Here is a 115,343-nt window from a genome sequence, read left to right as displayed (position 1 = left end):
ATCTTAAAGTATTACATCAAAATATTGATACAACATCTCCAGCAGGTAGACTATTATTTACTATGTTAGGTGCTATTGCAGAATTTGAACGTGATTTAATAAATGAACGTGTTAAAGAAGGAATTGAAGCTGCAAAGAAAAAAGGTGTTCACTTTGGTAGAAAAGCTATTTTAAGTACTAAAGAGAAGAACGTAATATACAAACAACATGAAAAAGGAAAGTCTGTTGCCTTGTTATCCAAGCTTTTTGGAGAGGTAACATAAATTCAGACAAAGAATTTTAGAGATTCTGCGTTAAAATAAAAAATGAATAAGGGTTACCATGAGAAAATATAGTCAAGAGTTTAAAGACTCAACAGTACAATTAATTATTAACAATAATGAAAATGTAAAAGATATAGCAAAAGATTTAGATTTAAATCCAAAAACATTATATGCATGGGTTACTGCATATAAAAAAGAACATAATATTCCAATGAGGAATATTGAAATAAAAAGTACACTCAAAGAGAGTGAAGCTGAAGAGCTTAAACGCTTACGTAAAGAGAATAAGATTTTAAAGCAAGAAAGGGATATATTAAAAAAAGCAACAGCATACTTCGCAAAAGAAACTCTATAAAGTATGCCTGGATACAAAAACATACAAAGAGTTTCAATATCAATAAAATGTGTAAAATTCTAAAAGTAAATAGAGCTTCATATTATCATTGGGTAAAAGCTGGTTGTATTGTAAAAAAAGTAGATATTCAACTTAATGAACTTGTAAAATCTATATTTGTTTTTGGTAGAAATAATTATGGCAGTAGAAGAATTCAAGATAAACTAAAAGAACTCTATGGGCTTATTGTATCAAGAAGACGTATTTCTACTATTATGAAAGATTTGAATCTAAAAGTGAATATTAAAAGAAGATATAAAAATACTACAGATTCAAATCATAATCTACCAATAGCACCAAATATTTTAAATAGAGATTTTTATGCTTCAAATCCTAATGAGAAATATGTTGGTGATATTACTTATATTCCTACTGGAGAGGGATGGTTGTATCTTGCAACTGTAATTGATTTATATTCAAGAAAAGTTGTTGGATGGTCTATTGATGATAGTATGAAAGTATCACTTGTAAATGATGCTTTAGATATGGCAATTAAACATAGAAATCCACCTAAAGGACTTATTTGGCATACAGATCGAGGAAGTCAATATGCTTCTTATAGTCATAAAGATTTATTGCAAAAATATGGAATAATTCAAAGTATGAGTAGGAAAGGAAATTGTTGGGATAATGCAGTAGCAGAGAGTTTTTTTAAATCATTAAAAAATGAGTTAATTTATCAGAAATATTTCTATACTAAAAAACAAGCAAAACAAGAGATTTTTGAGTATATTGAGTTTTATTATAATAGAACAAGATCACATAGTTATCTTGGAAATTTATCACCTGTTAGATTTGAAGAAATCAATTTGATGTTACAAAATGAAATAGCTGCATAGAATTATAAAAAAAGTGTCTTATTTTAAGTTACCACTCCAACTAAATCTATTCTTTGTTTTAAGTGAGTTTCTGTATTGAAATATACTATGGCACTTATAGATATAAAAAGTAATGATAATAATATAATATTTTTTATTTTCAAGGACCCTGTAAAATAAACTGTGTAAATCCACCAGTTACCTTTTAATCACTTAGTGTATTTTTCCATAATTTCACTGAAAAATATGCTAAGTTGAGGGTAAATCTCACTCCAATTTCTCATACTACTTTTTTTCCATTTTTCTTGAACCTCCTGTGTTGCTAAGTATAATAATTTAAATGCTGAATCTATGGTTGGAAATGAACCTTTTGATTTAGTTTTTCTTTTGATATTTGAATTTAATGATTCAATTGGATTAGTGGTATAAATCAAAGTTTTAATCGCTTGTGGATATTTGAAAAAAGTTGATAATTCATTCCAGTTATTACTCCAAGACTGAGAAATATGAGGATATTTTTTACCCCAAATATCATTGAATTCTGTTAGAGCAAGTTGTGCATCTTCTTCTGTATTTGCAGTATAAATAGTTTTTAAATCCTTTGCAACTGCTTTTCTATCTTTCCAAGATACATAACGAAGTGAAGAACGTATTTGATGAACAATGCATCTTTGTATTTCAGCTTGTGGATAAACAGCTTGTATTGCTTGGTTAAATCCATTTAAACCATCTATTGCAAAGATTAATACATCTTCAACACCTCTATTTTTTAATTCATTTAAAAGGGTAAGCCAATATTTCGAACTTTCATTTTCTCCTATCCAAATACCTATTATCTCTTTTTTACCTTCAAGTGTAACTCCTAGCATTATATATGCTGCTATATTTTTAACAACTCTATCTACTCTAATTTTTAAAACTGTGGCATCCATAAAGATAATAGGATAGATAGATTCTAAGGGACGATTTTGCCACTCTTTAGCTTTTTCTATTATTGCACTTGTAATATTTGATATTGTTTGTTCTGATAGTTCATATCCATATAAATCATCTAAATGATGTTGTATATCCCTTACACTCATTCCTTTTGTATAAAGTGAAAGAATTAAATCTTCACTACCTTTTAATAGTCTTTCTCTTTTTGGAACAAGCTTAGGTTCAAAGGAACTGTCTCTATCCCTTGGTATTTCAACATCTACTTCTCCATATTTGGATTTTAATGTTTTTTTACTATAACCATTTCTATAATTTGGATTTTGAGATTCTTGATTTTTATCATAACCTAGATGTGAAGTAAGTTCTTCTTGTGTAGCAGTTTGTAAAGCTTCTTTTAGTAAGCCTTTAAATTCATCTAAAATACCATCTAATGATACCTCTTTACCTTCTCTTATTTGTTTTCGTAATTCTTCTTTATTTAGTATACCCATAATGTAAATCCTTTAAATAAATCTACTAGATAAATTCTATCTAATAAATTGATATTTTTGGATTTACACAGTTATTTTTACACTACCTTTTCAAGGAAAGAGTACCTCTTATTTGATTTTATTTATTCTACCTTAGTTATTATTTATCTTTAATATATAGTTCCACAACCTGTAGAGACTGTGAAAGAACTAACTCCTATGTAAGTAAAAAGAATCGAGTTAAAGAATATTTTTCAATATTTAAATGTATAAACTCATTTTTCGATGATAAAAAGCTTTAAAAAAGACTAGAACTGCAATGTACTCTGCTATTTCTTGTTTTATATCTTCAATATTGCCACTTTTACTGGCTTTTATTAGCTTTTTAAACAGTGTAATACCAATTAGATTTAATAATCTTCTAAAATTATAGGTAAGCATAATAAGAGCATTCTCTCCAGCAACTTTTATTTTACCCCGTACTAGAAAATGACTCCAGCCAAGATTTTGTTTGATTGTCCCAAATGGGTGTTCAACTAATTCTGCACGCTGTTGAATCATCACTTTAGCTTCTTGTGTATTCATCTTTGCACGGTGTGCAGTGACAACTTCTTCATGTTCCCAACGCCAAAGACGTTTTGCAGGAGTTTTTTCAGGAATACATTGTGAACGTATTGGACAAACTTTACATACAGAACCAGTACCAAAATACATAAAGCGTTTTATACCATTTTGCTCAAAAGTAGTTTTTTTCCGCTTCATCACTTTTTCATTTGGACAAATATAACAGTCATTGATTTCATCATAAGTGAATGAATCTCTTGGAAACTTCCCTTTATCTTTTTGCTTCTTTTGCTTGTCTGGTTCAGGAATATAAACATCAATCCCTTCATCACTACATCGCTTGATCTCTTTGGAATTATAATAACCTGCATCAGCTGCTACTTTCATTTGTTCATTATCAATAACTTCTTTAGCTTGTGTTGCCATTGGATAAAGTTGATCGTGGTCTACCCCTTTACTAGAAATATCAGTAGCAACTATGAACTTATATTTTCCATCAACAGCAATTTGAGAATTATAAGCTACCAAGTGATGTGCTGGTTTAGTCATTAAGGTCGCATCAGGATCACTTTTACAATACTGTTTTACTTGATGTTCTTTGAGAATATTCAGATCATCATTTAGTTTGGCTTTACGCTTTTTAAGTCGGTCAATATGTTGCTTACAAACAAGAGGTTTAGTTTCTTTATTCTCACAACTATCACTGTATTCTAGGGAATTTAGATACTCTGTTATTTTCTCATCAACTGATTCCATATCTTTAAGAGTCATTTTTTCAGAGATAAGTTGATTCTTTGAGGCATTAGCTCTTAAAAAAGCTCCATCAATAGCAACAACTTCTCCATCAATTAAATCAACAGAACGACATAATATTACAAAGTCACGAAATAGTTGTTTTAACACTGAAGGATTATCTTTACGAAAGTTAGCAATAGTTTTATATCCAGGAGTTAATCCTTCACATAGCCACATCATTTCAACATTACGTTTAATCTCACGCTCAAGCTTTCTAGAACTTCTAATACTATTTAGATATCCATAGAGATAAATTTTTAAAAGTAGTGCTGGATGATATGCTGGTTGACCTTCCAAACCACCATTATTAGTAAATACTCCTAAAGAAGCTAAATCAATACTATCAACATAACTATCAATAGCTCTTACTGGATTATTTTCATCAACATATTCATCTAAACTAGGAGGAAAAAGAAGTTGTTGATTACGGTCTAAACCTTCTTTGTAGTTCGGCATTGTAAAGCCTTTTTATTAATCTATGATATCTATATTTTAGCTAATTTTCTGTTATCAACGGCTTTAGTTCTTTCACAGTCTCTGTAGGTTTTGGCGCAGATATTTCGTGAATAAGAAAGACTATGTTATAATTTTAGAACCTATCGGTTACTGACACAAAACTCTGAACAGTCTCGAAAGATAAGTTTTAAAACTTATCTTTTACAATTTTTTCTTTGCCCATAATTCAAAAGCTCTATCAGGAATAAAATATTCTCCATCTTCTTTATCAATAAACTCTTTTGCAAATAACTGATTCAAAGATGATTGCATAGAAGGTCTTGAAATATTTTCTTCTCTTAATATTTTTTCGTGAAAGAGTTCTCTTTCGTGTTTTGCTAAAAGTTTAAAAGCTTTTTTTTGATTTGTACTAAAAAACTCAAAAAGAGATTTATAATGGTCATTTTTTGATATTAATATAGTTTCTAAAATTTTATCTACAAGATTTTCATCTATTTTTTCTATATTATCTTTTTCTACATATATTCTATGAAGAATCATTTGAATTAGTTTTGTCTCTTTTGCACTCAAATTATATATATATTCTACGATTTCTTTTGAGATATTCAAATGTTTTTTTGAGTAGTTATAAATATCATCTAATTGCAATGGCTGTAAAGACATAGGAGTTGCCATTGCATATAAAGGTGATTTATATGCAAATAAAGAGTTTAAGATATTTCTTTTTGAACCTAAAAATATATAAGATATATTTTTTGCTTCTTGCATATATTTTCTTAAAATGGCATCTATTTTTACATTTTTAATATCTGCAATTTGTTGAAATTCATCTATTGCTAAAATTACATTTTTCTCTTTTGCTAATTTAAACAAAGCATTAAAAGAGTCTTCCATAAGTTCATCAAAACTCAAAGCTGTTGTAACTGCTCTTATTCCCATTTCTCCACTTTGCGGGTCAAATGTTGGTTCTACTTTTGTTCTTTTAAAGAATTGTGTAAGTTTTAGTATAGATGATTTTATATCACCTTTTTGACTTTTTGTTATGCCATTTAACAATAGTTTACCAAAATCCTCTGCTGTAATAATATTATAAATATCAATATAGATTACAGTATAATCTTTATCTATTTCCTCAAATAGATTTTTTATTAGGGTGCTTTTTCCCATTCTTCTTTTAGAAAAAAGTAGAACATTTGAACAAGTTTTTACATGAGACTTTAGTTCCTCTAGCTCTTTTTGTCTTCCATAAAAAAACTCTTTAGGAGCAATTGTTTCAAAAGGAAATGGAGTTTGCATAAAAAACCTTTGTATTCAATTTTAAATATAATTTATATTTTATAATCATTATTTAAAAATGTCAAGGAATTGTATTTAAAATTGAATATAAATGTGAGATATATTAATTGGTGAAAATCTAAATAGTGGAGATTTAACTCCTGAGGTGAAGTATTAGGAGATTCAACTCCTGGGGTGTAGTATAATAATAAAGTTTTTGATTAATCATTTAAAATATTTCATTTTGCAATATTACAAATTTAAAAGTGGAGATTCAACCCCTGGGGTATATCTTTAATTGAGGAAATGAAAAAAAATTATAATGTAGATTTGAATTTTTAGTATTTTTTATTTAGATAAAACCTAAAAGATATTTTTTCTTTTAGGCTAAATAAAATTATTAATTTAATTCTTGTATTTTTTTAACTATTATTCTTTTTTTCTTTATGATTATATGACTATGATAAAGATCACTTAATACAAATGATAAAAAAAACACCAGAAAAAGAGTTATAATTCCTTGGTTAAATTCAATAGTTGATATTTTTTCTAATACTGTAAATAGAACTAAAAATATACCCGTAATAAAGAAATAAGATAGTTTATTTCTTGAACTTTGTTTATTTTTTAAAATCTCATTAATATGATTATATTCTATCATTAAAAGTTTTTTAGATTTTAAATTTTCTAAATCTGAATTAGGGATATCATTAAAGTCTAAATTTATAAAATTTATTATTTTTTTTAAAATATTCTGTAATTTCATTTATTAATACTATTTTTTACAATATTCTGCAATAGCTACTGTTAATATTTCTGATGTAGAATAATTATCATATTTAGTTCCTATTGAGTTTAAATAATTATCAAGTAAAGTTACATACTTACCACTATTTCCTATTGTTTTCAAACATAATGACACGTTATTATTTATTCCATATTTATTTTTAAGTTGAATTTCTAACATATCAATACTACCCATTAAATAATATGACTTTTCATTTTTAGTCAGAGTTTTATAATCTTTAATATTTATAAACCTGGGAGTAACTGCTGCATTTACTATAACTGAAAAAAAAGAAATTACTAAGATAATCTTTTTCAAACTTATAACCTTTAAATTATTATTTTCTTGAATATTATCTTAAAATAAGTTAATCATATATTAAAATCATTTAAACAATTTTCAAGACTATAAATTTTGTTCTCAAAAGGATAATTAGTTATAGTCTCTTTTATAAATTTATCCTCTTCACTTTTAAATTTTGAGTTAATTTTTGAGGAATTAATTTTAATAAACTTTGTAAAATTGTCAGGGATATATAAAGTTCTAACATTGTGATATTCACTTTCATTTTTTATTATCATTTCCCCTATTTCAAATTCCTTAACATTGATACCCCTTTCTTCCAAAGGTTCTGCAACCACACCCCAGAGGTTGAATCTCCACTTTAAAGTAGAGATTCAATATTCTGATTAATTATTGTTTTTTGCCTAACGCATTTAAGTGTAAATGAATAATATCCACAGCAGCTGGCGTAATTCCAGAAATTTCACTTGCATTAAACAGTGTTGGTGGTCTAAATTTTTCAAGTTTCTCTATAACTTCATTTGAAAGCCCAGAAATTCCTTTGAAACTGAAGTTTTCTGGTATTTTCATTTTAAGCATTTTTTTCATTTTTTCGATTTGTTTTTGTTGTTTTTGAATATATCTATAATATTTTGCTTCAATTAAAACTTGCTCTTTTAAATAATTATCAAGCTCACTTAAATTTGGAACTAATCTATCAAACTTTTCTTTTGTAACAGTGTTTCTTCCAACAACATCAATTAGTAGTGCTCTATCTTTGATTCTATCTTCACCTAGTTCTTCTAGTAGTTCTAGGTTTTCTTTTTTTGAAGTGAACCATTCATTTGACATAAGTTCTACTGCATCAGCTAATACTTTTCTTTTATGTTCAACTTTTTCAAATGTTTCATCATCAATTAATCCAAATTCATGACCATATTGGCTAAGTCTTAAGTCGGCATTTTCTTCTCTTAAAAGAAGTCTATATTCAGCACGTGAAGTAAACATTCTATATGGTTCATTAGTTCCTTTTGTAACTAAATCATCAATTAAAACACCGATATATGCTTCATCACGTCTTAGAATAAATGGCTCTTTTCCATCTATTGCTAAACATGCATTGATACTAGCCATTAGTCCTTGAGATGCTGCTTCTTCATAACCTGTTGTTGCATTGATTTGCCCAGCATTATAAAGGTTTTTAACCTTTTTAGTTTCTAAAGTATGTTTTAACTCTGTTGGATCAACATAATCATACTCAATGGCATATCCATATCTAATGATTTTTGCATTTTCTAATCCAACAATTGAGTGAATCATCTCTTTTTGAACATCAATTGGAAGTGAAGTTGATAAACCATTTATATAGTACTCTGTACACATTGCTGTTTGTGGTTCTAAGAATAATTGGTGTCTATCACGTTCAGCAAATCTATTTACTTTATCTTCAATACTTGGACAGTATCTAGGTCCTAATCCTTCTATTTGACCTGTAAATAAAGGTGCTCTATAGAAGTTTGACCTAATGATTTCATGTGTTTTTTCACTAGTATATGTGATGTAACATGGGTATTGAGTAGGGCTGAATTTTGATTTATCAGTTCTAAATGAGAATGGAGAAGGCATAGGGTCACCACCATGCATATCCATAACACTAAAATCAATACTATCTCCATCAAGTCTAGCAGGAGTTCCTGTTTTTAATCTTCCTACTCTAAGTCCAAGCTCTTTTAGTTGAGTTGAAAGTGTACTAGATGGTAATTCCCAAGCACGACCAGCTTCATATTGACTCTCACCAATATGAACTAGACCTTTCATAAAAGTACCTGTTGTAATGATTACTTTTTTAGCTTCGAACTCTTCACCAAGTTTTGTTTTTACACCATAAACTTCGTTTTCATTTTTTACAAGTAAACTAGCTACTTCATCTTGATATACTTCTAGATTAGGTGTACTGTGACAAACTTTTCTCATGTATGTTCTGTACTCATCCATATCGATTTGAGCACGGCTACCTTGAACTGCTGCACCTTTTGAAGCGTTTAATATTCTAAACTGAATACCAGTTGCATCAGTACAAAGACCCATCTCTCCACCAATTGCATCAAGTTCTCTCACCAAATGACCTTTTGCAAGACCTCCTACAGCAGGATTACAAGAAGCTGCTCCGATTTGTTCTACTAACATAGTAATTAGTAAGGTTTTTTTACCCATTCTAGCTGCAGCTAAACATGCTTCAATACCTGCATGTCCACCACCAACTACTATTACATCATAACTCATAATTTTCCTTTGTTTAATCCAAATGGAAATTTCTTAGATAAATGTTTTCTTCCACTTATCTAAGAAATTTACTACTAAGAAGTAAATATTAGCTTCTTATCATTTTTTGGCTATTATATCTAAAATTTAGAAAAAGGTTTTTTAAGTGTTTACAGGACTTATAAGAGAGATGGCAAAAGTTGTTAGTTTTCAAAACAATTTTTTGACATTAAAAGCTAAATATCAGCCAAAAATTGGAGACTCGATTGCTATAAATGGAGCATGTTTAACAGTTGTTAGAATTGCTACTGGAACTTTCACAGTTGAGCTTTCACCTGAGTCTCAAAAGATATTAGCAATGGAAAATTATAAAGATGAAGTACACATGGAACCTGCTATGATGATGGGTGATAGATTTGAAGGTCATATTGTTCAAGGTCATGTTGATTGTTTAGGAACAGTAACTTCTATTAAAAATAATGGAAACTCAACAGATTTTTTTATAAGTTTACCAAGTGAGTATTCAAAATATATTATTCCAAAAGGTAGTGTGACTATTGATGGAGTTTCACTTACTGTAAATGAAGTTTTAAAAGATAGTTTTAGACTGACTATCATTCCTCATACTATACAAAATACACTTTTTAAGAGATATAAAGTTGGAACAAAAGTAAACCTAGAAACTGATATGTTTGCTAGATATGTTTATAATATGTTTAAAGGTATGAATCAAAAAGAAAATAATCTTTCTTGGAGTGATGTAGAAGGAATAATGGCTAGGTATTAACTACTTAGCACTTTGAGCATCTACATGCTCATAAGTATAGAAATATTTCTTCTCTAAGACATTTGCATATGGTTTTAGTGTAGCTATTTTCATATCAGGTAGTGTTGTTATTTCTGTAATTCTTCCTACTTTAAGACCTTCAAAGAATATATTATCCATACCTGAAGTTATAACTTCATCTCCTTTAGTTATTTCACTCCAAATAGGAATAAATTTTATAATCATATCTTTCCCATCTTTTGATGAGGTAATGATTCCTGGTACTTTGTTTTCACCAATAAATACAGCATATGAACACTCTTTATTTCCATTTAAAAGTGCTACTGATCTATCATCTTTTTGTACAACAATCCCAGCTGCATAATTTTCTGTAATTAAACCAAGTATTTTTTCACTTGAAGTTTTTTTATCAATCCAAACCTTTGTAAAATCATTAAAACTAATATATGATAAAACTTTTACAAGCTCAATTTTTGGTTTAAGTTCACTTGGGTTTAGTCCAATAATTAACTCTTTTATAGTATCAAGTTGTTTTTGAGTAGAAGTATATAAAATTTTATACTCTTTAAGCTCTTTGTTCTCAGCTTTTAATTGTTCAATTGTAGTAGCTTGATTAAAATATTTTTCAACGGTTGTTGATATATTTATAACTTTATCTATATATGATAGTTTTAGGTCATTAAAAAAAGAAAAGTTTTTAGTAATAAGCTTATCTACTTCAAATAAGTATAATAAGCCTACTGTTAAAAAAATAAGTATAAAAACAAATTTACGCATTAGTGATTAGTTTTAGTAAATCTTCCTCATCTAATACAGCACTTGTACCATAAGCAACTGATAATAGTGGTTCATCTGCAATTTTAACTGGAAGTTTGATTATGTCAGCTAAATATTCATCTAATCCTCTAATTAAAGCACCTCCACCAGTTACAATAACTCCATTATCTACAATATCACTTGCTAAATCAGGTGGCATATTTTCAAGTACGGCTTTAATAGCACTAACAATATCTTTTAATGGTTCTTTTAATGCAGTTCTAACTCCTTCACTTCCAAGCTCAATAGTTGAAAGTAATCCAGAGTTATCTCTACCTTTAACTTTGATTTTTAATTCAGTATCAAGTTTTATAGCAGTACCAATCTCTATTTTGATATTTTCAGCAGTTCTTTCACCTATAAATAAATTATAGTTTTGTCTAACATACTCAATAATTGCTTTATCAAATCTATCCCCTGCAACTTTTATAGATCTACATAAAACAAGACCACCTAGTGAAGTTACACCAATCTCTGTAGTACCTCCACCAATATCAACTACAACATATCCTGAAGGATCTGATACAGGAATTCCTGCTCCAATTGCTGCTGCCATTGGCTCTTCAACTAAATATACATCTCTAGCTCCTGCACTCATAGCTGATTCTTCAACAGCTTTTTTCTCAACTTGAGTAATACCATAAGGGATACAGATAATAATTCTAGGTCTGATAAATGATTTTCTAGAATGTGCTTTTTCAATAAAGTATCTGATCATTCTTTCAGTCATTTCAAAATCAGCAATAACACCATCTTGCATAGGTCTAACAGCTTGGATACTTAAAGGAGTTTTACCAATCATTTGTTTAGCTTCTTGTCCAACTGCTAAAATTCTATCTTTACCGAATTTATCTTTTTGTACTGCTACAACTGAAGGTTCGTTGATTATAATACCTTTTCCTTTAACTGAAACAATAGTATTTGCTGTACCTAAATCTATTGCCATATCATTTGAAAATAGACCTACTAATTTATCTAATATCACTTTGTTTTCCTTTTTAAGCTACTTTTGGTTCTTGTTTTTTTAAGACAACTTCTTTTGTTATTGTAATTGTTTTATTTTTGTATTTTGGAAGGTCAAACATAATATCAAGCATAATATCTTCTAAAATTGATCTAAGACCTCTTGCCCCTGTTTTTCTTTCAATCGCTAATTTTGCTAACTCTTTTAATGCATCTTGCTCAAACTCTAAATTAACTTCATCCATCGCAAATAGTTTGATATATTGTTTTATTAATGCATTTTTAGGTTCTGTTAAAATATGAACCATATCATCTTCAGTAATTTCATTTAAAGTTGCAGTCATATGAAGTCTACCAATTAATTCAGGAATTAACCCATATTTTACTAAATCATCAGTTTCAACTTTTGAAATGATTTTATCATGATCATTTTTTGATTTTTTATCTTGATTGAATCCAAGTACATTTGCACCTTGTTTTTTCTTGATAATCTCTTCAAGACCATCAAAAGCTCCACCACAAACAAATAAAATATTTGTAGTATCAACTTGAAGTGCATCTTGACCTGGATGTTTTCTTCCACCTTTTGGTGGAACATTTACAACACTTCCTTCAACAATTTTTAAAAGTGCTTGTTGAACTCCCTCTCCTGATACATCTCTAGTGATTGATCTATTTTCACTCATTCTAGCAACTTTATCAACTTCATCAATAAAGATAATTCCTCTTTGAGCTTTTTCAATATCACCGTTTGCTGCTTGAACAAGTCTTGTTACAACATTTTCAACATCATCACCAACATATCCAGCTTCAGTTAGTGAAGTAGCATCTGCAATTGCTAAAGGAACATCAAGATATTTAGAAATAGTTTGCGCAAGTAGTGTTTTACCAGAACCAGTTGGTCCAATTAATAAAACATTTGATTTATTTAATTCAGTATCATCATCAATTTCATTGTGTCTAAATATTCTTTTATAGTGGTTATATACAGCAACTGATAAAACTTTTTTAGCTGTGTCTTGACCAATTACATACTCATCTAAAATATCTTTTAACTCTTGAGGTGTTCTTAATTTAATAACCTCTTCTTGAGTTTGTACATTTTGTTCTTGATGATAATCTTGGGGGTCATTTCCATGCATAATATCATGTGCTGCACTAATACAAGCTTTACAAATACAAGCATTATCCCCTGAAATAACAGGATTATCTACGCTGTCTGTTGCTCCACAAAAATCACATATTATTTTACTCATTTTTCTACTTTCTATTAAATGGAATTCCACGTTGTGTATTAGCTACAAATTGAGCTAATTCTAAAACGTGTTCATTTTTACTATTTTGTAATATTTCTTGTGCTGTTTCTTGTAAAGGATTACCTGAACTAAATAGCTCTTTATATGCAGTTTTAATTGCATTTATATCATCTCTATTTTCAAATCTTCTTCTAAGACCATTTAGATTTAATCCTCTTAAAACAGCTTTATTTCCTTCTGCTAAACAGTATGGTGGAATATCTTGTACTACAACAGAACCACCACCAACCATAACATGGCTACCGATTTTACAAAATTGGTGAATTGGAGTTAATCCTCCAATTACAACATAATCACCACACTCAACATGACCTGCTAGTGTTGCAACATTTGCAAATACACAGTTATTCCCAATAATTACATCATGTGCAACGTGTGTGTAACCCATAAATAAATTATTTGAACCAATGATAGTTTTTGCTCCACCACCTTCAGTTCCTGGGTTAAATAGAGTATATTCTCTAATCTTGTTGTTATCACCGATGATTAGTTCTACATCTTCACCATTAAATTTTAAATCTTGAGGAATAGTACCAATACTCGCATGAGAAAAGATATGATTACCTTTTCCAATTGTAGTTTTTCCATCAATAACAGTGTGAGAATCAATAATTGTTCCATCACCGATTTTAACATCTTTACCAATAATAGTATAAGCACCAACTGTGATATTATCACCTAAAATTGCACCATCTTCTATTATTGCAGTTTTGTGAATGTTATTCATAATTTACCTAGATTATTTGTCTACTATCATAGCTTTTAATTCAGCTTCAGCAACTAAAGCATCATCAACGTAAGCTTTTCCATCAAGTACAATTAATGTTCCTCTTAGTTTTTTAACTTCGATTCTGTACTCTAATTTATCACCTGGTTTAACAGGGCTTCTAAACTTTGCTTTGTCAATACTCATAAAGTAAATAACTTTTTGTGCAAGCTCTTCTTTTGTTAAGTCATTACTCTTAAGTGCTAAAACTCCACCTGCTTGTGCCATACCTTCTAAAATTAAAACACCTGGATAAATTGGGTGTCCTGGGAAGTGTCCCATGAAAGCTGGTTCACTAATTGATATATTTTTATATCCAATTACGCTTTTACCTTTTTCCATATCAGTGATTCTATCAACTAATAAAAATGGGTATCTATGTGGAAGTATTTCCATAATCTCGTTTACATCTAACATTTATTATCCTATGATTTTTTCTAAAATGGTAAATATTATAACTAAAAAAAAGTTAGTTTTTTATTATCTGTGCGACGTTTTTTGAACTTCCATTTCTTAAGTATTCTCTTAGCTGTTTTGAGTCATCAAAAAACTTATTTTTATCCATGTTTTTATAGTCATTTAATAAGTTTTCAATGGTAACGTTTTCTTGTAAAAACTCACTATGTATTTGTGTTCTTCCCATTTTTTCAAAGAAAATATTTGCAAGTCCTACAAAGTTTAGTTTCACAAACATACTTCCTAAAAAATAGTCAAACTTTTTGGCAATATAGCTTAGGGTAAATGGAGTTCCAATCAATGCTGCTTCTAAAGTTGCAGTTCCAGAACAAATAAAAGCATACTCAGCTTCTTGCAGTGTTTTGTGGGCTTGTTTTGAAATTGTAAATCCTGAAATATCCCCATATATCTTTTTGATATATTCATCATCAAATTTTTCAGGGATGATTAATATATGCTCTTTATTAGGTATTTTTGAAGCAAGTTCTTTAAAAATTGGCATGTGATTTTTTATCTCAGTCTTTCTACTTCCTGGCATAAATGCGATTTTATTTGATTCAGTTAATTTCTCTTTGAAATGATTTATTTCATCAAGTAATGGGTGTCCTACGTAAGTGATTTTTTCTTTGTCATTATATATTTCACTTTCAAATGGAATGATAGAGCAAAGCTTTGTACAATATGCTTCAAGTTTTTTTACTCTACCTTTTTTCCAAGCCCAAGCTTGAGGTAGAATATAGTAAATAATCTCTTTATTTGGGTATGTTTCTTTTAATTTTTTTGCTAAGGGTAGGTTAAATCCAGAAGAATCCATAAGTAAAACTTTATCGCAATCCTTTGCTAACTCAACTAATTCATCCCTTAATTTAAAGAAGAATCTTAATTTCTTTAAAGCATCTACAAATCCCATAATAGCAAGTGCAGTCAAATCATAAAGTGGATTTCCCAACTCTTTATCAAAAACTCCAACTATTTCAATATCATCATTTAAATGTTTTTTTAACTCTTTTAAGTGGATATTTGATGATGTTTCTAATGCACTTACTAATATTTTCATATAATCTCTTCTTTCACATCTTCATAAGTCTCAGCATTGATATTGATTTCATATTTCTCATTTTGTATTTCATCTAAAATTATAACTGCACTTAAATCAAATGGATTTTTTGTAATTTTATTTCTAATTTCTAACTCTTTTTCAAATGATAGTGGCTTGTACATAAGCTCTACTACATTTTTATATGAAGTATTTGCAATAGTATTAAAAGTCTCTAAACTTAGCACTTTTACTTCATTCCTATTTAGATAATTAATACCATCTTTTTCATACTCAATTCTTCCTTCCATTCTATTTCGCTGAATTGTTGAGTAACATAAAATATATGAGGGAACAATCTGTTTTTTAACCTTTACAATACCACTTAGAAGTCTATAGTTTAAAAATCTTTGTTTGATGATTTTGTATTGCTCACCACTATCTTCAAGGTTATTTCTTCTTTTATAAAGCTCTAATCTTTCTTCAATAGATTCAGGTAAAATTTGATTAGAAATTGGACTAAACATTTCATCCATAATCTTTTTTTGAGCTTCTCTTTGGGCACTAAGACCAAATAAACAGCCACAATAATTTTGTCTATATAGTGAGTTTTCTTTTACTTTTTCACCTTGAATTTGACCACCATTTCCACTTCTGTAATCCCTAAAAATAAACTCAACTCCAGTCTCTTTTTGTAAGTATCCACCAATCTTTTCTAACTTTTCTTGAGATTTTTTTGGAGAGATTAAAAGTGTTGATGTAAACTTATCATGACCTAATTCTTGGGCTTTTTTAACAGTTGTTTCTAGTCTATCATCATAACAAACTGTACATCTATCGCCCTTTTCAGGTAAGTGTTCCATTCCTTTAACTTTTTTTAACCATTCTTCTAGGTTATAAGCACCTTCAATTAGTTTAATTCCTAATTTTTTACATGAATACTCTACATCTAAATATCTAAGTCTATACTCACTATATGGATGAATATTAGGGTCATAAAAATAACCTACTAATTCTTCATTTGGATACTCTTCTTGAATTCTTTCTAAAAAATAGTGACTATCAACTGCACAACAAATATGTACTAACAAATAAAACCTTTGATTATATAATTTATGGATATTATAGTAAAATATTTCAAAACAAAGGATTAGTTATAAAAAATTTAATATTTTTTCTAATGACAATTTTTCTTTTTACATCTTGTACTTCAAAACAGATAGTTAGCAGTTCAAGTGCTACAATTCTTATAAAAACACCAAATATGAAGTTTTATGATAAAGGGTTTATCTATAAATATGAACATTACACGCAAGTTCAAATATTTAGTGCAGGTACAGTTGTATTAGATATGAAAATATATGATGATAGAATTTGTAGCTCAACATTTAGATGTCAAGATTTTAAAACATTTAATAAAGAAAATTTACATAGCAGTTATAAAGAGAATTTTATAAAAGAATTATTTGAAAAAAATGATAAAGAGATTCTTTATAGAGACAAAGCCCATGGCATATTAATAAAAATACTCAAAGACTAATCTAATCTTTGAGTTTTCCCTAAATAGTATCCTTGCGCATAATCAACGCCCATTTCTTTTACTACATCATATACATTTTTTGAGTGTATAAATTCAGCAATTGTTTTAATCTCTAGTTTTTTTGCAAAATCAATGATAGTTTCAGTAACCATTTGTGAGTTTTTATTTGTATCAATATTTTTTATCATAGAAGCATCAATTTTGATATAGTCAACTTTTAGTTTCATAATATATTCAAAGTTTGAGTAACCTGTACCAAAATCATCGATAGAAATTTTTGCTCCAAGTTTTTTAACTTGTTCAATAAAATTAATTACTTCATCAAAGTTTTCAATTCCTTCTGATTCAATTAACTCAAAAACAATTTTATCTTTGAATTTGTATTTGTTTAGCAAACTCAAAATTAGTTGATGTACCTCTTCATTTAGAATATCTTGAACTGATAAGTTAATAGAAACCTGATAATCTTTGTCCTTAAAAATTTCAAATGTTTTTTCTACAATTACTTGAGTTAATTTTGTATATAACTTATTTTTTTTAGCTAAATCAAGAAAATGAACAGGTTCAATAAAGTCACCATTATCATCAATTATTCTCATTAGTGCTTCATATTTTACAATCTGAGAAGTTTTAATATCTACTATTGGTTGAAAAACTGGTATAACTTGATTTGTTTGAATAGCATCTTTTATTTTTTTTGACCATTTAAGATTTTGTTCATACTCATGTTCAATATTCATAGATACATCATAAATTAGATATTTTGTTTTTTTCTTTTTTGCAAGTTTTAATGCCATATCTGCATTATTTAATAAATACTCATTTCCAACAGAAACACCAATTGTTGCATTTACAAATACTTCTGAATCCTTTACTTTTAAAGTATTGTCTTCAATTGCAGTTGTAAGGTGATTTGCTAAAATATGTATCTCCTCTTTTGTTATAGTCAAAGGCATATATAAAGCATATTCATCAGCATGTAGCTTAAAAAGTTCAATTTCTTCAGAAACATTATTATTAATGATTTTTGCAGTATTTACTAAAATATCATTTCCAATTTTATCACCATACAAATCATTAATATGTTGGAATTTGTCTATATTAATTATCATTAAAATAGAGTTTCTTTTATTTGCTAAAACTTCAATAAGTTTTTTTCTATTAGGAAGTTGTGTTAATTCATCATAATAAAATTGATACTCTAATGAGTTTAACATCTCATTAAAGACATCTTGCATATTATCAATTTCATGAATTTTATTTTCAATTCCTATTCTTCTTTTTATATCTTTATTTTCTGATATATAATTTATATTGTTTACAAATTTTTTAATAGGTTTAATAACATATTTTTCAAATTCAAAATATAAAGCTACAAAAATTGCAATAGAAAAAAGTATTATAAATAATATAAAGAAATTAATAAATGATGACAATGAAACTTTTAAATCATTAATTGGGTAATTGATATTTATAATACCTAGTACTTCTCCTTGTGTAGTCTTAGTATGGCATTTTAGACATTCATTTTTTGCTACAATTGGATAATAGTATTCAATTGTTGAATCATCAACAATATTTAATATTTCATCATTTTGTAATGATTTTTTAACAAAAGGATTATTTTCTCTTGCGTAATAATCTTTTTGAATATCACCAAAGTTTTTAACTACTTCTTGGCTTCTGTAGACATTAACTATCATATTCTCATCAACAGTATTTAGTCTTTTTATAATATTTTCTAAATCAGTTCTTGTCCATCCTTTTTCCATTGCTGAGTATAAAGATTGAAAAATAAGTTCAGTAGTTTTTCTAGCATCAATTTTTGAAAGTTTTTGTATAGCTTCTTGTTTCATATAATTTGAATATATGAACGCGACAGTTAATGTCAATGTCAGAGTTGTTAATATGATTTTTAAAATAAGTTTTTTATAGGTTGTTTTTTTCTTCATTAATTCTGCCACAAAGCTTAGATAGTTATAATTATATCATAATTAAGCTTTGTTACAAAAAAATTATTTTTTAAGAACTACATTCTTCTTAATTTATTATAACCTTTTTTAATTAACTTAATTAAAGGTTTTCTATATGAACTAAATACATATTTTTTAATCTCATATGCTAATCTACCACTTACAGTTAGCATACCATAGATATCACCTGCAGCATATTTCCCACCAAGTGCAATTAAAATACCATCAAGTTTTGGATCACATACACCCATTGGTTTACCATCAATTAGCTTTAATACATTTTTACCAGCACATGTTCCACTTATTCTTGCAATTGTAACATTTGGAGGCATCAATTCACCATCTTTATTCTTTATTTCAGCAATATCTCCAATTGCAAAAATATTTTGATGTTTCTCAGTTTGTAGATGTTCATTTACTATTAATTGTCCTCTACCATTTCTTTCAACATCATCAAGCTCTGAACTGATTGTAGAAGCTTCTATACCCCCTGTGAATATTACAAATGAATGATGTATTTTTGTTCCATTTGAAAGTACACAATAACCATCTTCAACACTTTGAAGTTTAGTGTTAGTAATAATATTAATTCCAAGTGATTTTAATCTTTTTTGAGAGATATTAATTAAGTCTTGTTTTAATCCAGGTAAGATTGCAGATGAACTACTAACAAGGGATATTTTTAAATTGTCACAAGAGAAGTTTCCTCTTTCAAAAAACTTATTTGAATAATATGCCATTTCAGCTGCAATTTCAACACCAGATAAACCAGCACCTACAACTACAATATGAGTATCAGCACATTGTCTTGCTTCATCTTTTATTTTTTGGAATAACTGAGATTCAAAGTGCTGTTTAAATGTAATAGCTCTATGAAGTTTTTTAATATCATCTGCACTATTAAGTCCTGGAATTTGAGGAGGGAAGTAAGTTCTAGTCCCAGCTGCCATAATTAGATAATCATATTCTACAATCTCTTCCTCTTCTGTGAAGATTTTTTGTTTATGTTGGTCTATTTTTCTTACTTTTAAGTTTTTGAATTCTAGATGGTCATGGTTAAAACCTAAGCAAAGAGTTGTTAAGTCAATTGTTACATCAGCAAAATTCGATTTATTTGCGATTAAATCATAAACTTCTGGTTGCAAGTTATGATAAGTATGTTTATCAATCAATGTTATTTTTATATTTTTATTTTTAACTAACTCTCTTAGGGCATATATTCCAGCATACCCTCCTCCAATAATTACGACTCTTTTCATTAATTTCCCTCTTGTCTACTTTATATTTAGCTTTTAGATTAACTCTACTACTTATTCACAGTGTATTAGAATTAACATAAGAACTAATTTTGTAATATTACTCAAATTTTATAGCCTACATGTAGCGGCTGAATAAATACTATTTGAAATTTTATACTTAGCAATTTTAGGATAAGATAAAAATCTTAAATAGTTGAAATTTTATTTTAAGAGTGTTTATATATTACACTTAATAAAGATTTTAATAACTAAAATTAATAATTTATAACTAATAGGATTTGATATGAAATATGTTGGAGCTCATGTAAGTGCAAGTGGTGGAGTATATAATGCTCTAATAAATGCAAGAGAAATAGGGGCAAAAGCTTTTGCTTTATTTGTAAAGAATCAAAGACAGTGGACTGCAAAAGATTTTGACACTAAAACTTTAGATAAATGGTTTGAAGAGTTTGAAAAAACGGGTATTGAAGCAAAACATATTTTGCCTCATGATTCATATTTAATCAATCTTGGTCATCCAGAAGAAGAGAAAAGAGAAAAGTCTTTAAATGGTTTTATTCATGAGATACAAAGATGTGAGACTTTAAAACTTGATAGATTAAATTTTCATCCAGGTAGTCATTTAAGAAAAATAAGTGAAGAAGAGTGTTTAGATAGAATTGCTTTATCAATGAATCAAGCAATTGATGCAACAAATGACATAAAATTAGTAATTGAAAACACAGCAGGTCAAGGAAGTAACTTAGGATACAAATTTGAACATTTAGCATATTTAATTGATAAAGTTGAAGATAAATCAAGAGTTGGTGTTTGTATTGATACTTGTCATATGTTTACAGCTGGTTATGATATTAGAACAAAAGAGGCTTACGATAAAACTTGGAAAGAGTTTGATGATATTGTTGGTAGAGAGTATTTAATGGGTATGCACATAAATGACTCAAAACCAGAACTTGGAAGTAGAGTAGATAGACATGATTCTTTAGGTGTTGGAAAAATTGGTTGGGATGCATTTAAATTTATTATGAATGATGATAGAATGGATGATATTCCATTAGTTTTAGAAACTATAGATGAAACAATTTGGCCTGAGGAGATTAAGGCTTTATATGATTTAATTGAAAAGTAAGTTAGCTTACTTCTCAATTATTTTTTAAATACCATAAATTTTAGAAATAAAACTATTTGATTTATCTTCATATTTTTTAAACCACTCTTTACTTCTATCTAAATTAATTTTTGTGATAGTTCCTTCACTGTAAATTTTATAAAGTTCATACTGTGCTTTTTTTACATTATTTAATGCAGCAAATTCTAGTAATTCAATAGCCTCTGTATAATCTTTTTTATCTAAGTAATAATATGCTAATTTATATGCAGCAATTGGATCAAATTCATCGACATCTTTTAATAAATCAATTACTTTATCTTTATCTTTTTGTACACCTTCACCTTTATTGTATAAATCAGCTAATAGTGCATTAGCATAAAAATTCCCTTTTTTTTGTGCTATTGTGTATCTTTGAAAAGCTTCAGTGTGGTTACCTTTAGTTTGTGCAATTATTCCTAGTCTAATTTGTGCAAAACTATTTTTATAAGCGATTAAATCATAACAGTCGTACTCGAAACTTTTATTTTGATTTCTACAATCATCTGCAATGGCAAGTTCACTTGGTAAAACCTTTAATGCTTCTTTATGATTTGTACAACCTGTGAATACAGTTGTAGCCAAAACAGTAGTTGTTAAAAGTGAAGTTAAGGACTTCTTCATTATTACCCTTTAGTATTTTATTGATAGATAATATTTTATCAATTTTATTATTCATATGTAGTTAAGAGATTTTGCTGTAAGATGTTATTAGTATATAGGAGTAAAAATGATATTTATTGCTTTATTTGTAATTATTGCAATAGTTGTTATAGGTTTAAATCTGCACGACACATCTAATTTAGAAAAAATACAAGAACACTTAAAAACAAATAATTGTAAAGAGTATGTATATTCAAAGGGCTCATATAAAGCTTTATGTGAAGATAGAGTTTTGGAAGTTCATAATAGCTTTTTTGTTGACTTACAGAAAAATTCAAAAGACTTTGACTATAAAAGTATAAATAGTTTAGAAATTAAAAAGAAAAATATCATTATTAATGGAAACGACAAGTTAGAGTTCAAGCTTGAAGATGAAGTAAATGATTTTTATGAAAAATTACAAAAAAAATTAAAATAATAGGATTTAATTTAGAATGAAAGAAGTTATTGATTTTATCAATTCACAAGATATAGAAAAAACAAACTTTTTTGCACAATTAAAGTGTAGTGTGGAAGAAGCAAAAATATTACAGTTTATGACAAAAGAGTATGTATCAGGTAGAGATACATTAGGAATTATTGAAATATTAAATGAATTTTACAATATAAAAGAGTTTGAACATTTAGAAAAACTAGATTTAATAAAATCTCTTTTAGAGTTTGGTTGGTTAGTTCAAGTATCTTTTGACCAAATTAAGTTAAGTGAAGTCTCAAAATTAGAACTAATCAATTCTAGTGTCTCTTTATCTAGTTCATATTTAAAGATGCTAGAAAGTGGAGCAAATGATTTTGTTCTTCCTGAAATTAAAAATTATAGTGACCACTTAGAATATTTACAAGACCAGTTTTTTAGAATTGATTTAGCTCAACAGTTAAATATTGTTAGAAAAAATTTTGATGTAAATAGCCCTAGTTCAAATAGGTTAAAATCAAAGTTAGTATTATTAGAAAATAGAATTAAAGAGAGAGTTAAAGTAACCAGTAATTCTATTATGTTAGTTGATTTTTTTAAAGACAATGATTTAAACGACCAAGAACAGACTCTATTTTTAGCTCTTTTAAAAGAGGAGTATTCAGGAGGAGATGGTTCAATGAGAGATATGAATGCTTTAATTGAACTAATTTCAAATGATGATTATGAAAAAATCAAATATAGAAGTTTACTTGAAGAGAGTTCACCTTTAGTATCAAAAGGTTTAGTTGATTATGATGAAGTATTAACTCCTTTTGGTGGAATTAATAGAAATTTTTATATCCCTGATGAGGTCTTATATAAAATTTCTCACCCAACTAAGAAAAAAACAAATATGGGTAAAATCAAGCTGGATACAATTATCAAAGACCAAGAGATGTTTGAATTAATCTCTACAAATAAAACACTTGATGATGTTGTACTAAATGATAAAACAAAAGAGACTTTAAATGCCTTATTAAAACAAGTTGATAAAAACGTTGTAAATAGATTAAAACAGTGGGGAATAAAAGATAAGAAAAAAGGAATTGAAGCTAAGATTATCTTTTATGGAGTAGCAGGGACTGGTAAAACATTAACAGCTCTTGCCCTTGCAAAATCACTTAAAAAAGAGGTCCTTAGTTTTGATTGTTCTAAAATCTTATCAATGTATATTGGTGAGAGTGAAAAGAATGTTAGAAATATTTTTGATAAGTATTATGAATTAAGAAGTGAAACAAAATCAGACCCTGTTTTACTTTTAAATGAAGCTGATCAATTTCTAAGTGCAAGATCAGCTGGAGGAATGAGTAGTAGTGATAAAATGCATAACCAAATGCAAAATATCTTTTTAGAACAAATTGAGAGATTTGACGGGATTTTAATAGCAACTACAAACTTATTAGAAAATCTTGATAAAGCATTTTCTAGAAGATTTAACTATAAAATTGAGTTTATTAAACCAAATAAAACTCAAAGAATAAAACTATGGGAAAAGTTATTACCTTCAACTTTACCTTTAAGTGATGATTTTGAATTAGAAGAGTTAGCAAAGTATGAACTAACAGGTGGTCAAATTGAACTTGTTATTAAAAATACAGCATATAAAATTGCTGTTAGTGATGAGCCTATTTTTAAAGTAGAAGATTTTAAAGAGCAAATTACTAAAGAACAAAAAGGTCAATTTGATGGTGAAACTAAAGTAGGGTTTTTCTAAGCCCTTTTTAGTATGAAACTTCTATTTTTATTATCAATTTTTTTTACTTCTATTTTTGCAGAAACAAAGCAAGTTATATTTGTACTAGCTGATGATTTTCAATCTCAAAGGGCCTCTTTAGTTCAATATGAAAAAATTGATGGAAAGTTTAAGCAAGTATCAAAAGTCATTAAAGTTAATATTGGTGAAAATGGACTTGCATGGGGAGAGTCTAATTATAATCTTGAAGTAAATAGTATTGATCCTGTAAAAGTTGAAGGTGATAAAAAAGCAGTTGCTGGAATTTTTGATTTAACAAAAATTTATACTTATCATAACTTTGTATATACAAATATGCCATATGAAAAATCAACAGAAAATCACATTTGTGTAGATGATTCAAAAAGTAACAACTATAATAAAATTATAAAAACTAAAAATAAGCAAAATTATAACAGTTATGAAAATATGTTGCTAAAAAATGAAACATATGAATATGTAATTGTTGTTGAGCATAATAAGATGCAAAAATATAATTTGGGTTCATGTATTTTTCTACACGTAGAAAATCCTAAAAAAAAATATACAAGTGGCTGTACATCTATGAAAAAAGAAAGGATAAAAAGTATCATAAAATGGTTAGATATAAGTAAATTTCCAATATTAATACAACTACCTAGAAAAGAGTGCTCTCGTTATCAAAAAAAATATAGTTTTATAAACTGCGATATATAGTTAACTAAGTAATTAAAGCTAAATAGATTTACTTATTTTTTTAATTAATAAAAAGGAGTTAATTAATTAGGAGTTTATTTTTTTTAATATTATAGTGTTTCTTTTTGTACCAAGCTAAACCTTATTCTTAGAAAAACATTAATTTTAAAGCTTATTTTTCACAGATTAGTTTATTATTTGCTAGTAATTTTTGTAATTGGGTATTTATTACAAATTAGATAGTATAAATAGTGATTACTAATTGATATATTTAAGTATACAAAGGATACATAAATGACACATATGGATTTTGCTCATCCTTATTTTGGTGCATTTGTAATGTTTGTTGTGACTTTTTCTGCTTTCTTTGCAACAGTTTGGTTGTCAAGGTACATTAGTAGAAAAATTGCAAGACTAGATACAGAAAAACTGAAAACTACGCTATATGAGTGTGGACCAGAGGTTACAAAACAACCAAATACGATATCTACGCAATTTTATTTAATTGCATTATTGTTTATTTTATTTGATGTGGAAATTATCTTCATGTTCCCTTGGGCTATAAACTTTAAACTTCTTGGATGGTTTGGTTTTATTGAAATGTTACTATTTATAACATTATTGTCTATTGGGTTTTTATACGCTTGGAAAAAAGGAGCGCTTGAATGGCACAGCATAAAATAAATTATTTACAAGATAACGGTGCTGCTGTAAAATTAACAACAATTGATAAAATTGTTAATTTTGGTAGGTCAAACTCTTTATGGCCTATGACTTATGGATTAGCTTGTTGTGCAATCGAAATGATGGCAACTGGTGCTTCAAGATATGATTTTGATAGATTTGGAACTATTTTTAGAGCATCTCCTAGACAATCTGATGTTTTAATTATCGCTGGAACTTTAACTAAAAAGCATGCAGAGTTTATGAGAAGATTATACGATCAAATGCCTGATCCAAAGTGGGTTATCTCAATGGGTTCATGTGCAAATACAGGTGGTATGTTTAATACTTATGCAACTGTTCAAGGTGCTGATAGAATTATTCCTGTTGATATATATCTTCCAGGTTGTGCCCCAAGACCTGAAACACTTCAATATGCCCTAATGACACTACAAAAGAAAATTAGAAAAGAGTCTATCTTTAGAGCTCATAAGAAAAAGAGGCTAGTGTAATGAGAGAGTATAAAAATAGACAAGATGTACAAAGAAAATCATATTTTTCTGATAGATTTTTTGTAGGACCAATAGTTCCTAGAAAGAATCCAAATGAAGATGATATATTTACTAAAGATTTTGAAGAGATTAACTACTCAATTCATGTAAAAGAAGCATACATTGAACATACACATTTAGTAGTAATTATCGATAAAAGTTTTTTAACTGCATGTGTAAAACTACTTAAAGATACTTTAGAATATGACATGTTAATGGAACTTTCAGCAATTGAATATTTAGCTTCAAAAGGTGGATATGAACTATTTTATGAATTCTTATCACTAACAAAACACAAAAGAATCAGAATTAAATGTTTTTTACCAAAAGATGAATATATAGACTCTTTAACTCCATTTTTCGCTTCAGCAAATTGGAGCGAGCGAGAAATGTATGACATGTTAGGAGTAAAAGTAACAGGACACCCTAATATGAAAAGAATTATTATGCCTGATGATTGGTATGACCATCCACTTAAAAAGACTTACCCACTTCAAGGTGATGAGGCAGCTTCATGGTATGAAGTTGACAAAATTTTTGGAAAAGAAGCAAGAGATATAATTGGACCTGAACAAAGAGATCCAGCTGCTATTGATAGATATGACACAACTAGATTTGCAAGACTTGGACATGAAGTTCCATTTAATACTGATATTTCACAATTTGAACCTGAGACTTCTATTTCTTATGAGGAAGAAGAAGGAAATACATTAGTAAAAAAATTAAAACCTGAAGAATCAGTAGTTTTAAAAAGAAGAAGGTAGATAAATATGCAACAACCAAATAGATTAAAACCTTTTTTTGAAAATATTAACTTCGAGCGTGAAGATAATACAATGACTGTGAACTTTGGGCCTCAGCACCCATCAGCTCATGGTCAGTTAAGATTAGTATTAGAACTTCAAGGTGAAGAAGTAGTTAAATCAAGACCAATGATTGGATACCTTCATAGAGGTATGGAAAAAATGGCTGAGAATATGATTTATAATGAATTCTTACCAACTACAGATAGAATGGATTATATTGCAGCAACTTCAAATAATTATGGATATGCTTTAGCTATTGAGCAACTTCTTGGAATTGAAGCACCTAGAAGAGCTGAAGTTATTAGAACTATGTTATTAGAATTAAATAGAATCACTTCTCATCTTTTCTGGCTAGCAACTCACGCACTTGATGTTGGTGCCATGTCTATGTTTCTTTACTGTTTTAGAGAAAGAGAATATGCAATAGATTTAATCGAAGATTATTGTGGTGCTAGACTTACTCACAGTGCAGTTAGAATTGGTGGAGTTCCATTAGATTTACCATCAAATTGGATCGAAGACTGCATGAGTTTCTTAGAAGTTTTAGAAAAAGAGTTAGAGACTTATGAAGGTTTATTAACTGAAAATAGAATCTGGAAAATGAGACTTGAAAATGTAGGTATTATTACTCCACAAATGGCAAAAGATTGGGGATGTTCAGGAATTGCTTTAAGAGGAAGTGGTATTAAATGGGATTTAAGAAAAGAGATGCCTTATGGCTTATATCCAGAGCTTGACTTTGATGTTCCTGTTTCATATACAAATGATTCATATGGAAGATATAAAATTTGTATCCAAGAAATGAGAGAATCTTCGAAAATCTTAAAACAATTAGTACCAATGTATGAAGAGTCTGATACTCAACTTATGGCTCATGCACCAAATTATATCTCAGCTCCAAAAGAGCAAATAATGACTCAAAACTATTCACTTATGCAACACTTTGTTCTAGTAACTCAAGGTATGAGACCACCTGTTGGTGAAGTATATGTTGCAACTGAATCACCAAAGGGTGAATTAGGATACTTTGTATGTAGTGATGGAAGTCCTTATGCATATAGAATGAAAATTAGAACACCTTCTTTCCAACACACTGCTATTTTAGAAGAGTTATTAGTTGGATTACAATTAGCTGATGTTGTTACTATTATTGGTAACTTAAATATTGTATTTGGTGAAATTGATAGATAGGGGTTATTATGAAAAGATTTGATTTAAGACACTTAAAAAATGACTTCTACGACAAAATGTTAGAGTTAATGGATAAACAAATTGCTGAGGGTGAAACAGCAATTATTATGTTTGAGATTGGTGATTTTGAGAATGTTCAAAAAAGTGCTGATGTTATTTATGAAGCTGGTTATACTCTAATGAACTCTATAAAATTCAATGAAGTTGATTGGACTTTAGTAGTTAAAAAAGTAAAGCCAGAACCAAGAGAGCTTGAAGAAGCTGAAGGTAGTAGTGATGAATAAAATTGAGCAAATTGCTAATAGTGACTTTATTATCACTTTTGGAACTATGCTTGCAGATAATAAAGAGCAATTTAGAGATAGTATTATTGAAGCAATTGCTAAAAATGATACTCAATTTATTTATATGCATCCAGTTGATAATATAGATTTAAAACTTTATTACAATCAATTTATTAAATATGAAGTTGGTAGTGAAGAGGGCGTTTGTGCTATGTTACTTGATTCATTTGTTAAAAGTTCAAATGAGAAAATTCAAAACTATATTGATGATTTAGATTTAGGTTATATTTCTGCTGAAAGTAGTGCTGGAGAAGAAGAATTTGAAGAACTTTTAGAAAGTTCACAAAACTTTAAAAATAAAACTTTGATAATTGGTGATGATTTAGTAGAACATGAAAGAATTGATAATATTGTGAAATTTTTATCAGTTATCAAAAAATACTCTTCTTTAAATCTTGTAGTTTTAAATGAAATATTAGAAGAAAAAATTAATGCATGTGATGATGAAAATCTAGATGAAGTAGAAGATTTAAAATCATATGATGGAACATTAGTTTATAAACTTATTGATGAAAATAAAGAAGATGAATTAATTGCTAGTCAAACTTTTGCAAATGTTGCTAAAGTTAAAGATGGTGATAAAATTATTATTAATACTCCCACTGAAAAAATTGAAAAAAACTTAAAAGTTGATAATAAACTTCATGGAACGGTTGCAATTTTAAAAACAAGTGAAAATATTTTAAATGGTTATAGATATAAACAAGTAAAAATTGAAAAGGTTGGGGCATAATGAGTGAAATGATTACACTTACAATTGATGGTAAATCAGTTCAAGCTAAAGAGGGTGAAACTATCTTAAATGTAGCAAGAGCAAATGATGTTTTTGTTCCCGCTGTTTGTTATTTAACAAGATGTTCTCCAACATTAGCCTGTAGATTGTGTTTAGTTGAAGCTGATGGTAAACAAGTATATGGCTGTAATACTAAAATAAAACAAGATATGGAAGTTACAACTGTAACTGAAAATATTGCAAAAGAGAGACGTGCAATAATGGAAGTTTACGATGTAAACCACCCATTACAGTGTGGAGTTTGTGACCAAAGTGGTGAGTGTGAACTTCAAAACTACTCTTTATACATGAAAGTTGATTCTCAAAGTTATAGTATTAAAGATATTCATAGACCTACACAACACTGGGGGGTTATGAATTATGACCCAGGTTTATGTATCGTTTGTGAAAGATGTGTAACTGTATGTAAAGATATGGTTGGTTCAAATGCACTTTCAACTGTAAAAAGACCAAGTGATGCAATTGATAAAACATTTAAGGCTGAAATGCCAAAAGATGCATATGCTATGTGGAATAAACTTAATAAATCACTTATTGGTTATGATGCTGATGCCTGTACAAATTGTGGTGAATGTATTGCAGCCTGTCCTGTTGGAGCACTTGTAAGTCATGATTTCCAATATACTTCAAATGCATGGGAGTTAAAGAAAATCCCAGCAGCTAATCCTCATTCATCTGACTGTGCATTTATGTATTATGATGTAAAACATGAATCAATTGATAATCATGAAACTAAAAAAATCTACAGAGTAAATAGTGAACCACATTATTCAACTGTAAATGGTGCAGCAAGATTTGGATATGACTTTGAAAACAAAGTTCAAAGTAAAGATTTTGAAGCATTTAAAAAAGCAGTTGAAGCTTTAAGTATGGCTAGAACTATTAAGTTTAATTCATTTATTACAAATGAAGAAGCATTACTTTTACAAAAAATTGCAGACCATAGAGGCGCAAGATTAGTAAATGAAGATGCAAGAAGATATCAAAAATTCTTAAAAGATTATTCATCAACAGCTGGAACTACACTTTACTCTTCAACTTTAAGTGATGTATTAAATACTGATTTTGTGATTTCAGTTGGTTCATATTTAAAATCAGATTTACCAAATGCAAGATATGCTTTTAATAACCCAATTACTATTAATAAAGGTGCAGGTTTATACTTCCATCCAGTAGCTGATCCAATTATGGAAAAAATTGGTAAAAAAGGTAAAACTACTGAGTTTATTTACCATGATCCAATGGTAGAAGAATCAATTCTTTATTTCATACTATATAAGTTTGGAAATGATTTACCTCAAAATATCAAAACATATTTAGATTCATTAACTGAAAAAAGAGTTAAAACTGTAACTGAAACAATTAAAGAGCAAGTTGTTGAAATTGTAAAAGATGAAGAGACGGGTGAGGAAAAAGAAGTTAAGAAAATGGTTCCTAAAAAAGTTTCAACTGAAGTTGAATACGAATACATTTCACTACTTGAAGAGTTTGGGAAAGATGAATCATTTATTGAATTAATTGACTCAATGCTTGCTAAAAAAGAGAGATTTTCATTAATTGTAGGTGAAGATTTAATTACTCATCCAAATGCACAAAATTTAGCAAAACTATGTGGTTTAATTGATAGATATACAAAATTTAATGTAGTTATTATTCCAACTCAAACAAATACTTTAGGTGTAGCTCAAATCTGTAAACTTTCAGATGAAGAGACAGGATTTACAGTTGGATACAATGTAGCAGCTGATGTTCAAATTTCATCTTTAGGTGATGGGGATATTGATGTACCAGCTCTTAACCAACAAGAAGGAACTTTTACAAATATTGATAAAAAAGTAATTCCTACAAATGCGGCACTTCCTTTTAAAGGTTATACATTAAATGATATGGCAAATGAAATTTTAGGATGTGAAGTTGATTATACAATTGAGTATACAAAAGAGTTACCAGTTGAGAAAGGTTACAGACCAATTGAATTCGATGATTTACCAAATGAGTTTGGAAATGATCAAGTAGAAAGACGTGGCTATGATTTAGTTTCTATTGATGTAGATAGAACTAACCAAGCTTTAGAATATAAAGCAGAAAAAATATCTTTAGCTGAAGATGAAACTATTATTTATAGAGCAAATCCAATTAATCAATTTAATGAGTTTACTGCAATTGCCCATGAATTTAAAGATAAGTTACAAGATGGAATTTTCTTCTCTAAAAAATCTTTTGAAGCTTTAGGATTAGCAGAAGGTGATAAAGTAAAAGTAGAAGCAAACGGAGTAACTTTAGAGTTAAATGCTTACTGTGATATTCAAATTGATGGTGATATCCCTTATATATCAACATTTATGAAAAACTCTCCTTCAAATGCTTTATTTAATACTTACAGATTTAATAAAGCTAAAGTGACAAAGGCATAGTATGGAAACAAGTATTATTATAGAAACTATTGTTAAAGTAGTAATAGTTCTTGCAGTTTTTTCTGCACTTGCTGGATTTACTACTTATATTGAGAGAAAAGTTTTAGCATTTATGCAAAGAAGATTAGGTCCAACAAATGTTGGACCTTATGGTTTGCTTCAAATTGCTGCTGATGGTATAAAATTATTTACAAAAGAGGATTTCATCCCAGCAAATGCAAATAAACCAATCTTTATGATTGCACCAATTATCACAGCAGCAACTGCCTTTATTTCAATGAGTGCTATTCCATTTTTACCAGAATTTGAAATGTTTGGTTATGTCATCAGACCAATTATTTCAGATATAAATGTTGGTGTATTATTTGTATTATCTGTTGGTGGTGTTGGATTATATGGACCACTTTTAGCTGGTATGGCTTCAGCAAATAAATGGGCTCTTTTAGGTGGAGCTAGAACAGCTATTCAACTTTTATCTTATGAAGTTGTATCAGGATTATCACTTCTTGCTCCATTAATGATGGTTGGAAGTTTATCATTAATTGATATTAATAACTATCAATCAGGTGGAGTTTCAGACTGGATTGTTTGGTATCAGCCATTAGCATTTATTTTATTTGTAATTGCTGGTTTTGCAGAAACAAATAGAACGCCATTTGATTTACTTGAACATGAAGCTGAGTTAGTTGCAGGTTATGCTACTGAGTATTCAGGTATGAGATGGGGTATGTTCTTTATTGGTGAATATGCAGCACTATTTACAATTGCATTTTTAACAGCACTTATTTTCTTAGGTGGATTTAATGATATGTGGTTTATCCCTGGTGGATTAGCAATTATCCTTAAAGTTATGGCTTTAATTTTCTTCTTCTTATGGACAAGAGCTGCTTGGCCACATGTTAGACCTGATCAATTAATGTGGTTATGTTGGAAAATCTTAATGCCATTAGCAGTACTAAATATTTTAGTTACTGGTTTTGTAATGATGTTTTAGGAGTTAAATTATGGGTTTTAATGAATTTAAAAATAGAAATATTTCTGAAGATTACGTAACAGTTCAAGAAGATAACTATCCTAAAACATCTTGGGAAGTTTTTAAACAAGTTATTTCTAGATCTGTTAAAGGTGAACTTTTTGTTGGTTTAAAAATTACATTTGGAATTATGACTAGAGCACTTTTCAAAGGTGAAATGGCAACTGTACAATATCCAAAAGAAAAACTTCCAATTGGTCCTAGATATAGAGCGGTACATAAACTTCTTAGACTTTTAGAATCAGGTGAAGAGAGATGTATTGGTTGTGGACTTTGTGAAAAGATATGTATTGCAAATTGTATTAGAATGGAGACTAAAATAGATGAAAATTCTAGAAAAGTTGCAACACAATATACAATCAATATGGGTAGATGTATTTTCTGTGGATATTGTGCTGAGGTTTGTCCTGAACTTGCAATTGTTCATGGTGGAAGATATGAAAATGCAAGTGAACAAAGAGCACATTTCTCACTAAAAGAAGATATCTTAACAAGTGCTGATGGCTTAGGTGCTCAATTAGAGTTTGATGGATTTGGTTCTGTTTCTAAAGATGCAGATAAAAAAATCAAAAAAACGCCATTATCATATTAGGAGAGAAAATGTTTGAACAAGTAGCTTTTATTATATTCTCTGTTTTGACTATAGGAATGTTTAGTATTACTGTTTTAACTAGTAATGCTTTATATGCCCTAAGTTCTCTTGCAGCTGGAATGATTTTTATTTCTGCATTTTTCTTCTTATTAGGTGCAGATTTTTTAGGTGCGGTGCAAATTGTAGTTTATACAGGTGCAATTATGGCTTTATATGCATTTGGAATGATGTTCTTTGATACATTAGCTGATGTAAAAGAAAAAGTAAAACATCCAAGATTAGTATTTTTATTATCAGGAGTAGTAGCTGTTATATTAGTTGTTGTTTTTATGGCTCCTGTAATTGGAGAAAATTTAACAGCGCAGCATCCTATAAATCCAGAATATGGAAACTCTGTTGATGTTGGTTTAGTTTTATTTACAAAATATTTAGTTCCTTTTGAAGTTGCAGCAATTATGCTTTTAGTAGCAATGATTGGTGGAATTGTACTTGCTGGTAAAAAAATGAATGAATCATACTCTGAAATGAAAGAGGATGAAATTGATGAAAAAATTGAGTTAGATACTTCAAAGGATACAAAATGACACTTAATGCTTATTTAATTCTATCAACGATTTTATTTTGTATTGGTTTAATCGGAGTAATTAAAAGAAAAAATGTATTAATGCTTTTCTTTTCAACAGAAATTATGTTAAATGCTGTAAATGTTGGACTTGCTGCTGTTTCAAAATTCCACGGGGATTTAACAGGTCAAATGTTTGCATTTTTTATCATTGCAGTAGCAGCAGCAGAAGTTGCTATAGGTCTTGGGCTACTTATTATGTGGTATAAAAGAACAGGTTCTATTAACTTAGATGAAATTGCAGGGATGAAAGGATAATAATGGAAAAATATATATACATTGCACTTTTTGCTCCCTTAGTTGGTTCTTTAGTTGCTGCACTTTTCTCAACTCAACCAAAAACACTTTTTACAGGTATATTTACATCATTTATGCTTGCAGTTTCTATGGTTGCATCATTAAACTTATTACATTTTGTTTATACAACAGAGACTACACTTCATGTAAATCTATTTGATTGGATTGTAATTGGAAGTTTAGATATTCCATTTGGATTTGTGGTTGATCATGTATCTGTTGTCATGATGTCAGTTGTAACAGTTGTTTCAACAATGGTTCATATTCACTCAATTGGATATATGGAACATGACAAAGGTTTTAATAGATATTTCTCTTACCTATCAGCTTTCGTTTTTTCTATGTTAGTTTTAGTAATGGGTGATAACTTTGCTGTATTATTTATTGGATGGGAAGGTGTTGGAGTTTGTTCATGGTTATTAATTGGTTTTTGGTATCACAAAGAATCAGCATCATGGGCAGCAAATGAAGCCTTTATTATGAATAGAGTTGGGGATTTAGGACTATTACTTGGTATGTTCTTAATCTATTGGAATTTAGGAAGCTTACAATATGATGTTGTATTTGCTCAAATTTCAACTTTAGAGACTTCAACTTTAGTTTGGATCGGTGCTTTACTATTCTTAGGGGCTATGGGTAAATCAGCTCAATTCCCACTTCATACATGGTTAGCTGATGCAATGGAAGGACCAACTCCAGTTTCAGCATTAATTCATGCTGCAACAATGGTAACAGCTGGGGTTTACTTAGTAGTTAGAGCAAATGAACTTTACACTTTAATTCCTGAAGTTGGATATGCAATTGCTGCACTTGGAGCATTTGTTGCGATATTTGCTGCAACTATGGCATTAGTAAATAATGATATGAAAAGAATTATTGCTTACTCTACATTATCTCAACTTGGATATATGTTTGTAGCAGCTGGACTTGGAGCTTATTGGGTAGCACTATTCCACCTAGCAGCTCATGCCTTTTTTAAATCAGTTTTATTCTTAGGTGCAGGTAATGTAATGCATGCTATGGATGATGAACTTGATATTAGAAAGATGGGTGGATTACATAAGAAAATGAAAGCAACATCGTATATTATGATTATTGCTTCTTTAGCACTTGCTGGTATTTTCCCATTAGCTGGATTCTTCTCAAAAGACAAAATATTAGAAGCAGCCTTTAATGCTGATGCGATTGGATTATGGGTTATTTTATGGATAACAGCAGGTTTAACTGCATTTTATTCATTTAGACTTGTAATGAAAATTTTCTTTGGAAAGCAAAACTACAGTGATGAAGAGTTCCATCCCCATGAAGCAAAAGGTTTTGTAATTGCAGCTATGATTCCATTAGCAGTTTTAGCAGTGATTGCAGGATGGTTTGAGCATGCCTTTGTAGATTTTGTAACAAAAACACTTCCAACATGGGAAGCTAATAATCTTGAGCACTCAACAGTTTGGATACTTATTTTAATAACTAGTGCAGTTGCAATTGGTGGTATTGCAGTTGCGGTAATTAAATACAGAAATGATGGGTTTAGTAAGTCTTGGGAAGATACATTTATTTATAAATTACTATCTAATCAATACTATATTCCAAAATTCTATGAGGTATTCATTTCAAAACCATATTATGCAGTTTCTGTTTGGGTATGGAAAGTGATTGAAATTAAATTAATTGATAACTCAATTGATAACTTAGCACACTTTATTAATAAATTAGGTGTAAAAGCTAGACCAATTCAATCTGGTAATTTATCAACATCTTTAAGACTAATGGTTGTTGGATTAATCTTAGGATTAGTTCTTGCCTTAGTTTTATCGGTACTATAAGAAGGGGTTTGTTTAATGGAAAATATTTTATCAATGCTTATATTTTTCCCAGCTGCTGCTGCAACTATTGGATTTTTAGTTGACAAAAATTCAATGAGACAATTTGGTGTTGTTGTAACAGTTGTGGAGTTTGTATTAGCACTTTTATTATGGTACCACTTTGATGTTAATGTAGCAGAGATGCAGTTTGTTAAATCACTACCACTAATTAGTGAGTATGGTATAACATATACTGTGGGAGTAGATGGGGTTTCACTGTTCCTTGTTGTAATGATTACATTTGTAACAATGATTGCAGTTATTGGATTAACTGTAACTAAGGGTATGAAGAACTTAATTATCTCTATTTTATATTTAGAGATGACAATGGTTGGGGTTTTCGTTTCTTTAGATGTTATAATGTTTTATATTTTCTGGGAATTAACACTTATTCCAATGTTCTACGTAATTGGTTTTTGGGGTGCTGAAAAAAGATTTTACGCTGCAATTAAATTCTTCTTATATACTTTTACAGGTTCACTTGTAATGCTTGTTGGTATTTTATATTTTGGATATATTTATCATCAAACAACAGGAACTTGGAGTTTTAGTCTATTTGATTGGAATAGTATTGTTCTTCCTTTTGAAGCTCAAATGTGGTTATTCATTGCATTCTTCTTTGGATTTGCAGTAAAAGTTCCAATGTTCCCATTCCATACATGGCTTCCATTAGCTCACGGTCAAGCACCAACAATTGGTTCTATTATGCTTGCAGCTATTTTATTAAAAATGGAAACGTACGGATTTATTAGATTCTCTCTACCTCTGTTCCCTGATGCATCAGTTTATTTTGTACCATTTATGGCAACACTTGGACTAATAGCAATTATCTATACAGCAATGGTAGCTTATGCACAAGAAGATATGAAACAAATGATTGCTTACTCTTCAATCTCACATATGGGTGTTATTACTTTAGGTGTATTTGCACTAAATGTTGAAGGAATTGCAGGTTCAGTATATTTAATGATTGGTCACGGTATTGTATCAGGAGCTCTATTTATGGCAGTTGGAATGTTATATGATAGAAGAGGAACTAAGATGATTGGTGCCTTTGGAGGCTTAGCTCATAATATGCCAGTATTTGCAGCATTCTATGCAATTATATTAATGGCATCAATTGGTCTTCCTTTAACAGTTGGATTTATTGGTGAGTTTTTATCATTACTTGGATTCTTTAAATTCTCTCCAACATTAACAGTAATTGCAACTTTAACTATTGTGTTAAGTGCAGTTTATATGTTAGCAATGTACAAAAGAACATTCTTTGGAAAATTAGTTAAACCAGAAAATAAATCTTTAAAAGATATTTTTGGTAGAGAATTAGTTGCTCTTGGTTCATTAGTTGTTTTAACAATAGTTTTAGGTATTTATCCAAAGATTATATTAGAGCCTTTAAATACAACTGTTACAAATCTTACAAAAGTAATGGAGATTAAAGCAGTTAATCAAGATACAAAAGAGAAGCTTAGAGCTTTAAATACTGTAGGGGAGGTTAAGTAATGATTGAGCCAATTAATATAAGTTTAGAAAGTCTAAACTTAGCAACATTAGCTCCTGTTTCAATTGCAATTATTGGAGCATTAGGAATTTTATTAACTGACCTATTTAATAAAGATAAACATAAATCACTATATGTAGTTATTGTTGCATTATTCTTAATGTTTGATTTATTTACGGTTTTAGCATTTAATAGTGATGAAAGAGGTCTGTTTGATTTAATGCTAATTGATGGTATATCAATAATAGCTCAATGTATTATTTTAATTGGTGCATTGATGTTTATTTTCTTAGGAATTTCTAAACTAAGATTCCAAGAGTTTAGATATGCTGAATATTTCGCTTTATATCTTTTTGCAATTGCTGGTTTCCAGTTTATGGTAAGTACAGATTCATTGATTTTAATATTTGTTGGACTTGAGACTTCATCTTTAGCACTTTATACTATGATTGCAATGCATAATAGAATGGTTTCTATAGAAGCTGCAGTTAAATATTTTACTATGGGAGCATTAGCAGCAGCATTCTTTGCCTTTGGTTCTATGATGTTCTATGCAATAACTGGTTCAGTTGAATTAGCACAAATTGCACAAGTATTAAATGAACAAAACTATTTCTCTGATGAAAACTACAGTAATTATATTTTGATGTTAGTTGGTTTTGTGTTCATGTTTGCAGCTCTTGGGTTTAAATTATCACTATTCCCATATCATATTTGGGTTCCAGATGTTTATCAAGGTTCAACTTCAGCTATGGCAGGTTTTTTATCTGTTGTTCCAAAAATGGCAGGTTTTGTTGTTGCACTTAGATTTTTTGAGATTTTTATTCAAGCAGATGATATTATTATTCAAACTATGCTTTATACAACAGTTGTTCTAACAATTACAATTCCAAATTTAATTGCACTTCAACAAATAGATATAAAAAGAATGCTTGCATATTCATCAATTTCAAATGCTGGTATGGCAATGGCTGCAATAGTAATAGGAACTCATCAAGCTACAAATGCTTTATTCTTATATTGGGTTTTATTTGCAATTACTAATTTTGGGGCATTTGGTATGTTATGGCTTAATAGAGGTAAAGAGTATTCAGACTATCAATCACCATACTCATTTAAGAAATTTGCAGGACTTGCACAAATTTCGCCATTTACAGCATCAATTTTAGGAATGTTCTTATTTGCACTAACTGGACTTCCTCCATTTGCTCTATTTTGGGGTAAAATGTATATTATTGCAAGTGCAGTAAATGCAGGGCATATTGCTTTAGCAATTATTATGGTATTAAACTCTGCAATTGCAGCATATTACTATTTAAGACCGGTTTCTTATATGTTCTTAAAAGATCCTGACCCTGAATTAAAAACTAGATTTATGCAAAATGGTTCAACACCAATGAAAGCTGCTATCGGGCTTGCAGTATTTTTAACATTAATCTCTGTACTATTAGTTGATCCACTATTAAAAGTTATTGGTTCATACGTATCTAGTGCAGGCTTTTAGATTTAATAATTCTAGCTATTTGTAAAAATAGTTAGAATTATAGTACAATATTTCATGCAAAAAATATTGTTAAGTTTTACTCTTCTTTTCTCTTTTTTATATTCAAATTCATTAGGTTTAACTCAAAAAGACATTATAAGTTTAAAAAAAATTAAATCATTAACAAATGATGAAATGATGAAATATACTCTTATGGCAATTGCCATAAAAGAATCAAGTTTAGGTAAAAATCAAATTAATAGCAAAACAAATGATTATGGCCCTTTTCAAGCAAATATAAAAACTGTTTTAAGTAGACAAAAAGTCGCTGATACTCCTGAAAATAGAGCTTATTATGCTAATAAGCTTTTAAATGATGTAGGTTTTGCAACAGCAAATGCAATAATAGAATTAAGATACTGGAGAAAAGTTCATAAAGACAATTGGGCTAGAATATGGTCTAGTTACAATACGGGGTATAAATATAAGAGCAATACAGGAGTTAAATATGCTCAATCAATATTTAAGATAATAAAGAAATTAAAAGTTGAATATAACTTATAAATGAGTTATAACCAAAGCATAAAGCTAAACTAGATAAAATCCAAATACAAAAGAATAAGGAATAACTTTGAAGAAAATTAGTGTTGCACACTCACCAGATGCCGATGATATTTTTATGTATTATGCAATTAAGTTTGGATGGGTTACTCCAAAAGATGCAGTTTTTGAAAATATAGCTGATGATATTGAAACATTAAATCAAGCAACTTTAAAAGGTGAATACGATATCTGTGCTATCTCATTTGCTTTATATCCATTTGTTAAAGATGACTATGCATTACTTAAAACTGCTGTTTCTTTTGGAGAGGGTTATGGACCAAAACTTATTAAGAAAAAAGGCACTAAATTAAAAAGAAATTTCAAAGTTGCACTTAGTGGTGAGTTTACAACAAATGCTTTATTATTTAAAATAGCCTATCCAGAAGCTAGAATCACATATATGAACTTTTTAGATATTGAGCAAGCAGTTATTGATGGAACTGTTGATGCTGGTGTTTTAATTCATGAATCAATTTTAACTTTTGATGAATCTTTAGAAGTTGAAAAAGAGATGTGGGATGTATGGGTTGAGCTTAGTGGTGGAGGTTTACCATTACCACTTGGAGGAATGTGTTTAAGAAGATCACTTCCAATTCATAATGCAATTAATTATGAAAATACATTAATTAAAGCAGTTGATGTAGCAAATAAAAATAGACGTGTTTTAGCTCCTATGTTACTTGAAAAAGGACTAATTAGAGTAGATGCTCCAACACTTGATACATATTTAGACCTTTATGCAAATGATAATTCAGTTCAATTAAGTGAAGTACAATATCAAGCTTTAGATAAACTATATGAGCTTGGTTATAAACATGGATATTTCAATAGTTTAATAAAAGCAAAAGATTATTTAATCCCAAGTGAATATGAAAGCTTAAGGGCACAATAGTTGCAAAATAGTACAAAAACAATTGATTTTAAAAGATACTCATCAATAAAGATTGGACCCCAACTTGAAGTTTTAGTAATTAATGAAATAGGAGATTATAGTGATTATCAAATTATAGGTAGGGCAAATAATCTTTTAATCTCTCCAAATACAAAAAAGAAGTTTGCTATTCTTGGTGAAGCATTTGATTATATTAGACAAGAGGGAGATTTACTTTATGTTGGTTGTGCTACAACTTCTGGTAAGCTTTTAACTTATACTAGAAAAAATGATATTGCAAATTTAGAATTTTTAGCTAAATTACCAGGGAATATGGGTGGTTTAGTTAAGATGAATGCAGGGTTAAAATCTTGGGAAGTATTTAACTATATTCATAGTATAAAAACAAAAGATGGATATATTAAAAAAGAGGATGTTGAGTACTCTTATAGGCATACAAAATTAGATACCATAGTTTATGAAGTTGTATTTAATATAGAGTATGGATTTTGCAAAGATAAATTAAAAGAGTTTAATCGTATGAGAGATAATCAACCTCATATGCCAAGCGCAGGAAGTTGTTTTAAAAACCCAAAAGGTGATTTTGCAGGTAGATTAATTCAAGAAGTCGGATTAAAAGGTGAACCAAAAGGTGGTATGAGTTTTTCACAAGAACATGCTAATTTTTTGGTGAATAATGGAGATGGTACCTTTGAAGATGCTGTTTATTTAATCAATGAAGCAAAGAAAAGAGTAAAAGAGCAGTTTAATATAGATATACAAGAAGAAGTAATTATTTATAAGTAATATTAATAAATTTATGTTAGAATGCAAAAAATTAAAAATAGTGTAAGGTTTTTTAGTGAAGAATTTAGTAATAGTGGAGTCCCCAGCAAAAGCAAAAACAATTTCAAAATTTTTAGGAAATGATTTTAAAGTAATGGCCTCAATGGGTCATGTAAGAGATTTACCAAAATCAAAACTTGGATTTGATCCAGATAATAATTTTGAACCAAAGTATTTAATCTCAACTGATAAGAAAAAGGTTATTAGTGACCTTAAAAAAGAGATTAATAAAGACACCACTATTTACCTAGCGGCCGATGAGGATAGAGAGGGAGAAGCTATTGCTTGGCACTTAATTCCTGCACTAAAAATTGAAAAAAACCCTATTAAAAGAATTGTATTTCATGAAATTACAAAAGATGCTATTTTAAAAGCTTTAGAAACACCAAGGGATGTTGACCAAAACTTAGTTGATGCACAACAAGCAAGAAGAATTTTAGATAGAGCAGTTGGATATGAGCTTTCACCTCTTTTATGGAAAAAAGTTAGATATGGTCTAAGTGCTGGTAGAGTTCAATCTGTTGCTGTTAGAATTATAGTTGATAGAGAGAATGAAATTAGAGCATTTATTCCTGAAGAGTTTTGGAAAATAAAAGCAGATTTTATAAATCCTGAATTAAAAGCAGAACTAGCAAAAATAAATGGAAAAGTTCAAAAAATTCCAAATGAGCAAGAAGCAAGAGCAATTGAAGCTTCATTAAATCAAGGTATTTATCAGCTAGTTGATATTGAAGAAAAAGAGAGCACTAGAAATCCAGCTGCTCCATTTACAACTTCAACTTTACAACAAGAGGCTTCAAGAAAACTTGGGCTTTCTGTTAAACAAACAATGATTATCGCTCAACAGTTATATGAAGGAAATGTTGGTAATATTCCAGGTCATAGTGGTGGTTTAATTACTTATATGAGAACTGACTCATTAAATCTTTCAACTGTTGCTACAAGTGCAGCAAAAAAAGTTATTGAAGCAGAATATGGGAAAGAGTATAGTTTAAATAAGCCTAGAACTTATAAATCAAAAGCAAAAGGAGCACAAGAGGCTCACGAAGCTATTAGACCAGTTAACTTAGCACTAAAACCAAGTGAAATAAAAGCTTATGTTGAACCAGCTCAATTTAAACTTTACAGTCTAATTTGGAAAAGAACATTAGCAACTCAAATGGCACAAGCAAAAATTGCTAATACTACATATAAAATAGAAGCTGGAAAAGATAAAGAGTTTGAATTTCAAACTAAGGGACAAAGAATTATCTTCCCTGGATTTATGAAAGCTTATACTGAAGGTAGTGATAATCCTGAAGCTGCACTTGATAGTACAGAAAAAATTTTACCAAATATCAAAGTTGGAACAGTTTTAGAATTAGAAAATTTAGAGTGTGAGCAAAACTTTACAAAGCCACCTGCTAGATATACAGAGGCTAGTTTGGTTAAGAAGTTAGAAAGTGAAGGAATTGGTAGACCTTCAACTTATGCTCCAACTATTACAACAATTTTACAAAGAGAATATGTTGTAAAAACTGAAGATAAAAAACTAGCACCTACTCCAACGGGTGAAATTGTAAATAGTTTTTTAGTTGACCATTTTTCACATATTGTTGACTTAGGATTTACTGCTAAAATTGAAGAACAGTTTGATGAAATTGCTGAGGGCAAAATTGCTTGGGAACAAGTAATGAAAGACTTTTATGGGGATTTCAAAAAGACAATTGAAGAAAAAGAAGAAAGCGTTAATAAAGAGGATTATTTACAAGTAAGAGAGCTTGGAACTGATCCAAAATCTGGAAAACCAGTGAGTGCAAGAGTGGGAAGATTTGGTCCATTTATTCAAATTGGTACAAAAGATGATGAAGAAAAACCTAAATTTGTAGCAATTCCAGATGATAAAAATATGGATACAATTACCCTTGATGAAGCATTGTATTTATTTACTCTTCCTAGAGTTGTGGGTCAAACAGCAGATGGTGAAGATATCAAAGCAAATATTGGAAGATTTGGACCATACTTACAAGTTAAGACAAAGTTTTATTCATTAAAAACTGATGACCCATATAAAATAGAGTTACCAAGAGCTTTAGAGGTAATCAAAGAGATTGATGAAGCAAAAGCAAAAGCTACAATTAAAGTATTTGAAAAAGAAAAAATTCATGTACTTATAGGTCAATATGGTCCATATATTAAACAAGGTAGAAAAAACTATAAAATTCCAAAAGGGATTGAGGCTGAAGATTTAACACTAGAGCAATGTGAAGAGATTATTGCAAAAGATCCAAAATCTAAAACAGCAGCAAAAAAAGCTCCTGCAAAAAAAACAACAACAAAAAAGACTACAACTAAAAAAACAACTGCTAAAAAGAGCACTATCAAAAAAACTGATAAATAAATCATGAAAATAGGAATACTATCGGATAGTCACACAAAAGTTGACTATACCGAAGATGTAATTAATCATCTTAAAGAAAATAAAGTTCAATATTTGATTCATGCAGGTGATTTATGTGTTGAAAAAAATTTAGAGCTACTAGAAAACTCAGGATTAACATATGTAAGTGTATTTGGAAATAATGATAGAGGTTTACTTAGTGTTAGTGATAAGTATTTTATAAAAAAAGAGCCATATTATTTCAAAATAAAAGATATAAAATTTAAACTAATGCATTTACCTTATCATCTAACTCCAGATAGCGATATTGTAATTTTTGGTCATACTCATATGTTTGAATGTGAATATACTAATAAGACACTTTTTGTAAACCCAGGTGAAGTATGTGCAAGAGAGAAGCCCTTAATTGAGTGTGTGATACTAGAAATTAATGAAAATGAGTATATAATCTCCTACTATTTTAAAAATATAAATGAAAACAATTTTAAGAAAGAAGAGTATAAATATGAACGAAAATAATGAAATTTTTTTATGTGCTATTTGTAATATTGAAAGTGGAACATGTAATGAAGATTGTAAATTCTGTACACAAAGTGTGAAATATAAAGCTGAAATTCAAAGATATAAACAAAAAGAGATCGAACAAATTGTTGAAGAAGCTAAAAGAGCAAGAGCTAATAATGCAAATGGTTTTTGTTTAGTAACAGCAGGAAAAGGATTAACTCCTAAAAGATTAGAATACGTTTGTGAAGCTGCACGGGCTATTAAAAAAGAGAAATTAGGTTTAATTTTAATTGCATGTAATGGTATTGCAAGTGTTGAGCAATTACAAGCACTTAAAGATGCAGGTGTTGATGCATATAATCACAACTTAGAAACAGCAAGAGATTTTTATGAAACAATTTGTACAACTCACCCTTGGGATGATAGATATCAAACTTGTTTAAATGTTAAAGAAGTTGGATTAAGACTAGTAACTGGTGGAATTTTTGGTATGGGTGAAACTCAAGAGCAAAGAATCTCTATGTTAGAGTCTTTAGCTTCATTAGACCCTATGAATGTGCCATTAAACTTCTTCCATCCAAATGCAGCTTTACCAATTGTTGAAAATACAATTACTAGAGAAGAAGCATTTGAATTAATCACACTAGCTAGAAAAATGATTCCAAATGCTAAAAAAATTATGGTTGCAGGTGGAAGAGAAGTAATGTTTGGTGATGAACAATATAAAATCTTTGAAAAAGGTGCAAATGCCTTTGTAATTGGAGATTATTTAACTACTGCTGGTAAAACACCTGCTGATGATATTGCTGAATTAGAAAAACACGGATATAAAATTAAAAGAGAAAGAGATTAAGAGGTAATTTAATGAGTGAAGAAATTTTAATTATTATATCAATATCACTAATAATATTTACTTCACCATTAATCTCAAAATTAACAAAACTACCAACAATCCCTGTTGAAATTATGATGGGAGCAGTTGCTGCATATTTTGCACTTATAAGTGACCATGCGATACTACATTTAGTAGCAGAGCTTGGTTTCTTGTACTTAATGTTCCTAGCTGGTCTTGAAATTGATTTGAAAAAGCTTCTGTCCATTTCCCCTACAATGTTAAAAAAATCACTACTGTATAACGTCGTTCTTTTTGCAAGCTCTATTTTTATAACTTTTTATTTTGATTTAGGAAAGATATTTATAGTTATATTACCTTTAATTTCTATTGGAGTATTAGCAGCTCTTAAAAAAGAGTATGGTGAAACAGAATGGATAAAAATGGCTTTTATAGTAGGTTTAATTGGAGAAATAGTATCTATTTTTGCATTAACAACTGTATCTGCTGTTTTAGAGTATGGAATAAGTTATGACTTTTATAAAACAATGGCATTATTTGTTTTATTCTTACTTGTAATGCTAGTAGTATATAAAATTTTTCATAATCTTATTTGGTGGTTTCCTGAAATTAAAAGTTATTTAATGCCTCAAGAAGATCATCAAGAACAAGATATTAGAATCTCAATGGCGATATTTTTCTTAATGATTACAGTTATGATGTATTTACATTTAGAAGTAGCCTTTGGAGCATTTATAGCAGGAACTTTTATTACTACTTTCTTTGAGGAACACAACAAGCAATTACCTCATAAATTAGAACACTTTGGATTTGGTTGGTTAGTTCCAATATTTTTTATCTCAGTTGGAGCATCCCTTGAAATTGAAGCACTATTAAATAGTGACTTAGTGTTAAAAGCACTCTTAATTACCTTTGCAATGATTGTAATTAGGATAATTGCTTCAATGTTATTTATTCAAGAAATGGGGTGGAATAGATTTTATATGTTGGGACTTTCTCATGCAATGCCACTGACACTTTTAATTGCAGTAACAACAATTGCATATAACAATCACTCAATTACACAAGAGTATTATTATGCATTTATTTTAGCAGCTATTTTAGAAGTATTAGTTGTTATGATACTAATTAGGATTATAAATAGCCTAATTAGTTTTAGAAATAGTAATTAACTTATCTTTATATGTTACTTCAAAGTTTGAAGGTTTAGAGTTAAGCTCAATTACAACTCTGTAGTAATTTTCTTTTTTGTGGTTACCTACAGTTATCTTTTTGAAACTTTTTGATTCTAAAGTGTCTCTTTTTGTATAAAAATTCTTTTTTGCTTTGTAATCAATAATAATTTTATTATCTTTATCTAAAGTAAATTTTCTTGATATATCACTATCAGTTTTTATCATAAATTTTTCATCATTGTATTCAATATCTACAAAAGGAAGAATCTTTTTTGTTATAAGTTCATCATCAATAATATCAGGTCTAGGTTTTACATATACAACCTGAGCTGGCTTTTCTATTTTTGTTGTTTTAAGCTCTTTTTCTAACTCTTTTTTTACAATCTGTTTAGTTTTATATTCAGTCTGTTTTTTAGTTTTATTAATTAATGTATCAACTTCTTTTTTTGTATAAACCTTCTCTTTTGGTTTCTCTTCTTTAATTACAGGAATAAGCTTTTTCACAGCATCTTCAACTTTAGGTTTTTGCATTTTTTCTTGCATCTCTTTTATATAAGATGCTTCACTCATAGCTTCATGTATTGCTGTTTCATTGGTTTCAATTATTCTTGCAGCTTCTTCTTCATATGCATTTGTCATTTCAAAAGGGTTTTCCCTCGCATTTAAACTAATAGCAGTAATCACAGATAATGTTAAAAAAGATAGTTTTTTCATTCTTCAGGCTCCAAGTTTTTTAATTCGAAATACTCTTTTTGCAAATAAGCATTATGTTTTTGTAGTCTTGAAATTTCATTTTCAAGATACTCTTTTTTATGTTTTAAAGAGTTATAAACTTCTAAAGAGTTATCTCCAAAAAGAATATTAGCTACATGGTAGCTAAGAAATATGGTAATAGTAACTGAACCCAGTGCTATTACGAAAAATTTCCTATACCCCTGTAGTTTTTTTTTCATAAATTATTTTTTAGAAAAAGGTTGTTTCCCTAAATACTCTGCATATCCAATTTCTGCACCAATTTCTAATAATCTATTATATTTAGCGATTCTATCAGATCTTGCAGTTGAACCTGTTTTAATTTGCCCACAATTTAATGCAACCGCGAAATCAGCAATAAATGCATCTTCAGATTCACCAGATCTGTGAGACATTACACAGTTGTAATTGTTTCTTTGTGCTAATCTGATTGTTAACATTGTTTCAGAAACTGAACCAATTTGATTAGGTTTAATTAAAATAGCATTACCGATACCTTTTTGGATACCTTCAGCTAAAATATTTGCATTTGTTACAAATAAATCATCTCCAACTAATTGAACTTTGTCTCCAATAGTATCAGTTAAGATTTTCCATCCATCCCAATCATCTTCACTTAATCCATCTTCAATAGATACGATAGGATATTTAGCACATAAATCAGCGTAGTATGATACAAGTTCTTGTGAAGTTAAAGTTCTTCCTTCACCTTTTAATTCATATTTACCCTCTTCATTGATTAACTCAGAAGCTGCAACGTCAAGTGCGATAGAAATTTGTTCACCAGCTTTATATCCAGCTTTTTCAATAGCTTCCATAATTACTGCTATTGGTTCTTCATTTGATTTTAAGTTTGGAGCAAATCCACCCTCATCACCAACTGCTGTTGATTCACCCATAGCATCAATTACTTTTTTTAAGTGTTGATAAATTTCTGCAACAGCTCTTAAACCTTCATTGAAGTTTTCGAAACCTGTTGGCATAATCATATATTCTTGGAAGTCAACAGAGTTATTTGCATGCTCTCCACCATTAATGATGTTAAACATCGGAACAGGCATAGTCATTGCATTTGCTCCACCTAAATATCTGTATAATGGAACATTTAATGAACTTGCTGCTGCTCTTGCAACTGCCATAGATACACCAAGTACAGCATTTGCACCTAAGTTTGAGTAGTTGTGAGTACCATCAATATCTTTCATAGTTGCATCAACTTCTGCTTGATTGTATGGGCTTAATCCCATTAATTCTTCAGCAATTTTAGTGTTTACATTTTCAACTGCTTTTAAAACACCTTTTCCTAAGAATCTATCATCACCATCTCTTAACTCTAAAGCTTCTCTCTTACCTGTACTTGCACCACTTGGAACAATTGCACTCTCTTTTGTCCCATCACTTAAAATTACAGTAGCTCTTACTGTTGGGTTACCTCTTGAATCTAAAACTTCATCAGCATATACGTTATCAATAAATACCACGTAGGTCTCCTATTTTCATAATTTATATGATTATAGCTAAAATTTAATTTTTGTTTGCTTTTATGTAGGTTATGTTAAAGGTTTTGTAGGTTTTTAGTAGTAAAAGTAAAGAGTTGACTCTTTACTTTTTATTCATCAATTTCTTCAGATGTTTCAGTATCATCTGTTGGTTCATTTACTCCCATTGCTTCAAGAATCTTATCTTCAATCTCTTTCGCAATTTCTGGATTATCTTTTAAGAATACTTTTGCGTTTTCTTTTCCTTGCCCAATTTTAGCATCACCATAACTAAACCAAGCTCCTGCTTTATCAATGATATCTAGTTTAACACCATAATCAACTAGTTCACCCATTTTAGAAATACCTTCACCAAACATAATATCAAACTCTGCTTGCTTAAATGGTGCTGCTACTTTATTTTTAACAACTTTTACTTTTACTCTATTACCAATTGAGTTTTCACCTTGTTTTAAAGTTGCAATTCTTCTAATATCAAGTCTAACTGAAGAGTAGAATTTAAGTGCATTTCCACCAGTTGTTGTTTCTGGAGATCCATATCCCGTCATACCAATTTTCATTCTAATTTGGTTAATGAAAATTACTGTACAGTTCATTTTATTTAATAAACCAGTTACTTTTCTAAGAGCTTTAGACATAAGTCTTGCTTGAACACCTACTTGCTGGTCATCCATATCTCCATCAATTTCTACTTTTGGAGTAAGAGCAGCAACTGAATCCACAACTACTAAATCAACAGCACCACTTCTAATAACTGTTTCTAAGATTTCTAAAGCTTGCTCCCCAAAATCTGGTTGAGATACTAGTAAGTTGTCAATATCAACACCAATATCTCTTGCATATTTTGTATCAAGTGCATGTTCTGCATCAATAAATGCACAAACTCCACCAGCTTTTTGACACTCTGCGATTGCATGTAGTGTAAGAGTAGTTTTACCAGAAGACTCTGGTCCATAAATTTCGATTACTCTACCTTTTGGAAGTCCTCCAACACCTAATCCTAAATCAAGTCCTAAAGAACCTGTACTTATTGCATCTACTGGAATAACTTCTTTGTCTCCAAGTCTAATTAAAGTACCTTTACCAAATGTTTTATCAATTTGTTTGATTGCTAAGTCTAGTGATTTTTTTTGATTTTCATCCATTTTATTTTTCCTATGAAATTTGTTTTCTTTAAATTATGATGAGATTTTAACAGATTTATTTTGAAGTTTTGATTTTTATTACAAATTGTAAGGTTTTTTAGTTTTCTTTTTCAGAATTTTTTCATCTTCACTGTTTTGAGCAATTTTTTGAATATTTTCAATAGTTTTAATGTGTGATATAACTCTTTTTTTCATGTTATGTTTTTTAACATGTTTAGCTAAAATTTTAGAGTATTTATTATAATTTCGACTTCCTTTTTCAAAAGTTGCCAATTTTTTTTGTATTTTAATAATATCTGCTGGGATTGAGTTATTTTCCAAATTAAAGCCTAATGTTTATTTAGATATATTATATATTAAAATTATATTATTTTTTCTTAAGATAATGGATAACTATGAAAAACTTACTGAAATATATAGGTAGAGAGAAGGAACTTTTCTCACATGATATTAATATTAATGAAAAAAAGCTAAAAGATACAGTTTCATCTTCTTCATTTCTAGTGATAGGTGGCGCAGGATCAATTGGTCAAGCTGTTGCAAAAGAAATATTTAAAAGAAATCCTAAAAAACTCCATGTTATTGATATTAGTGAAAATAATATGGTTGAATTGGTAAGAGACATTCGAAGTTCATTTGGCTATATAGATGGAGAATTTGCAACATTCGCACTAGATATCGGTTCAGTGGAATACGATGCCTTTATTAAAAATGATGGTAAATATGATTATGTATTGAATTTATCAGCATTAAAACATGTAAGAAGTGAAAAAGATCCATTTACTTTAATGAGAATGATTGAGACAAATATTTTCAACACTGATAAAACTATAAAACAATCAATACAAAATGGAACTAAAAAATATTTTTGTGTAAGTACTGATAAAGCTGCAAATCCAGTTAATATGATGGGTGCAAGTAAAAGAATCATGGAAATGTTTGTAAATAGAAATTCACTTAATATTGATGTTTCAATGGCTAGATTTGCAAATGTTGCTTTTAGTGATGGTAGTTTACTTCATGGATTTAATCAAAGAATTCAAAAAGCTCAACCAATAGTTGCTCCAAATGATATAAAAAGATATTTTGTTACTCCACAAGAGAGTGGTGAGCTATGCTTGATGTCTTGTATATTTGGTGAAAATAGGGATATATTCTTTCCAAAACTTAGTGAGGATTTACATCTAATTACATTTAGTGAAATAGCAATTAAATATCTAAAAGATTTAGGATATGAGCCTTATCTTTGTAAAGATGAAGATGAAGCAAGAGCTTTAGTAAAAACTCTACCTTCTCAAGGTAAATGGCCATGTTTATTTACACCTAGTGACACAACAGGTGAAAAAGATTTTGAAGAGTTTTTTACTGAAAAAGAGATACTAGATTTGACTAGATTTGAAAACCTTGGGATTATTAAAAATGAAGCTATTTTTGATGATGAAAAATTAAACTCATTTGAAAGTACTATTAATAAACTGAAACAAAATTTATCATGGAGTAAAGAAGATATTGTAAAAGAGTTTTTCAAATTAATCCCAGACTTTGGACATAAAGAGACTGGTAAATATCTAGACTCAAAGATGTAACATGCAAAATATAGTTGATTTTATAAAACAAACTTTTAATACAAATGAATTTATTCCCTTACATGAGCCAAGATTTATTGGAAATGAGAAAAAATATCTAAATGACTGTATCGATTCAACATTTGTTTCAAGTGTGGGAAAATATGTAGATGAATTTGAAAAAAAATTTGCTTCATATATTGGAAGTAAGTATGCAATAGCAACCGTAAATGGAACAGCTGCACTTCATATATCTTTAATTTTAGCAAATGTAAAAGATGAAGATGAAGTAATTACACAACCTTTAACTTTTATAGCTACTACAAATGCAATATCTTATTGCAAAGCAAAGCCTATTTTTGTGGATGTTGATTTAGATACATTAGGAATGAGTCCAAAATCTTTACTAACCTTTTTAGAGCAAAACTGTGAGATAAAAGATGATAAATGTATCAATAAAACTACAGGCAAAACTATAAAAGCATGTGTTCCTATGCATACTTTTGGGCACCCTTGTAAAATTGATGAGATTAAAGGTATTTGCGATAAATGGAATATCATTTTAGTTGAAGATAGCGCTGAAAGTTTAGGAAGTTTTTATAAAAATAAACATACTGGAACCTTTGGAAAAGTATCAGCATTTTCATTTAATGGAAATAAAATTATCACAAGTGGTGGTGGTGGAGTCATTGTAACTGATGATGAGAATTTAGCAAAAAGAGCAAAACATATCACAACAACAGCCAAAATCCCTCACCCTTACGAATATGTACATGATGAAATAGCATATAACTATAGATTACCAAATATAAATGCTGCACTTTTAGTAGCTCAAATGGAAAATTTAGACAAGTTTTTAGATTCAAAAAGACAACTTTCTAAAATTTATGAAGAGTTTTTCTCTACAAAGGAAATAGATTTTATTTTTGAACCAAGAAATTCAAACTCAAACTATTGGCTTCAAGCGGTTTTATTAAAAGATAAAACAAAAAGAGATGAATTTTTAAAATATACAAATGAAAATGGTGTGATGACAAGACCTATTTGGAAACTTATGAACGAATTAGAGATGTATAAAGATTGTCAAGCTACTTCTTTAGAAAATGCAAAATTTTTAGAGCAAAGAGTAGTAAACATACCTAGTTCAGTAAGAGTATAAAAGAGTTAATTATGAAAAAAGAAAAGATAATACTTATAGGTGGTGGTGGCCATGCCCATAGTGTGATTGATGTAATTGAGCAAGAAAACAAGTATGAAATAGTTGGTATCATAGATGTAAAAGAAAATATTGGGAAGAAAGTTTTAGGATATGAAGTGATAGCTTGTGATGATGACTTAGAAAGTATATATAAAACTTGTAAAAACGCAGTTATCACTATAGGTCATATTAAATCAAATACCTTAAGAAAAAAACTCTATGAAAAAGCTAAAGAGATAGGCTTTAATTTACCAGTTATTATCTCACCACTTGCTTATGTTTCAAAACACTCTTTAATAGAAGAATCAACAGTTATCATGCATCATGCTCTTATAAATGCCAATGCTAAAGTAGGTAAAAATTGTATTATAAATACAAAAGCATTAATTGAACATGATGTAATAGTAGAAGATAATTGCCATATTTCAACTGCTAGTGTTTTAAATGGAGCAGTTAAAGTTTTAGAAAATACTTTTTATGGAAGTAATAGTACATCAAAACAAGAAGCTACAATTAGAGGATTTATTAAAGCAGGAGAAGTTGTAATATGAGTAAAGTATTTGTAATAGCAGAAGCTGGAGTTAATCATAATGGCTCAATAGAACTTGCAAAAAAACTTATAGATGTAGCTGCCCAAGCAGGAGCAAATGCAGTAAAGTTTCAGACATTTAAAACTGAAAATTTAGTATCAAAAAATGCACAAAAAGCTGATTATCAAAAAGAGACTACAGATTCTACTGAATCCCAATTTGATATGATAAAAAAGCTTGAATTAGATGTTGATACACATAAAGAATTAATTTCTTACTGTAATGAAAAGAATATCATGTTTCTTTCAACTCCTTTTGATTTAGATAGTGTAGATTTACTAAGTGATTTAGGATTAGAGATTTTTAAGATTCCTAGTGGTGAGATTACAAATTTACCTTATCTTAGAAAAATAGGAAATTTAAATAAAAAGATTGTTTTATCAACAGGAATGGCTGATATTGGTGAAATTGAAGATGCTTTAGATGTATTAATAAATGCTGGAACTAAAAAAGAAAATATTACAGTTCTTCATGCAAATACTATGTATCCAACTCCAATGAGTGATGTAAATTTAAAAGCTATGGTAACTATTGGAAATACTTTTGATATAGCTTATGGCTATAGTGATCACACTTTAGGTATCGAAGTGCCAACAGCTGCCGTTGCACTAGGTGCAAGTTGTATTGAAAAACATTTTACACTAGATAAAACTATGGAAGGACCAGACCATAAAGCGTCACTTGAACCAAGTGAATTAATAGCTATGGTAGAAGCAATTAAAAATATCGAACTTGCTTTAGGTAATGTAATTAAAAAACCATCTTCTAGTGAAACTCCTAATATGAAAGTTGCTAGAAAATCAATAGTTGCTTCAAAAGATATAAAAGTGGGTGAAATTTTAAATACTGAAAATCTTGCAATAAAAAGACCAGGTGATGGGATAAGCCCAATGAGATGGGATGAAATTATTGGATCAGTTGCAAAAAAAGATTATTCTAAAGATGAGTTAATATAGTGAAAATTTGTGTTGCAACAGGTACTAGAGCAGAATATGGTTTATTATATTGGCTTTTAAAAGAGATTCAAAATGATGAAGATTTACAGTTACAGCTTGTTGTTACAGGAACTCATCTAGAAGAAGAGTTTGGTCTAACAGTTAAGGAAATAGAAAAAGAGTTTAAAATTGATTCTAAAATCAATCTTGAGTTAAAAGATGACTCTAAATTGGGAATTGCTAACTCTATGGCATTAGCTCAAATTGGATTTACACAAACTTTCTTAGATTTAAGTCCTGATTTAATAATACTTCTTGGAGATAGATATGAAATATTTGTAGCAGCTAGCAGTGCTTTAATTTGTAAAATTCCTATAGCTCATATTCATGGAGGAGAAGTGACTCAAGGTGCTTATGATGATGCTTTTAGACATAGCATTACTAAAATGAGCCATCTTCATTTTACTGCAACTGAGGAATATAAAAATAGAGTTATTCAATTAGGTGAAGAACCAGATAGAGTTTTTAATGTTGGTGGAATGGGAATTGAAAATATAAAAAGATTAAAACTTTTAAGTAAAGAAGAGTTTGAAAAATCTGTTGATTTTAAATTAAATAAGAAGAATTTACTTATTACTTTTCATCCTGAAACATTATCAAATCAAACTTCAAAAGAACAGTTTCAAGAGTTAATAGATGCAATTGATGAATTAGAAGAAACGAACATTATATTTACAAAAGCAAATAGTGATACTGATGGTAAAATTATAAATCAAATGATTGATAAATATGTGTTAACGAATTCAAACTCAATTGCTTTTACATCATTAGGACAACTTAGATATTTAAGTGCATTGCAATATGTAGATACTGTTGTTGGAAATAGTTCAAGTGGTTTACTTGAAGCCCCAAGTTTTAGAATAGCTACAATCAATATTGGAGATAGACAAAAAGGTAGACGAAAAGTAAGTAGCGTAATTGATTGTAAAGCTCAAAAAGAAGAAATATTAAAAGCAATTAATAATATTTATAGTGATAATTTTAGGAAGATAGTTAAAGATACTGAGAATCCATATGGGAATAATTTGCCAAGTAAAGAAATAATCAATATAATAAAGAAATTTAATTTTGATAATATCTTAATAAAGAACTTTCATGACATAAAGGAAATTCAATGAAAAATATAGCTGGGTTATTAGTTAATCAAAATAATACGATTAAAGAGGCATTGAAGATTATTGATACTGGTGCAATCAGAATTGCTTTAGTGGTTGATGAAGAACATCGACTTTTAGGGACTTTGTCTGATGGAGATATTAGAAGAGGTTTACTCAATGGTAAAACTTTAGATGACAGTATTGAAAGTTTATATTATAAAAATCCAACAACAGCACTTCATACTGAAAGTAAAGATAAAATTATTCAAAAAGCGATTATGAATCAAGTTTATCAAATTCCTTTAGTTGATGAAAATAATAAATTAGTTGATATTGTTAATTTAGCAACATTGCTAAATATTACAAAAAAAAGAAATAAAGTAATTCTGATGGCAGGAGGTTTAGGTACTAGACTTAGACCGTTAACAGATGATATTCCAAAACCTTTATTAAAAGTAGGGAATAAACCGATACTAGAAACAATTATAAGAAATTTTGCAGAACATGGGTTTGTAAATATTACTATAAGTTTAAATTACAAGGGTGATATGATTAAAGATTACTTTGGTGATGGAAGTGATTTTGGGGTTAATATTGATTATGTTGAAGAGAATAAAAGACTTGGAACAGCTGGAGCACTTAGTTTACTAAAAGAAAATCCACATGAGCCATTTTTTGTCATGAATGGAGACCTTTTAACTGATGTTAACTTCTCTCATCTTTTAGATTTTCACTCATTTGGAAATTCAACTGCAACAATGTGTGTTAGAGAGTATGAGTATCAAGTTCCATATGGAGTTATTCAAACGAAAGACAGTGATATTACATCTATTGTAGAAAAACCTATTCAGAAGTTTTTTGTAAATGCAGGTATTTATGTTTTATCTCCGAGTGTATTTAATGATATTCCTGAAAATGAATTTTTTGATATGCCTACACTTTTTAATATTTTAATCGAAAAACAAAAAAAGGTTTCATCATTTCCTATTCATGAATATTGGTTAGATATCGGAAGAATGAGTGATTTTGAACAAGCTCAAAGTGAATACTTTAGGATATTTAGTGAGAAATAAATTTTTAGCAATTATTCCTGCTCGAGGTGGGAGTAAAAGACTACCTAGAAAAAATGTTTTAGATTTAAGTGGCAAACCTTTGATTGTATGGAGTATTGAGGCTGGTTTAAAAAGTAAGTATATATCTGATGTTGTAGTAAGTAGTGATGATGAAGAGATATTAGAAATTGCAAAAGAATCAAATGCAAAAACTATAAAAAGACCACAAGAATTTGCAAGTGATACTGCAACTACTTTTGACACTTTAAAACACACAATTGAAAATATGAAAGAGTATGAATATGTAGTGTTACTTCAGCCTACAAGTCCACTTAGAAATGAAAAACATATAGATGAAGCAATTAAATTATTAGAAAAAAAGAATGCTGATGCTGTTATTAGTGTTTGTAAGATGGAACACTCTCCTTTATGGTCTAATACTTTAGATGATGATTTAAGTATGATTAGTTTTTTAAGTGATGAGGTTTTAAATAAAAGAAGTCAAGATTTACCCAATTATTTTAGATTAAATGGAGCTATTTATATTTGTAATACTTCAAAGTTTTTAGAAAATAAAGGCTTTTTTCTAAAAGAAAATATATTTGCTTATATTATGGAAAATGATGTTTCTATTGATATTGATGAAAAATTAGATTTTATTATCGCAAATGAATTAATGAAAAGTAAGGCTGATAATGACTGAAATTGAATTAGCTGAAATTCAAAATACTATGATGGCAATTTATAAAAAAAATATAAATTTTTTTATAAATTGTTATCCTTCACTTTATGAAAAAATCTTAAAACTTGAAGAACAAAATGTTTTTAAATATGAAATAGAATTTATAAATAATCACTTTGAATTAGTTGATTCAAATAGAAATCTAACATATAATTGTGATCCATATTTTGATGCAGAACATAGAGTTAATAATCTATCTAGTGAGAGTAACTTTTTATTAATAAAATTAGATTCAAAATATGAATTAAGAAAATCTTATGATGAAAGAATTGACCCGTATAAAATATTAAATAGATATATTGAAAAAATTGATGGAAAAAATATTCAGCCTAATGAAAAATTCATTTTCTTAGGTTCTATTTTAGGATTTCATATTAGTGAAATTGTAAACAAAACAGAGTTCAAAACATTCTTAATAGTTGAAGATAGTTTAGAAATATTTAGATTATCAATGTTTTTAAATGATTATGAAGAATTATCAAGAAATAAAAAACTCTTTTTTTGTATTAATGAAGAAAATAAATCATCTATTATAGATGATTTTCTGAATTATAAATTTGAGGATAATCACAAAATAAAATTTGAAGTTGCTTCAAAAAATGAAATTTATTTAGTAGAAGAATTATCAAATCTATTTTTACAAAAAAATGAATTAAATTACCCCTTTTCTGAGTATTTAATTAGTTATCTAAGGGGAATAAAATATCTTCAAAATGGATATAGACTTTTAAAATTAAATCAAAATCATAAAATATTAGAAAATCAAAATGTTCTATTTCTAGGTGGTGGACTATCATTAAAGGAAAATATTGATTTTATAGTTGAAAACCAAAATAAGTTTCTGATAGTTTGTGTAGCCGCAGTTCTTAAAATATTAGAACAGAATGAAATTATACCAGATATTATAATTAGTTCTGATAGTAGTGAAATCATAAAAGAACAATTCAACGTAGATGATAAATATTATAAAAATTCTATAGTTCTCTTATCTAATAAAACAGATGAAAAGGTAGTAGAGTTATTACCAAAAGAAAACATATTTTTATTTAATGATGCTTTAGAGATATTTGATAACACTGGAGTAAACACAGGTGTAAATGTAGGGAATATAGGGTATTCAATTCTTTTAAAACTTGGAGTGAAAAATATTTATTTATTAGGTTTTGATGCTTGTGTTGATGCAAAGAAAGGCAAAAGTCATTCAACAAATGATGATATTAAAGAATTTAAAAAGTTTGATATAATAAATGATGATAAGATTAATTCTGAAACACATTTAATAAAAGTAGCTGGTAATTTTAAAGAGTTTGTAAATACTACATCTCACTTTAAAGGAATGATTGAATGTTTTGATGAAATTAAAGATAATTATGTCATAGAAGCATTTAATCTTTCTAATGGAGCCTTTCTTCCTGGAATAAAACCACTTGAAGTAAAAAAATGTTTCTTAAATGAAGTTTTAAATAAAGAGTTGGCAAAAGAAGAGATTCATTTAACTTTATTAGATATTTCAAAAAATCATTTATCGGAATTAGAAAATAAAATAATTAATGATGACTTATCAGTTTTAGAAAAGTTTGAGAAATTAGAATTATCTAGTATATACAATAACTTTAATAGTTTGAAGAAAAATGAATCATCTCTTTTAATACAAATTTTGAATAAATATTTTAAGTTAGTTTTACCTTGGTATTACTATTTAAAAGAGTTTAATGAAAATAAAGCTAATGAATTATTTCAAAATGATTTTAAAAATATAATAAATTTTATAAAGGTAAAAAAATGAATGAAGAACAAGCACAGGAACAGCTTCAAAATGCTTTAGTTACAACTTTTTTAGCAAATCTAGCATTTTTTAGTGAGTATGACAATCCTTTATACAATCGTTTGGTAGGTTTATCTGAGAGTATAGAGAAAGGTGAGTATAAAGAGAGATATTTCTTAGAATTTATAAAAGAGTGTGGTGATTTTGATATTTTTGATTCAAGAACAGGTGAATATTTATATAAAAGAAAATCCAAAAGATTTAATAATTTAGCAGCAAATAGTATTAAGCTTGATAGCAAATCTGAATTTTTTACATTGAATAATTTTTATTTTAAAAAACATGCTTTAGAAAAGACTGATTATGATAATCTAAACTTAGACTCTTCTATTGATACGGTTAAGGTAGTTTTAAATGAGATACAAGAATTTACCAATATTTTAGAAGATAATTTATTAAATGTGGATAAGAAGAATTATAAGAAAATAAATAAATTTGTTTTTCTAGGTACTCTTTTAGGAAGACATATTTTATCAATTGTGAAAAAACATAATCCTAAACATTTTTTTGTATGTGAACATAATTTAGAAATATTTAGACTTTCACTTTTTGTATTTGATTATACTTTACTAGTAGAAAATGAAAGAACAGTTGTTTTCTCGATAATGGAAGATGATATAAGTTTTAATAATAGCTTTAAAAAGTTTTTTACTAATGAGTATAAATACAATGCAGCAATGAAATATTATGCTACAAATTATAATTCTGAAGATTATTTTGATAAGGTTTTTAATTCTATAATTGAGAATAGTCCAACAGGATTTAACTATATCATGAGTCTATTTAAACAAGCTAAAGATTCATTCCATAGAGTTAATAATTATAAAATATTAACTCTATTGAAAGAAAATAAATTAAAGTATTTTGATGATAAACAAGTTTTATTTTTAGGAGCAGGACCTTCTTTAGATGAAAATATAGATTGGATTAAAGATAATCAAAATGCTTTTTTTATAATTGCAATGGGAGCTTCTTATAAAAAACTGATTGATAATAATATAAAAATAGATTTAGTAACAAGTTTAGATGCTTCAAAAATAATATATGATAAACAATTTAGTGATAAAAAATATGTACAAAAACTTGGAGATATTCCATTAATTGCTGCAATTCATACTCACTTTAATGTATTAGAACAATTTGAAAAAGACAATACTTATCTTTATGCATTAGATTATCCTTTTTTCATAGATAATATTTCTCCTAAAGGATTTAGTATCGGGGAAGTAACTTGTGCTATATTACAATATTTAGGTGTTTCTAAGTTATATCTTTTAGGTATTGATTTTGCTTTAAATCAAGAAACAGGAGAAACCCACATCTCTGGCTCTTCAAGTACTAGCAGTAAATATGATTTAAACAACTTTAAATCATCTTTAGAAAAAAGTACTTTTGATTTAAATGCTGATATCATAAAAGTTAAAGGTAACTACAAAGAAGAAGTTTTAACTACAAGACAGTTTTATCAATCTGCTATGAGCTTAGGAAAGTATTTATCTAGTCAAACAAGTTTGGAAGTATATAACTTATCTAAAGGTGCAGCTTTTATTGAAGGAGTTAGTTTTTTAGAAAGAGATTTAGTACCCATAGATATAACTACTGAAATTTCTAAAGAAAACTTGAAAGAGTTTTTAGATGATACTTCAAGAATAAAAATGACAAAAGAAGAAGTTGAACTTATAAAAAGTGAACAATTTTATTTAGAAACATTTTTAGTTGAATTTGACAAGTTAAAGTATTTTGAGATTAATAATTTTGAACATTTTGAAAAGACTTATTTAAGCTTATCTGAAAAACTTTACTCTAATATTCCCTTTAATTCAAGCTTTATCAAAATAATATTTAGTAGGTATTATAGTACTATAGTACCTTATTTATATTATCATTTTAATGATAAATTTTTAAAAAATGAAAAAAATAAGATGAAGGAGATAAGAAAAGTTTTTGAAATACAATTAAGAAGGTTGATAGATTTTTATATAGAGTTTTTAAATACTATAGACAAAAAGTAGTGACTAGTGTCACTACTTAGAGATAAGATTATTGAAGTAATCTTAACACATTTTGTTGAGCAGCATTAGCTTGAGAAATAGCGTAAGAACCAGCTTGCGAGATGATGTTTTGTTTGTTGAAGTTTGCACTTTCAGCAGCGTAATCAACATCTCTAATTACAGACTCAGCTGCACTGATATTCGTAGAAGCAGTCATTAAGTTTCTAACAGCAGATTCAACTTGATTTTGAGTAGAACCTATTGTTGATCTATGACCATTTAATTTAGTAATAGCAGCATCAACTTTTGATTGTTGATTTGCAGCAGCTGATAAAGTTAAAGCATTTGCAGCTAAACCTTTTAATGTAGTCATTGCTAAACCAGTAGTATTAGCCGTAATAGACGCAGCACTAATAACATTACCAGATTTTTCACCTAATTGGAAAACGTGGTTAGAAGATGCAGCTGTACCGTTAGCAGCAGAAATTAATTGTCTACCATTATAGTTTGTTTGTTTTGCAATGTTATCTAACTGGTTTAAAAGTTTAGAAATATCTTGTCTAATAGCTTCTCTACCTTCAGTAGAAGTAGTATCTGTAGAAGCTTGAATTAATTTAGCTTTAACAGTGTCTAAAATATTAGATTGTTCTGCCATTGCTTTATCTGCAATTTGTAACATAGCAACTGCAGAGTTACCATTATCAACTGATTGATTTAAAGATGTAACTTGAGTTCTTAATTTATCAGCAATTGCTAAACCTGAAGCATCATCTGATGCTTTATTAATTCTTAAACCAGATGATAATTTCTCTAAAGAAGAAGTTATATTTTTATTTGTATTTACTGCAGATTCTTGTGCAGTTAAAGATGAAACGTTAGTCATGATTCTCATAATAAATCCTTTTTAATTATGACACATTGTAAAAAAGTTTTTACAGCCGGGAACCTTCTTGTAATTTTTAACAAGCATAGAGAATAAATCTCTTCGGAATCCATTAATCCCTATAAGTTATATTGAAATTATTACACACCAATTCTTAAAATTAGTTTAAATATTTTAAAGTTTAAAAAAAAGCTAGGATTTTATTCCTAGCTAAAAAAAGAGTTTATAATATTTATTGTAATAGTCTTAATACATTTTGAGAAACATTATTTGCTTGAGAAATAGCATAAGAACCAGCTTGAGAAATAATGTTTTGTTTGTTGAAGTTAGCACTTTCAGCAGCGTAATCAACATCTCTAATAACAGACTCAGCTGCACTAATATTCGTAGAAGCAGTCATTAAGTTTCTAACAGCAGATTCAACTTGGTTTTGAGTAGAACCCACAGTAGATCTATAACTATTTAATTTAGTAATAGCAGCATCAACTTTTGATTGTTGATTTGCAGCAGCTGATAAACTTAAAGCATTTGCAGCTAAACCTTTTAAGGTAGTCATTGCTAAACCAGTAGTATTAGCCGTAATAGACGCAGCACTAATAACATTACCAGATTTTTCACCTAATTGGAAAACGTGGTTAGAAGATGCAGCTGTACCGTTAGCAGCAGAAATTAATTGTCTACCATTATAGTTTGTTTGTTTTGCAATGTTATCTAACTGGTTTAAAAGTTTAGAAATATCTTGTCTAATAGCTTCTCTACCTTCAGTAGAAGTAGTATCTGTAGAAGCTTGAATTAATTTAGCTTTAACAGTGTCTAAAATATTAGATTGTTCTGCCATTGCTTTATCTGCAATTTGTAACATAGCAACTGCAGAGTTACCATTATCAACTGATTGATTTAAAGATGTAACTTGAGTTCTTAATTTATCAGCAATTGCTAAACCTGAAGCATCATCTGATGCTTTATTAATTCTTAAACCAGATGATAATTTCTCTAAAGAAGAAGTTATATTTTTATTTGTATTTACTGCAGATTCTTGAGCTACCATTGAAGAAACATTTGTATTGATTTTCATGACTTACCTTTACATAAAAGTATTTGTTATATTTTATCTAAATAATGTTAGATAATTCTTAATATTCACTTATAGTAGATTATCTTTTTTCTAATACAACTCCAGATTCTATATGATTTGTGTAAGAAAATTGATCAAATAGTGCAAACCTTACTATTTTGTGAGTCTTTGTAAGCTCTTGCAAATCTCTGTGAAGAGTTTCAGGGTTACATGAGATATAAATTATTTTATTGAAATCTTTTCCTAAATCTCTAGTTATATCATCAAGTCCTGCTCTTGGAGGATCCATAAATATTGTGTCAAAGTCGTAGCTTTTTAAATCAACATCTTTTAATCTTCTAAAATCTCTTTTAAATTCTAAAGCTTCAGTGAACTCTTCGGCACTCATTCTAATAAACTCAATATTATCTATTTCATTTAGGCTACAGTTTCTAAGAGCTGATTTAATAGAAGTTTTTGAAATCTCAGTTGCTAGAACTTTATTGAATTTTGTACTAAGAGGAATAGTGAAATTCCCTCCACCACAATATAACTCACAAAGGTCACTTGAACTCTCACTAGTATTTTCTAAAACCCATTCAATCATTTTGATATTTACTTTTGTATTTGGTTGAGTAAATCCACCTTCTTCATAGGCAAATTTATAATTTCTTCCATCAATTTCTAGTTCTTCATTGATATAATCAACACTCAAAATCTCTTTTTGTTTTCTACTTCTACCAATGATTTTGATATTTAATTCTTTTTCTAGTTCTTTTGCTTTTTCAATCCACGTTGAGTCAAGTTTTCTATGATAAATCATAGTTACTAATAAATCATCTATCGTAGAGCCTAAAAACTCTATGGAAAATATTTTAAAAGAAAGAGTTTGGTCATTTTGGATTTTGTCTAATAGTTTTGGCATAACATCAGATATATGTGAGCTAACTATTTTACACTCATTAATTTCAACAACATTTTTGTCATATCCATTCATTGCATATGAAAGTGTTAGATTGTCTTCATTATCAAAGTTTTTCCAGATTCTAAATTCTGCTCTATTTCTAAAATGCTCTTCTTCACTTTTTATTATGTCAAATTCCATAGTTGTTAAATCAGAAAATCTCTCTTTTTCTCTTTTAATTTTGTGATTTAACTGCTCTTCATAATTCATATCATGTAGAACGCAAGAAGCACATTTCCCAAAATATTTACAATCCATACTCAACCTTTAATATAATTCTTCATTTTTTAATGTGGAATTATATTCAATTAACTATAATACGCTTATGAAAGAAAATTGGCAACAACAACTACAAACACTACTTAATTGTGATTTAAAATCCTTATACCCTCTTGCTAGAGGAATGAATAGACAGCTAGAATTTTATGTAGGACCTACAAATTCAGGTAAAACATATAATGCTATGCAAAAATTAAAAGAGGCTAATAGTGGATTATATTTAGCTCCCCTTAGATTACTAGCTTTAGAAGGTTATGAAGATTTAAAAGCATCTAATATTGAAGCAACTTTAATCACTGGAGAAGAGCAAATATTTGATGAAGATGCTGCACATGTGTGTTCAACTATTGAAATGTTAGATTTTGATTTAGATGTCGATGTGGCAGTTATTGATGAAGTTCAAATGCTAGATGACCCAGATAGAGGTTGGGCTTGGGTTAATGCAATTATTGGATGTCCTGCTAAAAAGATTATTATGACAGGAAGTGTAAATGCCCTTGAAGCGGTTAAAAAAATAGCCGATTATTTAGAAGAAGATTTAAAAGTTGTAAAACATAAAAGAAAAAATGAATTAAAAGTTATGGCTAAACATATTGCTTTAAATGATTTAGAACCAGGTACTGCTTTAATAGCTTTTTCAAGAAGTGATGTTTTAAAATTAAAGCAAAAACTTCAAAAAAAATACTCAATTTCTGTAATTTATGGAAATTTATCACCTGAAGTAAGGCGTGATGAAGCTAGAAGATTTAGAGAAAAACAAAGTGATATTTTAATTGCTACTGATGCAATTGCTATGGGTTTAAATCTTCCTATTAAAACTATATTATTTACAACTGATACAAAGTTTGATGGAGTTAGTAGAAGAAAAATTACAGTAAATGAAATAGTTCAAATAGCAGGTCGTGCTGGAAGATATGGGCACTTTGAAGCAGGGTTTTTAGGGGCAACACGAAGGGATGTTTTAAGACATATTATTCAAGAGTATGAAACGCCAATTAAAACAATTAAACCACCATTTAAAGTTAAGATAAATGCAGATCAATTAGTAAATTTAGCAAATCACATAAAAACAGACTCTTTAACAAAAGTACTAAAGTTTTTTGCAGATAATATGTATTTTAGTGGACCATTTAGAGCTGCTAATATATCTTCTATGATTGAAGCTGCTAAAATAGTAGATCAAAGAAAAAACTTGAAACTAGAAGAAAAGTATTTACTTGCTCAAGCTCCAATTACTACAAAATCAACTATCATACTTCAAGCATATCAATCTTATATTGCAAGTGTGATTAAGAAAAAAGTTTGTCACTATAAACCTTCAATTACACTGCCAAATAAAAAAGATATTACTCAAAAAGATTTACTTTTAGTTGAAGATGAAGTTAAAAAGATTTCACTTTATTTATGGATTTCTTATAAACTTCCAGAACTCTTCCCTGATCATGATAAGGCTTATATTCTAAGAAATAGTTTTAACTCTTTTATTGAACAATCATTAAAAAGTAATTTAGTCCAAGATATTGATTTCAAAACAAATTTTAGACGAAAAAAAGAGTTTGATGATTATAAAAGAAGACCACGAAGAAACTCACGGTCAGGCAATAGAAATGGTTCAAGAAATGAAAGAAATGATAGAAGAAGAAAATAATTTAATTAAAAATTAGTTAAAATAATTATCTTTAACACTTATTACAAAGGAAACTACATCGTGTTCGGTTTTTTTAGAGCAAATGAAGAAAACTTTTACAATGAATTACTAAAAGATGAACTAGATGTAAATAAAATCAAGAAATTTATTTTAAGAGGAATTGATTTAAATAAAAAAGATGAAAAAGGAAGAACAATCCTTTTCTCTCTAGTTTCCAAAAGAAAAGTTGATTCAATTAGATATTTACTAAAATTTGATTTAGATATTAATAGTGAAGATAACTATGGTAAAACTGTATTAGATCATTGTATAGATAAATCTGATGGAATGATGATTAGGTTTTTATTAGAAAATGGAGCTAGTGTAAATAGATTTAACAGTTCTAATAGAACGCCTCTTCAAGACTGCGCACTAAACGGTAATTATAGAATTTTTGAAATTTTAATGAAATATAATCCTGACTTTACAATTTATGATGATTCAAAAAATCATATACTATTTGATGCAATAAAAGGTTCAAATATTGTTATATTAAAAGATATAGTAAATCATTTATCAAATTTAAATGTTTTAGATTCAAATAATCAAACAGCACTATTTGAAGCTGTTCTTTTAGAAAACCCAGAAATTGCTAAGTGTTTGATTTTAAATGGAATTAATGTTAATTTTATCGATAAAAATGGACAAAATGTCCTTTTTAATAGTGTTATTTTAGGTGAAAAAAATTTCGAAATAATCGAGCTTCTTATAAAAAAAGAGATAAATATAAATATTATAGACAATAATAATAAAAATATTTTAGATGAAATCCTGCATATCATTGATTTACAAAAACCAAGAAGAACAAAAAAAGGCAAATATAAATTAATAAAAGATAGTTATGATTACACAAAAATTGTGAAACTTCTAATAAGTAATGGTTTTGAGATAGACAAGGTTAATGATGAAAAGACTACCTTACAAATTGCTATTGAAAAAAAAGATTTAGAGAGTGCTAAGTTTTTAATTGAGTGTGGAGCAAATATAAACTATACAGATTTAGATGAAAGAACAATGTTATCAAAAGAGATTATTAAAGGATATGATAATTATTTGGTAATAGATTTTCTAATTGAAAATGGAATAGACCTTAATCATAAAGATATAGATGAAAAAACTGTAGTTGATGATTTAGTTGAATATATAGCCGTTGAACGAGGTTTTAAAGAAGCAGATAATACATATAAAATAAATTTTGTAAAAGATGGTAAATATGATGTTTTATTAAAAAAGGTCTTATCTAAAAAACCAAATATAGATGCAAAAAGATTAGATGGGAAAAATATACTTTTTGATTTAGTTTTATATAATGATTATGAAACTTTAAAAATATTAATAAATAGTGGAATCAATGTAAATATTAAAGACTCAAATGGAAATACCCCATTACATCATATGATTGAAGATGGGTTGAAAATTGATGATAATAAATTAAGAGATGAGTTTATAGAAAGGTTGATTTTTTTTCTTAAATTTAGAGTAAATGTTGATATTCAAGATAATGAAGGACGAACTGTTTTTCACAAATCAGTAATTGCAGATGATTTAAGAGTAACAGAAAAACTACTTACAAAAAAAGCTAATTTATCACTAAAAGATAAGCATGGTAGAACTGCTTTACATCATACCCAATGGAATGGAAGTTATAAAATTGCACGTTGGTTAATAGCTGCGGGGGCAGATATGAACATACCTGATAAATCAGGGTTTACATTATTAAATTATGCAGCTATTTTGGGACATATCAAATTAGTAATGACTCTAATTGCATCAGGGGTTCTTATGTACAATAAAAACCCAAAGAATAAGAAGGTTGCAAAGTTTTTTAAAGAGAAAGAACCTAACTTAAATGAGTTGTTAAAGAATAATATTAGTGATGATAAAATGCGAAAAGCATTAAATGATGTAGTAGAAAATTTAAGAAATGAAATAAATGAAGCTTTATAAGGATAAAAATGAAAAATAAATCAATAATAATTTTAGCTGCAGGTGCAGGTACCCGAATGAAATCAACAACTCCAAAGGTTTTACATAAAATCTCTGGAAAACCAATGCTTTATTACTCAATCAAAGAAGCTTTAGAGTTAAGTGATGATGTAACAGTTGTTTTATACCACCAAGCACAAAGAGTGCAAGAAGAGATGGAAAAGTATTTTGAAAATATTAATTATGTAATTCAAGACCACGAAAACTACCCAGGAACTGGTGGGGCAGTTATGAACATAATTCCAAAATATGAGAAAGTTTTAGTTTTAAATGGTGACATGCCTTTAATTCAAGCAGATGAGCTTAAAAAATTTGAGGTTGATGCAACTATTGTTATGTCAGTGCTTGAACTAGATAATGCAGATGGTTATGGAAGAGTTATAATTGAAAATGGTGAAGTTAAAAAAATCGTTGAGCAAAAAGATGCAAATGAATCTGAACTTGCTGTAACTACTGCAAATGCTGGTATTTATCAGTTTTGCTCAAAATTTTTATTAGAGTCTTTACCAAAACTTTCAAATGATAATGCACAAAAAGAGTACTACATAACAGATTTAGTTGAAATGGCTATAAATCAAGGACTAGGGCTAAAACCACTTACTGTAAATGAAGAGAACTTCAAAGGTGTAAACTCAAAATTAGACTTAAGTGAAGCAGAAGTAATTCACCAAAATAGAATTAAAAGAGAGTTTTTAAAGCAGGGTGTTATTATGAGGCTTCCTGATACTATTTATATAGAAGAGGGTGTACAGATTGAAGGTGAATCAATTTTGGAAAATGGTGTAACACTACTTGGAAACTCTAAAATTATAAATTCTCACATTAAAACAAATACTGTAGTTGAAGATGCAATTTTAATCGACTCTGATGCTGGACCAATGGCAAGAGTGCGACCAGGAAGTGAAATCAAAGATACTCATTTAGGAAATTTTGTTGAGACTAAAAAAGCAAAACTAACTGGTGTGAAAGCAGGACACTTAACTTATTTAGGTGATTGTGAAATTGATGAAGGTACAAATATTGGTTGTGGGACTATTACTTGTAACTACGATGGTGTTAATAAATACAAAACAATTATTGGTAAAAATGTTTTTGTAGGAAGTGATACTCAATTTGTAGCTCCTGTTAATATTGAAGATGATGTTATTATTGGTGCTGGGTCAACTGTAACAGGTGATGTTAAAACAGGTGAATTATACATAACTAGAGCAAAAGCAAAAAAAATAGATGGGTATTTTTATAAACATTTTGATAAAGCTGGAAAATAAAATAGATGTTATTAAAAGAAAAAAAAATACTTGTAGGAGTAACGGGTTCAATTGCTATTTATAAAGCTTTAGAATTAATTAGATTATATATAAAAGCAGGTGCAAAAGTTAAAGTTATTATGACTCCTGCTGCTTGTAAGTTTATAAATCCAATAACATTTGAAGCAATTTCCCAAAACAAAGTATTAGTTGAAGATAATGAAAACTGGGATAAATCACAAGACTATAATCATATTGATATAGGAAAATGGAGTGATTTATTTGTAATAGCCCCTGCTAGTGCTAATACAATTAACTCTATTGCAAATGGACTAGGTCATAACTTACTTCTTCAAACAGCACTTGCATATCCAAGGATGAAACTTATTGCTCCTGCAGCAAATACAAATATGATTAAAAATCCTATTACTCAATCTAGTTTAAAAATGCTAAAACTTTGTAACTATGAAATAGTTGATACAACATCAAAAGAGTTAGTATGTAAAGATGTTGGTGATGGAGCTATGGCTGAAGTTGAAGATATCTTTGATGCAACTTGTAAAGAGCTTTTAAAAGATGAATACTGGGTAAATAGAAAAGTTGTTTTAAGCGGTGGTGGAACAATTGAAAAAATTGATGATGTAAGATATATTTCAAATTTTTCATCAGGAAAAATGGCTTCAAGTTTAGCAAAAGCACTTTATTATAAAGGTGCAAATGTTTGTTTAGTTTCTACTAGAGGATATGAAAATTTACCTAAAGATATTCATATAATCAAAGTTCAAAGTAGTGCTGAAATGTATGAATATTTAGTTGATTCAATTAGAGTTGCTAAAAAAGGAATTTTAACAAAACCAACACTAATGGATGATAGTAAGCCTGAATTAATTCAAAAAAGACCATATTTGTTTATGGTTGCAGCAATTAGTGATTATGTACCATCTTTCCCTCAAGATGGAAAACTAAAAAAAGATATGATTGGCTCATCATGGAACTTAGAGTTGAAACAAAATATGGATATATTAGCTTGTTTAGATAAAAAAGATATTGTATCAATTGGTTTTAAAGCAGAGATGGATGAAGCAACTGCATTAAATAGTGCAACATCGATGATTGAGAGAAAAAAACTTGATGGTGTTTGTTTAAATATCCTAAATGAAACTAATAGTTTTGGAAGTGATAATAACAATATTGAATTAATATTAAAAAATAGTTCATATGAAATAACAGGACATAAACTAGATGTGTCCTTAAAAATTTTAGAAAATTTACAAAAAGAGTTTGGGCAATATGTATAATAATGAAGCACCAGTTCACATAGCTATGATTATGGATGGAAATGGTCGTTGGGCAAAAGAGAGAGGTTTAAAAAGAACTGCAGGTCATGAAAAAGGTGCAGAAGTCGTAAGAGATATTACAACTTATTGTGCAAAAATAGGAGTTAAATATCTTACTATGTATGCTTTTTCAACTGAAAATTGGAAAAGACCAAAACTTGAAGTAGATTATCTTATGAAACTTTTAGATAGGTATTTAAAAAAAGAGCTAGAAGTTTATATGAAAAATAATATAAGATTTAAAGCTATTGGAGATTTATCAAAGTTTTCAAAATCACTTCAAGAGAGAATATCAATCACTGAAAAACAAACAGAAAAAAACAGTGGACTTACTCAAGTCTTAGCATTAAATTATGGTTCAAAAGATGAAATTGTTAGAGCTGTAAAAAAATTAAATGAGCAAAATTTAGAAGTAAGTGAAGAGAATATTGAATCTTGTTTAGATACAGCAGGAATTCCTGATGTTGATATAATGATTAGAACAAGTGGAGAAGTTAGACTTTCAAACTATCTTCTGTGGCAAAATGCCTATGCTGAAATGTTTTTTACTCAGACATTATGGCCTGATTTTAATACCCTAGAATTAGATGACATTATAAGTGATTTTAATTCAAGAGAGAGAAGATTTGGAGCTGTTTAGTTTTTTATTTGGAGTTGTAATTGGGTCTTTTTTAAATGTATTAATATTAAGATTACCTCAAAATAAATCTGTAGTTCTACCAAGAAGTACTTGTCCTAAATGTAACCATATAATCTCGTGGTATTATAATATTCCTCTTTTATCATATCTTTTTTTAAAAGGGAAATGTGCTTATTGTAATGCAAAGATTTCTTTTCAATATTTTTTTGTAGAACTAATTAGTGGTATATTAACTTTCCTACTATTTTCTAAATTAGGAATAAGTACAGAGTTTTATTTTATGTGTTTACTTACTTATGTTTTAATTGTTTTATCATTTATAGATTTAAAATATAAGGCTGTTCCTGATTATTTATTATTGATTACTTTTATTGTTTCTTTTATGGCAACAACTTATGAAATATTAGAAGCATTCAAGTATGCGTTTTTATTTAGTGGAGCTTTAGTTTTACTAAATTTTATTATCACCTTTTATATACAAAATATAAAAGCAAAGATTTTAAAAGATGAAAGTTTAAAAGACCAAGAGGCTTTAGGTGAGGGTGATATTCCAATTATTGCAACAATTGGAGTGATTTTAGGGGTTCAAGGTGGACTTATTGCTATATTTTTGGCAGCTTTTTTTGCTATAATACCCTCTATTTATTCAAGTTTTGTAAAAAAAGATATCCAAACTCCATTTATACCTTATTTAGTTATGGGCTTTTTTACAGAGTACTTTTTTGATTTAGAGAGATTTTTAAAGGTTATTTATTGAAATTAAAACAATACTTATATTCACAATTAGCTATTACATTTTTCCCAATTTTTTTAGGGTTATATTTTATTACTTCTATTGTATTTTTGGTAAAAATAGCTTCACTTACATCAATTATTACAATAAACTTTTTTGAGTTATTTACTTTATACACTTATGTAATACCTCAAATTGTGTTTTATACAATGCCAATTTCCTTTTTTATAGCACTCGTTTTGACTTTATCAAAACTTGCAAGTGAGTATGAGTTAACAGTAATAACTTCTTTTGGTTTGAATCCAATTAAAATTTTAAAGATATTTTTTCCCATAACGCTTCTTTTAAGTATTACTCTTTTGGTTGTTTCTGTTGGATTAATCCCAAAAACTAAATTTTTAACAAAACAGTTTTTAGATTTAAAGAAAAAAGAAGCGAATTTTAATATTAAAGCAAGTCAATTTGGACAGAAATTTGGCGATTGGTTAATTTATATTAGTGAGGAACAAGATAGAGCTTATAGTGGAGTTAAGTTGTTTAAAACTGAAAATGAAAAAGACCAATTTATTTTATCTCAAAGTGCAGTTTTAAATAATGATAAAGGTGAATTAAGTTTTAAATTAAAAGAAGGGAAGGCCTTTTTTATTAATGATGAGGAACTTAATCAGGTAAATTTTGAATCAATGCATATAAATGATTCAATAGCTGATTCGAAGTTAGAAAATTTTAGTACAGTTTATGATTATTGGAAACTACAAATTAAAAGAGGAACTAATATTGATGATTTAACATTTTTTATATTAACTTCAATATTCCCTTTAATCTCTTTGTTCTTAGTAATTACTTTTGGATATTTTAATCCAAGATATGAAAAGAATAGAGCAGTTGCTTACTCTTTAATTTCTGTTGTTTTTTATTATATTTTAGTTAAATCAATTTCTGATAAGATTTTTTTACATGCATTATATATAATTCCAATTATTTGGGTATTTAGTACATATATTTTATATTCTAAGACAATCAAAAAAGAGTACTAGTTTAATGAACTTGAAATTTACTATTGCTTATGATGGAAGTATTTATCAAGGAAGTCAAAGACAACCAAATGGCAAGACTGTTGAAGATGAGTTTTTAAGGGCTTTTAAAAGACTAAATATTGATACTAAAATCATATTAAGCGGTAGAACTGATAAAGAGGTTCATGCTACAGGACAAGTTTTTAATTGTCAAATTCCAAAGCATTTTAATGATTTAAAGAAATTAAAAGAGATTGTAAACCATCAACTTCCAAGCACAGTAATGGTTAAACACATTTCAAATGTAAGTAGTGATTTTCATTCGAGGTTTCATGCTACAAAAAGAGTATATAGATATCTTTTGACTACTAAGTTAACAACACCTTTTAATGATAAATACATAACTTATGTACCAAATATAAATGAAGAGATAATTAAAGAAGCAATAAAAGAGTTTATTGGAGTTTTTGATTTCAAATATTTTCATAAAACGGGTAGCGATAAGGATATTACAGTTAGAGAAGTTTTTGATGCTTGTTTTTATAAATATAAAGATGTGTATGTTATGAAGTTTACAGCAAACTCATATTTAAGATCTCAAATAAGATTAATGGTTGGATTTTTATTAAATATATCAAGTGGAAAATTAACAATTGATGATTTAAAAAAACAATTAAGATTAAAAAAGCAAATCTTTAAAACTCCTGCAAAGCCAAACGGCCTATATCTTGCTAGAATAAAGTATTAAAGGATAAATTTGTTTTTTAATAAAAAGAAATTTTATACCTTAAGTGATATTAAAAATCAAATAGTATTTACACCTTTAATATTTGTTTTTTTCTTATTGATAGTCTCTTTTTTATTGATTTATATTTTCTTTTCTTATCAAAAGCAATCAAAAATAGAGTTTGTAAAACAGAATAATAACTTTATACAGCAAGATTTATTGAGAAATTATATTATAAATATAAAATATAATGCAAGTTCAAATTTTGATGATATTGAAATTGAGTTAAGTAACTCAATATCTGAAGTTATAGGATTTATTCATTCAAATGGTGTTAATACATATATTGATATAGAAATTATAAAAGGTTATTTACGTAAATTAGAGCATCAGTATAATATAGATTTTGTACTTTTTGACACTATTAATTATAAAGCAGTTTATGGTGACAATATAATACGAGAGTTAGAAAGCTTGATTAACTCTAAAATGCAAGTTAATAATTTTACTAATGAAATTTTACATTATATTGAATATATTGGTGATGATAATATTATGTATTGGCTAGATGTTGATAAAAGGGCTATTAAATTAAGTTTTTTTAGAAAGCTAAAAAATGTTTATTGGATGATTGGATCCTTTTCAAAAGTTGATGATATGAAAGCATTAACTTTAAAATCAATTATGGATTCAATTTATAATAAAAGTAAGTCAATGCAAGGGTCATATTTTTATTTTTATGATGAAGAGAATAAGAAGTTAGTAAATTTTGATAATAATGGTGAAATAAAAACTGTAGAAAAAAATGATTTAAAAAATTTTACTAAAGGTGATATTAGTCATACATTTAAGAAATATCGTTATGAAATATTTATTAAAAAATTAGATGATAGTTTAGAAATAGAAGAAATTAGTAATGAATTTAGTAAAAAGTTAATATTTGGATATTTAATTGTCTCTTTTGTGGCTCTTTTACTAATATTATCTGCAAATTTCTTTGGACGTTTTATTAATACTATTTTCAATAGATACAATAAAAGATTAGAGAGAAGAAACTTTCTTTTTAAAAAATGGAAAGAGAGATATGAATTAGCCATAATAGCATCTAATGACGGTTTGTGGGATATGAATTTAAATACAAAAGAGATATTTTTTTCAAAAAGATGGCTTGACATGCTTGGATATAAAAGAGGTGAAATTCGTAACTTTAATCAATGGCTCAATATTATCCATGAAGATGATAAACAAAATGTATTAAGAGAATATAGCAAACATATAGAAAAAAAGAGTCAACATTTTATTTGTGAATATAGAATAAAAGATAAAAAAGGTAACTATAAATGGGTACTTGTAAGGGGGAAAGAGTTTAATTCTAATAGAATGCTTATGATGTCAATGAATATTGATAAAAGGGTTCAATTAAGTAAAGAATTAAGAGAAGTTGAATCCTTAACTGAATTTGGAAGAATAGTAATCTTTAGATTAAACAATAATGATAATTTAAGTGTTAAATTTATATCAAAAAGTATAACTAGATACGATTATGAGGTTGAAGAGTTTGAAAGTGAAAAAAAGAGTTTTATAGATATCATTTATAAAGAAGATATATCTATATTTAAGAATAATATAGAAAAAGCAATCAAAGAGAATCAAAATTCATTTACGAATATTTTTAGAATATTAGATAATCAAAAACAGATAAAATGGGTTTATAATAGAACTATTTTGATTAAAGATGATTATGGAGAAGTTAGAAGTTTGTATGGATATCTAAATGATATTACAAAAATAAAAGCAAGTGAAGAAGAGTTAAAACAAAAAGTAAAAAAAGAAGTTGAAAAAAATCTGGAAATGGATAGATTATTAGTTCAGCAAAATAAATTAGCTTCAATGGGTGAAATGCTAGGTAATATTTCTCACCAGTGGAGACAGCCTTTAAATAATATTAGCTTAATAATTCACTTTTTAAGGGATAGCTATGGGATTCTTTCAAAAGATGAATTTATTGAAAATGTTAAGGATGCAAAACTTCAATTAGAGTTCATGTCACAAACAATTGATGATTTTAGAAATTTTTATAAGCCTTCAAAACAAATTATGGAATTTGATATAAAAGAGTCAATATTAAAAAGTTATAAAATAGTTGCTACTGCATTTGAACAAAATGATATGGAGTTTAAAATTGAATCTGAATCGATAATCATCAAAAATTATGAAAATGAATTTGAACAAGTTATTGTTAATATTTTAAGTAATGCAGTTGATGCTAGAAAAATTAAGATTAAAGAAAAAGAGTTTAAAGCTAAAGTAAATATTGATATAAAAAGAGTGGATAAAAAAGTAAAAATAACTATATTTAACAATTGTGGAAATATAGATGAAAATATTATTGATAGGATTTTTGAACCTTATTTCACAACTAAGTTTGAGAATCAAGGTACAGGAATAGGACTTTATATGACAAAACTAATAGTTGAAAAAAATATGAAAGGTCATATAGAAGTTGAAAATGTAGATGATGGAGTAGAGTTTAGAATCATTATATAAAATTAATAATGCAGTTTTTGATATAATTAATTCACAAAAAATGGAAAGATAAAAAATGGAAAATATATTTACAAGAGTTTTATTGGTTGAAGATGAAGATATCGCAAGAAAAACATTAGGGTTTTATCTAAATACAATCTTTGATGAGGTTGTTGTTGCTTGTGATGGAGAAGAGGGTTTTAATATCTTTGAAGAGAATCATGACAACAATACAAATTTTGATTTAGTTTTGACTGATTTAAAAATGCCAAATGTTGATGGTATGAGTATGATTGATAAAATTTTAGAGATTTTACCTAATCAAAGATTTATTATTGTGAGTGCACATAAAAATGAAGATGATTTACTTAAATTAATAAATCTTAGAGTTCTTGGTTATTTTGTTAAACCATTAAATATTGACACGATGATGGAATTATTACAAAAAGCAAAAGAAGAAGTTACAGAAGAAAAAGTAAAATCTCAAAAAAATAATAATTTACTTAAATTAAATAATACTTTTACATACGATTTAAATAGTGAGAATCTATATGAAAATAATTTAGTAGTAAAATTATCAAAAAAAGAATCAGATATTTTAGATGTTTTAATTAAAAATATTGGAAATTTAATTACTCTTGAAGAGTTTAAAAAAGAGGTTTGGGATGATTTATCTATTAGTGATTCATCTTTTAGAACGGTTATGAAAAGATTAAAAGATAAACTAAAAGAGGATGATTTTATTATCTCTCAAAAAGGTTTTGGTTACAAAATCGAGAAAACACTTTCAATGTAAACAAAAGAGATTAACTCTTTTGTTTTCTAACTCTATTTTTTTGTATTAAATATAATCCTGCTAAAATTCCAATTCCTATTAAGTATGAAATATAATGCGTTGGTAAACTTAAATACTCTTCCATAATTTTTGGTAAGAACATAAATGGAACAGGAACTAAGAATATAAATCTCTCTATAACATTTGTTTTTGTTATAAAGTATCCTTGTGTGAAACAAGAGAATGATACCATTCCTATAAATGCTGTTGTAAATATAATTAAAATTTCAACTGGATTAGTAATCCATATCCATCCACTTGGATTTGCAGGGTTTAATTCATCAACTCCTGAAATTAATAATAGCTCTGGATTAAAGAAGAACATGAACGGTAAAATTGCAGTTCGTATATCATATTTAAATCCTTGAATACCTGTTTTAATTGGATCTGCTTTTGCAATACCAGCAGCTGCATATGCTGCAAGTCCAACAGGTGGGGTGTCATCTGCTAGAATACCAAAGTAAAACACAAACAAGTGTGCAGCAATCGCTGGAATTAAATATCCATTATCACCTGCAAGCGTTAAAATAACAGGTGCAGTAAGTGATGCCATTACAATATAATTTGCAGTTGTTGGTAATCCCATTCCTAAGATAAGAGATATAATACCTGCTAAAATTAAGATTGCAAAGATATTTCCACCTGAAAGTGTTTCAACAACTTCAAGTAATACTTGACCAAGTCCAGTTAATGTAATACTTCCTACAACAATACCAGCAAGTGCTGTTGCAATAGCAATAGGAACCATATTTTTAGCACCACTTATCATACCTGCTAAAATATCAACAAATCCAGAAAGCCAAATCTCTTTAGTAATTTTTTCTTTTGCTAAAAAGGCTCTAAATGGATGTTGTACTACCATAAGAAGCATTAAAAGCATAATTGCATTAAAAGCTGCACTAGCAGCACTCTCTCTTAATACCATTAAAGTATAAAGTAAGAAGAAAATAGGAACTAAGTAATGAATACCTTGAACAAATGTTTTCCATTTTGGAGGTAAATCTTCATCATCCATACCTTTTAAACCTAATTTTAAAGCTTCTAAATGAACTATATAAAACAGTGCAAAATATGAAACAAATGCTGGAATAAATGCTGCAACTATTACATCAGTATACGCCATACCTAAAAACTCTGCAATAATAAATGCTGCTGCTCCCATAACTGGTGGCATTAATTGTCCATTAGTAGATGAAGCAACTTCTACTGCACCTGCTTGTTCGGGTCTAAATCCAGTTTTTTTCATTAATGGAATTGTAAATGTACCAGTTGTAACAGTATTTGCAATAGATGAACCTGACATAATACCTGTAAATCCAGAAGCTACAACAGAAGCTTTAGCTGGACCTCCTCTAAATTTACCAAGCATTGCAAATGCTAAATTGATAAAATATTCACCAGCACCTGCTTTATCTAAAAGTGAACCAAATAGTACAAATAGAAAAACAAAACCAGCTGATACTCCAAGGGGAACACCAAATATCCCTTCTGTTGTTAAGTACATATGTCCTGCAAGTTTATTTAAACTAGCACCTTTGTGAATAATAAGTTCAGGCATATAAGGACCTAAAAAGTCATATGCTAAAAATACGATGGCAATCAAACTTAATGCAAAACCTAAAACTCTTCTTCCTGCTTCAATTAGAATAATGATTGCTAAAATAGCCATTACAATATCAAATGTTGTATAATCACCTGGTCTTAAAGCTAAAGCCTCATAATTTACTGCTATGTAAGATGCAGTAATAATTCCAAGTGTCATAAATGCATAACCAAACCACCTAACTTTTTTTAAAAAGTACGGTTTTCTCATCATTGGGTAAATTAAAAATGCAAGAGCCATTGCAAATGTTAAGTGTACTGATCTACTAATTGTAGAATTAACAGGTTCTATTACTATATATAATTGGAACATTGACCAACATAGAGCAATAGTAGATATAATCCAAAACTCATAATGTTGCGAACCAAAAACTCTTTGTCCTTCAAGCTCATTTACAACAGCTTCAGTTTCATGAAGGGACTCTTGCTCAAGTTCGGACATTTTATGAGGTTTTTCTTCATAAATAGCCATATCTTTTCCTTTTGATTTTAAATGATTTCTCATAATTCATTTAATGAAAATTATTAAATGAATTATGAAAATAGAGTATATTCAAGGGAACCCCTTGAATATTAAGAAGTTTTAAATTATTTTAAAACACCAGCTTCTTGGAAGTATTTTTTAGCACCTTCATGTAAAGGAGCTGAAAGTCCATCTAATAAAGACTCTTTAGTAATATTACTATATGCTGGGTGTAATTTTTTGAAATCTTCAAAATTTTCTAAAATAGCTTTTACAACTGTATAAACAGCAGTTGTGCTAACATCATCACTTGTAACTAAAACTGCTTTAACACCAAATGTAGGAGTAGGGTTTTCATTTCCTTTGTAAATTCCTCCTGGTACATCAGCTTTTGCAAAGTATGGGTATTTTTTAATTAAACTATCAACATTTTCTCCAGCAATTGGAGTAATTTTCACATCAACTGAGTTTGAAGCATCTTTGATATTTGCAGTTGGGTGTCCTACCATATAGAAGTATCCATCAATTTTGTTATCTCTTAATGCATCAGGCATTTCTGAAGCTTTTAAAGCCCCTGCAAAAGATAAATCATCTTTTTTAATTCCACTTGCATCAAATAGTGTTAAAGCAGTTGCTTCATTTCCAGAACCTGGATTTCCTAAATTAATTCTTTTACCTTTTACATCAGTTAAAGCATTGATATTTGCATCTTTTCTAGTAACTAAAGTTAAAAGTTCAGGATAAATTGCCATAACAGATTTTAATTTTGGAACAGCCTTTCCATCAAATTTACCAGTTCCTTTGCTAGCTTGGTACACAACATCCGATTGTGCAATACCAAAATCTAATTCACCATTTTTAATTGTGTTAATATTGTATACTGAACCACCAGTTGATTCAACAGAACATCTAATTTTTGTTTCTTTTTTATATTTATTAACTAATCTACAAATAGCACCACCTGTTGGGTAGTAAGTTCCTGTAACTCCACCTGTACCAATTGTAATAAACTCTGCTGAAAATGCTGGAATTGATAATAGTCCAACTAGTGTTGCTGTAGCAATTTTTTTCATTTTTTCTCCTTTGGAATAAATAATTAACTATTAATTACATAAAAGTTATTTATGTATTAAAATTTATCATATAAAAGATTTAATCAAACTTAAAAAAAGCTAAATATTATAATTAGTATACATTTTAAAGTTTATTTTTTATTATTTGTCAATTTATTAAAAAATTGCTAATTTAATTAAAACTACTTGACAAATAAAGACTCAATAAGTTATAATTCTTTAGCAGTTTAAGATAATGAGTGCTAAAAAATATAAAATGGTTGTAAACATTATGGATAAAAAAGAGTTTTTATTACAGTCAATTATTAAAGCTTATATTGAGCATTTAGAACCAATTGGTTCAACTCAATTAAAATCTATGTATGATATAGCATATTCACCAGCCACTATTAGAGGTTACTTTAAAAAACTTGGTGATGAAGGATATCTTGCTCAAGAACATGTAAGTAGTGGAAGAACACCTACTAGTGAAGCTTTAAAACAATATTGGCAAACTAAACTTAATTTTAAACTTAAGGGAATTAATTTACGAGCATTACAATATTTTGCATCTGAAATTGGACTGTCGGTTTTTGTTAAAAAAGAGAAATCTGATGTTTTACTAAATATCATAAATGTAGAAAATAGATATATGATTTTAGAATTTACATCTTTTGCAGTTAGTATTAAATATACAAATGCATTACATAGATTTTTAAATGATATGATTAGTCTTAGTTTAAATGATATTTTAAAGATATCAAAAGATGTTGTAGCTTATGAACTTTATGAAGCTATTAGTAATAACATTCAAAACAATGACTTTGAAATATTTAATTATAAAGAGTTTTTAAATTTAGCATTAACTTATAATTTTGATGAGTTTACTATAAATAGATTCTTAAAAGGTCATATTTTAGATGATATAAAGGAAGGTTTATATTTTGAAAATTTATTGCCAGATGACTATTTAGGTATTTGTCATAATTGTATGATAAACAATGAAGATGTAAAAATGTTGGTTGTTGGACAGCTTTCAAAAAATTACGAATATTTTTATAGAAAAATTACATCATTTTAGGAGATTAGATGAGTGAAGAGACTAAAGAAGAGTTAAATCAAGAAGAAGTTGAAACAACACAAGAAACAGCTTCTAGTGAGAATATAGAAGAAAAAGAGTTAAGTGCTGAAGAAAAAATTGCAGCTTTAGAAGAACAGTTAAAAAATGAACAAGAGAAATATTTAAGAGTTCATGCTGATTTTGAAAATATTAAAAAAAGATTAGAAAAAGAGAAATATGCAGCAATTGATTATGCAAGTGAGAAATTTGCTAAGGATTTATTAATGCCTATTGATACACTTGAGATGGCACTAGCAGCTGAAGAAGCAGCTGATTTACCAGCTGAGGAGTTACTAGGAAAATTAAAAGAGGGTGTTGAATTAACTATCAAAAATTTCTATAGTGCTTTTGAAAAGCATAACATTTCAATTGTTGAAACAGATGGTGAATTTGATCCAAATATTCACAATGCAATTATGCAAGTTGATAGTGCTGATCATGAATCTGGGCAAATTGTTCAAGTGATGCAAAAAGGATATCTATTAAAAGATAGATTACTAAGACCAGCAATGGTTTCAATCGCTAATTAATTAGCTGACCGTAATGTCACAAAACTAAAAGATATAAACAAATTTAAATTAAATAAAAAATAAAAAACTGATAAGGAAGAAAAATGAGCAAAGTAATCGGAATTGACTTAGGTACAACAAACTCTTGTATGGCAGTATATGAGAATGGAGAAGCAAAAGTAATACCAAATAAAGAGGGTAAAAATACAACTCCTTCAATCGTAGCATTTACTGACAAAGGTGAAGTTTTAGTTGGTGATCCAGCAAAAAGACAAGCTATTACAAACCCTGAAAAAACTATTTATTCTGTAAAAAGAATTATGGGTTTAATGATGGATGAAGAGAATGCTAAAGAAGCACAAGAAAAAGTTGGATACAAAATTGTTGATAGAAACGGTGCAGCAGCAGTCGAGATTGGAGATAAAGTTTATACTCCACAAGAGATTTCTGCAAAAATCTTAGGAAAATTAAAAGCTGATGCAGAAGAGTATTTAGGAGCACCTGTTACTGATGCAGTAATTACAGTACCAGCTTACTTCAATGATGCACAAAGAAAAGCAACACAAGAAGCTGGAACAATTGCAGGTCTTAATGTACTTAGAATTATCAATGAGCCAACAGCAGCATCACTTGCATATGGTTTAGATAAAAAAGGTGAAGAAAAAGTTTTAGTATATGATTTAGGTGGTGGTACATTTGACGTTACTGTTTTAGAGATTGGTGATGGAACATTTGAAGTTCTTTCAACTGATGGTAATGCATTCTTAGGTGGAGATGATTTTGATAACGCTATTATTGATTGGTTAGCAAAAGAGTTCCAAAGCGAGAATGGTTTTGATATTAAAAATGATAAAATGGCATTACAAAGATTAAAAGATGCAGCTGAAAATGCTAAAAAAGAGTTATCTTCTGCTGAATCAACAGAAATCAACTTACCATTTATTTCAATGGGAAGTGCAGGACCTGTTCACTTAGTTAAATCATTAACAAGAGCTAAATTTGAATCAATGACTGAGCACTTAATTGCTGAGACTTTAGAGCACATCAAAACTGCTTTAAATGATGCTGATTTATCTAAAGATGAAATTCAAGAAGTTATCATGGTTGGTGGATCTACAAGATTACCAAAAGCAAACTCTGTTGTAAAAGATTTCTTTGGAAAAGATTTAAATAAAGGTGTAAACCCAGATGAAGTTGTTGCTGCTGGTGCTGCTGTTCAAGCTGGTGTATTAAAAGGTGATGTAAAAGATGTATTATTACTTGACGTTACTCCTTTATCATTAGGTATTGAAACTCTTGGTGGAGTTATGACTAGATTAATTGAAAAAGGAACTACTATTCCTGTTAAAAAATCTCAAGTATTCTCAACAGCTGAAGATAACCAACCTGCAGTATCTATTCACGTTGGTCAAGGTGAAAGAGAGTTTGCTAAAGATAACAAATCTTTAGGTATGTTTGAATTATCTGATATTCCTGCAGCTCCTAGAGGTGTTCCTCAAATTGAAGTAACATTTGATATTGATGCAAATGGTGTTTTAAATGTATCTGCAAAAGATAAAGGTACTGGAAAAGAGAATAAAATTACTATTTCTGGTTCATCTGGATTATCTGATGAAGAGATCGAAAAAATGGTACAAGAAGCAGAAGCTAATAAAGAAGCAGATGCTAAGAAAAAAGAAGTAATTGAAGTAAGAAACCAAGCTGATGCTTTATTACACTCAACTAGAAAAACTTTAGAAGAGAATGAATCTGCAGTTTCAGAAGAAGAGAAAAAAGCTATCATTGATGCAGCTGCTGAATTAGAAGAGATTCTAAAAGATGAAAATGCAACAAAAGAGCAAATTGAAGAGAAAGTTAAAGCTTTAACTGAAAAATCTCACAAATTAGCTGAAGCTATGTATGCTAAAGAGCAACAAGCAGGTGGTGCTGGTGCTCAACCAAACCAAAAAGCTAAAAAAGATGACGATGATGTTATCGATGCAGAAGTAGAGTAATCTCTACTTCATGCAAACTTTAGTTTTAATACTAATACTTTTTCTAATTTCTATATTTTCTGTACTACTTTATTTTAAAAGTAAAAATGGAAGATTAGAAAAATTACAAAATGGTGAATGCCCAACTTGTGGTGCTAAACCAAAGGTATTTACTGATAACTCTACAAATACAACTTTTAAACAAGATGTTATAAGCTCAAGAATACTTAAAAATCATGGTTGTTCTGGTGCAATTGATATGGAGTATAGCTGTAAAAATTGTGGTATGAAGGAAGTCCATTCTACTCCAAATAATTCATGTGGGATGTAATTACCAATCATTAACTTTTTATGTTTATAATCATTAAAAAATAAAGATTATAAAATGAAACTACTATTTAAAACAGTTCTAACATTATTTATCATTTTTACTACTATGCTTTTAATTATTAAGTTTAGTGGTTTATTAAGTGTTGAAGAGATAAAACAAATATTTACAAATTTAAAGTCACAACCCTCATATATATTAGGTTCGCTAATAGTAATACTACTATTTATAGATTTATTTATTGCTGTCCCAACAATGACAATAATTCTATTAGCAGGATACTTTATTGGTTTTGAATTGGCGTTATTTTATACATTTATAGGTCTTTTAAGTGCCTCTTTAACAGGTTATTTCTTATCGAAGAAATATGGAGAAAAAGTCTTAGATAAATTATCATCAAAAGAAAGTCAGAAACTTGAAATGAAAGAACTATTTAATAAACATGGTGTTTTAGTATTAGTTTTATCGCGTGCTGTACCGATGCTTCCTGAAGTATCTTCTTGTTTGGCAGGAGTTTGTAATATGAGTCTAAAAAGGTTTATAACTGCTTGGTTGATTGGTACTTTACCTTATATAACTGTAATTACATATGCAGGATCTATTAGTAATTTTGATAACCCAATACCTGCTATTATTGCTGCAGTTTCTATAACAATTCTACTTTGGATTATGTGGTTTATTTTTATAAAAATAGATAGAATCAGAAATAGGTGTTGTTAAGAACAACACCCATTTCCACAGCAGTTATCTCTTGCTTCAGTATAAAATGAAATTACAAAATTGTTATACATTTCTTGAACTTCAAATTCATGTTTTTTACAAAATTCATTATTCATTTTATCTTTCATTTCGATTGCTTTTAATAAAGCATCATCTTTAGATTCAAATTGCAAATTAGCTTGTAAATTACTTCTTTTAAAACAACCGCATTGGTTTTGAACCACTACTTTGTACATAAAAATCCTTTTAATAATTGTTTGTATTTGAAGTGAAAGAATATCAAAATTTTCATTAAAGCGTTTTAAGAAGAAAATATAGATAAAATGTTACTAATTTAAGATAAGGAAAATAATGCATATTACTAATATCATCTCTCAATATTTTGGAAAGTTCGCCTCAAAAGAGTTTCCTCCATTTTTTCAAAGAATTGTAAATAACAGTTATGCAAAACTTATGAAGCTAGATTTAAAAGAGTTTAAAAAAGCAAAATTTTATAAATCATTAAATGCTTTATTTACAAGAGAGCTTATAATTCAAAGGGAATTTGATAAAGATGAAAAAATAATCATTTCACCAACAGATAGTTTAATTACACAGTGTGGAAAGATTGAAAAAGATATTGCCTTACAAATTAAGGGTATGGAGTATAGTGTTGAAGAGCTATTAACTTATTATTGTAAAGATAATTATGAAAGAGTTAAAAATGGTGAGTTTATGAATTTTTATCTTTCACCAAAGGATTATCACAGATACCATGCACCAAGTGATTTTATACTAAAAAAACTTATTCATGTCCCAGGGAAACTTTATCCCGTAAATTTAAAATATTTAAATAAAGAGCTTGATTTATTTGTTCAAAATGAAAGAGTTATTTTAGAGTGTGAACAGGAAGGAAAACTATTTTATTTAGTTTATGTTGGGGCTTTAAATGTTGGTCAAATGGTTTTTGAATTTGAACCAAGAGTTGAAACAAATATCGATACAGCTGAAATAAAAGTATATGAATATGATAATATTGAAATATCAAAAGGTGAATGTATGGGATATTTCAAAATGGGTTCAACGGTTGTAATGATTTGGGAAAAAGATATTATTGATTTAGATAATTTGCTAAATCAAGACGTTAAATTTGGTCAAAAAATAGCTGAATATAAATAAAAATTATTTTTTTAGAAATTTCATAAAATTTTTGATAGAATAAATAACAGCTTTAAAATTGGAAAAGTAATGAATAATAAGATATTTATAAAAATAGCCTGGATGTTTATCCTTGGACTATTAGCTTACCTTCTTTTTGTTGTATTTTATCTATCACCAAAAGTGAATAGTTATTTAAGTGAAACAGAGGTTCAAAATGCAAGATCACAATATAATAAACTAGTTACAATAATAAATAATAAATCTAGAACTCTAAAAGAGGACTATTTAGAAAAATTTACAGATAATATGAGAATTCTTCTTTCTAGTGTTACTCTTGGAAAAAGTGGTTTTATTTATGTTTTTAATTCTCAAGGTCAAGTTATAATTGACCCAAGTGGAGAGTTTGAATCTCAAGATTTATCAAAATTAATCTTACCAAGTACAAATAATAAACTTTTAATTGATGAAATTAAAAATGCACATGCATCAAGACAAGCATTTGAATATAATTGGAATAAAGTTTATGACCCATATAACTACAGTTATAAAAAAATTTCATGGGTGGAATATAATAAAAAGCTAGATTGGTATATTGTTTCATCGATATATAAAGAGGATTTTAAAAGTTTTGTTGATGGAACTAATGGTTTAATTTTAAATATTTCAATGCTTCTGTTTGGTATTTTATCAGTAATTGCATTGTTTATTGGAATAAAAGTAATAGTTCCTTTAAATAGAATGTTCCAAAATGTTCAAAAAGTAAATCCTACAAGTATTAATAACATTGACTCAAGTATTAAGTCAAAAGATGAGATAGGATTTTTAGCTAGTCAATTTAACTCTTTATTAGACCAAGTTGAAGCTAATAAGCATAATATTGATGAACAAGTTGAAAGTAAAACAAAAGAGATTGAAAATAAACTTTATTATGACCAATTAACTAATCTTAAAAATAGAACAGCATTAAAAGATGAAATTAAAGAGAATGATTTTGTATCAATTGCATTAATTGATATTGATGCATTTGATGATATTAATGAGTTATATGGGTTCTCAACTGGAAATTTAGTTTTAATTGAAACAGCAAAAATGTTAAGTGAATTTGCGAATAAACACAGCGTTGCAGTACATAGAATTTATGGGAATGTTTTTGCTTTAGTTGATAAGAAAATGATGGGCTTCTCAAGATATAATGAGTTTATTGAAGATTTATCAAAACTATTTAAAAATAACCCCGTTTTATTAAAAGATTTAGATTTAGAAATTAGTATTAATATTACATTAGGAATATCTATTGCACAAGATGAGCCTTTAAAAACAGCAGGGATTGCACTTAAAAAAGCCAAGAAAAATAATATGCCTTATTTTGTATATAATAATGAAATAGATACAAAAGAGATTATTAAAAAGTCTATGTATTGGAGAGAAAAAATAAAGCTTGCCTTACAAAATGATAAGGTTCTGCCTTTTTACCAACCAATTCTTAATAGACAAAAAGAGATTGTTAAATATGAAACTTTGATGAGAATAGAGGATATTGATGAAAATGGACAAACTGTTTATCTCTCACCTTATTTCTTTTTTGATGTAGCAATTAAAACAAAACAATACTTATCTTTGTCAAATGTTGTCATTTCTAAAGCTTTTGCAGATTTACAAAAAACAGAAAAGATGATTACTTTAAATCTTAGTTTTAAAGATATAATGGATTCTGATTTTAATGAGTCTTTAAATAAGCACTTAGATAAAGTAGATAGTGATGCAAAAGAGAGAATAGTTTTTGAAATTTTAGAAAGTGATTATATAACAGATTATAGAATTCTTGAAGAGTTTATAAAAACATATAGAAGCCAAGGAATTAAAATCGCTATTGATGATTTTGGAACAGGTTATTCAAACTTTGCACACATATTAAAAATTAGACCTGATTATATAAAAATTGATGGTTCTTTGATTAAAAATATTAATGAAGATAAAAACTCTTATGAAATGGTGAAGTCAATTATTGATTTTACAAAAGCTTTAAATATTAGAGTAGTTGCAGAATTTATTCATAATGAAGAGGTATTTAATACTGTAATGGAATTAGGAGTAGATGAATTCCAAGGTTTTTATTTAGGAGAACCTAGTCCAAATCTTGAATAATTTTAATTAAACAAAAGTTTATTTTTGTAAAATTAAATAAGTTAAAAAATAAGGATATAAAATGTCAACAATTACTGAATTAGGTACATTACCATTAGCTGGTACAAAAAAAGGGAAAATTTCAATTTCAAATGTAACTGAGCCTTATGGAAAAGATACTCCAGATATTGTAAGTATTGGAATTTCTTTAAATGGGCAAGATATTCAATGGAAATCTCATATTCCATATGAGAATTTAGATGAAGTAATTGAAATACTTCAAAAAGCAAGTGACGCTAAAAAAGACTAATTTTTACTGAAGCTTATTTTTAAGCTTCAGCTTTCTAACTTTTACTACAATTTTTTTTCTTATCTTCAATTTTTGTGATATAATTTTTATTTTTAAGGATTTAAAATGTCTAAAAAGACTATTGTTGGACGGAAAGAAATTATATCTATTCTGGATCTAGAGTTATTTGACTTAGATGCTAAAGTGGATACTGGCGCAGACTCAAATGCATTACATTGTGATGATATTTATATTGATGATGATAATTTTGTACATTTTGTTTTATTAGATGAAGTTCACCCTTCATATCATGGTAAAAAAATGAAACTACCATTACATGAAATAAAAAGAGTAAAGAGTTCAAATGGTTTGATTCAAGAAAGAGCCTCAATAAAAGTAAAAGTAAAGTTTTTTGGGAAAGAGTATGACTCTATCATATCATTAACTGATAGGTCAGATATGAAGTTTCCAATGTTAATAGGAAGAAAGTTTTTATCAAGAAGATTTTTAGTTGATGTATCAAAAGAGTATTTATCAAAAGAAGAGAAGTAATTATGAGAGTTTATATATTATCAAGAAATGCAAGTTTATATTCTACAAGTAGATTAGTTGAAGCAGGTAAGCAAAGAGGTTGGGAAATTAGAGTAATTGATTATTTAAAATGTAGTATTGAAATTATGAAAAATGAGTTAAAAATCAATTACCGAGGTGAAGAATTACCAACTCCTGATGCAATTATTCCAAGAATTGGCGCAAGCAGAACATTCTATGGAACAGCAATGGTGAGACACTTTGAAATGATGGATGTATTTACTGTTACTGGAAGTTTAGCAATAAAAAGAAGTAGAGATAAATTAAGAAGTTTACAAATTCTTTCAAAACAAGGTGTAGATATGCCTAAGACTGTATTTGCTTCAAATAAATCTAGTGCAAAAGATGTTATTGAATTAAGTGGTGGAGCTCCTTTAGTTCTTAAAATCTTAGAAGGAACACAAGGCGTTGGAGTTGTTTTAGTTGATAGTGAAAAAGCAGCTAAATCAGTTTTAGATGCATTTTATGGTATGGATGTAAACTTATTAGTTCAAGAATATATTGAAGAAGCAGGTGGTGCTGATATTAGAGCATTCGTTGTAAATGGAGAAGTTGTTGGAGCTATGAAAAGACAAGGTGCAGAGGGTGATTTTAGGTCAAACCTTCACCAAGGTGGAAGTGCAACTGCTTATAAATTAACTAGAAAAGAAAAATCAACAGCATTAGCAGCAGCTAAAGCTATGGGACTAGGTGTTTGTGGAGTTGATATGATTCCTTCAAGTAGAGGGCCTCTTGTAATGGAAGTTAACTCAAGTCCAGGATTAGAAGGTATTGAAAAATCAACAGGAATTGATATTGCATCAAAAATAATGGATTATATTGAGCAAAATGTAACTCACCCGCATGAAGAAGAACCAAAAAGAAAAAGAAGAATAAGAAAAGATAATATTGGAGCCTAAGTTGATAGATAACAAATATGTTTTTGGAGGAGTTGAAGTTCAAAAAGGTCAAAAAGTTACCATAAACCTTGAGCTTCCAAAACTATATAGTACTCCTACAAAATTACCTATTAGAGTAATAAGAGGTAAAAAAGATGGTCCAATGGTATTTATTAGTGCTGCAATTCATGGGGATGAATTAAATGGTATTGAAATCATTAGACGCTTAAGAAAATTAAATATTTTAAATCGACTAAAAGGTACAATAGTTTTAGTTCCTATTGTAAATGTATATGGAATTATGACCTTATCTAGATATCTACCAGATAGAAGAGACTTAAATAGAAGTTTTCCAGGAAGTACAAAAGGTTCATTAGCTAGTAGAATTGCTAAAATCTTTTTTGATGAAGTTTTAGTTAAATGTGATTTAGGAATAGATTTGCACACAGGTGCTATTCATAGGTCAAACTTGCCTCAGGTTAGAACTAATATTAAAGATGAAAGAGCATTTGCTTTAGCAAAAGCCTTTGAAGCGCCAATCGTATTACACTCTGATTTAAGAGATGGTTCATTAAGAGCTAGTGCACTTGAGAATGATACTCCTGTATTATTATATGAAGCAGGGGAAGCTTTAAGATTTGATGAAAAATCAATTAGAATAGGTGTAAAAGGAATAGTAAATGTTCTAAGAGAGTTTGATATGCTTCCAAAAATGACTAAAAAAAGAGCATATAAAACTCCAATTGTCTCAAGAAATAGTAACTGGATTAGAGCAAATGGAAGCGGGATGTTAAGAACGGTTAAAGCCTTAGGTGATACTGTAACTCAAGGTGAAATAATTGCATATATTGATGAACCTCTTGATGATGATAGTTTAGAGATAAAAGCAACTTTTGATGGTGTAATTATTGGAAAGTCTCAAATTCCATTAGTTCAAGAGGGTGATGCCGTTTTTCATATTGCTAAATTAAAAGATTTAGAAGTTGCCGAAAATAAAATAGAGTATTTTAGTGAAGATGCAATTGAACAAAGTGAGTTTGTAGAGTTAAACAATGAAGAGGTTATTGAGTAGTTATTTATACTCAATTGTCTCTCTTAATTCTTGTTGCCATAAAGCCATTCCACCCAATAAGTGAGCAGTATGTTTATATCCTTGCTCAATTAAAAAGTTTCCTACATTTCTTGTCCTATTTGCATGGGCACAAATAAGAACAAAAGTTTGGTCTTTTGAAGTAACAAGTTTTTCAAATTCACTCATCCATTTATCGATATCATATTGCCCATATTCATCAAAAAAAGTTAGTAGATGTGCATTTTTAATTACACCTGTTCTTCTAAATTCATCTTCTCTTCTTATATCAATCATTACAATATTATCATCAATCATTTTTTCTACAATAACTGGTTTTAAATCTGCTAATTGGTTCATTATAAATCCTTTGAAGAGATTTTATCATCTAAATATATAATAAATTCTTATATATTAAATAAAATTACTAATTATAATAGTGTATAAACAAACTCTTTACAAATATAGATTATAATAACAAAAAAATATAAGGGGCCTTATGAAAAAAGTGTTAATTTTACTACTGATGACGTATGTATATAGTTTTGCATTTGAGAAACTTACTGTAGAAAATTTCGATTCAAAAATAAAAGGGAAAAATGTAATAGTTGATATTTACGCAGATTGGTGTCCCCCTTGTAAAATTGTTGCAAAAAATTTAGAAGAGTTTGATATTATAAAACCTGATAATGTAGAGATATACAAAGTTGATTTTGATAAACAAGCTGATATAGCATTTAAGTATGGTGTAAAGAGTTTACCAACACTTTTATTTTTTAAAGATGGAGAATTAGTTAGTTCTTCAGTTGGAGTAATAAGTCCAAAAAGATTACTTCAAAAATCAAAAGAAAACTTTTAATTAGTGGGTGAATTTATGAAGAAAATAGTTTTAATTTTATTAACAGCAATTTATGCCTTTGGCTTACAACTTAACTCTTTTTTAGAACCAGATGAAGCATTTCAAACAAAATTTGAGAAAAATGCTAATGGTGTTGTATTTTCATTAGTTTTAGGAAATGATATTTATTTATATGATGATAAGATAAAAGTTTTAATCACAAAACCTGAAAAGATAGATATAACAGAAGAAGTTAATATCCCTGAACCAATTCCTTATGAAGAGTGGATTGTACAATTTGATAATTTAAATATAACTATTCCACACTCTTTATTGAAATCTAAAATTGACTCAAAAGAGTATGAATTAGAAGTTAAGTTCCAAGGATGTTCAAAAGCAGGACTTTGCTACGCTCCAATGAGTAAAACTACAACAATAAATTTAGATGGAAATACTACTGAATTAAAAGCAGATGATAAAAAGATTGAATCTAAAGCTCAAGCTACTAAAGTAGAAACTAAAGAATCAAAAATAGAGTTAAATGAAACAGATACAATAGCAAATACTCTAAAAGATGGCTCAATTGTTTTAGTGTTAGCTACATTTTTTGGATTTGGATTATTACTTGCTTTAACACCATGTGTTTTCCCTATGATTCCAATTTTATCTTCAATTATTGTAAAAGCTGGTTCAAATGAGAAAATGAGTGCTTCAAAAGGATTTTTCTTATCACTTGTTTATGTTTTAGCAATGAGTTTAGCATATACAATAGCAGGAGTAATAGCTGGTTTATTTGGTGCGAACTTACAAGCTGCTTTACAAAACCCATGGGTGTTATCTGTATTTGCAGCAATTTTTGTGGCCTTAGCATTTTCAATGTTTGGATACTACCAAATAGAATTACCTCAAAGTATTCAAGCAAAAATAAATAAAACAACTGATGGTAAAGAGAACCAAGGAATTTTTGGAATAGCAATTATGGGATTCTTATCAGCTCTTATTGTTGGTCCTTGTGTTGCTCCACCACTTGCAGGAGCACTTGTTTATATTGGACAAACTGGTGATGCAGTTTTAGGTGGATTAGCACTATTTGTAATGAGTTTAGGAATGGGTGTTCCATTACTTCTAATAGGACTTGGGGCTGGTAAATTTATGCCAAAACCAGGTGGATGGATGGAGAATGTAACAAAAATCTTTGGAATAGTTATGCTTGCTGTTGCTATTTGGTTACTTGATAGAGTTTTAAATCCATCAATTACAATGACTTTATGGGCTTTATTATTTATAGGGTTTGCTGTTTATTTAAAAGTATATGAGCATATTTTAGTGAAAATCATCTCTATTGTGTCATTGATTTTAGGAGCAGTTTTATTAGTTGGAGCGATTAGTGGCGCAACTAATCCTTTAAATCCATTAGAAAAATTTACTTCAGGTAAAATAGCTGATTCTAAAAAATTAGAGTTCATTAAAGTCAAAAATCTTGCTCAATTAGAAGATGCCGTGAAAAAATCTTCAAAACCTGTGATGTTAGACTTTTGGGCAACATGGTGTGTTTCTTGTAAAGAGTTAGATAATATTACTTTTAAAGATGAAAGAGTAATGAAAGAGCTTGAAAAATTCACACTTTTAAAAGCTGATGTAACTGATAATAATGATGATGATAAAGCATTGCAAGCAAAATATGGAATAGTAGGTCCTCCTGCTTTAGTATTCTTTGATACAAATAATAATGAAATAAAATCTGCAAAAATTGTAGGGTATAAAAATCCTGAACAATTTTTAGAAATATTAAATAAAAACTTTTAAAAGGGATTTATTCCCTTTTAGTTATACTTCCTAAAAAATAAAGGCATTATTCGTGAATTATGAAACTATTTTAGGAAGTGTAGATTTTTTAGAATATTTAAGAGGTAAAAAAGCAACTTTTTTACTCTCTTGTAGTGTAACAAAAACTTGTGAAGTTCCTAACATATCTCAAGCTGGAATCCCTGGAAAATTATATCTTACACCTACACTTGACTCTGAGTTCTTATGTACAAAAGAGGTGCGAAGCTTAGATGATATTGCTCAAACACCAAAAGGTGTACCAACTCCTGCTCTTATTACAAGAGCTATTCATGAATTACATCCTTATTCAAATATTGAAATATTAGATTTAGGTTTACAAATAAAACCTAAACTTGATTTTTTTAAAGTTCATAATTTTGATTTAGAACCTAGTGAAAATATAGAAACAGGCGCTAATATTAATGCAATGGAAGTATTTCAAAAAGGTGTAGAATTTGGTTCATATTATGTAACAAATGATGATTATATAATTTTAGCTGAAAGTGTACCAAGTGGTACAACAACAGCAAATGCTGTTGCTAAAGTATTGGGATATGAATGTGAAGGTTATTTTTCTAGTTCATTTAAGAATAATCCTAATGATATAAAATCTCAGGTAATTTCAAGGGCACTAAATTTTATAAATCCAAATAGTGATATTTTCACAAAACTAGGGGTAGTCTCAGATAATATGATTTTATTTAATGCCGGATTTATCTTGGGAAGTAGAGCAAAAAATAGTAAAATTATATTAGCTGGTGGTACCCAAATGGCAGCTGTACTTTTAGTGGTGAATTCAATTCTTCAAAGTATGGAAGGAGAAATTGATTCTACAAATATAGCTTTATGTACAACAAGTTGGGTTAATAAAGATAAAAATTCAAATATTAAAGCTTTATTAGAACAATTAGATTTTAAAATAAATGCATATGCAAGTGATTTTGACTTTTCTTTATCTTCTCATGGAGCTTTAAAACTTTATGATGAAGGTGAAGCAAAAGAGGGTGTTGGCTGTGGTGGAGCATTGTGTTATGCTACACTTAATGGTCTATCAAAACAAGATATTACTACTAAAATAGAAACTCTTTTAGGATAAACTAAATGGAAGAGTTTGTATCAATATTTTTAAAAATGTTTTTTATTATGACACCTTTTTTTGTGTTGTCAGTTTTTTTAACAGTAACTAATGAAGCAACTATAAAAGAGAAAAAAGCTTTAGCTATAAAGGTTACTATTTCTGTAATTATTGTGAGTTTAATTTTAGTTTTTTTTGGAAAGCATATTTTTGAAATATTTGGTATTACTTTAGATGCATTTAGAATAGGAGCAGGGGCATTGCTGTTTTTATCTGCTGTTGATTTAATCAAAGGAAGTAAAGAGGGAACAAAAGCTCATCCTGATGATTTAAATGATTTAGCAGTAGTTCCTTTAGCAATTCCTATTACAATAGGTCCTGGAACAATAGGTATTTTACTTGTAATGGGAGCTACTTTTGAAAATACATCTTCTATGTTTACAGGAAGTTTAGCTCTTATAAGCGCTGTTTTAGTAATTGGTTTGATGCTTTATAGTTCAACTTTTATAGAAAAAGTTGTAGGCAAACAAGGACTTCTTGTAATATCTAAAATTACAGGTTTATTTTTAGCTGCACTTTCAGCTCAAATAGTTTTTACAGGAATTAAAAACTTCTTAGGATTATAATGAATATATTGTATTTTGGTGGACAAAAAAGCGGAAAAAGTTCACTTGCTAGTAAAAAAGCTTTAGAGTTGTCTTCTAATAAAAAACCAATTTATGTGGCTACTTATGATAACTCATTTGGTGATAAATCAATGCAAAATAGAATTGATAAACATATAAACGATAGAGAAAATGAATTTGACTCTATTGAAGAACCAAAAGATTTAACAAAAGTTATAAAAAAAGGTGAGACATATATTGTAGATTGTGTTTCTATGTGGCTTTTTAATAATTTACAAGAAAAAGAAGAAGATTTAAAGGAACAACTTAAAACAGTTTGCAATAAAGAAGCAAATATAGTTTTTGTATTAAATGATGTCTCTTGTGGAGTAATTCCTTTTGATAGCGAGTCAAGAAGATTCGTAGATTTTTCTGGCTTAATTGGACAAGAATTAGTAAGCTTATGTGATGAGGTTTATGAAGCAAAATATGGTTTGGAGAAAAGATTAAAATGAATAAAATTTTAAATGCTTTTTATTTTGCACTCTCATATTTTTCAATTATTCCTGTTTTTGTAAAAAACATGGAAATAAATAATGAAACATATAAATATACTTTAGCTTTACTTCCTTTAGTTGGAGTGATTTTAGCATCTGTTGTAATACTTCTTAACTTAGGATTAGTAGAATTATTTAATCCTTTATATGCTTCATTTGTTTGTGCAGTTGTGTATTTGGCTTTATATGGGTTTTTACATTTAGAAGCTGTTTGTGATGTGGTAGATGCTTGGTTTGCATCCCATGGAGGAAAAGATCCTTATAAAATCATGAAAGAACCTACAATAGGTGCTATTGGAGCATTATATGCTTTTAGTTTTGTTTTATTAAAAGTTGGTGCAATTACATATCTTTTATATGAAAAACAGTATATGTTGTTTTTTATAATATGTATTTTTTCAAGACTTAATTTTATATATTTATTGGGATATTTTAAATTTAGTAAAGATAGTTTTTTATCTTTAGCTTTTGCAGATGCTGGAGTATTTAAAGTAAAACTTTATAGTCTAGTTTATATTTTAATTGCATTCTTTGTTGTTCCAAATTCTCTTATTTTACTTTTTGTTTCGCTTCTTAGTTTTTTTATAATTTTAAGAACTTTAAATAAACAGTTTGGTTTTGTAAATGGTGACTGCCTAGGTTTTACTTTAGAGCATGTTGAATTGATTTTATTAAATTTTGCATTGGTGTTAGTAGTATGAAAACTTTTGAACATGGTGGTCAAATTGAAAAATTTGCACAGGAATTAAATTGTAAAATAAGTGAGGTAATAGATCTCTCTTCAAATATTAATTTTATTAAACCAAAAATTGATATAGATTTTAATGAACTAGATATCTCTTCTTATCCAACTTATGATAAATTATATGAAAAAATTGCAAAAAACTATGAAGTTACTTCTAGTCAAATAGAGTTATTTAATGGTGGAAGTAGTGCAATTTTTACTCTATTTAGGCATTTAGATTTAAGTCATTGTACTATATATTCTCCTGCTTATTTAGAGTATAAAAAAGCTTGTGTAAACTTTGCATACAATTTAAGAACTATAAATAGATTTGAAAATATATTTTTACCCTTAAAGGAAGATAGTTTAGTAGTTTTTGTGAACCCTTCTACTCCTGATGGTACTTATTATAATATTGATGAGCTAATGAAATATTGGATAAAACAAAATTGTACAGTTCTAATTGATGAGAGTTTTTTAGATTTCTGTGAAGGAGAATCAGCTATAAAATATATAAAAGAGTATGATAAATTATATATTTTAAAATCGATGACTAAGTTTTATTCAAGTGCAGGTATTCGAGTAGGAACTATTGTTTCAAATGAACAAAATATAGAGAAGTTAAAAAGATTTGAACCTCTATGGAAGCTATCTCAGTTTGATTCAATTTATTTACAAAAAGCATTAGAAGATAAGGGTTTTAAAACTATATCAAAAGCTATAAATGTGAAAAATAGATTGGAATTAGAAAATATATTAAAAGAGTCTAACTTAATAGAGCATATTTATCAAAGTAGTGCAAATTTTATTTTAGCAAAATTAAAAAATATCAATGCTAAAGAGTTTCAAAAGAGATTAAAACCCTATAAAATTATGATTAGAGATTGTTCAAATTTTGATTTTTTAGATGATAGTTTTGTTCGAATTGCAGTTAAAAGTTCCCTTGCAAATAAAGCTTTAAAAGAGGCACTTAAGCAGATATGTTAGTAGATAATAAATATTTAAAATATATCTCTTTTGGTATCTCTTTTTTATTTATTGTTTATGTAGTTTATATAATAGTAAGCTCTTTTTTTATAGTTAAAAATCAGTTTATAGATATTGGTGACTCAACTTATGTAAATCAAGTTAGAACTGATGAATATACTTTGAGATTAGCAAATTATTTGACAAAAGATTGTAAAGGGAATAGTTATTGTGAAGTTCAATCTATGTTGGATTTTGTAACTGAGATTCCTTATAAAATCAATGAATCAATTGCCAGAAGTTCAAAGCAAGTTGTTGAACAAAACTTTGGTGATTGTGATGATAAATCAAATCTTCTTATATCCATGCTAAAAGTAAAAGCTTATGATGATGTGTATTTTGTTTTAGTTCCTAAACATATATTTGTAATTATAAATATGAATAAACAAATACCTAATAAAAAAGCTCTATGGGTAAATCATAAACCTTATTATATTTTAGAAAGTACTGCTAAAGGCTCTTTGATTGGATTTAAATTGAAGTATAGACTTGATGAGATAGAAGCTATAATTGATCCATTTAAAAATAAAAAACTTATTATAGAAAACTTGGAGTATAGATAATGTCATTAATTAGTTTAGATTATAGTGAAATTATAAATGAAAATGTAGTAGATAAAAAGTTAGAGTTTTCTAAGTATTTATTAAAAGAACCATACAGTTTAGAATCTTTATTTGTATCAAAAGTTGAAGGTAAATCTATGGAGCCTGTGATAAATGATGAATCATTGGTAGTTGCAGATTTAAAACAAAATAAGTTTATAGATGAAAGTATTTTTTTAGTTTATTATGAAAATAGAATGTGGATTAAAAAATCAAAAATAATTGATGGTAAAGAGCATTTTGTCTCTATAAATAAAGACTATTCTCATTTAGTCTATAAAAAAGATGATGTAAGAATTATTGCAAAAGTGTTGTTAACTTTTACAAACTTTTAAAGGAAGTTTATTAATGAAAAATATAGTAATAACAGGTGCTTCAAATGGTATTGGAAAAGCAATAGCTAAATCTTTGAGGAAAAAATATAATATTATAAATATAGATATTGAAAAGAAAGATTTGAAAAAAGTAGATTTTTACAAGTGTGATTTATCACAAAAAGATGAACTTTTAAAAACAATAAAAAGTATAAAATCTAAATATGATTCTATTTTTGCTCTTATTAATAATGCAGCTTTAGCAAAATTCACTCCTTTGGAAAATCAAAGTATTGAAGATTGGGAAAAGATAATAGCAATAAATCTAACTGCTCCTTATATTTTATCAAAAGAGTTTTCAGCACTTTTAAAAGAATCAAAAGGGCATATTATAAATATCTCTTCAACAAGAGCTTTGATGAGTGAAAGTGGAACAGAAAGTTATAGTGCTTCAAAAGGTGGTATAAGTTCACTTACTCACGCACTTGCAGTTAGCTTATCTCCAACTGTAAAAGTAAACTCTATAAGTCCTGGTTGGATAAATACTGATGTTAATTATAAACCAACCAACAGTGATGATGAACAGCACTTAAGTGGAAGAGTTGGAACTCCTTTAGATATAGTTGATACTGTAAAATTCTTACTAAAAAATAGAGGTTTCATCACTGGTGAAAATATAGTTATTGATGGTGGGATGACTAGGAAGATGATTTATAAGGATTAAGGATTTATATTCAATCTCATAGAGACTGGAATTTTAATTGTAAATAAAGCTCCAAATTTAGTATTTTTTACTTTTATATCTCCTTTAAAATATTTTTTTATAATTTCGTAGGAAATATATAAACCTAATCCTGTACCTTGACTTTGGTGTTTTGTAGTAAAGTATATATCAAAAACCTTTTCTAGGTCTTCTTCTTTTATTCCACCTGCATTATCTTCTATTTCAATACATATATAATTTTCATTTTTATAAACTTTGATTTTTATCCATTTTTTTAACTCTTCTTTTTTATTTAATAGTAAAAAATCTTTTGAATTTGAAATAATATTTAAAAGAACTAAAGAAAATTTTTGAGTATCACCAAAAATAAATAGCTTTGAGTCTATAATCTCTTTAGTTATTTTTATTTTATTGTGTCTAAAATTATGTTTTAACACCAGTAGAGTTTGATTTATATGCTTAACTTTCGCACCTAAAACCAAGCAATTTTCCAGTCACATCTCTTAATAGATCAATGATAGCTGTAAAATCCTCATTTCTATTGACAACTTCTTCAATTTTTGCAATCTCATCTAAAATAGCTAAAAATGCTTGCATAGCTATTGCTAGAGTATGAAGTTCACATTCTAAATCTTTAAACAATCCACCAATTGTTTTAGGTTCATTGCTGATACGATTTATATAGCTAACAACATTGTATGTAAAAAAAGATAGTGTAATTCTGGCTATCAAAGCTTCATAGATTCGATTCTCTTCTTTTCCGAATCCAAAGTGTTCACGAAGTTCTTTATACCCTTGTTCTATATCCCATCGTCTTTTATAAATATCTATAATCTCTTCATCACTAAGTATAAGATTGGTTGATACGATTGGTATTAAATTCTCTTTTGTTTTTATAAAAACAATTTTTAATTTACCAGCTTTTTTATGTTCAACTATGGTTGAAAAATACTCAAACTTTATCTTTTTGCCATATTGACCCATCTTGATAGATTTAAGCTTTTTAAATTTGTTATAGATGCCATCAAGGGTCTTTTTCTCTCCTGTAAAATTCCATATCCTGTCATTGTTTACCATTCTTGAAATGACTTGCAATCCAAGTTCATTCATAGTTTCTATAAATACAGGTTTAGAATACCAGCTATCTACAAGCAGATAATCTGCATATATACCACTAGCTACTGCTCTTTTAATCATCTCTATAGCAATTTGTGATTTCCCTTTTAAGCTTTCCAATCTTCGCTTATGTGCATTGGTTCGATGATCAATAATATTTGTAAACTCTTCTATCTTTACCCTTGCATAACTGTTCATAGCAATTGCAAAGTCCAACATAAAATTTGAATAACCATCACTATAGTTTAGTGATACAACATTTACACCTCTGATTTTTCTCTTTGCTTTATTGCTCCAAAGGTTGTCACAACTTCCCTCTATATTTTTACCAACTTTATCTTCAACAGTATCATCAAGTATAAGAACTCTTACTAGCTTTGAATCTTGCACTTTATGAAGTAGTGATAAGATCTTTAAAGAACTAAGAGATAATAGTTTTCTCCAATTATAAGAAGTATTGGAAAGTAATCGATAATATACATCTTTTTTGAAACTATCATTACTTTGATCCATAAAGGTTGATATTTTTTTATTCATAACCAGCATATATACAAAATGTAATACAACCATATGAACAGCAACTCCCTCTTTTTTAGAAAAATTGCTCTTGGTTAAAATAGTTTTCATATTTAACAAACGTAATGTTTCATAGATTGGATTTTTTAACTTATCGTTTATAATACCGATGATCTTGGATTCTATCTGCATTCTTACCCTTTAATATAATAGATATTATAGCTAAAAGTGCCTATTTAAGGGCTTTATTGAGAGTTCAAAATAGAAAAATATCATAGAAAAACAACTAAATTATTTTTATGTCAACAAGGATAAGATTATTAACTAAAGGAGTAATGTTTTAGGGAGATTTAGCTACAATTTTAATCAATTTAACGTGCGAAAGTTAAGTTATATGATTTTCTAAGTCAATATTTGTACAATTTTCTTCTTGTTTTAAGAAATCAGTAAAATTATTGATTGTTGAAGATAGATAGTTTGTTTTTTTTATTATTTCATCAAGTTGAGTTAAGTTTTGTTTTTCATTTTTAATTCCTAACTCTTTTTCTAGTTTTAATGCACTAGCAATTGTTGAAATTACTGATAATGGCTGTCTCCATTGGTGAGCAATATTAGACATCATTTCAGTCATTTGTTTTATATGAAATTGTTGTTCAAGTAATTTATCTTTTTTTCTATTCTCTTTTAATGCTTTATTGATTTTTTCTTCTAAGGTTTGATTTAGTTCTTTAAGCTCTTTCTCTTTTTTATTAGCTCTTCTAATTGATGGAATTACAATTATTAATGCTTCAAATAATAAGGTCAATAAAGTTCCAAAAAGTATAAATCTCTCTCGATTATGTAATTGTTTTATTTTATCTTCACTTTCTTTTTCAAATAAGTAAACGGCATCATTTAGTTTAGGAAGTAAATCATAAGATATACTTTCTATCTCTTTTAGTAAGATATAGTTTGGATTTATATAAAATTTATTTAAAAGGCCAACATAGTTTTGAACTTTTGTATGTAAATTAGTAGGCTTATCAAAATAAGTCTTGTATGTAGCATCAGAATTTAGATTTTTTATAATATATTCATGATCACTTTTCATTAAATCTATTAATTCTTTTAAGTGGTTTTTTAAAAGTATATCTTTTGATTCAAAATATCTTTTAGCAATTAATGTAGTCTTTTGGGATAACATTCTTTGCTTACCACTTAAATTAATAATCTTTCCATAAATCTCTTGACTATTAATCATTTTTGTCATTGTAAAATATGCAAAAAAAGACCATCCAGCAAGAGTTATAAAAACAATAATATAGATATTTTTTAAGTCAAAGACTTTTTTTATAGAATTTTTCATATTTTTTTCTTTATTTTAAGTAATAATACATATACTTAACTCAAAATTATAACAATTTATACTAGAAAAATAAAGTAAATACTGTATATAAAATATAAAAATAATAAATTAATATGGAAAAATAAATATTGAAGAAACTAAAAAATATATCTATTCTAGGTACTAGTAGTGATGCTGGAAAATCAACACTAACTTTTGTGATAGCAAAAATACTACAAAATAATGGCTATAAAACAATTCCTTTTAAAGCACAAAATGTATCAAATAATTCTCATGTTTGTGATGACAAAAGTGAAATAGCAATTGCTCAATACTTTCAAAGTGAAGTTTTAGGTGAAAAAACTTCATATCATCTAAATCCAGTTTTATTAAAATCTGGAAGAGGAAGTAGTGCTTCATTAATAGTTGAAGGTAAAGTTGTAAGCGATAAAGATGTAAGAGAATATTATAGAGACTTAGACTTACTAAAACCTGCTGTTAAAAGATGTTTTGAATACTTAGATTCAAAATATGATTGTATAGTAGCTGAGGGGGCTGGAAGTCCAGTAGAATTAAATCTTATGGATAAAGACTTGTCAAATATTTTTATAGCAGATACTTACAACACAAAGATTATATTAGTAGCTGATATAGAAAAAGGTGGAGTATTTGCTTCTATTTGGGGAGTTTATAATCTACTTCCTAAAAAGTTAAGAAACAATGTAATAGGAGTTATTGTTAATAAGTTTAGAGGTGATATGACACTTTTTGATGAAGGTGTTAGAATCATAGAAGAAGAGTTTAAAATCCCAGTTTTAGGAGTATTACCTTATGAGCCTTTTAATTTAGGTTTTGAAGATAGTGCTAGTTTACAAAACTTTGTTCAAAGTAAAAATGAAGTGAAGATTAGAGTAGGGGTAATAGCTTATCCTCATATGAGTAATTACAATGATTTTGAGGTTTTGATAGCTGATGAAGAAATACTTGTAGAGTTTGTTAGTTCAAATATTTCACTTGATAAATTTGATGTAATAGTTTTACCTGGAAGTAAACTTGTAATAAAAGATTTACAATGGCTAAAACAAAATGGCTTATTTGAGCAAATTAATGAATATAAAAAACATATTTTTACTATTTGTGGTGGATATGAAATGATGTTTGAAAAATTAGATGATAGTTTATGTATTGAAAATATCAAGCCAATTGTAGAAGATGGTTTTGGAGTTATTCCTGATGATATAGTGTTTGAGAAGACTAAAATTTTAGAGAAAAAATCTTATGAAATTTTTGGATATAAAGTTGATGGATTTGAAATACATCATGGTGTTTCTAAAAAAGATATGATGTTTTATGAGGGTGAGAAGTTCAAAGGTACATTTGTTCATGAAATATTTAATGATGATAAATTTAGAAATGATTACTTCAAATCTATAAATAGTGAGTATATAGGTTTTAACTTTAGTGAATATAAGAAAAATAGAGTTGATAGTTTTGTAAAAAGAATGGAAGAACATCTTGATGTTGATAGGATAATATCTAGTGTTTTATAGTATTGCATTATTTGCCTATATAATTGATTTTATATTTGCAGAATTTCCTCAGATAAAATATAAGCATCCTATTATATTTATGGGTGATTATATAAAGTGGTTTGAAAAGAAGTTCTATAAAGATTCTATACTTCAAGGTAGTTTTTTAACTATCAGTTTAGTCTCAATAATATTTATTATTAGTTTTTTTATTTCACTTATTGATAATGTAGTTATATTGGGCTTTTTAGCCTCTTTTACAATTTCACATAAAATGCTTTTTGACACAGTAAAAGATGTAATTAGTAGTGATAAAATTGATATAAAAAGAGAAAAGATCTCTATGCTAGTTAGTCGTGATACTAGTGATTTAAGTGATAGTGATGTAAATAAAGCAGCTATTGAAACATATGCAGAAAATCTAAGTGATGGAGTGATTGCACCATTGTTTTATTTAGTATGTTTTGGAATAGTTGGAGCTTTTGTTTATAAAGCTATTAATACCCTTGATTCTATGGTTGGATATAGAAATGATAGATATGAAAAGTTTGGTAAGGTAAGTGCTAAGTTAGATGATATAGTAAATTATATACCAGCTAGAATAACAGCAGTTTTAATTTCTATCTTATTACAGAGTAAAAAAGCATTTGAAAAGTTTAGTAAATATGGTAAAAAACATGAAAGTTTAAATGCTGGACTTCCTATCTCAGCAATGGCACTAGCTATAAATGTTAAACTAGGAGGACCCACTTCATATTTTGGTAAGGTTAAGGAAAAACCTTATTTTGGAGATGGAAAAGAAAATATTGAAAAAAGTGATGTATTAAAGTCACTCGATTTAAAAAAACGATTAGATATTTTTATAATAGTTATATTGATTTTAGGAGTTATAATTTGACTTATAATGAATGGTTTGAAAAACAAGGTAAACTTCATGCAGATGTAATGAAGAAACTTGTTGATAAAAGCGTTGATGAGGTAATCGAGTATTTTAGATTTGAAAATATGGTGAAAAATGAGCCAGATTTCTGTCCTTTATATAAAGAGAATAAAAAGTGTCATGATTATGAAGAACTAAACTGTTATTTATGTGCCTGTCCAAACTTTAGATTTAAAGATGAGGGATTTGAAGTAACACCTGAGGGTAAAACTTTATATTCAACTTGTGGAATAAACTCAAAAGATGGTTCTCAATATATTGGTGATGATTATATTCATCAAAATTGTTCTGGATGTATTGTTCCTCATAGGGAAAAATATATTAAAAAACATTTTTCACGAAATTGGTTCGAAGTTATGAACAAAGTTAGATGTGACAAAGGTAACTAAAGTTACTTTGTCATATCAATTATAAAGTAGTTTTTCCCATTTTCATACTTATGTAGTAATTTATACCCATGCATATTTACAATTGTTTTTACAATATATAATCCAAGTCCAAATCCATCAGACCTCTTTTCTTCCTGAGAAAAAGCTTCTGTATAATACTCCAATTCATTTTTTAATGGTTCACCAAGTGAACTAATCTCAATTTTTTCTTTATTTGCATTTATAACTGCATTTTTATTCGGAGAGAATTTAATGGCGTTGTCTATTAAGTTTTTAAGTGCAATTGAGAACATATAACTATCAGCTTCAAATGTAAAGTCTCTGATTTTAGCTGTTATATTTTCTGGATTTATCATCATAATTTCTAATGTTTTAGTATAAATATTAAAAAATCTTGTTACTTCTTTATAAATTATTGTATTTTGAGAAGTTAGTTTTTCTACCGTAGCTAACTCTTTGATAATATCATCCATTCTTTTAAATGCTTTTTGAAGGTTTTCTCTTGTTTTATCATCATCAAGTGTTTCAGCAATAAACATAGCTTTTGTAATTGGTGTTTTAAGTTCATGCATCATATTACGCATAAACAGATCTTTAGATTTTGATTGATTATTTATAGTTTTTATAGCTTCATCAAAACTTTTAGCAATAGTTCCAATTTCATCATTACTTATACATTTTATTTTTATATCTTTTTTTCCATTGGAAAACTCGATAATTTGCTTATTTAATATTTTTAATGGTTTTAATTTTCTTTTTAATATTTCATACAAAAATAAGAAGGTAATTATTGAAATAATAAATCCTATAATAATAACAGCCATACTATATCTATGATTTCTTGCATCTTTTAGCATTATATTGTAACCAAATTGCTGAACATAAATATAATAATCCTCATTATATTTATATACTCTATATGTTCCTAAATAGGTTTGAGTGATTGTTAATTCTTGGGCTTTTTTAATTATTTCTAACTTCTCTTCTCTTTCTTGTACAGGAGAAACTCTAAATTTTTTATATAAATCCAATAGAGTATCGCTAGTAGGTTGGTTTTGAAAAGCGGTTAAGAAATTTTCAGCAATTAGTTCATATCTATTTTGTAAAGAGAGTTCATGTTTTTGCTTATCATAAGTCATAAACATGGCAAATGTTATAAAAATAGATAAAAAAGCTAGGGAAAATATAATATTAACAAAAGTAGAAATGGAGATATTTTTTATCATATTAACTGATATCCAATACCTCTTACAGATTTTATGTATGTTTTTGAATCATCAATTCTTGATAATTTTGTTCTAATTCTTGAAATAATTACATCAATATTTTTTAAAGACGAATCATCTTCAATATTGTCACTTGCATAAATAAAATCTTCTCTAGCTACTACTCCATGATTTCTTTGTATAAGTAGTTTTAAAATATCATATTCTGCTAAAGTTAAAGTAAGGGCTTCACCCTTAAAATATATTTGCATATCATTTTCTCTAACTTCAAATATACTAATAGGAGTATTGTCATCTTTTGATTTTGAAGAATTCGAATCCATTCTTTTTAAAATAGTTTTAATCCTAGCTTGTAATTCTCTTGGATTATAAGGTTTTGGTAAATAATCATCAGCACCTCGCTCTAATCCCATAACTTTATCTAAAATATCATCTCTAGCACTTGAGATAATAATAGGAATATCTGATTTTTCTCTAATTTTTGGGATTAATTCTAATCCATCAATTTCTGGTAGAGTTAAATCTAAGATTAAAAGTTCAAAATCTTTATTTACACTTATCATAGATAAGCCCGTATATGGGCTATCTATATTAGTAACTTCAATATCAAATGATTTTAAATAGTCAGTGATGATTTGAGCAAGTTCTAAATCATCTTCTATCATTAATACTTTTATTATAGGGAATCCTTTTTTATTTAATTACAAATAGAATTGTTTGACCATATCTATTTACGTAAATTCTTTTGTGTTTATTAGCATATTTTTTTAATGCTGTTTCAACATTTGTAAAATTTTTAACTTCAATATCTTCAATTTGAATAATAATATCACCTGCTTGGAAACCAGTTTTTTCTGCATTTGATTTAGGTTCAACTGAAGAGATTAAAATACCATTTATTCCTGAAGGCAATCTATATTTCTTTTGATTTTCTAAATTAATCTCACTTAATGTAAGTCCACCTAAAACTTTTCCATTATCACTTTGAATTTTGATTAAACCTGCTCTATCACCTAAAACAATATCTAACTCAATATTCTTACCATTTCTTTCTAATTTTATCTCAACTTCTTGATCTGGTTTAAACGAAGCAATTATATTTTGTAAAGATGTTCTATCAACTACTTTTTTACCATCAACTGAGTAGATTAAATCTCCTCTTTTTAAACCATATTTATGAGCAGGAGTATCTTCAGCTACATCAAGTACTAAAGCCCCTTGTTTTTTTCTATAAACTTTTGCTGTATCACTATCTAAATCACTAATAGATACACCTAAGTATCCTCTAGTAACTTTCCCATCTTCAACAAGTTTTTTTACTACATCTTTTACCATAGCAACTGGAATTGCAAATCCAATACCATTATTACCACCTGATTTTGAGATGATGGCAGTATTAATACCAATTAAAGCACCTCTTGAATCAACTAAAGCACCACCAGAGTTTCCAGGGTTTATAGAAGCATCAGTTTGAATATAGTTTTCATATCTATTAATTCCAACTTTATTTTTGTTAAGGGCTGAAATAATACCTTGAGTTACTGTACTACCAATACCAAATGGATTACCAATAGCAAAAATCATATCACCAATTTTTAAATCAGTTGAATCACCTAATTTAATTGGAGTTAAATTTTTACCTTCAATTTTTATAACGGCTAAATCACTATCAGAATCTTTACCAATTAATTTTGCATTATACTCTGTTGTATCATCACCTATTGTTACAGTGATCTCTTCAGCGTTTTCAATTACGTGATTATTTGTAACTATATATCCATCTTTTGAAAGTATAACACCAGATCCTAAAGATCTTTGAATTCTATTTTGTTTAAATTGTTGACCAAATTGGTCTCCAAAAAATCTTTGGAAAAATGGGTCATTGAACATTTGTAAAGGCAGATTATTTATTGAATTATTTACATGTCTTTTTGCTGAGATATTTACAATAGAATGAATAGAATCTTTTATACTATCATTAAACGATAAAATTTGATTTTGTGTATTTGGAACAACTCTTTGTGGATTTTTATCCATTATTTCAAAATCTATTGAATCTGCAAATAGTTGAGAAACAAGTAATGTTGAAACAATAAAAAGCATTTTTTTCACTTCACGTCCTTTTAAATTTTTTATATTTTAGATTGTAAAGTATTAGAGTAAACTATTTTTCAATCAATAGTTAATAAAAAGTTAACTAAAACAGGGCATTAAAGCCCTATTTTATATCTTATAAATCAGTTTTTAAAACTGCACCAGAACTTGCGTTTGTAACTAATGCTCTATATTGTCCTAACCAAGAAGAGTTAAGAGGCTTTTTAAGAGGTTTGAAGTTTGCTTTTCTTTTTGCAATCTCTTCATCACTTAAATTTACCGATAAAATATATTGGTCAACATCAATATGAATTTCATCACCATCTTGTAGTAAACCAATCATACCACCTTCTGCTGCTTCTGGACTTACGTGACCAATACTTGCACCTCTAGTAGCCCCACTAAATCTACCATCAGTAATTAATGCAACTTTATCTCCAAGTCCCATTCCCATAATAAGTGAAGTAGGAGCTAACATCTCTTGCATACCTGGACCACCTTTTGGTCCTTCATATCTAATAACTACAACATCACCAGCTTTTACTTTACCTTCTACAATACCTTTGATAGCTTCAGGTTGTCCATCAAAACATACAGCTTTTCCTGTGAAAACTCTATCCCCTGTAATACCAGCAGTTTTAATTACAGCACCTTGCTCTGCTAAGTTACCATATAAAATAGCTAATCCTCCAACTTCACTATATGGATTATCTATTGTATGAATAATATTTGTATCTTTGATATATGCATCAGCAATTTTTTCTAAAGTTGACTCACCAGTGATTGTTAAGTTATCAATTAAGATATCATCACCTCTTTTTGTCATCTCTTTCATAACTGCATTAACTCCACCAGCTTTATTAATATCTTCCATGTGAACAGTTGATAAAGATGGAGAAATCTTAGCAATATGAGAAACTTTTTTAGAGATACTATTAATATCTTCTAAATTGAAGTTTACTTTTGCTTCTTTTGCAATTGCTAACATATGTAAAACTGTATTAGATGAACCACCCATTGCCATATCAACAGCAAATGCATTTCTTACAGCGTTCTCATTTAAGATATTAGTTAATCTGTATTTTTCTCTTGATTGTTCATCTTTTGCAATTTCACAAATTCTTCTAGCTGCTTTTCTGTACAACTCTTCTCTTTCAGGCGTTAATGCTAAGATAGTACCATTTCCAGGAAGTGCAATTCCCATTGCTTCCATAAGTGTATTCATAGAGTTTGCTGTAAACATACCAGAACATGAACCACCACTTGGACATGCATTACACTCAATATCTTTTAACTCTTCATCACTCATATCACCTTTTTCATGTTTACCAACAGCTTCAAAAGCAGTTGCTAAATCAATAGGAGTTCCATCTTTTGTATAACCTTTTTCCATTGGACCACCTGATACAAATACAGTAGGAACATCAACTCTTAATGCACCCATAATCATACCTGGTACAATTTTGTCACAGTTAGGAATAGCAATCATTGCATCTAATTTATGTGCATTCATTACAGTTTCAATAGAGTTTGCAATTAATTCTCTTGATGGAAGAGAAAATAACATACCATCATGTCCCATAGCTATACCATCATCCACACCAATTGTATTGAATTCAAATGGTACACAACCATTTGCTTTAATCTCTTCTTTTATAATTGCTGATACTTTATCTAAGAAAAAGTGTCCAGGAATTAATTCAATAAAAGAGTTTGCAACTCCAATAAATGGTTTATCAAAATCTTCGTCTTTTAAACCAGTAGCTCTTAATAATGATCTATGAGGCGTTCTATCAAACCCTTTTTTTACTTCATCACTTCTCAATTTATATCCTTTTTTACGGCTTTTTTATGGCATGCATTATACATTTTTTGATTTTCATTTTTTATTAAATGAGAAAATTTTTAAATTTTTTTAAAAAACTCTTGACAAAGAAAAAAAAATCTATTATAATTCCAGTCCAATTTGAGAAGAACATCTTCAAAAATTGTCTTTAAAAGTGCGAGTGTGGCGGAATAGGTAGACGCGTGGGACTTAAAATCCCATTCCGGTTTCGGAGTGTGAGTTCGATTCTCACCATTCGCACCACTTTTTTATTTTTGTGTAGAGAGTTGCCAGAGTTGGTCGAATGGACCGGTTTTGAAAACCGGCGAGGTTCACGCCTCCGAGGGTTCGAATCCCTTGCTCTCTGCCACTTTTTTTAATCATTTTATCTTGTTGTTGTTAAAATGATTTTGCTGGAGGTATAGCAAAGTTGGTAATGCCCGGGATTGCAAATCCTGTATGCGTCGGTTCGAGTCCGGCTACCTCCTCCAATTTATAATTCAAACAAGTATAATTAAAAATGTAATATTTTTTGCTAATTTTTGTCCGGCTTTGACCAGATTCTATTAGGGTAATATGTATTTATAATTAGAGTTTTTTATTATAAAACATATTAAATAAGGGAAAAAAATGGCAAATTTAGAAAATGGAACAGTAAAATGGTTTAATAGTGAAAAAGGATTTGGATTTATTCAACCAGATAATGGTGGAAAAGATTTATTTGTACACTTTAAACAAATTAATAACACAGGTTATGGAAGAGTATCATTAGAAGATGGTCAAAAAGTATCATTTGAAATAGGTGAAGGTCAAAAAGGTCCTCAAGCTCAGAACGTAACTGCTTTATAATATTTAATTTTATATGGCAAAAAGGGAAGGTAGTTTTACTATCTTCCCTTTTTTTATTTATAAAATTATACTTTTAAAGGGCTTTTCAAATATAATATCATTATTTAAAAAGGATCAATCATAAAATTTTTAATTTTAATTATTTTTTATATTAATTGTCTTTTTGCTTTACCTGAAGAGTTCAATGAAGAACGTTATAAATTAGGTGAGAAACTTTTTGAAGAGAAATGTTTTGCATGTCATTTAAAATCTACTTATAAGCAAGAGTACTTTGATGATTTTTTAAAAGATGGGGACAAAACTTTTAAGCTTTTAGCTCCAGCTGGTAATCAGATTTTAAATGAGCTTAAATTAAAAGTTAGAAGGGATACTTCTATTAAAACTCAATTAGAAGAGACAAGCGAACTTTTGATTGAGTATACATTTAATCCAGATATAATGCCTAATCTTGAAAATAGTGTTACCGATGATGAAATAAGAGATATTAATTATTATTTATATTTTATTGATGATTATTGATAATTAGTTTTTTTAAATTCCTATGTTATCATATTCAAAAAAGATGAGTTATTATGAATATTGAACAAAAATTAAAAAAGATTTCTTCACTAAAAGAATTAAGTCAATATGCCGATTACTCTTTAATTGATACTTTGACTTCTGACCCTCAGGCTTCAAGTGATGGAAAAAATCACTATCCAAGAGAAGTTTTCAATGGACACTATGTACCTGTAAATCCTACACCTATTCCAAATCCTATCTATATCTCTCATAGTAAGAGTTTCTTTGAAGAACTTGGATTTGATAATTCTTTAGCTTTAGATGAAGAGTTTATGAAAATGTTTAGTGGTGACATCTCAAGTGTTCCAAAACCTCTTAAAAATATCGGTTGGGCAACTGGATATGCCTTATCTATTTATGGAACAGAGTACTATGCTCAATGTCCATTTGGCACAGGAAATGGATATGGTGATGGTAGAGCAGTTTCTGTTTTAGAAGCTGTACTAAATGGTAAAAGATGGGAAATGCAACTAAAAGGTGGTGGCAAAACTCCATATTGTAGAGGTGCAGATGGACGTGCAGTTTTACGTTCTAGTATTAGAGAGTTTTTAGCACAAGAACACATGCATGCATTAAACATCCCTACAAGTAGGTCACTTACTTTATACACTTCAAATGATGAGACAGTAAATCGTCCTTGGTTTAATGAAAACTCACATTCAAAAGATCCAGAAGTTATGATAGAAGAGACAGTTGCTATCACTACTAGAGTTGCCCCATCATTTTTAAGGGTTGGCCAGCTAGAGCTTTTTGGAAGAAGAGCTAGAAAAAATGAACATCCAAATGCAAAAGAAGAGTTAAAACAAATTGTTTTACATGCTATTAGTAGAGAGTATGGTGAAGAGATAGAAGAAGATTTAGATTTTGAAGAGAAGATAATATTATTTGCATTAAAATTTAGAGATAGACTTACATCACTTGTGTCAAACTGGATTAGAGTTGGATATTGTCAGGGAAACTTTAATAGTGATAATACATCAGTTGGTGGATACACTTTAGATTATGGGCCATTTGGATTTATTGATGACTTTGACCCTAGATATCAGCCTTGGACTGGTGGAGGCATGCACTTTTCCTTTTTTAATCAGAGTGAAGCTGCTAGAAAAAATTTTAATATGTTTTGTTCTAGTCTTATGCCACTTTTAGAAAGCAATCAAAAAGCTTTAGAGAATCTAGCAGGAATTAGAGATGGTTTTGCTAAAGTGATGAATGAAAAGATGGATAAGATGTGGGCATTAAAACTAGGATTAGAAAAATTTGATGAAAGACTTTTTAATCAACTTATTGCTTTAATGATTGAGTCAAGTGCAGACTATACAATATTTTTTAGAGAATTATCAAAAATTCCAAAAGATATTTCACCGTTAGAAGTTTGTTTTTATCATAACCTAGATGAAAATCTAAAATCAAAATGGTCAATATGGTTAGATAATTGGAAAAGAAAATTAACAGCAACAAGTGAGCAATTAAAAAATATAAATCCTAAATATACATTAAGAGAGTGGCATTTAGTAGATGCTTATGAAAAAGCTTATGATGGGGATTACAGTTTAGTGCATGAATTGCAAGAAGTTATGATAAAACCATACGAAGAACAATCAAAAGAGATTGAAGAGAAGTTTTATATGAAAAAACCATTGGAGCTATTTGATATAGCAGGTATTTCTCATGTAAGTTGTTCTTCATAACATTTTTAAAAGAGTTATAAAATGAATTCGAAATATAAAATAGCAATTATTATAGGTGTATTATTAGTAGTTTTATCTATATCCATTACAAGTATTAATTATTTTGTTTCTTTAAATAATACTCAACAACAATTGAAAAATCAGGCATTGCCTCTATCTTTAGATAATATATATACTGAAATACAAAAACATATAATAGAACCATATTTAGTTTCATCAATGATGGCAAATGATACATTTGTTCAAGATTGGTTAATTAATGATGAAGAAAACTATAAAAAAATAGAGAACTATTTAAGTGCAATAAAAAATAAGTATCAAATGTTTACTACTTATTTAGTCTCAAATAAAAGTAAAAACTACTATACGCAAGATGGTTTTATAGAAACTATGACTAGAGATAATCCTAGTAATAATTGGTATTTTAGTTTTAAACAAAAAAGTAAAAACCATGAAATAAATTTAGATTTTAATAAAAATCTTTCAAATTCATTAATAATGTTTATAAATTATAAGATATTTGATAGAGATTACTCTTTTTTAGGAAGCACAGGTGTTGCTATAAAAATTTCCTATATAAATGATATGTTAAAAACTTTTAGACAAAAATATCATTTTAAAGTGTTTTTTATAAATAAAGATGCTGATATAGTTTTATCTGAAAAAGATAATTTTAAGTATAGTAGCTTAAGTGAGATAGATTATTTAAATAGTATTAAAGATGATTTAATATCAAAAGAATCAAAATCTTTTGAATACCAAGTTGATGGTAAAGAACATATCTTAAACACTAAATACATTCCCGAACTAGACTTGTATCTTTTGGTTGAGGCAAAAACAGAAGATTTTCTTGTACATGTAAAAGATATTTTTTACTTCAACTTAATTATTTCATTGTTTATCTCTTTTTTTATAATCATAACTTTAGTATATTTGATAAAAAATTATAATAAAAAATTAGAGCATTTAGCAGATTATGATATGTTAACAAGTCTTAATAACAGAAGATCTTTTAAATCAAAACTAAGTAGGCAAATATCAATACATCAAAGAAATAAAAACTCTTTAAGTTTGGTTTTTATTGATATAGATGATTTCAAAACTATTAATGATAATTTTGGACATGAAGTAGGAGATAAGGTTTTAATTAGAATCTCTAATATTTTAAAAAATAGTGTTAGAAAGTCTGATTTAGTTGCTAGATGGGGTGGTGAAGAGTTTATAATTGTTTTCATAAATAGTACATTAGAAGATTCAATTGTATCAATAGAAAAGATTAAAGGATTAATTCAAAGTGATTATTTATTAACTGAACTTGCAGGTTCTGATATAACTGCTAGTTTTGGAGTTACACAATTAAAAGAGAAAGATTCAATCGATTCTATTATAAACAGAGCAGACCAAGCAATGTATAGATCAAAAAGAACAGGAAAAAATAAAATAGAGAGTATATAATTGAGCCACTTGCAGATTATAAAAAACAACCCGTAATTTAAGCTGATTTAAATTTTAAAAAGTTGAATCAAACTTCAGATAAGTTATAATTTTTTACTACAAAAATTTAACAGAAGAGCGATTCAACTTATGGAAATTATTCTACCAAAAATATCTTCAAGTCTATCTAAAATGTGGACTAAGGTTTTAAATCTTGAAAATTCACTTTTTCCTTCTTTGAAAAGAGAGCTTCAATTAGAAGAGTTGTCAAATAAAGAGCAAAAGCTTATTAAGATATTAGACTTTGCTGCGATTGAAAAAAATATCACTGTCGTATCTATTACAAACACTCCAAAGCATAGAGAAGAGATTGCACGAGCATTTATTGCAAAGAGTGTTTACAATATCCAAACAACCAGAGACCTTATCGATAGACTTCATAGTGATAGAACGCTGAGGATCTTGTGTGGGTGGAGATATAAAAACGATATTCCAAGTGAGTCTAAATTTAGTAGAGTCTTTAAGGAGCTCAGTGAGCTTAAAATTGCACAAAAGACGCATGAGCAGTTTGTGAAGGAGTATCTAAGGGATACACTCTTTTTTTATAATGCAAGTGATGCAACAAAAATACCACTGAGAGAAAAACCTGTAAAAGTAGAAAAAGAAAAGTTTAAACCAAAAAGAAGAGGACGACCTAAAAAAGGTGAAACAAGAGAGCCTAAAACACCCAGTATCTTGCAGCAACAAGAAGATATGAAAACCACAAAGCAGATGCTATCTTTGGTATCAACGCAGTGTGGAGTTGGAAGAAAACAGAATTCCAAAGGCAACTTTGAAACATGGATAGGAGGGAAACTCCATATCAGTGTAGTAGATGGAGATATCCCTATTACTGCTATTTATTCAGGGGCAAATGTTCATGATAGCTCAGTAGCACTTCCTCTTATAAACGAGACAAGCAAAAAAGTATCATATCTTTATGACTTACAAGATGCAGGATACGACAGCAATATTATCAGAGATTTTTCCAAAAAACTAAATCATAGACCGCTTATTGATATCAATCC

At 28.3% G+C, this 115,343-nt stretch carries 112 protein-coding genes and 3 tRNA genes (2 of these 115 cut by a window edge); 80 read left to right on the top strand and 35 right to left on the bottom strand.

Annotated elements, in window-relative coordinates:
* The 3 genes in view from APAC_RS12600 to APAC_RS12590 are tightly spaced (at most 58 nt apart) and all read left to right on the top strand, a layout consistent with a single transcriptional unit that may run on beyond the window.
* On the top strand, positions 1 to 263 hold the 3' portion of the coding sequence (locus APAC_RS12600; RefSeq protein WP_130234444.1) for a recombinase family protein. The gene continues 259 nt to the left of window position 1, outside the view; only the last 263 of its 522 coding nucleotides appear in the window; its start codon lies beyond the left edge, outside the window; it ends in the stop codon at positions 261 to 263.
* Between the two features lie 58 nt (positions 264 to 321).
* Complete coding sequence (locus tag APAC_RS12595) at positions 322 to 618, top strand: transposase (protein ID WP_044416656.1); 297 nt, start codon at positions 322 to 324, stop codon at positions 616 to 618.
* Positions 576 to 1,496 (top strand): IS3 family transposase, encoded by a 921-nt coding sequence (locus APAC_RS12590; RefSeq protein WP_119173274.1) that lies wholly within the window; start codon positions 576 to 578, stop codon positions 1,494 to 1,496. The genes APAC_RS12595 and APAC_RS12590 overlap by 43 nt, the downstream gene beginning before the upstream one ends.
* A gap of 188 nt (positions 1,497 to 1,684) precedes the next feature.
* Here APAC_RS12590 and APAC_RS12585 read toward each other — a convergent pair whose 3' ends face one another.
* From APAC_RS12585 to mnmG, 6 genes are all read right to left on the bottom strand, one after another.
* A complete protein-coding gene (locus tag APAC_RS12585; protein ID WP_130234443.1) occupies positions 1,685 to 2,902 on the bottom strand; it encodes an IS256 family transposase in 1,218 nt (405 codons plus the stop codon).
* A 240-nt stretch (positions 2,903 to 3,142) separates the two neighbouring features.
* On the bottom strand, positions 3,143 to 4,696 hold the full coding sequence (locus tag APAC_RS12580; protein WP_130234096.1) for an IS1182 family transposase: 1,554 nt from the start codon (positions 4,694 to 4,696) through the stop codon (positions 3,143 to 3,145).
* A gap of 201 nt (positions 4,697 to 4,897) precedes the next feature.
* Positions 4,898 to 5,992 (bottom strand): AAA family ATPase, encoded by a 1,095-nt coding sequence (locus APAC_RS12575; RefSeq protein WP_130234442.1) that lies wholly within the window; start codon positions 5,990 to 5,992, stop codon positions 4,898 to 4,900.
* Positions 5,993 to 6,371: 379 nt separating this feature from the next.
* Entirely contained in the window at positions 6,372 to 6,737 is a 366-nt protein-coding gene (locus APAC_RS12570; protein WP_130234441.1) for a hypothetical protein, read from the bottom strand.
* A gap of 9 nt (positions 6,738 to 6,746) precedes the next feature.
* Entirely contained in the window at positions 6,747 to 7,076 is a 330-nt protein-coding gene (locus APAC_RS12565; RefSeq protein ID WP_130234440.1) for a hypothetical protein, read from the bottom strand.
* Positions 7,077 to 7,451: 375 nt separating this feature from the next.
* Positions 7,452 to 9,323 (bottom strand): tRNA uridine-5-carboxymethylaminomethyl(34) synthesis enzyme MnmG, encoded by a 1,872-nt coding sequence (mnmG, locus tag APAC_RS12560; RefSeq protein WP_130234439.1) that lies wholly within the window; start codon positions 9,321 to 9,323, stop codon positions 7,452 to 7,454.
* A gap of 145 nt (positions 9,324 to 9,468) precedes the next feature.
* On the opposite strand from mnmG, the gene APAC_RS12555 reads away from it, so the two are divergent.
* Positions 9,469 to 10,089 (top strand): riboflavin synthase, encoded by a 621-nt coding sequence (locus tag APAC_RS12555; protein WP_130234438.1) that lies wholly within the window; start codon positions 9,469 to 9,471, stop codon positions 10,087 to 10,089.
* On the opposite strand, the gene mreC is transcribed toward APAC_RS12555, so the two are convergent.
* The 7 genes from mreC to APAC_RS12520 are packed head-to-tail and all read right to left on the bottom strand — an operon-like array spanning position 10,090 to position 16,533.
* The gene (gene mreC / locus APAC_RS12550) at positions 10,090 to 10,866 is read right to left on the bottom strand and encodes a rod shape-determining protein MreC (protein ID WP_130234437.1); all 777 of its coding nucleotides are present in this window, start codon (positions 10,864 to 10,866) and stop codon (positions 10,090 to 10,092) included.
* Positions 10,859 to 11,890, bottom strand: a complete 1,032-nt coding sequence (locus APAC_RS12545) for a rod shape-determining protein (RefSeq protein ID WP_130234436.1) — start codon at positions 11,888 to 11,890, stop codon at positions 10,859 to 10,861. The genes mreC and APAC_RS12545 overlap by 8 nt, the downstream gene beginning before the upstream one ends.
* A 13-nt stretch (positions 11,891 to 11,903) precedes the next feature.
* A complete protein-coding gene (clpX, locus tag APAC_RS12540; protein WP_130234435.1) occupies positions 11,904 to 13,124 on the bottom strand; it encodes an ATP-dependent protease ATP-binding subunit ClpX in 1,221 nt (406 codons plus the stop codon).
* 4 nt (positions 13,125 to 13,128) lie between these two features.
* Positions 13,129 to 13,911, bottom strand: coding sequence for an acyl-ACP--UDP-N-acetylglucosamine O-acyltransferase (gene lpxA, locus APAC_RS12535; protein WP_130234434.1), 783 nt, complete (start codon positions 13,909 to 13,911; stop codon positions 13,129 to 13,131).
* A 12-nt stretch (positions 13,912 to 13,923) separates the two neighbouring features.
* Positions 13,924 to 14,367, bottom strand: a complete 444-nt coding sequence (gene fabZ / locus APAC_RS12530; protein ID WP_130234433.1) for a 3-hydroxyacyl-ACP dehydratase FabZ — start codon at positions 14,365 to 14,367, stop codon at positions 13,924 to 13,926.
* A 52-nt stretch (positions 14,368 to 14,419) separates the two neighbouring features.
* Positions 14,420 to 15,463 (bottom strand): lipid-A-disaccharide synthase, encoded by a 1,044-nt coding sequence (lpxB, locus tag APAC_RS12525; RefSeq protein ID WP_130234432.1) that lies wholly within the window; start codon positions 15,461 to 15,463, stop codon positions 14,420 to 14,422.
* Entirely contained in the window at positions 15,460 to 16,533 is a 1,074-nt protein-coding gene (locus APAC_RS12520) for an epoxyqueuosine reductase QueH (RefSeq protein ID WP_130234431.1), read from the bottom strand. The genes lpxB and APAC_RS12520 overlap by 4 nt, the downstream gene beginning before the upstream one ends.
* Positions 16,534 to 16,622: 89 nt before the next feature.
* On the opposite strand from APAC_RS12520, the gene APAC_RS12515 reads away from it, so the two are divergent.
* Complete coding sequence (locus tag APAC_RS12515) at positions 16,623 to 16,982, top strand: hypothetical protein (protein WP_228255923.1); 360 nt, start codon at positions 16,623 to 16,625, stop codon at positions 16,980 to 16,982.
* Here the strand turns inward: APAC_RS12515 and APAC_RS12510 are convergent.
* Together APAC_RS12510 and APAC_RS12505 are read right to left on the bottom strand one after the other, a co-directional pair.
* Positions 16,979 to 18,934 (bottom strand): EAL domain-containing protein, encoded by a 1,956-nt coding sequence (locus APAC_RS12510; RefSeq protein ID WP_130234430.1) that lies wholly within the window; start codon positions 18,932 to 18,934, stop codon positions 16,979 to 16,981. The genes APAC_RS12515 and APAC_RS12510 overlap by 4 nt on opposite strands.
* Positions 18,935 to 19,011: 77 nt before the next feature.
* On the bottom strand, positions 19,012 to 20,214 hold the full coding sequence (locus tag APAC_RS12505) for an NAD(P)/FAD-dependent oxidoreductase (protein WP_130234429.1): 1,203 nt from the start codon (positions 20,212 to 20,214) through the stop codon (positions 19,012 to 19,014).
* Between the two features lie 283 nt (positions 20,215 to 20,497).
* On the opposite strand from APAC_RS12505, the gene nfo reads away from it, so the two are divergent.
* Positions 20,498 to 21,343 carry a deoxyribonuclease IV gene (nfo, locus tag APAC_RS12500; protein WP_130234428.1) on the top strand — a complete coding sequence of 282 codons (846 nt, stop codon included), beginning with the start codon at positions 20,498 to 20,500 and terminating at the stop codon, positions 21,341 to 21,343.
* Positions 21,344 to 21,367: 24 nt separating this feature from the next.
* On the opposite strand, the gene APAC_RS12495 is transcribed toward nfo, so the two are convergent.
* Positions 21,368 to 21,985, bottom strand: coding sequence for a tetratricopeptide repeat protein (locus tag APAC_RS12495; protein WP_130234427.1), 618 nt, complete (start codon positions 21,983 to 21,985; stop codon positions 21,368 to 21,370).
* A 106-nt stretch (positions 21,986 to 22,091) separates the two neighbouring features.
* On the opposite strand from APAC_RS12495, the gene APAC_RS12490 reads away from it, so the two are divergent.
* The 24 genes from APAC_RS12490 (at position 22,092) to APAC_RS12375 (ending at position 46,266) form a co-directional block, all read left to right on the top strand.
* Positions 22,092 to 22,442: a hypothetical protein gene (locus tag APAC_RS12490; protein ID WP_130234426.1), complete on the top strand. Its 351-nt coding sequence runs from the start codon at positions 22,092 to 22,094 to the stop codon at positions 22,440 to 22,442.
* Between the two features lie 16 nt (positions 22,443 to 22,458).
* Positions 22,459 to 24,192: an ATP-binding protein gene (locus tag APAC_RS12485; protein ID WP_130234425.1), complete on the top strand. Its 1,734-nt coding sequence runs from the start codon at positions 22,459 to 22,461 to the stop codon at positions 24,190 to 24,192.
* 12 nt (positions 24,193 to 24,204) lie between these two features.
* Positions 24,205 to 24,906, top strand: a complete 702-nt coding sequence (locus APAC_RS12480; RefSeq protein WP_130234424.1) for a hypothetical protein — start codon at positions 24,205 to 24,207, stop codon at positions 24,904 to 24,906.
* A 273-nt stretch (positions 24,907 to 25,179) separates the two neighbouring features.
* A complete protein-coding gene (locus APAC_RS12475) occupies positions 25,180 to 25,569 on the top strand; it encodes an NAD(P)H-quinone oxidoreductase subunit 3 (RefSeq protein ID WP_130234423.1) in 390 nt (129 codons plus the stop codon).
* The gene (locus APAC_RS12470; protein ID WP_130234422.1) at positions 25,551 to 26,060 is read left to right on the top strand and encodes a NuoB/complex I 20 kDa subunit family protein; all 510 of its coding nucleotides are present in this window, start codon (positions 25,551 to 25,553) and stop codon (positions 26,058 to 26,060) included. The genes APAC_RS12475 and APAC_RS12470 overlap by 19 nt, the downstream gene beginning before the upstream one ends.
* Positions 26,060 to 26,863 (top strand): NADH-quinone oxidoreductase subunit C, encoded by an 804-nt coding sequence (locus tag APAC_RS12465; protein ID WP_130234421.1) that lies wholly within the window; start codon positions 26,060 to 26,062, stop codon positions 26,861 to 26,863. The genes APAC_RS12470 and APAC_RS12465 overlap by 1 nt, the downstream gene beginning before the upstream one ends.
* Positions 26,864 to 26,869: 6 nt before the next feature.
* A complete protein-coding gene (nuoD, locus tag APAC_RS12460) occupies positions 26,870 to 28,096 on the top strand; it encodes an NADH dehydrogenase (quinone) subunit D (RefSeq protein WP_130234420.1) in 1,227 nt (408 codons plus the stop codon).
* An 8-nt stretch (positions 28,097 to 28,104) separates the two neighbouring features.
* A complete protein-coding gene (locus tag APAC_RS12455; RefSeq protein ID WP_130234419.1) occupies positions 28,105 to 28,380 on the top strand; it encodes an NADH-ubiquinone oxidoreductase subunit E family protein in 276 nt (91 codons plus the stop codon).
* The gene (locus APAC_RS12450; RefSeq protein ID WP_130234418.1) at positions 28,373 to 29,173 is read left to right on the top strand and encodes a hypothetical protein; all 801 of its coding nucleotides are present in this window, start codon (positions 28,373 to 28,375) and stop codon (positions 29,171 to 29,173) included. Before APAC_RS12455 ends, APAC_RS12450 begins: the two co-directional genes overlap by 8 nt.
* Positions 29,173 to 31,647, top strand: coding sequence for an NADH-quinone oxidoreductase subunit G (locus APAC_RS12445; RefSeq protein WP_130234417.1), 2,475 nt, complete (start codon positions 29,173 to 29,175; stop codon positions 31,645 to 31,647). Before APAC_RS12450 ends, APAC_RS12445 begins: the two co-directional genes overlap by 1 nt.
* Before the next feature lies 1 nt (position 31,648).
* Positions 31,649 to 32,641 carry an NADH-quinone oxidoreductase subunit NuoH gene (nuoH, locus tag APAC_RS12440; RefSeq protein ID WP_130234416.1) on the top strand — a complete coding sequence of 331 codons (993 nt, stop codon included), beginning with the start codon at positions 31,649 to 31,651 and terminating at the stop codon, positions 32,639 to 32,641.
* A gap of 10 nt (positions 32,642 to 32,651) precedes the next feature.
* The gene (gene nuoI / locus APAC_RS12435) at positions 32,652 to 33,272 is read left to right on the top strand and encodes an NADH-quinone oxidoreductase subunit NuoI (RefSeq protein ID WP_130234415.1); all 621 of its coding nucleotides are present in this window, start codon (positions 32,652 to 32,654) and stop codon (positions 33,270 to 33,272) included.
* Between the two features lie 8 nt (positions 33,273 to 33,280).
* Complete coding sequence (locus APAC_RS12430; RefSeq protein WP_130234414.1) at positions 33,281 to 33,856, top strand: NADH-quinone oxidoreductase subunit J; 576 nt, start codon at positions 33,281 to 33,283, stop codon at positions 33,854 to 33,856.
* A complete protein-coding gene (gene nuoK, locus APAC_RS12425; protein WP_130234413.1) occupies positions 33,853 to 34,152 on the top strand; it encodes an NADH-quinone oxidoreductase subunit NuoK in 300 nt (99 codons plus the stop codon). Before APAC_RS12430 ends, nuoK begins: the two co-directional genes overlap by 4 nt.
* 2 nt (positions 34,153 to 34,154) lie before the next feature.
* Entirely contained in the window at positions 34,155 to 36,014 is a 1,860-nt protein-coding gene (gene nuoL, locus APAC_RS12420; protein ID WP_130234412.1) for an NADH-quinone oxidoreductase subunit L, read from the top strand.
* A gap of 15 nt (positions 36,015 to 36,029) precedes the next feature.
* Entirely contained in the window at positions 36,030 to 37,556 is a 1,527-nt protein-coding gene (locus tag APAC_RS12415; protein ID WP_130234411.1) for an NADH-quinone oxidoreductase subunit M, read from the top strand.
* Positions 37,556 to 39,058 carry an NADH-quinone oxidoreductase subunit NuoN gene (gene nuoN / locus APAC_RS12410; RefSeq protein WP_130234410.1) on the top strand — a complete coding sequence of 501 codons (1,503 nt, stop codon included), beginning with the start codon at positions 37,556 to 37,558 and terminating at the stop codon, positions 39,056 to 39,058. The genes APAC_RS12415 and nuoN overlap by 1 nt, the downstream gene beginning before the upstream one ends.
* A gap of 54 nt (positions 39,059 to 39,112) precedes the next feature.
* Positions 39,113 to 39,601 (top strand): transglycosylase SLT domain-containing protein, encoded by a 489-nt coding sequence (locus APAC_RS12405; protein WP_130234409.1) that lies wholly within the window; start codon positions 39,113 to 39,115, stop codon positions 39,599 to 39,601.
* Between the two features lie 67 nt (positions 39,602 to 39,668).
* Positions 39,669 to 40,532: a menaquinone biosynthesis family protein gene (locus APAC_RS12400; protein ID WP_130234408.1), complete on the top strand. Its 864-nt coding sequence runs from the start codon at positions 39,669 to 39,671 to the stop codon at positions 40,530 to 40,532.
* Complete coding sequence (locus APAC_RS12395) at positions 40,533 to 41,318, top strand: UDP-N-acetylmuramate dehydrogenase (protein ID WP_130234407.1); 786 nt, start codon at positions 40,533 to 40,535, stop codon at positions 41,316 to 41,318.
* Between the two features lie 55 nt (positions 41,319 to 41,373).
* Positions 41,374 to 43,737, top strand: a complete 2,364-nt coding sequence (gene topA / locus APAC_RS12390; protein WP_130234406.1) for a type I DNA topoisomerase — start codon at positions 41,374 to 41,376, stop codon at positions 43,735 to 43,737.
* A 3-nt stretch (positions 43,738 to 43,740) separates the two neighbouring features.
* Positions 43,741 to 44,256: a metallophosphoesterase family protein gene (locus APAC_RS12385; RefSeq protein ID WP_130234405.1), complete on the top strand. Its 516-nt coding sequence runs from the start codon at positions 43,741 to 43,743 to the stop codon at positions 44,254 to 44,256.
* Complete coding sequence (locus APAC_RS12380; protein ID WP_130234404.1) at positions 44,243 to 45,094, top strand: biotin synthase; 852 nt, start codon at positions 44,243 to 44,245, stop codon at positions 45,092 to 45,094. Before APAC_RS12385 ends, APAC_RS12380 begins: the two co-directional genes overlap by 14 nt.
* 11 nt (positions 45,095 to 45,105) lie before the next feature.
* On the top strand, positions 45,106 to 46,266 hold the full coding sequence (locus APAC_RS12375; RefSeq protein ID WP_130234403.1) for a cation:proton antiporter: 1,161 nt from the start codon (positions 45,106 to 45,108) through the stop codon (positions 46,264 to 46,266).
* Here the strand turns inward: APAC_RS12375 and APAC_RS12370 are convergent.
* The 5 genes from APAC_RS12370 to APAC_RS12350 form a co-directional block, all read right to left on the bottom strand.
* Positions 46,240 to 46,983 (bottom strand): AMIN domain-containing protein, encoded by a 744-nt coding sequence (locus tag APAC_RS12370; RefSeq protein ID WP_130234402.1) that lies wholly within the window; start codon positions 46,981 to 46,983, stop codon positions 46,240 to 46,242. The two genes, APAC_RS12375 and APAC_RS12370, sit on opposite strands and share 27 nt — an antisense overlap.
* Complete coding sequence (locus APAC_RS12365) at positions 46,980 to 47,222, bottom strand: FtsB family cell division protein (protein ID WP_130234401.1); 243 nt, start codon at positions 47,220 to 47,222, stop codon at positions 46,980 to 46,982. The genes APAC_RS12370 and APAC_RS12365 overlap by 4 nt, the downstream gene beginning before the upstream one ends.
* 3 nt (positions 47,223 to 47,225) lie before the next feature.
* A complete protein-coding gene (gene eno, locus APAC_RS12360) occupies positions 47,226 to 48,503 on the bottom strand; it encodes a phosphopyruvate hydratase (RefSeq protein ID WP_130234400.1) in 1,278 nt (425 codons plus the stop codon).
* Between the two features lie 128 nt (positions 48,504 to 48,631).
* Positions 48,632 to 49,666, bottom strand: a complete 1,035-nt coding sequence (gene recA / locus APAC_RS12355; RefSeq protein WP_130234399.1) for a recombinase RecA — start codon at positions 49,664 to 49,666, stop codon at positions 48,632 to 48,634.
* A gap of 78 nt (positions 49,667 to 49,744) precedes the next feature.
* Positions 49,745 to 49,987: a hypothetical protein gene (locus tag APAC_RS12350; RefSeq protein WP_130234398.1), complete on the bottom strand. Its 243-nt coding sequence runs from the start codon at positions 49,985 to 49,987 to the stop codon at positions 49,745 to 49,747.
* Positions 49,988 to 50,061: 74 nt separating this feature from the next.
* On the opposite strand from APAC_RS12350, the gene APAC_RS12345 reads away from it, so the two are divergent.
* Genes APAC_RS12345 through APAC_RS12305 form a run of 9 tightly spaced genes read left to right on the top strand, consistent with a single transcriptional unit; the run spans position 50,062 to position 60,742 of the window.
* Positions 50,062 to 51,252 (top strand): UDP-N-acetylglucosamine 4,6-dehydratase, encoded by a 1,191-nt coding sequence (locus tag APAC_RS12345; RefSeq protein ID WP_130234397.1) that lies wholly within the window; start codon positions 50,062 to 50,064, stop codon positions 51,250 to 51,252.
* A 1-nt stretch (position 51,253) separates the two neighbouring features.
* The gene (locus tag APAC_RS12340) at positions 51,254 to 52,390 is read left to right on the top strand and encodes a LegC family aminotransferase (protein WP_130234396.1); all 1,137 of its coding nucleotides are present in this window, start codon (positions 51,254 to 51,256) and stop codon (positions 52,388 to 52,390) included.
* Positions 52,391 to 52,401: 11 nt separating this feature from the next.
* Positions 52,402 to 52,980, top strand: a complete 579-nt coding sequence (locus APAC_RS12335) for a PglD-related sugar-binding protein (RefSeq protein WP_130234395.1) — start codon at positions 52,402 to 52,404, stop codon at positions 52,978 to 52,980.
* Complete coding sequence (gene neuB, locus APAC_RS12330) at positions 52,977 to 53,975, top strand: N-acetylneuraminate synthase (protein WP_130234394.1); 999 nt, start codon at positions 52,977 to 52,979, stop codon at positions 53,973 to 53,975. Before APAC_RS12335 ends, neuB begins: the two co-directional genes overlap by 4 nt.
* Positions 53,972 to 55,132: a UDP-N-acetylglucosamine 2-epimerase gene (gene neuC, locus APAC_RS12325; RefSeq protein WP_130234393.1), complete on the top strand. Its 1,161-nt coding sequence runs from the start codon at positions 53,972 to 53,974 to the stop codon at positions 55,130 to 55,132. Before neuB ends, neuC begins: the two co-directional genes overlap by 4 nt.
* Entirely contained in the window at positions 55,129 to 56,184 is a 1,056-nt protein-coding gene (locus APAC_RS12320; RefSeq protein WP_130234392.1) for a nucleotidyltransferase family protein, read from the top strand. Before neuC ends, APAC_RS12320 begins: the two co-directional genes overlap by 4 nt.
* On the top strand, positions 56,174 to 56,866 hold the full coding sequence (locus APAC_RS12315; RefSeq protein WP_130234391.1) for an acylneuraminate cytidylyltransferase family protein: 693 nt from the start codon (positions 56,174 to 56,176) through the stop codon (positions 56,864 to 56,866). The genes APAC_RS12320 and APAC_RS12315 overlap by 11 nt, the downstream gene beginning before the upstream one ends.
* Complete coding sequence (locus APAC_RS12310) at positions 56,859 to 58,691, top strand: 6-hydroxymethylpterin diphosphokinase MptE-like protein (RefSeq protein WP_130234390.1); 1,833 nt, start codon at positions 56,859 to 56,861, stop codon at positions 58,689 to 58,691. Before APAC_RS12315 ends, APAC_RS12310 begins: the two co-directional genes overlap by 8 nt.
* On the top strand, positions 58,688 to 60,742 hold the full coding sequence (locus APAC_RS12305; protein WP_130234389.1) for a motility associated factor glycosyltransferase family protein: 2,055 nt from the start codon (positions 58,688 to 58,690) through the stop codon (positions 60,740 to 60,742). The genes APAC_RS12310 and APAC_RS12305 overlap by 4 nt, the downstream gene beginning before the upstream one ends.
* 28 nt (positions 60,743 to 60,770) lie before the next feature.
* Here APAC_RS12305 and APAC_RS12300 read toward each other — a convergent pair whose 3' ends face one another.
* The 3 genes from APAC_RS12300 to trmA form a co-directional block, all read right to left on the bottom strand.
* The gene (locus APAC_RS12300) at positions 60,771 to 61,613 is read right to left on the bottom strand and encodes a flagellin N-terminal helical domain-containing protein (RefSeq protein ID WP_130234388.1); all 843 of its coding nucleotides are present in this window, start codon (positions 61,611 to 61,613) and stop codon (positions 60,771 to 60,773) included.
* A gap of 223 nt (positions 61,614 to 61,836) precedes the next feature.
* Positions 61,837 to 62,679, bottom strand: a complete 843-nt coding sequence (locus APAC_RS12295) for a flagellin (protein ID WP_130234387.1) — start codon at positions 62,677 to 62,679, stop codon at positions 61,837 to 61,839.
* A gap of 79 nt (positions 62,680 to 62,758) precedes the next feature.
* On the bottom strand, positions 62,759 to 63,880 hold the full coding sequence (trmA, locus tag APAC_RS12290; RefSeq protein WP_130234386.1) for a tRNA (uridine(54)-C5)-methyltransferase TrmA: 1,122 nt from the start codon (positions 63,878 to 63,880) through the stop codon (positions 62,759 to 62,761).
* A gap of 67 nt (positions 63,881 to 63,947) precedes the next feature.
* Here trmA and APAC_RS12285 point away from each other — a divergent pair, with 67 nt between their 5' ends.
* From APAC_RS12285 to APAC_RS12240, 10 genes are read left to right on the top strand one after another with little or no spacing between them, the layout of a single operon-like run.
* The gene (locus tag APAC_RS12285; protein WP_130234385.1) at positions 63,948 to 65,549 is read left to right on the top strand and encodes a helicase-related protein; all 1,602 of its coding nucleotides are present in this window, start codon (positions 63,948 to 63,950) and stop codon (positions 65,547 to 65,549) included.
* Positions 65,550 to 65,609: 60 nt separating this feature from the next.
* The gene (locus APAC_RS12280; protein WP_130234384.1) at positions 65,610 to 67,535 is read left to right on the top strand and encodes an ankyrin repeat domain-containing protein; all 1,926 of its coding nucleotides are present in this window, start codon (positions 65,610 to 65,612) and stop codon (positions 67,533 to 67,535) included.
* Positions 67,536 to 67,543: 8 nt separating this feature from the next.
* Positions 67,544 to 68,842: a bifunctional UDP-N-acetylglucosamine diphosphorylase/glucosamine-1-phosphate N-acetyltransferase GlmU gene (gene glmU / locus APAC_RS12275; protein ID WP_130234383.1), complete on the top strand. Its 1,299-nt coding sequence runs from the start codon at positions 67,544 to 67,546 to the stop codon at positions 68,840 to 68,842.
* Between the two features lie 5 nt (positions 68,843 to 68,847).
* Complete coding sequence (gene coaBC / locus APAC_RS12270; RefSeq protein WP_130234382.1) at positions 68,848 to 70,119, top strand: bifunctional phosphopantothenoylcysteine decarboxylase/phosphopantothenate--cysteine ligase CoaBC; 1,272 nt, start codon at positions 68,848 to 68,850, stop codon at positions 70,117 to 70,119.
* The gene (locus APAC_RS12265; RefSeq protein ID WP_130234381.1) at positions 70,112 to 70,798 is read left to right on the top strand and encodes a di-trans,poly-cis-decaprenylcistransferase; all 687 of its coding nucleotides are present in this window, start codon (positions 70,112 to 70,114) and stop codon (positions 70,796 to 70,798) included. The genes coaBC and APAC_RS12265 overlap by 8 nt, the downstream gene beginning before the upstream one ends.
* Complete coding sequence (locus APAC_RS12260; protein WP_130234380.1) at positions 70,785 to 71,555, top strand: prepilin peptidase; 771 nt, start codon at positions 70,785 to 70,787, stop codon at positions 71,553 to 71,555. Before APAC_RS12265 ends, APAC_RS12260 begins: the two co-directional genes overlap by 14 nt.
* A complete protein-coding gene (locus APAC_RS12255) occupies positions 71,552 to 72,568 on the top strand; it encodes an LptF/LptG family permease (RefSeq protein ID WP_130234379.1) in 1,017 nt (338 codons plus the stop codon). Before APAC_RS12260 ends, APAC_RS12255 begins: the two co-directional genes overlap by 4 nt.
* Before the next feature lie 4 nt (positions 72,569 to 72,572).
* Entirely contained in the window at positions 72,573 to 73,295 is a 723-nt protein-coding gene (truA, locus tag APAC_RS12250; RefSeq protein WP_130234378.1) for a tRNA pseudouridine(38-40) synthase TruA, read from the top strand.
* Between the two features lie 9 nt (positions 73,296 to 73,304).
* Positions 73,305 to 75,821, top strand: coding sequence for a PAS domain-containing sensor histidine kinase (locus APAC_RS12245; protein ID WP_130234377.1), 2,517 nt, complete (start codon positions 73,305 to 73,307; stop codon positions 75,819 to 75,821).
* Positions 75,822 to 75,876: 55 nt separating this feature from the next.
* Complete coding sequence (locus tag APAC_RS12240) at positions 75,877 to 76,596, top strand: response regulator transcription factor (protein WP_130234376.1); 720 nt, start codon at positions 75,877 to 75,879, stop codon at positions 76,594 to 76,596.
* A gap of 10 nt (positions 76,597 to 76,606) precedes the next feature.
* Here APAC_RS12240 and APAC_RS12235 read toward each other — a convergent pair whose 3' ends face one another.
* Positions 76,607 to 78,709 (bottom strand): TRAP transporter permease, encoded by a 2,103-nt coding sequence (locus tag APAC_RS12235; RefSeq protein ID WP_130234375.1) that lies wholly within the window; start codon positions 78,707 to 78,709, stop codon positions 76,607 to 76,609.
* A 116-nt stretch (positions 78,710 to 78,825) separates the two neighbouring features.
* Complete coding sequence (locus APAC_RS12230; RefSeq protein ID WP_130234374.1) at positions 78,826 to 79,773, bottom strand: TAXI family TRAP transporter solute-binding subunit; 948 nt, start codon at positions 79,771 to 79,773, stop codon at positions 78,826 to 78,828.
* A 235-nt stretch (positions 79,774 to 80,008) separates the two neighbouring features.
* Between APAC_RS12230 and APAC_RS12225 the strand changes: the two genes are divergently transcribed.
* From APAC_RS12225 to APAC_RS12205, 5 genes are all read left to right on the top strand, one after another.
* Entirely contained in the window at positions 80,009 to 80,833 is an 825-nt protein-coding gene (locus APAC_RS12225; protein ID WP_228255922.1) for a heat-shock protein, read from the top strand.
* Positions 80,834 to 80,841: 8 nt separating this feature from the next.
* Positions 80,842 to 81,402 (top strand): nucleotide exchange factor GrpE, encoded by a 561-nt coding sequence (gene grpE, locus APAC_RS12220; protein ID WP_130234373.1) that lies wholly within the window; start codon positions 80,842 to 80,844, stop codon positions 81,400 to 81,402.
* 83 nt (positions 81,403 to 81,485) lie between these two features.
* Complete coding sequence (gene dnaK / locus APAC_RS12215) at positions 81,486 to 83,375, top strand: molecular chaperone DnaK (RefSeq protein ID WP_130234372.1); 1,890 nt, start codon at positions 81,486 to 81,488, stop codon at positions 83,373 to 83,375.
* Between the two features lie 10 nt (positions 83,376 to 83,385).
* Positions 83,386 to 83,685 carry a hypothetical protein gene (locus APAC_RS12210; protein WP_130234371.1) on the top strand — a complete coding sequence of 100 codons (300 nt, stop codon included), beginning with the start codon at positions 83,386 to 83,388 and terminating at the stop codon, positions 83,683 to 83,685.
* A 54-nt stretch (positions 83,686 to 83,739) separates the two neighbouring features.
* Complete coding sequence (locus tag APAC_RS12205; protein ID WP_130234370.1) at positions 83,740 to 84,402, top strand: TVP38/TMEM64 family protein; 663 nt, start codon at positions 83,740 to 83,742, stop codon at positions 84,400 to 84,402.
* Here APAC_RS12205 and APAC_RS12200 read toward each other — a convergent pair.
* Positions 84,399 to 84,638: a hypothetical protein gene (locus APAC_RS12200; RefSeq protein ID WP_130234369.1), complete on the bottom strand. Its 240-nt coding sequence runs from the start codon at positions 84,636 to 84,638 to the stop codon at positions 84,399 to 84,401. The two genes, APAC_RS12205 and APAC_RS12200, sit on opposite strands and share 4 nt — an antisense overlap.
* 115 nt (positions 84,639 to 84,753) lie before the next feature.
* On the opposite strand from APAC_RS12200, the gene APAC_RS12195 reads away from it, so the two are divergent.
* From APAC_RS12195 to APAC_RS12170, 6 genes are all read left to right on the top strand, one after another.
* Complete coding sequence (locus tag APAC_RS12195; protein ID WP_130234368.1) at positions 84,754 to 85,560, top strand: phosphatidylserine decarboxylase; 807 nt, start codon at positions 84,754 to 84,756, stop codon at positions 85,558 to 85,560.
* Positions 85,561 to 85,629: 69 nt separating this feature from the next.
* A complete protein-coding gene (locus tag APAC_RS12190; protein WP_130234367.1) occupies positions 85,630 to 87,687 on the top strand; it encodes a sensor domain-containing phosphodiesterase in 2,058 nt (685 codons plus the stop codon).
* A 61-nt stretch (positions 87,688 to 87,748) separates the two neighbouring features.
* On the top strand, positions 87,749 to 87,976 hold the full coding sequence (locus APAC_RS12185; RefSeq protein ID WP_130234366.1) for a hypothetical protein: 228 nt from the start codon (positions 87,749 to 87,751) through the stop codon (positions 87,974 to 87,976).
* A 105-nt stretch (positions 87,977 to 88,081) separates the two neighbouring features.
* Entirely contained in the window at positions 88,082 to 88,507 is a 426-nt protein-coding gene (locus tag APAC_RS12180; RefSeq protein ID WP_130234365.1) for an ATP-dependent zinc protease family protein, read from the top strand.
* Between the two features lie 2 nt (positions 88,508 to 88,509).
* A complete protein-coding gene (gene rimK, locus APAC_RS12175; RefSeq protein ID WP_130234364.1) occupies positions 88,510 to 89,445 on the top strand; it encodes a 30S ribosomal protein S6--L-glutamate ligase in 936 nt (311 codons plus the stop codon).
* A 1-nt stretch (position 89,446) separates the two neighbouring features.
* Positions 89,447 to 90,496, top strand: a complete 1,050-nt coding sequence (locus APAC_RS12170; protein ID WP_228255921.1) for a succinylglutamate desuccinylase/aspartoacylase family protein — start codon at positions 89,447 to 89,449, stop codon at positions 90,494 to 90,496.
* Here APAC_RS12170 and APAC_RS12165 read toward each other — a convergent pair whose 3' ends face one another.
* On the bottom strand, positions 90,497 to 90,853 hold the full coding sequence (locus tag APAC_RS12165; protein WP_130234363.1) for a rhodanese-like domain-containing protein: 357 nt from the start codon (positions 90,851 to 90,853) through the stop codon (positions 90,497 to 90,499). It abuts the gene before it with no gap.
* A 139-nt stretch (positions 90,854 to 90,992) separates the two neighbouring features.
* Between APAC_RS12165 and APAC_RS12160 the strand changes: the two genes are divergently transcribed.
* Genes APAC_RS12160 through APAC_RS12115 form a run of 10 tightly spaced genes read left to right on the top strand, consistent with a single transcriptional unit; the run spans position 90,993 to position 98,785 of the window.
* Entirely contained in the window at positions 90,993 to 91,352 is a 360-nt protein-coding gene (locus APAC_RS12160) for a thioredoxin domain-containing protein (protein ID WP_130234362.1), read from the top strand.
* A 15-nt stretch (positions 91,353 to 91,367) separates the two neighbouring features.
* Entirely contained in the window at positions 91,368 to 93,137 is a 1,770-nt protein-coding gene (gene dsbD, locus APAC_RS12155; RefSeq protein WP_130234361.1) for a protein-disulfide reductase DsbD, read from the top strand.
* 52 nt (positions 93,138 to 93,189) lie between these two features.
* On the top strand, positions 93,190 to 94,254 hold the full coding sequence (gene cobT / locus APAC_RS12150) for a nicotinate mononucleotide-dependent phosphoribosyltransferase CobT (protein ID WP_130234360.1): 1,065 nt from the start codon (positions 93,190 to 93,192) through the stop codon (positions 94,252 to 94,254).
* 5 nt (positions 94,255 to 94,259) lie between these two features.
* Positions 94,260 to 94,859: a MarC family protein gene (locus tag APAC_RS12145; protein ID WP_130234359.1), complete on the top strand. Its 600-nt coding sequence runs from the start codon at positions 94,260 to 94,262 to the stop codon at positions 94,857 to 94,859.
* Positions 94,859 to 95,353, top strand: a complete 495-nt coding sequence (locus APAC_RS12140) for a bifunctional adenosylcobinamide kinase/adenosylcobinamide-phosphate guanylyltransferase (protein ID WP_130234358.1) — start codon at positions 94,859 to 94,861, stop codon at positions 95,351 to 95,353. Before APAC_RS12145 ends, APAC_RS12140 begins: the two co-directional genes overlap by 1 nt.
* The gene (locus APAC_RS12135) at positions 95,350 to 96,096 is read left to right on the top strand and encodes an adenosylcobinamide-GDP ribazoletransferase (protein ID WP_130234357.1); all 747 of its coding nucleotides are present in this window, start codon (positions 95,350 to 95,352) and stop codon (positions 96,094 to 96,096) included. The genes APAC_RS12140 and APAC_RS12135 overlap by 4 nt, the downstream gene beginning before the upstream one ends.
* The gene (locus tag APAC_RS12130) at positions 96,093 to 97,106 is read left to right on the top strand and encodes an aminotransferase class I/II-fold pyridoxal phosphate-dependent enzyme (RefSeq protein WP_130234356.1); all 1,014 of its coding nucleotides are present in this window, start codon (positions 96,093 to 96,095) and stop codon (positions 97,104 to 97,106) included. Before APAC_RS12135 ends, APAC_RS12130 begins: the two co-directional genes overlap by 4 nt.
* A complete protein-coding gene (locus APAC_RS12125) occupies positions 97,100 to 97,708 on the top strand; it encodes a hypothetical protein (protein WP_130234355.1) in 609 nt (202 codons plus the stop codon). Before APAC_RS12130 ends, APAC_RS12125 begins: the two co-directional genes overlap by 7 nt.
* The gene (locus APAC_RS12120; RefSeq protein WP_130234354.1) at positions 97,708 to 98,082 is read left to right on the top strand and encodes a S24 family peptidase; all 375 of its coding nucleotides are present in this window, start codon (positions 97,708 to 97,710) and stop codon (positions 98,080 to 98,082) included. The genes APAC_RS12125 and APAC_RS12120 overlap by 1 nt, the downstream gene beginning before the upstream one ends.
* A gap of 13 nt (positions 98,083 to 98,095) precedes the next feature.
* A complete protein-coding gene (locus APAC_RS12115) occupies positions 98,096 to 98,785 on the top strand; it encodes an SDR family oxidoreductase (RefSeq protein ID WP_130234353.1) in 690 nt (229 codons plus the stop codon).
* Here APAC_RS12115 and APAC_RS12110 read toward each other — a convergent pair.
* The 3 genes from APAC_RS12110 to APAC_RS12100 all read right to left on the bottom strand — a co-directional run bounded on the left by APAC_RS12110 (position 98,782) and on the right by APAC_RS12100 (position 101,762).
* Positions 98,782 to 99,267, bottom strand: a complete 486-nt coding sequence (locus tag APAC_RS12110) for a sensor histidine kinase (protein ID WP_170170168.1) — start codon at positions 99,265 to 99,267, stop codon at positions 98,782 to 98,784. The genes APAC_RS12115 and APAC_RS12110 overlap by 4 nt on opposite strands.
* Positions 99,245 to 100,609: an IS4 family transposase gene (locus APAC_RS12105; protein WP_130232179.1), complete on the bottom strand. Its 1,365-nt coding sequence runs from the start codon at positions 100,607 to 100,609 to the stop codon at positions 99,245 to 99,247. The genes APAC_RS12110 and APAC_RS12105 overlap by 23 nt, the downstream gene beginning before the upstream one ends.
* Positions 100,610 to 100,802: 193 nt before the next feature.
* Positions 100,803 to 101,762 (bottom strand): histidine kinase dimerization/phospho-acceptor domain-containing protein, encoded by a 960-nt coding sequence (locus APAC_RS12100; RefSeq protein ID WP_130234351.1) that lies wholly within the window; start codon positions 101,760 to 101,762, stop codon positions 100,803 to 100,805.
* A 128-nt stretch (positions 101,763 to 101,890) separates the two neighbouring features.
* Between APAC_RS12100 and APAC_RS12095 the strand changes: the two genes are divergently transcribed.
* Genes APAC_RS12095 through APAC_RS12085 form a run of 3 tightly spaced genes read left to right on the top strand, consistent with a single transcriptional unit; the run spans position 101,891 to position 104,599 of the window.
* A complete protein-coding gene (locus tag APAC_RS12095) occupies positions 101,891 to 103,291 on the top strand; it encodes a cobyric acid synthase (RefSeq protein ID WP_130234350.1) in 1,401 nt (466 codons plus the stop codon).
* Positions 103,281 to 104,168: an adenosylcobinamide-phosphate synthase CbiB gene (gene cbiB, locus APAC_RS12090; protein WP_130234349.1), complete on the top strand. Its 888-nt coding sequence runs from the start codon at positions 103,281 to 103,283 to the stop codon at positions 104,166 to 104,168. The genes APAC_RS12095 and cbiB overlap by 11 nt, the downstream gene beginning before the upstream one ends.
* Positions 104,165 to 104,599 carry a hypothetical protein gene (locus APAC_RS12085; RefSeq protein ID WP_130234348.1) on the top strand — a complete coding sequence of 145 codons (435 nt, stop codon included), beginning with the start codon at positions 104,165 to 104,167 and terminating at the stop codon, positions 104,597 to 104,599. Before cbiB ends, APAC_RS12085 begins: the two co-directional genes overlap by 4 nt.
* A gap of 2 nt (positions 104,600 to 104,601) precedes the next feature.
* Here APAC_RS12085 and APAC_RS12080 read toward each other — a convergent pair whose 3' ends face one another.
* The 4 genes from APAC_RS12080 to ilvD form a co-directional block, all read right to left on the bottom strand.
* Positions 104,602 to 105,825, bottom strand: a complete 1,224-nt coding sequence (locus APAC_RS12080; RefSeq protein WP_130234347.1) for an ArsS family sensor histidine kinase — start codon at positions 105,823 to 105,825, stop codon at positions 104,602 to 104,604.
* Positions 105,822 to 106,505 carry a response regulator transcription factor gene (locus APAC_RS12075; RefSeq protein ID WP_228255970.1) on the bottom strand — a complete coding sequence of 228 codons (684 nt, stop codon included), beginning with the start codon at positions 106,503 to 106,505 and terminating at the stop codon, positions 105,822 to 105,824. The genes APAC_RS12080 and APAC_RS12075 overlap by 4 nt, the downstream gene beginning before the upstream one ends.
* A gap of 13 nt (positions 106,506 to 106,518) precedes the next feature.
* Positions 106,519 to 107,928, bottom strand: a complete 1,410-nt coding sequence (locus APAC_RS12070) for a Do family serine endopeptidase (RefSeq protein WP_188353785.1) — start codon at positions 107,926 to 107,928, stop codon at positions 106,519 to 106,521.
* A gap of 127 nt (positions 107,929 to 108,055) precedes the next feature.
* Positions 108,056 to 109,744, bottom strand: coding sequence for a dihydroxy-acid dehydratase (gene ilvD / locus APAC_RS12065; RefSeq protein WP_130234344.1), 1,689 nt, complete (start codon positions 109,742 to 109,744; stop codon positions 108,056 to 108,058).
* Between the two features lie 177 nt (positions 109,745 to 109,921).
* Between ilvD and APAC_RS12060 the strand changes: the two genes are divergently transcribed.
* From APAC_RS12060 to APAC_RS12030, 7 genes are all read left to right on the top strand, one after another.
* A tRNA-Leu gene (locus tag APAC_RS12060) sits at positions 109,922 to 110,008 on the top strand.
* A 17-nt stretch (positions 110,009 to 110,025) separates the two neighbouring features.
* Positions 110,026 to 110,114, top strand: a tRNA-Ser gene (locus tag APAC_RS12055).
* A gap of 45 nt (positions 110,115 to 110,159) precedes the next feature.
* Positions 110,160 to 110,235: transfer RNA gene (locus APAC_RS12050), tRNA-Cys, on the top strand.
* A gap of 139 nt (positions 110,236 to 110,374) precedes the next feature.
* Positions 110,375 to 110,593 (top strand): cold-shock protein, encoded by a 219-nt coding sequence (locus APAC_RS12045; protein ID WP_130234343.1) that lies wholly within the window; start codon positions 110,375 to 110,377, stop codon positions 110,591 to 110,593.
* A gap of 572 nt (positions 110,594 to 111,165) precedes the next feature.
* Complete coding sequence (locus APAC_RS12040) at positions 111,166 to 112,842, top strand: protein adenylyltransferase SelO (RefSeq protein WP_130234342.1); 1,677 nt, start codon at positions 111,166 to 111,168, stop codon at positions 112,840 to 112,842.
* A 21-nt stretch (positions 112,843 to 112,863) separates the two neighbouring features.
* Positions 112,864 to 114,297: a sensor domain-containing diguanylate cyclase gene (locus tag APAC_RS12035; protein ID WP_130234341.1), complete on the top strand. Its 1,434-nt coding sequence runs from the start codon at positions 112,864 to 112,866 to the stop codon at positions 114,295 to 114,297.
* A 129-nt stretch (positions 114,298 to 114,426) separates the two neighbouring features.
* Positions 114,427 to 115,343 carry the 5' portion of a transposase gene (locus tag APAC_RS12030; protein ID WP_130233614.1) on the top strand. 259 nt of this gene lie beyond the right edge of the window, so only the first 917 of its 1,176 coding nucleotides appear in the window; its start codon is at positions 114,427 to 114,429; the stop codon falls past the right edge of the window.

It is taken from the genome of Malaciobacter pacificus, from assembly GCF_004214795.1.
Classification (GTDB): Bacteria; Campylobacterota; Campylobacteria; order Campylobacterales; family Arcobacteraceae; genus Malaciobacter_A; species Malaciobacter_A pacificus.
Note: the sequence above shows the minus strand (reverse complement) of the source record. Positions and strands in the feature narration are given on the sequence as shown.

What these genes read in the sequence shown, in the direction of transcription:
- APAC_RS12595 (WP_044416656.1), top strand. Translation starts at nt 322, where the DNA reads ATGAGAAAATATAGTCAAGAGTTTAAAGACTCAACAGTACAATTAATT.
- APAC_RS12585 (WP_130234443.1), bottom strand. Translation starts at nt 2,902, where the DNA reads ATGGGTATACTAAATAAAGAAGAATTACGAAAACAAATAAGAGAAGGT.
- APAC_RS12580 (WP_130234096.1), bottom strand. Translation starts at nt 4,696, where the DNA reads ATGCCGAACTACAAAGAAGGTTTAGACCGTAATCAACAACTTCTTTTT.
- APAC_RS12575 (WP_130234442.1), bottom strand. Translation starts at nt 5,992, where the DNA reads ATGCAAACTCCATTTCCTTTTGAAACAATTGCTCCTAAAGAGTTTTTT.
- APAC_RS12570 (WP_130234441.1), bottom strand. Translation starts at nt 6,737, where the DNA reads ATGAAATTACAGAATATTTTAAAAAAAATAATAAATTTTATAAATTTA.
- mnmG (WP_130234439.1), bottom strand. Translation starts at nt 9,323, where the DNA reads ATGAGTTATGATGTAATAGTAGTTGGTGGTGGACATGCAGGTATTGAA.
- mreC (WP_130234437.1), bottom strand. Translation starts at nt 10,866, where the DNA reads ATGCGTAAATTTGTTTTTATACTTATTTTTTTAACAGTAGGCTTATTA.
- clpX (WP_130234435.1), bottom strand. Translation starts at nt 13,124, where the DNA reads ATGAGTAAAATAATATGTGATTTTTGTGGAGCAACAGACAGCGTAGAT.
- lpxA (WP_130234434.1), bottom strand. Translation starts at nt 13,911, where the DNA reads ATGAATAACATTCACAAAACTGCAATAATAGAAGATGGTGCAATTTTA.
- fabZ (WP_130234433.1), bottom strand. Translation starts at nt 14,367, where the DNA reads ATGTTAGATGTAAACGAGATTATGGAAATACTTCCACATAGATACCCA.
- lpxB (WP_130234432.1), bottom strand. Translation starts at nt 15,463, where the DNA reads ATGAAAATATTAGTAAGTGCATTAGAAACATCATCAAATATCCACTTA.
- APAC_RS12515 (WP_228255923.1), top strand. Translation starts at nt 16,623, where the DNA reads ATGACAATTTTTCTTTTTACATCTTGTACTTCAAAACAGATAGTTAGC.
- APAC_RS12510 (WP_130234430.1), bottom strand. Translation starts at nt 18,934, where the DNA reads ATGAAGAAAAAAACAACCTATAAAAAACTTATTTTAAAAATCATATTA.
- APAC_RS12505 (WP_130234429.1), bottom strand. Translation starts at nt 20,214, where the DNA reads ATGAAAAGAGTCGTAATTATTGGAGGAGGGTATGCTGGAATATATGCC.
- nfo (WP_130234428.1), top strand. Translation starts at nt 20,498, where the DNA reads ATGAAATATGTTGGAGCTCATGTAAGTGCAAGTGGTGGAGTATATAAT.
- APAC_RS12495 (WP_130234427.1), bottom strand. Translation starts at nt 21,985, where the DNA reads ATGAAGAAGTCCTTAACTTCACTTTTAACAACTACTGTTTTGGCTACA.
- APAC_RS12490 (WP_130234426.1), top strand. Translation starts at nt 22,092, where the DNA reads ATGATATTTATTGCTTTATTTGTAATTATTGCAATAGTTGTTATAGGT.
- APAC_RS12485 (WP_130234425.1), top strand. Translation starts at nt 22,459, where the DNA reads ATGAAAGAAGTTATTGATTTTATCAATTCACAAGATATAGAAAAAACA.
- APAC_RS12480 (WP_130234424.1), top strand. Translation starts at nt 24,205, where the DNA reads ATGAAACTTCTATTTTTATTATCAATTTTTTTTACTTCTATTTTTGCA.
- APAC_RS12475 (WP_130234423.1), top strand. Translation starts at nt 25,180, where the DNA reads ATGACACATATGGATTTTGCTCATCCTTATTTTGGTGCATTTGTAATG.
- APAC_RS12470 (WP_130234422.1), top strand. Translation starts at nt 25,551, where the DNA reads ATGGCACAGCATAAAATAAATTATTTACAAGATAACGGTGCTGCTGTA.
- APAC_RS12465 (WP_130234421.1), top strand. Translation starts at nt 26,060, where the DNA reads ATGAGAGAGTATAAAAATAGACAAGATGTACAAAGAAAATCATATTTT.
- nuoD (WP_130234420.1), top strand. Translation starts at nt 26,870, where the DNA reads ATGCAACAACCAAATAGATTAAAACCTTTTTTTGAAAATATTAACTTC.
- APAC_RS12455 (WP_130234419.1), top strand. Translation starts at nt 28,105, where the DNA reads ATGAAAAGATTTGATTTAAGACACTTAAAAAATGACTTCTACGACAAA.
- APAC_RS12450 (WP_130234418.1), top strand. Translation starts at nt 28,373, where the DNA reads ATGAATAAAATTGAGCAAATTGCTAATAGTGACTTTATTATCACTTTT.
- APAC_RS12445 (WP_130234417.1), top strand. Translation starts at nt 29,173, where the DNA reads ATGAGTGAAATGATTACACTTACAATTGATGGTAAATCAGTTCAAGCT.
- nuoH (WP_130234416.1), top strand. Translation starts at nt 31,649, where the DNA reads ATGGAAACAAGTATTATTATAGAAACTATTGTTAAAGTAGTAATAGTT.
- nuoI (WP_130234415.1), top strand. Translation starts at nt 32,652, where the DNA reads ATGGGTTTTAATGAATTTAAAAATAGAAATATTTCTGAAGATTACGTA.
- APAC_RS12430 (WP_130234414.1), top strand. Translation starts at nt 33,281, where the DNA reads ATGTTTGAACAAGTAGCTTTTATTATATTCTCTGTTTTGACTATAGGA.
- nuoK (WP_130234413.1), top strand. Translation starts at nt 33,853, where the DNA reads ATGACACTTAATGCTTATTTAATTCTATCAACGATTTTATTTTGTATT.
- nuoL (WP_130234412.1), top strand. Translation starts at nt 34,155, where the DNA reads ATGGAAAAATATATATACATTGCACTTTTTGCTCCCTTAGTTGGTTCT.
- APAC_RS12415 (WP_130234411.1), top strand. Translation starts at nt 36,030, where the DNA reads ATGGAAAATATTTTATCAATGCTTATATTTTTCCCAGCTGCTGCTGCA.
- nuoN (WP_130234410.1), top strand. Translation starts at nt 37,556, where the DNA reads ATGATTGAGCCAATTAATATAAGTTTAGAAAGTCTAAACTTAGCAACA.
- APAC_RS12405 (WP_130234409.1), top strand. Translation starts at nt 39,113, where the DNA reads ATGCAAAAAATATTGTTAAGTTTTACTCTTCTTTTCTCTTTTTTATAT.
- APAC_RS12385 (WP_130234405.1), top strand. Translation starts at nt 43,741, where the DNA reads ATGAAAATAGGAATACTATCGGATAGTCACACAAAAGTTGACTATACC.
- APAC_RS12380 (WP_130234404.1), top strand. Translation starts at nt 44,243, where the DNA reads ATGAACGAAAATAATGAAATTTTTTTATGTGCTATTTGTAATATTGAA.
- APAC_RS12375 (WP_130234403.1), top strand. Translation starts at nt 45,106, where the DNA reads ATGAGTGAAGAAATTTTAATTATTATATCAATATCACTAATAATATTT.
- APAC_RS12370 (WP_130234402.1), bottom strand. Translation starts at nt 46,983, where the DNA reads ATGAAAAAACTATCTTTTTTAACATTATCTGTGATTACTGCTATTAGT.
- APAC_RS12365 (WP_130234401.1), bottom strand. Translation starts at nt 47,222, where the DNA reads ATGAAAAAAAAACTACAGGGGTATAGGAAATTTTTCGTAATAGCACTG.
- recA (WP_130234399.1), bottom strand. Translation starts at nt 49,666, where the DNA reads ATGGATGAAAATCAAAAAAAATCACTAGACTTAGCAATCAAACAAATT.
- APAC_RS12345 (WP_130234397.1), top strand. Translation starts at nt 50,062, where the DNA reads ATGAAAAACTTACTGAAATATATAGGTAGAGAGAAGGAACTTTTCTCA.
- APAC_RS12340 (WP_130234396.1), top strand. Translation starts at nt 51,254, where the DNA reads ATGCAAAATATAGTTGATTTTATAAAACAAACTTTTAATACAAATGAA.
- APAC_RS12335 (WP_130234395.1), top strand. Translation starts at nt 52,402, where the DNA reads ATGAAAAAAGAAAAGATAATACTTATAGGTGGTGGTGGCCATGCCCAT.
- neuB (WP_130234394.1), top strand. Translation starts at nt 52,977, where the DNA reads ATGAGTAAAGTATTTGTAATAGCAGAAGCTGGAGTTAATCATAATGGC.
- APAC_RS12320 (WP_130234392.1), top strand. Translation starts at nt 55,129, where the DNA reads ATGAAAAATATAGCTGGGTTATTAGTTAATCAAAATAATACGATTAAA.
- APAC_RS12310 (WP_130234390.1), top strand. Translation starts at nt 56,859, where the DNA reads ATGACTGAAATTGAATTAGCTGAAATTCAAAATACTATGATGGCAATT.
- APAC_RS12305 (WP_130234389.1), top strand. Translation starts at nt 58,688, where the DNA reads ATGAATGAAGAACAAGCACAGGAACAGCTTCAAAATGCTTTAGTTACA.
- APAC_RS12300 (WP_130234388.1), bottom strand. Translation starts at nt 61,613, where the DNA reads ATGAGAATCATGACTAACGTTTCATCTTTAACTGCACAAGAATCTGCA.
- APAC_RS12295 (WP_130234387.1), bottom strand. Translation starts at nt 62,679, where the DNA reads ATGAAAATCAATACAAATGTTTCTTCAATGGTAGCTCAAGAATCTGCA.
- trmA (WP_130234386.1), bottom strand. Translation starts at nt 63,880, where the DNA reads ATGGATTGTAAATATTTTGGGAAATGTGCTTCTTGCGTTCTACATGAT.
- APAC_RS12285 (WP_130234385.1), top strand. Translation starts at nt 63,948, where the DNA reads ATGAAAGAAAATTGGCAACAACAACTACAAACACTACTTAATTGTGAT.
- glmU (WP_130234383.1), top strand. Translation starts at nt 67,544, where the DNA reads ATGAAAAATAAATCAATAATAATTTTAGCTGCAGGTGCAGGTACCCGA.
- coaBC (WP_130234382.1), top strand. Translation starts at nt 68,848, where the DNA reads ATGTTATTAAAAGAAAAAAAAATACTTGTAGGAGTAACGGGTTCAATT.
- APAC_RS12265 (WP_130234381.1), top strand. Translation starts at nt 70,112, where the DNA reads ATGTATAATAATGAAGCACCAGTTCACATAGCTATGATTATGGATGGA.
- truA (WP_130234378.1), top strand. Translation starts at nt 72,573, where the DNA reads ATGAACTTGAAATTTACTATTGCTTATGATGGAAGTATTTATCAAGGA.
- APAC_RS12240 (WP_130234376.1), top strand. Translation starts at nt 75,877, where the DNA reads ATGGAAAATATATTTACAAGAGTTTTATTGGTTGAAGATGAAGATATC.
- APAC_RS12235 (WP_130234375.1), bottom strand. Translation starts at nt 78,709, where the DNA reads ATGGCTATTTATGAAGAAAAACCTCATAAAATGTCCGAACTTGAGCAA.
- APAC_RS12230 (WP_130234374.1), bottom strand. Translation starts at nt 79,773, where the DNA reads ATGAAAAAAATTGCTACAGCAACACTAGTTGGACTATTATCAATTCCA.
- APAC_RS12225 (WP_228255922.1), top strand. Translation starts at nt 80,009, where the DNA reads ATGAGTGCTAAAAAATATAAAATGGTTGTAAACATTATGGATAAAAAA.
- grpE (WP_130234373.1), top strand. Translation starts at nt 80,842, where the DNA reads ATGAGTGAAGAGACTAAAGAAGAGTTAAATCAAGAAGAAGTTGAAACA.
- dnaK (WP_130234372.1), top strand. Translation starts at nt 81,486, where the DNA reads ATGAGCAAAGTAATCGGAATTGACTTAGGTACAACAAACTCTTGTATG.
- APAC_RS12210 (WP_130234371.1), top strand. Translation starts at nt 83,386, where the DNA reads ATGCAAACTTTAGTTTTAATACTAATACTTTTTCTAATTTCTATATTT.
- APAC_RS12205 (WP_130234370.1), top strand. Translation starts at nt 83,740, where the DNA reads ATGAAACTACTATTTAAAACAGTTCTAACATTATTTATCATTTTTACT.
- APAC_RS12200 (WP_130234369.1), bottom strand. Translation starts at nt 84,638, where the DNA reads ATGTACAAAGTAGTGGTTCAAAACCAATGCGGTTGTTTTAAAAGAAGT.
- APAC_RS12195 (WP_130234368.1), top strand. Translation starts at nt 84,754, where the DNA reads ATGCATATTACTAATATCATCTCTCAATATTTTGGAAAGTTCGCCTCA.
- APAC_RS12190 (WP_130234367.1), top strand. Translation starts at nt 85,630, where the DNA reads ATGAATAATAAGATATTTATAAAAATAGCCTGGATGTTTATCCTTGGA.
- APAC_RS12185 (WP_130234366.1), top strand. Translation starts at nt 87,749, where the DNA reads ATGTCAACAATTACTGAATTAGGTACATTACCATTAGCTGGTACAAAA.
- APAC_RS12180 (WP_130234365.1), top strand. Translation starts at nt 88,082, where the DNA reads ATGTCTAAAAAGACTATTGTTGGACGGAAAGAAATTATATCTATTCTG.
- rimK (WP_130234364.1), top strand. Translation starts at nt 88,510, where the DNA reads ATGAGAGTTTATATATTATCAAGAAATGCAAGTTTATATTCTACAAGT.
- APAC_RS12165 (WP_130234363.1), bottom strand. Translation starts at nt 90,853, where the DNA reads ATGAACCAATTAGCAGATTTAAAACCAGTTATTGTAGAAAAAATGATT.
- APAC_RS12160 (WP_130234362.1), top strand. Translation starts at nt 90,993, where the DNA reads ATGAAAAAAGTGTTAATTTTACTACTGATGACGTATGTATATAGTTTT.
- dsbD (WP_130234361.1), top strand. Translation starts at nt 91,368, where the DNA reads ATGAAGAAAATAGTTTTAATTTTATTAACAGCAATTTATGCCTTTGGC.
- APAC_RS12145 (WP_130234359.1), top strand. Translation starts at nt 94,260, where the DNA reads ATGGAAGAGTTTGTATCAATATTTTTAAAAATGTTTTTTATTATGACA.
- APAC_RS12140 (WP_130234358.1), top strand. Translation starts at nt 94,859, where the DNA reads ATGAATATATTGTATTTTGGTGGACAAAAAAGCGGAAAAAGTTCACTT.
- APAC_RS12135 (WP_130234357.1), top strand. Translation starts at nt 95,350, where the DNA reads ATGAATAAAATTTTAAATGCTTTTTATTTTGCACTCTCATATTTTTCA.
- APAC_RS12130 (WP_130234356.1), top strand. Translation starts at nt 96,093, where the DNA reads ATGAAAACTTTTGAACATGGTGGTCAAATTGAAAAATTTGCACAGGAA.
- APAC_RS12125 (WP_130234355.1), top strand. Translation starts at nt 97,100, where the DNA reads ATGTTAGTAGATAATAAATATTTAAAATATATCTCTTTTGGTATCTCT.
- APAC_RS12120 (WP_130234354.1), top strand. Translation starts at nt 97,708, where the DNA reads ATGTCATTAATTAGTTTAGATTATAGTGAAATTATAAATGAAAATGTA.
- APAC_RS12115 (WP_130234353.1), top strand. Translation starts at nt 98,096, where the DNA reads ATGAAAAATATAGTAATAACAGGTGCTTCAAATGGTATTGGAAAAGCA.
- APAC_RS12105 (WP_130232179.1), bottom strand. Translation starts at nt 100,609, where the DNA reads ATGCAGATAGAATCCAAGATCATCGGTATTATAAACGATAAGTTAAAA.
- APAC_RS12100 (WP_130234351.1), bottom strand. Translation starts at nt 101,762, where the DNA reads ATGAAAAATTCTATAAAAAAAGTCTTTGACTTAAAAAATATCTATATT.
- APAC_RS12080 (WP_130234347.1), bottom strand. Translation starts at nt 105,825, where the DNA reads ATGATAAAAAATATCTCCATTTCTACTTTTGTTAATATTATATTTTCC.
- APAC_RS12070 (WP_188353785.1), bottom strand. Translation starts at nt 107,928, where the DNA reads ATGCTTTTTATTGTTTCAACATTACTTGTTTCTCAACTATTTGCAGAT.
- APAC_RS12045 (WP_130234343.1), top strand. Translation starts at nt 110,375, where the DNA reads ATGGCAAATTTAGAAAATGGAACAGTAAAATGGTTTAATAGTGAAAAA.
- APAC_RS12040 (WP_130234342.1), top strand. Translation starts at nt 111,166, where the DNA reads ATGAATATTGAACAAAAATTAAAAAAGATTTCTTCACTAAAAGAATTA.
- APAC_RS12035 (WP_130234341.1), top strand. Translation starts at nt 112,864, where the DNA reads ATGAATTCGAAATATAAAATAGCAATTATTATAGGTGTATTATTAGTA.